Raw genomic sequence first — 115343 nt, 5'->3', positions numbered from 1 at the left:
GAGCAGGTTACCAAGATCAAGCGGTTCGATCCCAGGGTTTTCCAGGATGGAATCTACATTGTTGATAAGGCCTGAAGGTGGTTATGATGGCAGAAGAAATCAAAGAAAATGAAGTTACTCCAGTTTCCACCCTGGATATGGACCCTGAATCCAAGCGTTTATTCAATGTTAGGAAGGTCCAGAAAGGGAAGAAACCCCAGTTTAAGAGGACCTGCAGCCACAAGTTCAAGAGGCTTGACTCTAACTGGAGGCGCCCTAGAGGTCTTCAGGGCAAGCAGCGCAGAAAATACCTCGGAAAAGGTGCCGTTGCCCAGGTAGGGTTCGGAAGCCCGACCGCTGTAAAGGGCCTGCACCCTTCCGGGTATGCGGATGTACTGGTTGTTACCGTAGCAGATCTCGAGCTTGTTGATCCCTCTTACGAGGCCATCAGAATTGCAAGTAAGGTCGGCTCGAAAAAGAAAGCCATGATTCTGGCAAAGGCCGAAGAACTCAGTATCAAGGTGCTGAACCCTGGCAGAGGTGAGTGAAGATGTCAAACCTTTCCAACCAGAGAAAACTTGCTTCCAAGGTTCTTGGCTGTGGGCTTGACAGGGTCTGGTTTGATCCTGAAGCTTCCGAAGAGATCGCCTCTGCAATCACAAGGGAAGACCTCCGCGGGCTCATCGAGAAAGGCACGATTAAAGCAAAGCCTATCAGAGGAGTCAGCCGTGGAAGAGCCAGAGTCGTTGATGAAAAGCGCAAATACGGGCACCGCAAAGGGCACGGTTCGCGCAAGGGTAAGAAAGGGGCTCGCAACTCGAGAAAAGAGCAGTGGGTCAAAAAGATTCGGGCTCTTCGGAGAAGACTTAAGGAACTGCGTGATGACGAGTCTCTCGACAAGTCTGTGTATTGCAGGCTCTACAGGAAGGCAAAAGGCGGCGAATACAGGAGTGTTGCCCACCTTGAGTCCCACCTTGAGGCCGAAAAATTGATAATTAAAGAAAATTAAGAAGTCGGAGGGGCTTATAATGGCTACAGGACCAAGATATAAGGTTCCTTTTAGAAGAAGAAGGGAAGGTCGCACCAATTACCACCTGCGTCTCAAACTCCTGCTCTCCGAGCAGGACCGTGTGGTCGTCAGGAAGAGTGCGAGAAACATGCAAATCCAGTTGATAGCTCCAACCCTCGAAGGGGACATGACCCATTCCACAGCTGTTTCAAGTGAACTTGCAAAGTATGGCTATACAGGGCCTACAGGGAACACAACGGCTGCATACCTTACAGGGCTTTTATTCGGGCTTAAGAGCCTGCAGAATGGTTATGAAGGAGGCGTGCTCGACATCGGGCTCCAGGCTTCCTCTGCAGGTTCCAGGGTCTATGCTGCTCTTAAGGGTGTTGTGGATGCCGGGTTCGAAGTCCCCTGCAACTCTGACATTTTCCCGTCCGAGGAAAGGATCCGGGGAGAGCATGTTGCAGCGTACAGGGAAGAGAGCTCAGACCTGCCAGAGCAGTTTGAAGCAACCAAAGAGAAAATCTTTGCTGAGTTTAGTTAAGGTGATTAGATGGCATACGAGGACGAATGGGTTCCTAAAACCAGACTTGGAAAATTAGTTGTCGAAGGACAGGTTGCTTCTATGGAAGAGGCAATCAGGTCCGGACTTCCGATCAGGGAACCCCAGATTATTGATATGCTGCTTCCGAACCTGGAAGACGAGGTGCTCGACATCAACATGGTCCAGAGGATGACTGACTCCGGACGTCGTGTTAAGTTCAGGGCAACCGTCATTGTCGGGAACGGAGACGGATATGTAGGGCTCGGGCAGGCAAAGGATGTGCAGGTAGGACCTGCCATCCGCAAGGCAATAGACGCTGCAAAGCTCAACATTACCTATATCCGCAGAGGTTGCGGGTCCTGGGAATGTGCCTGCGGGCTGCCACACACTGTGCCTTACGAGGTCAGCGGGAAAGCCGGCAGTGTGACCGTTACCCTGATCCCGGCCCCGAGAGGGCTCGGCATCGCTGCAGGGAACACGGCCACCAAGGTGCTGGAAAAGGCCGGAATCAAGGACGTCTGGACCAAGACCTTCGGAACAACCCGGACGACCCTTAACTTCGCAAAGGCTACTTTTGACGCTCTGGCCCAGGTCAACGTTATGAGGCTGCCTGCAAACTACGGTAAGGAGGAAGCCTGAAATGTATGCAATTGTGAGGTTGAGAGGCCCGGTTAATGTCCGTTATACAATCGAGGACACCCTGAAGATGCTTCGTCTTCATAGGGTCAACCACTGTGTGATCGTGCCCGATAACCCTCATTACAAGGGTATGATCCAGAAGGTCAAGGACTACGTTGCATACGGGAAGATCGATGCAGAGATGCTTGCTGGAATCCTTGAGAACCGCGGAAGACTCGAGGGCGGAGCCCGCCTGACCGAGGAATACGTGAAGGAAAACACCGAGTATGATTCCATTGAAGCCTTTGCCGGAGCAGTAATCGAAGGAAAGGCCAGCCTTAATGATATCCCCAATTTGAAGCCTGTTTTCAGGCTGCACCCGCCCAGAAAAGGGCACATGGGTATCAAAAGGTCTGTGCAGCAGGGTGGCGCTCTCGGAAATCACGGGGAAGATATCACCGTGCTCCTGCACAAGATGAGATAAGGTGGTTGGAATGAACACAAAGAAGTTTAGAGGATCCCGGACCTGCGGAGGCGGCACCACAAAGAACAGACGTGGAGCCGGAAACCGCGGAGGCCGTGGGAAAGCCGGTGGATGTAAACACCATTTCGTAAGGGCTCTCCAGCGGGGGTACAGCTACGGTAAGCATGGCTTCAAACGCCCTGCTGAAGTGCTCAGGGATGTTTCCATTGTGAATGTGGGCGAACTTGACGAACTTGCTTCCTATCTTGTTGAAGAAGGACTTGCAGAAATCAAGGACGGAACATACCACATCAACCTTGAAACTCTCGGAATTGAGAAGGTACTTGGGAGCGGACATGTCACCAGGAGCCTGGCGGTTACTTCCGATGAATTCTCAGCGACTGCTCGCGAAAAGATAGAAAACGCAGGCGGTAGCTGTATTGATGCCGAATAAGTAATGTCGTATTGACATTACTTATCCATTCTTTTTAACAGTTACTTTTTCATATAAGATATGTTATGTAGCAAGTGTTTTATGCTAAGTTATGTAACAGGTGTTTTATACAAAGTTATATAGCAAGTGTTTTATACGAAGTTATATAGCAGTGTTTTATACGAAAATCCAACAAATGTCAAGTCAGAAGCATCCAACTGTTAAAATAATTGTACTTTCTGAAATGGTGTAATCGATGACTCTCAGGGAAACGTTAGAGCCGCTTTTTAACAAGTTACCTGCAGTTGCAAGTCCTGAAAAACATGTTCATTTTAAGGATAAGCTGTGGTGGACCCTTGGGATACTGATGCTGTACTTTGCCTTAGCAAATGTGCCGCTTTTCGGAATGTCCCAGGACTCGATCGACCTTTTTGAATCATACCGTGCTTTCTTTGCCGGGGCCTCAGGGTCACTGATCCTCCTCGGTATCGGTCCGATCGTCACGGCTTCCATTGTCCTGCAGCTCCTTGTCGGGGCGGACATTATCAATCTTAATCTCTCGGACCCGAAAGATCAGGCATTCTTCCAGGGAGCTCAGAAGTTCCTTGTCTTTGTCATGATCCTTCTGGAAGCTCTGCCGCAGCTTCTTGGTGGGTATATCCAGCCGGACCCGGGGCTTGCTGCTGCACTTGGTGTAGGCCTGGGAGTAATCACCTTACTGCTCCTCATACAAATCTTCATGGGAGGCGTCCTGATCCTTTTCATGGACGAAGTCGTCTCCAAGTGGGGTATCGGTTCCGGTGTCGGGCTTTTCATCGTCGCGGGAATCTCTCAGCAGATTGTTACAGGGATCTTTAACTGGCAGCTTGATTCTTCCGGACTTCCGGTAGGCCTGATCCCCAAGTGGATCTACATCGCCCAGAATGTTGGGGCAGATTACCTTTTCTCCGGCGAGGGCCTGATGTTCCTGCTTGTCAGGGGAGGTATTCTTGCACTCATGAGTACGGTTATCATCTTCCTGCTCGTGGTCTTTGTGGAGAGTACAAGAATCGAGATCCCTCTTGCCCACAGCGCGGTGAGGGGTGCCAGGGGCCGCTTCCCTGTTAAGCTCATATACGCATCCGTTCTGCCCATGATCCTTGTCAGAGCCCTTCAGGCTAACGTTCAGATGATCGGGATCATCCTCTACGGCAGAGGGATAACGCTCTTTGGAGAATTCAGTGGTTCGAAGCCGCTTAACGGGATTATGTACTACCTGGCTCCCATCCACAGCCCATATGACTGGATCCCGTCCCTTGTACGGGAATCTTTCGCAGGGTATGGAGCTCCCGCTCCGGCTATCTGGCAGATCGGGCTCCACGTCTTTGCCGACGCCGTGATGCTGATCGGAGGCGGGATTATCTTTGCCCTCTTCTGGATCGAGACCACGGGCATGGGTGCCAAGCCAACAGCCCAGAAGATCTTCAATTCAGGAATGCAGATCCCCGGGTTCAGGAGGAATATCGGGAGCATTGAAAAGGTCATGCAGCGCTACATCCCCAAGGTAACCGTTATCGGTGGGGCTTTCATTGGGCTTTTGACCCTGGTTGCAAGTCTGCTCGGTACGCTTGGAAGTGCCGGGGGTACGGGCCTGCTACTGACTGTGAGTATCGTCTACCGCCTGTACGAGGATATCGCCTCGGAGCAGATGATGGAGATGCACCCGCTGATGAGGTCTTTCTTCGGAGAACAGTAAGGGTTGATAACTTAAAACCTGCAGCAAGGAACCGAGCAATAAACTAAAAGCATAATCAGGAAAATAATAAATATAATTGCAAAAAATGGGGATCTTCGGATGAATATTATACTCTTTGGGCCCCCGGGTGCCGGGAAAGGCACCCAGGCCAAAAAACTGGTTGATTTCTACAAGATCCCGCAGATCGCCACAGGCGACATTCTGCGGGCAAACGTCAGGGAAGGAACCGAACTGGGCCTCGCCGCAAAGTCATACATGGACAAGGGCGAGCTGGTTCCCGACGAGGTACTGATCGGAATTATCAAGAACCGCCTGACGGAAGCTGACTGTGAAAACGGCTTCATTCTGGATGGCTACCCCAGAACTATCCCCCAGGCTGACGCCCTTGGCGAAATCCTGGTAGAAATTGAAAAGCCCATCGACGTTGTCCTCAACTTCGAAGTCCCGGACGAGGACCTGGTCGAAAGGATCAGTGGCCGCCTCATGTGCAAGTGCGGAGCCAGCTACCACAAGACCTTCAACCCGCCGGAAAAAGACGGGATCTGCGATGCCTGCGGCGCTGAAATCTACCAGCGCGCCGATGACACTGCAGATGCTGTCCAGAACCGCCTTGATGTCTATAAGAAGCAGACCCAGCCCCTCATCGAATACTATGATGAAACGGGCATCTTAAGGACTCTCGACGGCACCACAGACATCAACGTGGTCTTTGAAGAAATCAAGGCAATTCTTTCCGAATTTGCCTGATTTTTTCTTTTTTCATTTTTCTTTTTCTTGCTGACTTTTTTCCTCACCGATTTTTTTGCTGGTTTTTTATTGATTTTCGTTGACTGCTTTTATTGATTTTTCTTTACTGGTTTTTTATTGATTTTTTTTGTTGATTGTTCCCATCTACTTTTTTCCATTCTTATCCTTTTCAGGCTAACTGCTGCTTTGGAGTGCCTGCCTGGCTGCTATCCCGTTTCAATTCTCCCTGAGTTCCCGGAATTCGGGGTGATTAAATTTTAAATACCATGCGGCTGCTTATGTTCACTAGAAAAAGTGTGATGAAAAATATGAATGAAGACTCTCTCGATGAGCTTCTTAGGTGGGTCGTCAGCGTTGACCGACGGCTGATACTTATGGGTTCCATGAAAAAGCATAATATAGTGAAAGCTTCCGATATTGCCCACGAGACTCAAAGGTCTACCCAGAATATCAGTCGAGCCCTGAAAGAGTTTGAAAATAAGGGGTTAATTGAATGTTTAACTCCTGAAAAAACCACGTGGAAAAAGTACATCCTTACCAATACGGGTAAACAAGTTCTAAAGAAGCTGGAGGGGAATTTTCTCTAGTTCCGGGGAGCAGGATCTTTTCTTTCTTCTTCCTTTTTTTGTTTTCTTCTTCCTTTTTTTGTTTTCTCTTTCCTTTTTTTGTTTTCTCTTTCCTTTTTTTGTTTTCTTCTTCCTTTTTTTTGTTTTCTTCTTCCTTTTTTTTGTTTTCTTCTTCCTTTTTCGCTTGCTTATTTGCTTTCTTCTTTCACAGGATCTTCAGTTTTTGTTTGAATAAACTTCCCAAATCACTCTTTCCCTTCTTCCTCTTCCTCAGCAAGTTTTTTGTAGCCTTCAAGAAGATCAATATTGGCTTCAACGACTGATTTTTTAAATTCTGCCAGCTCTCCGGTGAGCTCTTCAAGGCCACTGACCCCTGCCTGGGCGGTGACGGTCATCCCGTCAGGCACCACTTTGCAGGAAGGGACCTCTACCCCGCGGACGGTCGTGTTGTGGAGAATTACCGTATCTTTTCCGATGCTGCAGTCAAACACCACAGCTCCGAACCCGACAAAGCAGCCTTCCCCTATCCTGCAGGGACCGTGTACGATACAGCTGTGGGCAAGGGAGCTGCTGCCGCCTATTATCACTTCCGAATCTGAGAGCCCGTGAACTACCACATTATCCTGCACATTGCAGCGGTTTTCGATGACAATAGAAGAACCCGGTTCATCTGCCCTTATGACAGCGTTTGGCCCTACGAAAACATCATCCTTTATGGTTACGTTTCCGACTATTACTGCGGTTTCGGCTATCCATGCGGTTTTGCTTATTTTCGGGTACTGTTTTTGGGGGTTTTGAATCTGCATTCCAGGCATCTCCTTTTCGTGCTGCAGGTTTTTCCGCTAATATCCTGTTTTTTGCACTGTTTGATAATCGTGTTTTTAAACCCTGAACTGTTTCAGGCAAGCTTTGAAACGTTTTTATGATAAATTATGAGAACTTATTTAAACTTATTTGCTGTCCCCGCACTAATCTCAGCAATAATTATGAATTGCTGCTTTTCAAAAAAAACGCCGCTTTGAAACGAAGTACCGTTTTGAACTTTCCCTTGCAGTTCTCTCTTGCAGTTTTCCCGGGCTAAGGCCGCATGAGCGTGCGTAATATGGGCGTGAACTCTCTAAATTTCAAAATAATTTAAATATTAGTGCCGGCTTATGCCCTAAAAAAATTGTGATGATCTGATATGCTTGAGAACACGTTTGATGAACTGTTAAAATGGGTTGTGAGTTCTGACCGTCGCCAGATACTCATGGAGTCCATGAGAGGGCGCGATATTGTTAAAGCCGCGGATGTGGCTCATGAGACCTGGAGGTCGACGCAGAATATCAGCCGTGCCATGAAAGAGCTTGAAGGCAGAGGTTTAATGGAATGCCTGACCCCTGAGAAAAGCACATGGAAGAAGTACATCCTTACTGATGTCGGGGAAAGAGTTCTGGCGAAAATGGAGGAAATGAATTTCTAGTTTCGCAAATCTCCGTTTTCGAATATCTGTGCTATTTTTACTTATTCAGGGGCTGTTTTTGGAGGGCGTGAAAAATCAACCGACTCATCTCCCTTCCATGTGAAGGTTTTGTGGCAATTTCAGTGTTATTTACTTCGGTTTTCAGGTTCCAAATATCTCTAAATCTTTTTATGTCAAATTATGAGAAATTGTTTGAACTTATTTTCCTATCTGTCTTATATTTCTCATCCTGATCTGCGAAAAACTTATTGATTTATTCGATCCTGTGAGGCAGGTTCGGGTTTTGAAATTCGGTCAGGATTTTGAGATCCGGGGAGGGTTAGTAGTTGGGGAAAGGGCAGTGAACTTCACGAAGGAATAGGGCCAAAATTTTTCTTTTCGCCTCAAATCACTATCTTTATCTGTATATAAGGGAACTTATATTTAAAAAAATTTATAGGTAACAGCCACGGTCGAAAAAGGACATGCTGCCTGACTCCGGTCTTTGAATCTGGAGGGGAGTTAAGGGAGAGGATGGGATGAAGGTACATTCAATAAATTGATGGGGTTGGAACCATTAACGAAGAGAGGGACAGGAAGGAAGACTCCGGAACCGGATATACAGAACTCCAGGACAGGGATGAAGGCTTGGATGAAGCTGAAAAGCTCCTGCTGGAAGAAAAAGAACGCCTCCGTATGCTGAGAACGCGCAGGGAAGAAAGGTTAAGGGAAGAAACTCAGGAACTTGAACCGGGGGCTGAAGAGGAAAATAATTTCGATAGATCTCGGGGTATGCAGGAAAACATTGAAGCCCTGAAGACAGTTCCGGTAGTTGAAGTTGCTGAAAAGGTTAAAAAGGCTAAAAAGGCTGAAAAGGCTGAAAAGGCTGAAAAGGCTGAAAAGGCTGAAAAGGCTGAAAAGGCTGAAAAGGCTGAAAAGGCTGAAAAGGCTGAAAAGGCTGAAAAGGCTGAAAAGGCTGAAAATGAAGAAATAGAACCCTCAGGTCGACCCGTGCTTTCTCCTTCGGAACATCCTAAAAAAGCTTCAAAAAGCAAGCCTTCCGGGTCACATTTCATGAAAATTCTGGTTTTTGGGGCTGTTTTCTGCCTCCTGTTATTCGGCAGTTGGACGTTGATTGGAGGGACTGAAGAGGGTGTGGGAGTTGCCGGAGATGCCGGGGATGCCGGGGATGCCGGAGAAACAAGTCCAGATTACGAAGCTCTCCCGGATGCTTCGCTGGAACCTTCTCCGATTTCTTCAGACAGCTCTCCCGAAAAGGCTCAAAATTCCCTGGATTCTCCGCTGAATCCTCCGGAAAGTTTCACAAACTCCCTCGGCATGGAGTTCGTATTGGTCCCTGCCGGAGAGTTTCTCATGGGTTCACCCGAAACCGAGGCAGGCCGGCAGGCCGATGAAAACCCCCTCCATACCGTGAGGCTGAATAAACCTTTCTATCTGGGTAAATACGAGGTCACCCGGGCACAATGGTATGAAGTCATGGGATCTGCAGGGGAAGTGGAAGATCCTCTCCCCGGAGACTCCGAACTGCCGGTTGCAGAGGTATCCTGGGGTGATGTGCAGGAGTTTGTGAAAAATCTCAATGAAATGGAAGGTACGGACAAATACCGCCTCCCTTCGGAAGCCGAATGGGAATACGCCTGCAGGGCGGGCAGCAGTACAAAGTACTATTTCGGAGATGCCGAACGGGAAATGGTCAAATATGCCTGGTTTGGAAAATCCCAGGGTTCAGCTCCGCACCCGGTCGGACAGAAAGCCCCTAACGCCTGGGACCTCTACGATATGCACGGCAACGTCTGGGAATGGGTCCAGGATTCCTGGCACAATGATTACAACGCGGCTCCCTCTGACGGCAAAGCCTGGGAAAGCGGTGACCTTTCCCACAGGGTCGCCCGGGGCGGCAGCGTGACCGGTTCTGCCGAAAGCTGCAGGGCTGCAAACCGTGCCTGGTTCGGTTCCGATGTCCGAAATGCTGATATGGGCTTCCGCCTGCTGATGGAGGCGTGAAGCCTTTCTCTTTCTTACTTTTTCATCTAGTGCCCGGGATGTGCTTTAAGCTGTCTGTTTTTCAAAAAAACCCATTTCCTTTTAAGCAAAAAGCTGGTTTGTACTTGAACGGGCAGTATCCTCAGGTTTTTTTCTTTTCCTCATTAGTCCGCTTGAGGGAGCAAAGCGAGCGAAACGGACCGCGCACTGCCGAGCCGCAACTCGGCTGGCGAAGCCCGGCCTGAGCAAGTGTAAATTGAAGAGAGAAAAGAAAGAAATTAAAGTAGCCTGTGTGAATCCAATGCGAAAATCAGAAATTGTTTACCTTAAGCATGTGGCTTGTTCTGGATGTAGGCTCTGAATATTTTTTTCCTGTTAATCCCCTCTTTCTCCATGCACAAGACTTGCAAAATAAGCTTCCTCAATGAAATTGCACAATTCCAGCACCCGTGTTTGGTGCGTCTCCTCAAGTTTGCGAAACGGGTTATCGTAGAGGGCATCCATCATTTTGCCAACACTCTCAAGATACCCAAGGGACTTTTCATCCTTCACCTTTTTCTTCAGGACTTCCACGGTCACCTTGACGGCAAAAGCTTCATCATTTACACACTGGTCCCGGAGTTCGTTCAGGGTCCGTGCAATGTCAAGAGCGGCGAGTTCTCCTTCTCTTCTTTCCCCGGTCTTCTCAGCTTCCATTTTCATTATTTCGATTTTCGCCCCGGCTATTTTTGCTTCGTTTTCGATCTGCTGGTAGCCGGCAGCGTCTTCCCTTTTGATTGATTTGAGCTGGCGGAGGAGTTCGAGACCTTCACGGGCTTCTTCCATGTCGGATTGGAGTTCGGAGGCGTCTTCGGTTTCTGCGGTTTCGGGGGTTTTGCCGCCTATTATGATGGAATCTTTTATTGTGATTGATTTCCGGGATTTCATGTCTCAGATTTAGTTCTATCACTATTTAACTTATTTCAAGAGTCATCTACAAATTAAAACAAAAATTTCTATATAGTATCAGCCTGAAATAACTTTGACCCGTATCTTTAAACTGAATCAGGGCTCGAAATCGAGAGGTAAAAAAGGTTGGACTCTCAAATTGAGATTAAGCGTGAAACCGAATTCTACCAGGGTTTTATACGCTTAAAGATGTCTGTTTCGAACAAAGCTCCTTCTGTAATAACAGATGTCACTCTCGACTTTCTTTTTGAAGATGACCTCTTAAGGATAGACCGTTATGAGCCTCCCTACGAAGTCAGGAACGGGAAAATCCTGCTGGGCAACATAAGCGGAGGCACGTCTAAGTCCATTGCCGTTTATTTTGACCCCCTTATGTGCACAAGGGGCGCTGAAATCAACTGCCAGGTAACTTCCAGGGACGCCCAGGGCAAGCTCAGTTCTGTTTTTATGGAGCCCAAACTTATCAGCGTGGTCTGTCCGATCATTAAAACCGAGCTTGACATCAACGTGGGGAGGCTCAAGGAGTTCATAGAAAAGCTCCCGAGCAAGGACAGCAAGGCCTATGAAATCCATCACGGTTTCGACGTAAGCAAGCTCTCCTCAATCGCCCGCGAAGTCGTGGAAAAGCACGACGTGCGCCACGTCCGCACCCTGAAAACAAAAGACGGCAGGGATTGGGAGATCTGGTACTACGGGAAAACCAAGGTCACAAAAGCCGACATCGTTATCAAGGTCTCAATTTCCTTTGAAAAGCAGCTCCTTGAACTCTTTGCAGCGACGGAAAGCGCTGAAGCCCTTACCGGGCTCCTTGCAGAAGTCGGGCGCGACCTTAAGCACGGCATAGAATTCCGGGCGAGCGGCAAGGGCAATGTCATCAATGTAACAATTAAAGATTCTGTGATCCAGAGGAGCAACCTCCTCGACCTCTGCAGTATGGACGGGACCTGCCCCGTTAACATCCTTGTGGAAGACAGCTTAATCCAGCACTCCACCCTCATCTCCGAAAAGGACGAAGCCAGAGAGGAAAATGAGCGCCTGAGGAAAGAAAGGGAAGAACAGGAGAAGCTGCGCAGACAGCGGGAAGAAGAAACCCGCTTAAAGAAAGCTGAAGAGGAAAGGCTGCGCAGGGAAAAGGAAATCGAGGAACAGGAAAAGCTCAGAAGACAGCGGGAAGAAGCTGCAAGGGACGTAGAAGAAATCAAAAGAAAGGCTCAGGAAGAAGCTGATAAGAGGAAAAAAGAGCAGGAAAGAAAGCAGCAGGAAGAACTCCGCAGGAAGAGAGAAGAAGCTGAAAGGGAGAAAAAAGAGAAAGAAGCTCTGGAAAGAAGACAGCGGGAAGCTCAGGTGAGAAAACGCAGAGCAGAAGAGGAAAAAGCCAGAAGGGAAAGGGAAGAGCAGGAAAAGCTCAGAAAGCAAAGGGAAGAAGAAATTAAGAGAAGAGAAGAAGATCGGAAGAGAAGAAAATTTGAGGAACAGGAAAGCTGGCGTCAGGCAGATGAAAGGAGAGAAGGGGAAGAACTTGAAAGAAAGAAGCGTGAGGAAGTCGCAAAAGTTCCAGCTACAAAACCAATAACTAAACCTCCTGCTCAACAGAAAGTTCCTCCAAAAAAGCCGGGAAGTTCTTCCGGAAAAGGAATCCTTGTTTTCAGCCTCATTTTCGGCGTCCTTCTTATAGGTTCTGCAGTCGCGTTCTTTGGTTTGAATGGCGACTCTGGCGACAGCACTCCGGAAATCCAGCCAGCTCCTGTAACTACTTCTTCTGAAAACACCGACGAAGATGCCCCTGCAGCAACGGTCAATTCTGCTCAAACATCTTCCTCACAAAACCCTGATACCTATACAAACTCTGTAGGCATGGAATTCGTGCTCATTCCTGAGGGAGAATTCAGGATGGGTTCTCCTTCAGACGAAGAAGGCAGATATAATGGCGAAGATCCTGTCCATAAAGTCACAATAGAAGAGTCTTATTACCTGGGTAAATACGAAGTAACTCAGGAACAGTGGGGTGAAGTGATGGGCAGCAATCCTTCTTATTTCGAAGGCGATGATCTTCCCGTTGAACAAGTATCCTGGAATGATGTTCAGGAGTTTATCGAAAAACTCAATGAAAAGGAAGGCACAAACAAATATCGTCTGCCATCTGAAGCGGAATGGGAATATGCATGTCGTGCCGGGACAACAACAAGGTATTACTTTGGTGATGGAGATTCAAAACTTGGGGATTATGCATGGTATACTGAAAACTCGGGGAGCAAGACTCATTCAGTTGGCCAGAAGAAGCCCAATCCCTGGGGTCTTTATGATATGCATGGCAATGTCTGGGAGTGGTGCCAGGACACTTATTGTTCAGATTATAGTGTGGCTCTGTCTGATGGAAGTGCCTGTGAATCTAGAAATCCCTTTGCCCGGATCCGTCGGGGCGGTAGCGGGGCCAACTGCGCCAGGAACTGTCGGTCAGCTACCCGTAGCTATAACGGCGCTGGCTCCCGTAGCAGCTTCCTCGGTTTCCGTGTTCTGAGGGCCGTGTAACCACTCACCACTTTATATTTAAAGTAGGGGGTGATCACGGCAAAACCCGAAGGTCCGACGCATGCGTCAGCCGTCGGGCCTGAGGTGCTGAGCCACGCCAGAATCTTCCAAAAATTAATAATATTGAAGTTGGAGAAAAATGTTGAAAATATTCACCATCGAGTACTCGGAAAATAGTGAAAATTGAAGTCGAGAGGTAAAAAGGGTTGGACTCTCAAATTGAGATTAAGCGTGAAACCGAATTCTACCAGGGGTTTATACGCTTAAAGATGTCTGTTTCGAACAAATCTCCTTCTGTAATAACAGACGTTACTCTCGACTTTCTTTTTGAAGACGACCTCCTCCGGATAGACCGTTACGAACCTCATTACGAAAAAAGGAACGGCAAAATCCTGCTGGGCAACATAAACGGGGGTACGTCCAAGTCCATAGCTGTTTATTTTGATCCCTTGATGTGCTCAAGGGGCGCTGAGATCAATTGCCAGCTAACTTCCAGGGACGCCCGGGGCAAGCTCAGTTCTGTTTTTATGGAGCCCAAACTTATCAGCGTGGTCTGCCCGATCATCAAGACCGACCTTGACATCAACGTGGGGAGGCTCAAGGAGTTCATCGAAAAGCTCCCGAGCAAGGACAGCAAGGTCTATGAAATCCAGCACGGTTTTGACATAGAAAAACTCGCCTCCATCGCCCAGGAAGTTGTGGAAAAGCACGACGTGCGCCACGTCCGCACCCTGAAGACAAAAGACGGCAGGGGCTGGGAGATCTGGTATTACGGGAAAACCAAGGTCACGAAAGCCGACATCGTCATTAAGGTCTATATTTCTTCTGAAAAGCAGCTCCTCGAACTCTTCGCAGCCACGGAAACCGCCGAAGCCCTGACTGGCCTTCTTGCGGAAGTCGGGCGCAGCCTGAAGCACAGCATCGAATTCAAAGCGAGTGGTAAGGGCAATGTCATCAATGTAACAATTAACAATTCTGTTATTCAGAGGAGCAATCTACTCGACCTTTGCAGCATGGACGGGACTTGCCCCGTTAACATTCTGGTGGAAGACAGCGTAATCCAGCATTCTACTCTCATCTCCGAAAAGGAGGAAGCTGGAGAGGAAGAGAAATCCAGAAGGGAAAGAGAAGAACAGGAGAGTTTGCTCAGACAGCAGGAAGAAGCCCACTTAAAGAAAGCTGAAGATGAAAAGTGTAGGCAAAGAGAGGAAGTGGAGAGAAAAGATAAGCAGGAAGTTGAATTAAAAAAACAAGATGAAACCGAGAGAAAGAAGCTTGAGGAAGCCACAAAAACTCAGGCTTCAAAACATATAACAAAATCTTCTGCTCAACAGAAAGTTCCTCCAAAAAAGCCGTCTTCTTCGTCCTCCTCAACAAAACCGAAGAGCTCTTCCGGAAAAGGAATACTTGTCTTCAGTCTCATTTTCGGTGTCCTTCTTATAGGCATCGTGGCTATGTTTCTTGGTTCGAACACCGACTCTGAAACAGCGTCCTCACAAAATTCGGATACTTATACGAACACCATAGACATGGAGTTCGTTAAGATCCCTGCGGGGGAATTTATGATGGGATCTCCTTTAGGTGAAGAGCCTAGAGGTGGTAATGAAGGTCCGGTTCATAAAGTCACTATTGAAGATTCATACTACCTTGGCAAATTTGAAGTTACTCAGGAACAATGGCGTGAAGTTATGGGCAACAACCCTTCATACAATGTGGGAGATGATCTACCCGTTGAACAGGTTTCTTGGGAGGATGCTCAGGAGTTTCTCGAAAAACTCAATGGAATAGAGGGAAAAAACAAATATCGTCTTCCATCCGAAGCTGAATGGGAATATGCATGTCGTGCCGGGACAACAACAAGGTATTACTTTGGTGATGGTGAGTCGAAGCTTGGGGATTACGCATGGTATTATGGCAACTCCGGTATTAAAACTCATCCTGTTGGTCAGAAAAAGCCCAATCTCTGGGGCCTTTATGGTATGCATGGTAATGTTTGGGAATGGTGCCAGGACAGATATCATTCAAATTATAATGGTGCACCATCTGATGGAAGTGCCTGGGAAAGTGGAAGTAGCTCTATCCGGGTCCAGCGGGGTGGCTGCTTGAGCAGTTTCGCCAGGGACTGCCGGTCAGCGAATCGCTCCGACCAAGAACCCGGCTCCCCCAACGCCAACCTAGGTTTTCGCGTCCTAAGGGAAATTTAATTATCACGTTTTCAACAATTCGTTACTTTAATCCGTAAGTTGGAATAGACTCCGTTGGAGGTTTCCAATACTTTATTTCTATTGAAGCTGGATAAGAAATGCTGAAAATATTTACTGTAAGATATTCGGAAAAAACTGAAAATTTTCCTGACCAGCAGATGTCGGATTTTCTGGCTGATAAGGAAGTGCGCTGGCGTTTACCGGATGAAGATGAATTATCCCGCTGCCTCTGGTAGGGCTAAATGTTAAGTTTCGAAGGCGGTAGCGGTTTTTACATAGCTTTTATCTGGTTTTTGTTTAGTGTTTTCCTTACGCTTCGTATTTGTATTCTGGATTGCGGAAAAGGCCATTTGCTTCGCAAATGGGACAAGACAGGTTTGGTAAGGGATTACAGTTGCCCTGTTTTTCTCTGAACTCTCGTCCAAACCTGTCTTTTTGTCCTCTTGAGCGAACGAAGTGAGCGAAAAGGACGCGTGCTCCCGAAGCGCAATTCGGGAAGTGCAACTCGGGAAGTGCAACTCGGGAAGTGCAACTTGGGAGGGACAGGAAATCTATAAATCATTATACTTGTAATACTTAGGATTATGAGTCTATTTATTAACCGCACTGAAGAACTTGAGTTCCTTGAGGCTGAATATGCCAGGGATTCTTCTTCACTTGTTGTCATCTATGGGAGAAGGAGGGTTGGCAAAACCGAGCTTTCCCTGAAATTTGCGGCTGGAAAACCGGTTGTATATTATCTGTCTCAGAAACTGGACCTTGAACGGCAGGTAGAGGACTTTCTGGAAAAAGCGTCCGAACAGCTTGGAACATACCAGCCGAAGATACCAAAATGGGATGCAGCCCTCAAGTTCGTTGCAGAGCAGGCAGAAGGTAAGTCTCTGATCATAATCGACGAGGTCCCATACTTAATAGAAGGCAGCAGTGCGGTGATGTCGGCTTTCCAGGCAGCATGGGACCTGTATCTTAAGGATGCCAATGTCATGCTGGTCCTGCTTGGTTCAAGTGTAGGCATGATGGAAAATGAAGTGCTTGGCTACAAATCTCCCCTGTATGGCCGGAGGAGCGGGCAGATTAAGGTTGAGCCTCTGAAGTTCAGGCACATCAGACATTTCTTTCCTCAAAAGGATGCAGAGGAAATAGTAAGGATATACGGTTGCCTGGGCGGTGTGCCTGCCTACCTTAATAAATTTGACCAGACTCTCCCGTTCATCGATAACGTCAATATGAATATATTGAACAGGGCCACCTTTCTTTACGATGAGGCTATCTTCCTGCTAAAGGAAGAGTTAAGGGAGCCAACAAACTACGAACTGATCCTTGAGGCGATATCCAGGGGAAAGAGCCGGGTCTCTGAGATTGCGGACGAAACCGGCATACCTGTTCACAATATCCCGAAATATCTGCGTGTTCTCATCGGGCTTGGTTTCCTCTCACGGGAATGGCCTGTGACCCTCAAAAAGACTCGGGACATAAAAACCGGCTCAGTCTATGCTCTTTCAGACAATTTCATGAGATTCTGGTACACCTATGTATTTCCGACGAGGTCCATACTGGAGATAAACAGGGATGCCATTGTATCAAAGATCGCTAACTCATATGATCATTACCTCGGCCATGTTTTTGAAGAGATAGTCAAACAATACTTCATAGACCTGAATGCCGCCGGCAAATTGCCTTTTGTTTTCGAGAAAATTGGTAGGCAATGGGGTAAGGTCCGGGGAAAACCAAAAAATGCAAATGCATACGAGATCGATCTTGTTGCACTGAATGAGGATTCGAAAGAGATCCTCTTCGTTGAGTGCAAATGGCAGACCCTAACAGGTAAGAGTGCAAGAAAAATCTTACATGATCTGAAGGATAAGTCCGGGGCTGTGCAATGGCACAACGAAGAGAGGAAAGAGTATTTTGCCATTGCTGCAAAGAAGATCGAGAATAAGGCAGAGTTAAAGGGGAACGGGGTCATGGTCTTTGACCTAGAAGACATTTTTGCCGGTGTGGAATGAATGTATTGTTGTCTTTTGCCGAAGCGAAATTCGGCTGTCAGAACCTGCAGTGTTTATGGGCGCTGTACCCCTGCGTAGATGGTGACCAGACCGCAAGCCCTGCGCCGGCGTTTACCGGATGAAGATGAATCGTCCCGCTGCCTCCGGTAGGGCTAAATGTTAAGTTTCGAAGGCGGTAGCGGAATTACTTTCGATTGCTTCGGATTTGGGAAGTCAGCTTTTGGGTTTTGAGGTTTTTCTTCTTCGGGTGCTTCGGGTTCGTTTGTTTTTCCATTTGTTTGTACATCGGTTGCTGGGGGAAAGCATCGGGCGAAAAATAAAAAATAAGTTATAATAATGCTTTTACTCATTGATTTAGGCGGGTTGATTTGAGGCAATCATTTAATCTGCTTGTTCTCCAACTTCAATTTTCAGGGCATGCCGCTCTTCGAGCGTACAAGCTCGACAGGAATGCGATATTTACGTTATCTCGGCTCTGAGTGGCAAGTTCTTCAACAAAGTTTGCTTTGAAAGAACCACTCTCAAATTTTGAATAAATAGTATAACTTATATATACATCGAAACTTATTATCCAGAAAAACCCTGTGTAAACGTTTTAAATACGGCTCTTTTTGCCTGAGCTGATTTTCCACTTTACACTTATCAATTTCAATTCACATCAATTCTTTCAAGGAATTACCCTTCAAGGATTCGTCCCGGGGATTTATCCTTTATCTGAATAATTCAAAATAATCATTTATCAAAACCTAAATGGTGAATACAACTTGGTTTCAGAGGCACTTAAACAGCAAATCGACCGCTTCCTGCTTGCTTTAGGGATTTCCCTGATGCTCGGGATCATGGTTCTGGGGCAGGACTTCAGGCAGAGTGTGGGGGAAGCCGTCGGGATTTTGATGGACCCCGTGATCACTCTCGTCGGAGCGGAGAACTTCCATCTGGTCCTGTTTGTGATGGCAGGGATCACTGCCGCCTATGCGTCCCTTATCCAGAAGTACAGCATCGACTGGGACCTTATGAGGAACACCCAGGAGCGCATGAAGTCTTTCCAGAAAGAGTTCCGTGAGGCACAGCTTTCCCAGAACACCTACATGCTCAAAAAGCTTGAAGACCAGCGCAAAGAGATGATGGACGACCAGATGAAGATGACCAAACAGCAGTTCAAGCCCATGGCCTACATCAGTATCCTTTCCCTGCCCCTTTTCATGTGGGCTTACTACTTCATCAGCGGGCATGAGTTTGCAACGATGAACTTTCCCTTCTGGGGTGAGCAGTTGCTGACGGACAAGGCGTTTGGTCCCTTCCAGTACTGGATCTTCTGGTATTTCATCTCCTCTCTCGGGGTCAGCCAGCTTATCAGGAAAGCGCTGAACATCGGTGGAGCCTGATGCTTCTAACGGTAAGCGGGCTTCCTGGGTCAGGAACGACCACGATTTCAAAACTCCTGGCCGAATACTACGAGCTTGAGCTGATTTCTTCGGGCGAGATCTTCCGAAGGCTTGCAAAACAGCGGAGGATGAGCCTCTCCGAATTCGGAGCCATGGCTGAAAAAGACGCATCCATAGACCTGGAAATCGACAGGAACCAGAAAGCTATTGCCCACAGCCAGGACAATATTGTCCTCGAAAGCCGGCTGGCCGGGTATATGGCGGAAGGGGTTCCTAATGTCCTTAAAATCTGGATCAAAGCTCCTAAACTGCTCAGGGTGCAGCGCATCCAGAAAAGGGAAAAAACCCTCACCTTTGATGAAGAGCTTGAAAAAACGATGGAAAGGGAAAAATCCGAGACTCTCAGGTACAAAAAATACTACGGGCTCGATATCGAAGACCTGTCAATTTATGACATTGTCATCGATTCCTCTAAATGGAACCAGTACCAGACCCTGGAGATCCTCACAGTTGCGATCGATTCCCTGGGCGGTTTTTTTTGATTCTTTTCTCCCCTTCTTATGTTTCTTACTTATTTCGTTTTCTCTCTGTCTGCCAGCTCGGTGGTCACCGGGCGGCGCAGCTTTTAAGTCTGAGTAATGCTTCATGGAGCTTTTGAGTATCATGTCTTCGACTTCCGGTAAACTGCCTGCTGAAAAAGAAAGGGAACTTATCAGGAAAGCTAGGGCTTACACCAATCCCGCTTATGGCTGCCCTCCCGAAAAGCGCCCTATCCGCGAGTACATCGAGAAAGGTGTCGTAAACATCGACAAACCTAAAGGACCAACCAGCCACGAGGTTGCTGCCTGGGTCAAAGAAATCCTGGAGGTGAATCGGGCCGGGCATTCAGGTTCTCTTGACCCGAAGGTATCGGGGCTTCTTCCAACACTCCTCGGGAAAGCCACGAAAGGGGTTCCGGCACTGCGCCTTTCGGGTAAGGAATACGTCTGCCTCTTGAGGCTGCACAGGCCCGTGCCGGCAAAGGAAATCAGGCGGGTCTGTAAGGAGTTTTCCGGTCCCATCTATCAGATGCCTCCCATCAAGTCTGCAGTGAAAAGGGCTCTCAGGGTACGCACGATCTATTATATCGAATTGCTTGAAATCGAAGGGATGTATGTGCTCTTTCGTGTGGGCTGCGAGGCCGGGACTTATATTCGGAAACTCTGTCACGACATAGGGATGGCCCTTGGTTGCGGCGGACATATGCAGGAACTCCGGAGAACAAAAGCCGGCCCGTTTACGGAAGAGACCCTTGTGACCCTCCAGGACGTGAAAGACGCCTATGTTTTCTGGAAGGAATTCGGGGACGAGTCCGAACTCCGGCGGGTGGTCAGGCCCATGGAAAGCGCATTGTCTCACCTCCCAAAAATTATCCTGCGGGATGGCGCTGTAGATGCCGTTTGTTCCGGGGCTTCCCTTGCGGTGCCCGGGATTGTTAGCCTTGACTCCGACCTCAAGAAAGGGGAACTCACAGGTTTATTTACCCTGAAAGGGGAAATTGTTGCCCTTGCAAAAGCTGATATGAGCACCGAAGAGATTATGGGCGCCTCTACAGGAATTGCAGCCATCCCCATTCGCGTGATGCTGGATATCGGGACCTACCCGAAGGGCTGGATAAGTAAAGAAGAGGGGAAGGTAGCGGCAGATCAGGAAATGGAAGCTGACCCGGGAATGGATACAGAAGGATAATTCGGGACAAAGCCGGGTAAAGCAGGATAAAAAAGGATAAAAAGGATCTATGGATTAAAAGTGGGCAGTATAAAGGATTAAAATGTGGGTCATTCCAGATAAAAATATAAAAAATGAAGGGGAAGTTTTATCTAATCCTTAAAAAATCCTTTATCCTGTACCGTTTCTAGAATAAGGTTTATATATCACTATTCCGTTATAGCATAAGTCGTGCCATGAGGCATGTGCCGAGGTAGTCTAGTGGTAGGGCGCAAGCCTGGAAAGCTTGTGGGGCTTAGCCCCTCGGGAGTTCAAATCTCCCCCTCGGCGCTTACATTTTTTTATGTTTTTCAGGATGGTTTGAAAGTCCGATATTCCTGGTAAATTTTATCAATTTCTTTGTAATTTTTTTGTCAATTCCCTGCTTTTTTCAATTCATTTTCAATTCATTTTTAATTTTTATTCATTGTTTCTTCTCTATCTTTGTTTTCAGGTTTGTACCTGTCTGGAAAGCGCTTGCAGATAACCTTATATACTGGAGTGGCATGTAAAGGAACTCATCAGTATGTACTGTAAAGAAGCTCCTTTTGAGAGCTGCTCCTGAGTTTTCGCATATTCATTTATGGGTATTCGACCGGGGGCTACAGGATGCTGTTTACATCTTGGAGGATGTATATGGTAGAAGAACATAACGAAGAACTAAGGCATCTTGTTCGTATCATGAATACCGACTTGCAGGGGTCGCGACCCGTGCAGTATGCTTTGACTGGTCTTCCCGGAATTGGGAGGCGTACTGCAAAGCTCATTGCGAAGGGAGCAGAGGTTGACCCCGATGCTGTACTTGGATACCTGCCCGACGAAGACGTGGAAAAACTCGACTCTGCAATCGGGAATTTCGAGACAAATGTCCCGGCCTGGATGCTGAACAGGAGAAATGATCCCACTAGCGGAGAAGACAAGCACCTGCTCGGAACGGACATCGTCATGACCTTCAGAGAGGATATTAACAACCTGAAGAAGGTTCGTGCCTACAGAGGTCTCAGGCACGAGAGAGGTCTGAAAGTCAGGGGACAGAGGACAAAATCCACCGGCCGCCGCGGTTCAACCGTTGGGGTTAGCAGGAAAAAGTGATTTCCTTAGTCGAGGTGACATAAATGGCATATCCAGGTAAAAAGAAGAAGAGCTACGAGACTCCCAGACACCCATGGCAGGAAGCCAGGATGGCTGCAGAGGTCGAATTGATCAAGGCATATGGCCTCAGGAACAAAAGGGAAGTCTGGAAAGCGGCCAGTATGCTCAGGATGTACCGGTCCGAAGCCAGGAACCTGCTCGCAAAGGTTGCGGAAAGCAAGGAAGATGGACTGGAAGGGCACCTGAAGACCCAGTCTGAAGAGATCCTCGCAAAGCTCATCCGTTATGGTATTATCAAACAGGACTCTGGAATTGACGATATCCTTTCTTTGAAGACCGAGAATATCCTTGAAAGGAGACTCCAGACTCAGGTCCTCCGCATGGGGCTTGCAAGGACTGTTGTCCAGGCCCGCCAGTTCATTACCCACGGACACATTTCTGTTAACGGCAGGAAAGCCACCGTACCGGGAATGCTGGTCACAAGGGAAGACGAAATGAACATTGGCTACTACGGTTCTTCTCCCCTTATTAGCGAATCTCATCCCGAAAGGCCTGTTCAGATTGCAGCCTACCTTGCAGACCGTGAAACTACTCTCAAGACTGTTGCTGCGGAAAAGAAGGCAAAGGAAACAGAGAGAGGCGGCAGAGGCGGCAGAGGCGGCAGAGGCGGTAAGAGGAGAGGGAGGAGATAAACATGGCAGACATGAAATGGGCTGTGGCCCACATCAAGTCCTCATTTAACAACACGCACATCACGGTAACGGACATTACCGGGGCTGAAACCATTGCAAAGTCCTCTGGTGGAATGGTCGTAAAGGCCGCAAGGGACGAAAGTTCTCCCTATACTGCTATGCAGATGGCAGGCCAGCTTGCAGACCAGCTTAGGGACAAGGGCATCAATGGTATCCACATCCGGGTAAGAGCTCCCGGTGGGAACAAGCAGAGGAGCCCGGGTCCTGGTGCACAGGCTGCAATCAGGGCTTTTGCAAGGGCGGGGATTCGTATCGGCAGGATCGAAGACGTGACCCCTGTCCCGCATGACGGTACCCGCCCTAAGGGCGGAAGGCGTGTATAAGCGAAAAGCAAAACCTTCAAATTTTTTATTTTTTTGAAGGTCTAAATAAGGAAAATAAGGGAAATTAAGGGAAATTAAGGTATATGACGATGGAAGTAGACATTCTGGAGTTATCGGACAGATCTGCAAAGTTTGTGCTTTCAAAGGTCGGCATGGCTTTTGCTAACGGCATCCGGCGCGCTATGATCGCCGATGTCCCTACCCTTGCGATCGAGTACGTAAATCTCTACGACAACACCTCCGTACTCTATGACGAGCAGCTGGCTCTCCGTCTGTCCTTAATCCCGCTTGTAACAGACATTGAGACGTATGTGCCTCAAGCCGAGTGCATGGTTTGTGGAGGCGAAGGCTGCCCTGCCTGTGAGGTCTCCCTTACCCTGAGTTCCGAAGGTCCGGCGATTGTTCATTCCGGAGACCTTATCTCTTCCGACCCTCTGGTGCAGGCCGCAGATGCTAACATCTCGATCGTCGAGCTGAAGAAGGGACAGAAACTCGTGCTCGAGGCCATAGCTCATATGGGCTACGGCAGGGATAGCGTGAAGTGGCAGGCGGGCATTGCATGCGGCTATAAAAACATGCCGATTATAAGCGTTGAGAACTGCGACGCTTGCGGACATTGTGCGGCGGAATGCCCCAAGAGCATCATCCGGATCGAAGAATCCGGGGCAATGGTCCCCGAAGAGGATCTTCTCAAGTGTTCTCTTTGCAGACTCTGTGAAAAGGCATGTGACATCAACGCCATCAAGGTCAACTACGATGAAAACGCTTTTGTCTTTACCATGGAATCCGATGGTTCCTATACCGCCAGAGACCTTATATTGCACGCCTCTGATGTGGTTAAAGGCAAAGCCGAAGGACTCATCAGTATCCTGGATCAGCTCTGAGCCCGTGCTTTAAGAGCCGGTTCATACCCTTCTCCCGGGTCGGTAGAGTATATGCTATCTGTTTACTCTCCGGCCCCGGAAATTCTGATGTTTTCGGGGGTTTTCAGAAACTATTAGAGGCCCTTAGGGGCCCTGAACACCTTCGGAATTATTCAGTTCCATGCGGAGTCTTCCGCCAATTATTATTACCGTTCCTCACGGCTCGAAATCTTTATATATAATCGTTGATATTGTGAGGGAGTGCAAGGTGCGTGCTGCGCCAGAAATCGAAGAGCGAGGGTTGCCCAGCCAGGTCAAAGGCGCTAGGTTGAGGGCCTAGTCTTGTAGGAGTTCGTGGGTTCGAATCCCATCCCTCGCACCAAACTTTCTTTGAAGTGTTATTCTTTCTCAAAATACGTTTTTCCTAAAAGCCTTGTTTCAATTCATTCACAGTTCAGTGTGTCGTCTTCATTAAGGCGCAAAATCGAAGAGCGAGGGTTGCCCAGCCAGGTCAAAGGCGCTAGGTTGAGGGCCTAGTCTTGTAGGAGTTCGTGGGTTCGAATCCCATCCCTCGCACCAAACTTTCTTTGAAGTGTTATTCTCTTAAAATGCATTTTTTCTAAAAATTTTATCCCATCTATTTAGAGTCTGTGTGTCGTCTTCATTAAGGTGCATGTTGTGCCAAAAATAGAATTGCAATGGTTGCCCAGCCAGGTCAAAGGCGCCAGGTTGAGGGCCTGGTCTCGTAGGAGCTCGTGGGTTCGAATCCCATCCCTCACACTAAATTTTTGGGATATAGGTATCTCTAAAAGACGCCGCTCTTTAAAATTATACTTAGGTTAATTTTCTAATTTTTTAATATTTCAATTCATTTAATACATTTTTTACAAAAGTGGCCGATAAAGGTATAACCCTTCCAAGAGAGTTGGAAAACTAAGGAAACTAACTATTACAACATCTACTATATTAGAGGATAAACTTGGATAACTTGTGCCCTTACCATTATAAATTACTAAACATGAAGATTATATTAATAGGCAGCAATAAGCCTGTATATCATAAAATTGTAATTTGTGTTTATATTATTCCTCCCTAAAACCGTTTTGTTTTACTATTTATGGAGGTGAATTATAATGGATATAAAAAACGATCCAAATTCCAAACATAGCCAGTTGACGAAAGTTGCAGTTACAACATCAAGAAAAGCGGAACAACATCTTATAGACAAAGCCTTAAAAATATCCAACGAACTGGATGCTGTATATATCCAAAGGGGGGATTATACAGTCAGTCAAATGATAAAAAAACATAATTTTGAGCGCTTTTTAATTGTTGGGAGGGATAGACTTACTTTAAAGGGGGCTGACAGTGTACTCTTCTGGCATCCGAACATGGCTGAGTTTAAGCTGAGAGCAATTAGCCAGGGGTTTGAAAATCCTATGCTGAAAGCCATGAAACTACAACCCGGATTTAGTGTACTGGACTGTACATTAGGTCTTGCTTCAGATGCTATTGTATCATCTTGTGCTGTCGGAGAAAAGGGAACGGTTGTAGGAATTGAAGTAAGCAAGTACATTGCCTATTTAACTAAAAATGGTTTAGACACCTATGAAAATGTGAATGTTCAAACTAAAATTTTAATGAATAGAATAGAAGTATTAAATGCATCTTATGAAGAGTACCTTTTAAATCAAGTGGATAATACTTTTGATGTGGTATATTTTGACCCTATGTTTCGCACCCCAAATCAAAAGTCAGCTTCAATAAATTCTTTACGACCTTTTGCAGAACACCGACCTTTAACAAAGGAAATCGTCTTGAACGCATTACGTGTTTGTAAAAAAAGAGTTGTTATCAAAGAGAGAATTGGTAGTGGCGAATTTGAAAGATTGAGAATTAAAAATTACTATGGTAATAATAGCCCTGGCTCAATAGCCTATGGATTTATTGAAAAATAAAGCAATTACTATGAAGGAAATATTATGAATTTTACACCTATTCTCCTTCTCTCTTCTTCTCTCTTTTTCTTCTCACTTCATCTTTTTTCTTCTCTCTTCATCTTTCCTCTTCATCTTTCCTCTTCTCTCTCTTCTTCTCTCTTCATCTTTTTTCTTCTCTCTTCATCTTTCTTCTTCTCTCTCTTCTTCTCTTTTTTCTTCTCTCTTCATCTTTCTTCTTCTCTCTCTTCTTCTCTTTTTTCTTCTCTCTTCATCTTTCTTCTTCTCTTTTATTATTTTTTATTCTGTAAAAGCCAGCCGCCTTCGGCGCCAGGAGACAAGAATGACGTGAGATTACTAATTCCGGTTGTATGGGGCATAATTAAGGGTTCAGAGCAAGCTATACTCTTTTTTGCTTAAAAATATCAAATGAAGGATGCAGGACAACCATTTTCTTCCTCATATATTTTTTCATGTGGCGCTCCTTTTTTGCATCAAAAGCAGGAACATCAATAATACGGTCCCGACAATCATGGCTCCCTTCAGGACCGGTAAAACAGGGTAGCCCAGCACCAGATAGCGGGCAAATACGAAAACCGAGGTTATTGCGTAGAAAGTTCCCCATTTAAGTAGGTCGGCATGGTCTTTTTTCCCTCCTGAAAAAACAACTTCTGAAAGGGAAGCTCCGAAAAAGACAAGCACCAGTGGCCAGATGATCTGGTCCAGCCCGTACTTTACGGACGCATCAAGATAAACAATGTATGCGAAGATTGCAACAGCCAGAATGATCCGGGACTTTTGCCCCGAGGCTGAACACCTGGTTTTTCCTTTCTCAAGTGACCCTGATTGAAAAATGTAGCCAATTATTGAGAAGATCGAAGAGTCGATCAGGCCCTCTTTTTTTCTGTACCTGACCATGAGTGAGAAGTGGACTGCTGTTATAAGAAAGGCCAGAAGAATAGTTTCAATCCCCCCAATTGAGATATATCCTTTCAAATTCAGGGCCCCAATGGTTAAAAGGGAAAAAAAGTATACTGCAACCGAACGCCATAATTCTTCTTGCACAATCGGGTCTGTTTTCATATTTTTGCTTCCATACACTTCTTCATCAGGTTTTTACTTTTTTCCTTAGATTGGGTGCTTTACTATTTGATCTTTATTATACTGTACTGAGGTTTTAGCTTACATCCTGTCGAAGTGTTTCACTCAATAGGTGGCCCAACGGTGAAGAATATGAAATGCCAGGGGTGCATTTTCCTCACGCTTCATGCAAAACACGAAAATGATTAATTTTTATATTAACCAGTATATAAATAATCAGCATTTATAGCAGACAAATAAGTTCGAAAAGAGGGCGCTGAATTATTGGGGGGTTTATAAGTGTCATTCAATGAAAGGATGTCTACCCGTTTGGAAAGGTGGGAGAGTGGTAAGGCGCTGCGCAGGGAGGCTCCCCGCAGCAGTCACGGGATCTGGGGGCCCGCCCCTGACCGTCCCGATCCGGTCAGCCTGCTTCAGGAGCAGGATAAAGGTCGTCTGGAGCATTTGTTGCCCATTAAATATGGGCGGATGCTGGAATCGCCTTTTACCTTCCTGCGAGGCTCGGCGGCTGTGATGGCGGCAGACCTTGCTTCAACGCCGGTGACTGGGCTGCAGGTGGAGCTCTGCGGCGATGCCCACCTCTTAAACTTCGGCGTCTTTGCAACGCCTGAGAGGAATCTGGTTTTCGACGTCAATGATTTTGACGAGGCTTATCCGGGTCCCTGGGAGTGGGACCTCAAGCGCCTGGCAGCAAGCGCAGTGGTTGCCGGACGGAATAATGGGTTTAGCGACAAGGTGAACCGGAAACTGGCAGAGACAGTCACCGCTGCCTATCAGGATGCCATGCTGCGCCTCGCCCGGGCATCGGCCCTGGACGTGTGGTATTTCCACGTGGAGGTGGACAGGGTCCTCGAAGCCTTTCAGCGCTCCTCCGGAAAAGCGGGAAAGAGCGCTCGGAAGATGGTCAAGAAGGCTCGTGAGCATACGCACGAGCAGACCCTGGAAAAGCTCACCGAGGTAGTTGATGGGCGGCGGCGGATCCTCAATGACCCTCCGCTCCTGGTGCGGCTGAGCGAGCTGCTTACCGAGGAACAGAAAGCCCAGATAACCGAGAAAGATGTCGAAAAGATGTGGAAGGACTACCTGAGCAGCCTGTCGGAAGAGCGGCGTCTGCTCCTCTCACGCTTCCAGATCTCGGGCGTGGCCTTGCGGGTGGGCGGCGTTGGCAGTGTCGGTACGCGCTGTTTTATCGTCCTGCTGGAAGGGGGTGCTGAAGGTGATGCGCTGATCTTGCAGCTGAAAGAGGCAGGGCCGTCGGTCCTGGAGCCTTACCTCCCAAAGAGGGACTATGGCAGCTATGCGGAACGTGTGGTGGTTGGACAGCGCCTGATGCAGGCTGCAAGTGACATCTTCCTGGGATGGCACGAGAGTCCGTTGACAGGTGTCCAGTATTACTGGCGCCAGTTGAAAGACATGAAAGGTTCGATGGACGTAGCTGACCTGGACGAAGAAGGCCTGGAGACCTACCTGAAGGTGTGCAGTGTCTGCCTTGCCCGAGCCCATGCCAGGACCGGAGATGCGTCTGCCATCTCGGGATACATCGGCAAAGGTAAGACACTTCCCAGGGCTATCGCTGACTTTGCCGTGGCTTACGCTGACCAGAACGAACGTGATTATAAGATGCTGGTGGAGGCTGTGGAGTCCGGTAAAATTACAGTCGAGAAAGGTATATGAGTGTACCCGGGCGTGCCTGTGTGTGCCTGGGCGTGCCTGTGTGTGCCTTAATTGATGAGTTTGCCTGACTGTTAGGACATGAATGGCGGGTTTGCCGACCCTTGATTACGACCGGCTCCCCGTGCTAAAGGAATGAATTGTTTTCGGCTTTTATTCGAAGGATATTGTCATCAGATCTCCTTCAATTGAGTGTTCGTATATCCTCAAAGGCTCTTCCGTAAACCCTTCTCCCGGAGATCCGTCCAGGTTGAATTCCGAATGCCCCAGGGATGAACATCTGAAGACCTTTTCGTCGTGCTCGTAGGAGAGGGCCATGCCCCTGTGGGTACACTCGCTGGAGGCAACCACGTAGCTGTCTTCTCCGGTCCTGGCTATTACCATGTATGTGGGCAGCCCTTCATCAACTATGGTGACTGCATTGCCTACTTCTGCCAGTTCAGGGACCTGGTCTAAGGAAAGCTCAACCGTGTTCCCTGAGATCGAATATACTTCTTCCGTTATTTCGGGTTCCTGGCTTACATATTGCAGAGTTGCGCAACCGCTTATTGTAAGGCTTAACATAAGCAGCATCGTTACAAGTATCGGTACTTTGAGTAGATTTCTATTCCCCATTGTATCACTTTCTAATTTTGTAAGTAGTAGTTAACGTCACTCCCAATTTTAAATTTAAGGGTTATTAAAGAAACCTTCGGTTATCTAGCAAACACCCTGTCAACTTTTAAAAAAAATTAGTGGTCTATCCGCTAATTTTCCGGGCTACTCCCTGGCCTTTTTTTCATCACTTACCGCTTGCTTCCCTGTACTCTTTTGCCAGTTCAACATATTCCGCTGCATTTTCTCTTATTCCCTCAATCTCTGCTTCGTTAGTTTCCCTTTTTGCCTTCGCCGGGACCCCGATAATAAGGCTGCTTTCAGGGTATTTCTTCCCCTGGGACACGAGGGCATTCGCTCCGACTATGGAATTTTTCCCGATTTCAGCCCCATTCAAAACGGTTGCATTCATTCCTATCAGCACGTTATCTTCTATTTTGCATCCGTGAATTACCGCTCCGTGCCCGACTGTCACGTTGTCCCCTATCTCAATCCCGTCATGGGTGTCTACATGAATAACCGCGTTATCCTGGATGCTGGTCCTGTTTCCGATCTTTATCCGGTTTTCATCCCCGCGGATCACCGCATTAAACCAGATGCTTGATAAATCCCCGATCTCCACGTTTCCTATTATATCCGCAGAATCCGCAACAAAAGCTGTTCCGGAGATTTTTGGGATTTTGTCTTTAAATTCCATTATAACCATTGTCTCTCCTCCTGTCAAGTTTCTCCATGCATGCTTTTCATTAATTATTGGTTCTTCGGGTGTCTGCCGGGGCATAAACACCCCTGGACACATTACCGTTGCAGTTATGTGGATAATTATACGCAGGACAATTAGATACCTGTTACATATTTTATATTTTAATTTTGTTTTTGACTTTTCTTTGCGGTCCTTGCAGTTTCCAACAGCTACACATTACAAATATTTATAACATGAAAAGAAATATTTTTATTTTTCAAAATACTTTATAAAGAATATGGCTGTAAAAAATACTGGTGCGAGTAACATAGACTTTGATGCTTTGAGCAATGTGCTGCTTGAACTTAACTCTCCTATTTCCGAGGTTTTAACATCTCTTAATTTCAACCGGGAAATAAGCAGAGAGGCATGTTTTGATATACACAGCAGGGCACTTTTTCTTTTATTGAAAGGTTGCGACTACCTCAAATCGGAAGATCCCGAAAATTTTGAAAAACTAAGGGACAATTTACTGGATTTTGAACTGGATGAGGATCTCAGTCCGAGCCTTGTTAAAGACCTCGTTTTATACACTATTTACCTGAGAGATGTCCTTTACAGGGGATGCCGCCTTCACAGGGATGTATAATAAGAATGAAAAATAAAAATGAGAAAACTTACAAATATATTTTTTAAATCTGGGTGAATATTATCGGGGAAATCGCCTGAGGTGTCTTCGGGAAGATCCTCGGGAAGAATCTCCCCGGCATCTCGGGAAATTTCCGCCGGAACATCGGCCACTTATAATATCTTCAATATTTTCAATTTTAGCACACGCGCGGAATGGGGTCTCCTGCAGGCACATCAACGTAGCGCATGCCGCCGAAGCGGTTCCTGAGGACCACTTCTCCTTTGTTTTCGGAGGTCACTTCCCCTATGACCGCAGCATCTTTTCCGTAGGGGTGTTTTTTCAGGATTTCCAGCACTTTTTCTTCGAAGCCGGCTTTTACCCCTATTACGGCTTTTCCTTCGTTTGCGACTTCCAGGGGGTCGAGGCCCAGCATCTCGCAGGCTGCGGAGACTGCGGGCTTGAAGGGGATGTCTTCTTCTTCCAGGAGGATTCCGGCTTCGCTCTTTTCCGCCATCTCGTTGAGGGCGTTTGCAAGCCCCCCGCGGGTCGGGTCTTTCATGGCGGTTATGACTGCTGCCCCTTCGGGGGTTTTGAGCTCAAGGAGGGGTTCTATAAGCTTCCAGAGGGGTGCGGAATCCGAGACCAGGTCGGTATCGAAGTCAAAGCCTTCCCTGTGAGCCATAAGGGAGATCCCGTGGTCACCTATGGTGCCCGTGACCAGGACTTTGTCTCCCGGGGAAAGTCCTGAGTCCCTTACGGGTATTTCTGCTGCGGTTATCCCGAGCCCCGCGGTGTTCAGGATGATCGAATCAAGAGCGTCCTTTTCCACGGTCTTGGTATCTCCCGTGATGATCGGGACTTCAGCTTCGGCTGCCGTGACGGCCATGGTTTTGATGATTGCTTCAAAGTCGTCCATGGGAAAACCTTCCGGTACAATGACCGCACAGGTCAGGGCAAGGGGTTTTGCCCCCATCATCGTCAGGTCGTTGATTGTGCCTGCAACGGCCAACCTGCCTATGTTCGTTTCCGGGAAAAAAGCAGGTATGATCACATGGCTGTCCGTGGTCAGGACCAGTTCGGAATTCGAATCAAAATTTTCAAGTTTGACCGTGGAGCCGTCGTCCAGGCTCTCGAGCCCCACCGAGCCTGCGCTCTTGCTATTGAAGTTTTTCAGGATGATTTCGCCTATCAGAGCCTGCATCACTTCTCCGCCTGCCCCGTGTTCCAGAGTAATTGTAGTGGACTTCATACTGACCTCTTTTTCAATTTTTTTCCGCTTTATCTCTTCCTGCTTTCTCCAGGCTCTTTCCCGTCCCATCTGCTTACTTTTTCCTTATCTGCTTTCGAGCCCTGCTTCAATTGCACCTACCCACAGGTCAAGGCTTTCCCTGGAATGTTTTGAGGTCAGAAGAATGGGGACTTCGGGGTTCAGGGCCTGGATATCGGCGACCATCTTTTCCGGGTCAACATCAACAGCCGCCGCAAGGTCTATTTTGTTTATCACTGCAAGTTCGGCGGTCTTGAAGATCATGGGGTGTTTCAGGATGATATCGTCTCCTTCGGTCACACTGACGGCGACTATCCTCAGGTGTTCCCCGAGCTTGAAGTCCACGGGGCAGATCAGGTTGCCCACGTTTTCGATTATAAGGAGATCGGTGTTTTTGAGGTCGATTTCTTTCAGGGCTTTCTCGACAAGTTTAGCGTCCAGGTGGCATTCCTTTCCCGTGTTTGCAGGGACGGTCGGCACATCGAGTTTCCGGAAACGGGAGGCGTCCATCTCTGCGATAACGTCCCCTGCGATCACTGCTATCCTGTATTTGTCCTTGAGGGCTTTGATGGCTTCCTCGATCAGGGTGGTCTTTCCGGAGCCTATAGCTCCCATGATGTTCACCGCAAGGACCCCGTGCTTGTCAAGGCTCTTCCGGTTTTTTTCGGCAAGCTTGTCGTTTGCCTTAAAGACGTCGTGTCCCACATTGATTACGTGCATTAACATGAAAAATCACTTCTGAAAATTATTTGTAAATATTGTTTTTAAAAATCGTTTGTGGATGAAATTAACTTTGAAATTATCATGATCAAGGGTTTTTCAAGCCCGGTTTCCTTGTTCAGTTTCAGCTTTAGTTTCAACTTCAGTTTCAGCTTCAGGCTCAGCTTCGGGTTCGGTCTCTATATCTATCGTCTTAATGATGAGTTCCTGTCCTCCTGTAATTCGGGCAGCTCTCCCACAGGCTGGACAGTTAAGGGCTGCAACGTATTCCAGCAGTTCGCTCTGTTGAAGTCCGGTTTCGTTTTCAGCGTCGGCTTTGTTTTCGTCTCCATTTTCGCTTCCGCTTTTGCCCCCTCCTTCGCTTCTGTCCTCTTCAGACTTGCCAGCTGGCTTTCCGGGGGTATCGACAGTACCCATGTATCCGCACTCGCATTCTACGGTTGGGGGGATCATCTCCACCAAAAATTCCGCCCTTTTGGCAATGCTGTCTTCTGCAAGGACATCGAAACAGAACTTTAGCTGTTCCGGGTTCGTGTGGGTCAGCCTTCCCATCTGAAGGGTCACGGCCTTGACTTCGGATGCCCCGTGGGCTCTGGCGGTAGCGATCACCTGTTCGAAGATTTCGCAGGCAATAGAGTACTCATGCACGCCCGCTGCCTCCTGTCCTGGCATACTTGAACCAGTTGTAGCACATGCCCTCCTGGCTGACCATGCACGGACCTGCAGGGGTTTTTGGGGTACAGTCCTTTCCAAAGTTCGGGCACTGGGGGGGTTTTGCCTTTCCGGTAAGGATAGCAGCGCAGATGCAGCGCTTTTTATCTCTGCCTTCGGCTTTTTTCCCGATTTCTCCGAGGGCGGCTGCATAGAAATCCTCATGCCTCTTTGCTGCGTCCTGCTCTTCGAACTCCTTTTTCAGGACAAGCCCGGAACTATCTATATTCCCGATGCCTCTCCATTCGGAATCCGCGGTCTTGAAAACCTCTTCCATCATTTTCAGGGCAATCAGGTTCCCTTCGGGCTTAACGACCCTCGGATACCCGTTATCAACCCTTGCTTCACCTTTTTCAATTTGGGCCAGGAGGAGGGAAATCCCAAGGAGGACATCGTACGCTTCAAACCCGCTCACGACTGTGGGGAAACCCTGCTCTGCAAGGGGCTCGAAAGGTTTTGTCCCGATGATGGTTGCCACATGTCCCGGGGCAATAAAGGCGTCCACTTCGGTGTCCCTGGCAAGCAGTCCTATTGCCGGAGGTGTCCGCTTCTGGGAAACAAGGAGGCTGAAGTTTTCAGGCACGCCCCGAAGGAGGGTTGCCGCATTGGCAGGGACCGTGGTCTCGAAGCCTATCCCTAAGAAGACCACTTCCTGCCCGGGCTTTTTTTCCGCGAGGGTTACGGCATCGTCTATGCTGTAGACCATCCTCACGTCCGCACCTTCGGCTTTTGCGTCCAGCAGGCTGCCCGCGGAGCCCGGGACCCGCATCATATCCCCAAAGGTTACCACGCTTGCCCCGCTCTTTGCCAGGGCGATTGCAATGTCAATATCTGCTTCGGGGGTGACGCATACAGGGCAGCCCGGGCCGCTGATTACTTCGATTTCTTCCGGGAGCACGCTCCGAAGCCCGTATTTCGCTATTGTCCGCTCATGGGTCCCGCAGACGTGCATTATGCGAAGCGGCCGGGCCGAGGCTTCGATTCTCTCCAGGAGCTTCTTTTCGATTTCGGGAATCCCCTGTTTCGGTTGGGGGTTTTCGGAAGCCATTTCAATCAGTTTCCCTGTTTTCCGGTAAGGTCTCCTCAAAACCGAGCTCTCCGTCATCCAGCCCTGCCATCAGTTTCAGGAGGCGCATGGTTTCTTCTCCTTCTTCTTCGGAGATTTCCGATATGGCATAGCCCACATGAACCAGCACGTATTTCCCGAGCAGGGCTTCGCTTGCCCCTCCCAGCAGGTCCATGTTCACGTCTCTGCGGACTCCACCCATATCGACGGTGGCGGTGTTTTCATTGATGATCGCCTTAACTTTTCCAGGAATAGCTATACACATGTTACCTCTGCTGTTTTTTCTTTTAAAATCCGTAAGTGTATGAGAACCATATTTCAGGTGAGAAATATTTATGCATGAAAACAATCTGTGTGGCCCTTTCCCGGGCTTTGGGGTTTGCCGGATTTTTTTATTTTTGGATTTTTTTGTGAGTACCGGGCTCTTTTCAGAAATTCCCGGTTCCGTTTCAGGTAAGTCCCGGTAACTTTTCCGGTAAGTTCCTGCACCTATCTCCAGATTGTAATTTTCCCTGTTCTCCCTATATTATGTATTCTCTGCACTTTATAACCGTTTATGTCTCAAGGTTTAGCGGTTTCCCTGCAGTTTACCATTTGCATGAGGCCTACATGGCATGCCGCAAAGCCTTCTTCAAACCTTTCACACTGTTTTTTTAAAACAAATATATACCCAAAATTATTTCCTGCATTTTTATAGTTCTCTTTTATAACCTTTTTGTTTTCTCTTTTTGGACTATAAATTTTACATAGTATTATCATGCTCCGTTGCATTTCAAAAGAATTCTGTATTTTTTATGTATATCGTGCTTTGATCGGAACAAAGATTAACGCTGTGGAAAACTCTCTCGGCATCGATTACTCCAACCCGGTCAATATCCTCCATGTTGGAAGGTCATACGGCCCCTGTATTGCATGCGCTGTCCATATCCTCGACCTAACAGGGAAGAGCGCTCCGGGCATTTTAAGAATAATATGAAGCTGAATTGGAAGTGTACGTCAGAGGAACTGGAAAGGCATTTAAGCTGAATTGAAAAGGTATGTAAGCTGAATTAAGAGGACGGTATGTAACATGTATTGAAAGGTGTATATGAGGTATAAATGAAAATTTCCCTCATTTGCTCGAAAATTTATTCCTCTTTATTGCCTTATCTTTACCTTAATTTTTCCGGGGTTTTTCCCCTATATTTTTCTCGAAATCAGAATTGAATCCATTTAAATGTTAAAATATGTGTTTTATTTTTGGTGTTATTTTTCAATAATTATTTCTGATTTTTTAGTACTTTCTATATAATTATAGATCTTTTAATAATCATTTTTTCTATATTTTTGTTATTTGCATCAGTGTGAATCTATCATTATTATTTCAAAAGTTTAGATTTTCCTCGTCTGGTTATTTCTGGTTCTCTATGTATATTCATGTCCTTTGATGGTCATTATTAAATTAAACATAATCATATATTTTCAAAAGAATACTTATAACTTTCATTTCATAGAAAAATATATTTATTTTCTCATGTAAAAAAACTTAAATACTATTTACTCATTCCAAATATTATCTGCATATTTATATAACGATTTATATAATTTCAACGAATATTTAAGAACCATTTTCCTTTCGGACATATAGTTTGGGTATATAAAAAACAAGATGTGGTAGAATATGGTCATTGGAAAAAAAAATTTGGTTCATACACTGGAGAGTATGGACTTTTTAAATATGGATAGGCGTACCTTTCTAAAAGCCGTGGGCGCAGTCGGTGCAACGGCATTTCTCGGTACGTACAAAACGGAGATTGTAAGTGCTCTTGAATTTGCAGAGACAAAGCTTGTCTGGTTGCATGGGGCGGAATGCACAGGTTGTTCCGAATCCATCTTAAACGGTGGCAACCCGGACATTGTCCAGGCGATTACCAAGCTTAACGTTAATCTCGCTTACCACGAGACCCTCCTTGCTCAGCAGGGACTTTTCGTGGATGGGAAGCCTGCAAACAGCTCAGAGCTGAACTCCGAAATCCTCGTTGATGAACTGATCGAAGAAGGCAACTACATCCTGATCGTTGAAGGCGCAATCGCAAACGGACCACATGGTTCCGGCCGCTACTGCGTGATTGGGAACAGGCCCTTCAAGGAACTCTTTTCCAAAGCGGCAAAGAACGCTAACGCTATTCTTGCAGTGGGCACCTGTGCAGCATACGGAGGAATAAACTCCGCAGACAGTGCCGTTTCCGAGCTTACCGATTACAGGGGAGTGCAGTTCACAAAAGAAGACGGCTCCAAAGGCATGCTCCAGGAACTTGGCATCCGCAAGCCTGTGATCAATATCCCTGGCTGTCCTGCGCACCCTGACTGGATCCTCCTGACCCTTGGGGCGGTAATCCTTGGAAAGCTCAGGATTCCCGACGACCTCAATTCCGCTCTGGACAGGTTTGGAAGACCCAAAGTATTCTTCCCCCCCGGGCACACGGTGCATGAAAACTGTCCCCGGCGCGGCTACTACGACCGCGGGGAATTCGATACGGAAATCGGAGGGGAAAAGTGCCTCTGGAAGTTAGGCTGCAAAGCTCCTTACACCCACTCGGACTGTGCCCTGCGCCGCTGGAACGGTTCCGTAAGCATGTGCACCCAGGCAGGTTCCCCCTGCATTGCCTGTGTGGAGCCCGGGTTCCCGGATTCTGCAAGACCCCTGTATGTTGAAGCTGAGGACAAGGGCGTGTTCCTCGGGGCAAATATCGATACCGTCTCTAAAGCCGCAGTCGGTGCATCCGTGCTTGCCGCAGGTGTACATGCAGTGCGCAGAATGAAAGGAGATGATTAAAAATGGTAAACGTAACAGTCGATCCCCTTACCAGGATTGAAGGCCACCTCCGCCTGTCCACCGAGGTTAATGCAGAAGGTGTAATCACCGATGCTCAGAGTTCCTGCCTGATGTTCAGGGGCTTTGAACGCATGCTTCAGAACCAGGATCCCAGAGACGCTGCTCTCCTTACCCAGAGGATCTGCGGGGTCTGTCCTACTTCTCACTCTCTAGCAGCAGCAAATGCTCTTGACCAGCTCTTCGGGGTTGCTGACAGTGTGCCCAAGGATGCTCTTGTGGCAAGGAACATCAACCAGGCGTTAAACACCCTTGCAAGCCACGCAACCCATGTCTATGTGCTCTGGGGCCCTGACCTTGCAAACCCCTCTTACCGCAATGTCCTTACCCCTCTTGGAGAAACCGGAAGTGCTGTCTGGAAGGAACTTGTGGGCAGGTTTGCCCCTATCAGCTACAGGATTGATGGGAATGCCATTCCGCCAGGCAGCTCCTACCTTGCAGCAATCCCTGAAAAGAAACGCCTTCAGGAAGCCATCGCAGTCATCGGTGGAAAGATGCCTCACCAGGTCACTTCCTACCCGGGTGGGTACACCTACAAGCCAAACATCGCAGACATCGGCAAACTTTCCTCTTATTACCTTCAGGTGATGGACTTTGTTTCCAGCTACACCTTAAGAGTTCCCTTCGAGACCTGGATTGAAAATACCTATAAGGCAAGCTCTCCCCAGAAGGCCGTGAACTTCGTGCTCGAGCACCTCCAGGGGCTCGTGGACAGCACCGTCACTTCCAACAACTTCAGCAGGGAAGCCGGCTGGGGTGACACGGAATTCTACGCCGCATTCGGTTCCGAACTTGTGGGCGAAACCCTCCTCGGGCTTCCGGCCAGCCTGAAACACGACCGTACCGGCGGATATAGCGATCCCTCAAAGATCAACTTCCTGGCTTTCGGCGCTTTCTACAAGACTGAAAACGGGGACGGGTACGATCCGAACAGCCCGGCAGGCGACCGTTTCCAGACCTCGGGTATCGTGACCGGAAACCTCGAATACAAAAACTTCGATGCCAGCAAGATCACCGAAGGCGTTTCACACGCTTTCTATGAAGATACCGGGGAACTTCACCCCTCGAAGGGTGAGACAAACCCAATAGGCGATCCTGCAGAAATCCGCTATGACCGCGGCTCCGAGAGTAGGTATACCTGGGGCAAGGCCCCGAGATATGAAGGCATACCCTGTGAAGTCGGTCCCCTTTCCCGCCTGCTCGCTATGAAAGAGCCCCTGGTGACCGGACTGGCCCAGGCCTTCAAGGATAACGGATACTCTCCGGCAAACACCTACACCAGGATGGTGGCCCGCATCCAGGAGATTGCCATTATCGCAAATGAGCTCCTTAAGTGGGTAACTGTTGACTATGACCCGAACGGCAAGATTTCCGTGCACACTGACCTTTCCATGGCGAAGGACTCCGAAGGCATGGGACTCTGGGAAGCTCCCCGCGGAGCTCTCGGGCACTGGGTCTCCACAGACAGCAACTCAAAGGTTGTCCGCTATCAGCCCGTGGTTCCGAGTACCTGGAACATGTCCCCGAGGGACGGTGCAGGTGTCCCGGGTCCGCTTGAGCAGGCCCTGATCGGGTCAAAGATCAATGCGGCGGAAAACGCACTCGGTATCGATTATTCTAACCCTGTTAACATCCTGCATATCGGCAGGTCCTATGACCCGTGCGTTGCCTGTGCGGTTCACACCATTGACCTTACCGGGAAAAACGCTCCTAAAACCTTAAGACTCGTATAAGGAGATGATCTTTCATGAGAGGCAAAAACAACCCTATGGTTGTTGAGCGCTACACGGTACTCGACAGGGTGGCTCACACCACCCATGCTTTTGCAATGGTAGTGCTTATCCTGACAGGGTTAAAAATCTATATGGGCTGGGACTTCATGAGCTTCCACAACGCCAGAGCTCTTCATATGATCATGGTTCCGGTTCTCCTTGCGGTGAACTGGATTCTGATCCCTTACAACATCTTCTCTGCAAGTGAGGGCGGAGTTCAGGCAAAAATGGAACATTTCATGGACACGTATATCTTCAGCCTTGAAGATGCAATGCGCCTGAAAGCAATAATGTTAAATTTCTTCGGGAAGGGTGACTACCCGGCATTTACCATCTATGATGAGGTCGAGGGGCACTACAAGACAAAGCTTCACCCCTTGATGAAGATCCTTATCGTGCTGGAAGGTACTGCTATCCTGGTCATTGCAGTTTCGGGAATTGTCCTGTACAAGCTTGACTGGGTTCTTTTCGGGCTTCCCGTGGGCTCCTGGATCCTTTCGGCAGGGGACCTGATGGCACCTTTCTTAGGTATGTCTTCCCTGCAGTTAATGAGGGCGATTCACCTGCTCATGACCTACTGGTTCGTCTTTGAACTGGTGGTGCACATCGGGATCCTGGAATTCGACCCCCATGTCTGGAAGTACTACAGGGCAATTTTCTGGTCAGGAAAGGAAAACCTTGCAGATAGGCACTTCGTTGATATCGTGGGCCATGAACCGAGGAACAACGTGCCTGACAGAGAGCTTGTCTGGCACGATTCATCCGAAAAAGTCCTGGATGCCGCAAAAGAGTAGATTCAAGAGTGAGGTTTATAGCCGTATCCCGCTAATATAGGCATATCCCTCTCGAAAAAATAAAACGTCCTGAATTGACCTGTGTTGACCAGAATACCTATGTTGACGTGAGAATATGTCTATATTAAATGCTCCGGTCCGAATCCTGGGCTGCGGAAGCCCTTTCATGGGAGATGACGCCGTCGGCCTGAAGGTTGTTGAAGCCCTTAAAAAAACGGAACTTGAAGGGCTTGACGGCCTTGAAGTAGAAGACGCTGGCGTTTGCGGCCTGGACCTTTTAAGCCTGCTGGATGGCGCCCGGAAAGTCATAATTGTTGACGCGATCCTGACCGGCGCCCGGGCAGGTACCATTCACCGGCTTTCCGGCTTGGACCTGATAGCAGGCACTGCACCCCACGACATCATTTCGGTACACGACATGACCATATCCGATGTCCTGAAGATAGGGGAACAGGTGCAGGAACTTCCGGAAATCGTGGTCTTCGGCATAGAAATAGGAAAACAGGCTACGGAAATTACAATGGAAATGAGCCCTGATGTGCTTGAAGCCGTAAACGAGGCAGTCCGGTTGATCAGGGAAGAAGTTTCTGATCAGTTTTGATCCTGATCAGTTTTGATCCGGAACTGCTTTTTTCCTTCTTTTTCTTTTTTCCAGAATTAATCTTTTCTTTTCCTTGACGTGAGAGCGGCCTTCCGCATGTAAGGGTAATAGCATTTTGGCATCCACTTGCAAATAATGGCTTTCTGGAAAGGTCTGGCATGGTGCTGTTTTTTGAATAGATCAGCTCCTTATGGAGGGGAAAACCCCTGCTAAAGATAGGTGACATTTTCTTCTTTTGCTCGAACGATATTCTTTTTTTAGGTAAGCTATTTATCGATTGGTTTATGATATTAATTATATTCAGGACTTTCTTATGTAATAATATTCTACTCTGGTGGAGGTGTTGTATGGGTAGAGGAATCTCTCCTGACCGATTCAAGAATCTTGATTTTATGAAGATGGGGCGACGAACGTTCCTGAAAGCCTTAGGGGCTCTGGGAGCGTCTCTGTTTTTGCAAACTTATCGAAGCGATATTGTTAAAGCCCTGGAATTCGCGGAAACCAGGATTGTCTGGATCCACGGTGGGGAGTGTACGGGTTGTTCCGAGTCCCTGTTAAATGGAGGTGAGCCTGATGTTTTGCAGGCTTTTGACCGCCTGAACATCCGACTTGAATATCACGAGCTCCTGCTCGGGCAGCAGGGGATTTACGTGGACGGGGAGATGGCAAATACTTCCGAACTTAATTCTGAAATTCTTTTTGAAGAAGTTATTGAAGAGGAAGGTTATATCCTGGTTGTGGAAGGGGCTATTGCCAATGGCCCGAAAGGCACGGGCAAGTACATGATTCTGGGGGGCAAGACCTATAAGGATATTTTCCGGGAGGCTGCTGAAAATGCTTCTTTAATCGTGGCAGTAGGGCAGTGTGCAACGAACGGGGGGGTTAACTCGGCGGACAGTGAGATCAAGGACCTTATGGACTTCCGCGGGGTTGCTTTTACCATGGAAGACGGGGAGAAAGGAATGCTGCAGGAACTGGGAATCGAAAAGCCCGTTATTAATATCAACGGTTGTCCTCCTCACCCGGACTGGATGCTCCTGACCCTGGGAGCGGTGGTGCTGGGGAAGATCAAAGTTCCCGACGACCTCCCTGAGGTTCTGGATGAATGGCTGCGTCCGAAAGTCTTTTTCCCTCCTGATTATGTCATCCACGATAACTGCCCTAGAAGGGGGTTCTACGACAAAGGAGAGTTTGATACCGTCGTAGGCGGGGAGAAATGTCTCTGGAAACTCGGGTGCAAGGCTCCATATACCCATGCGGACTGTGCCATACGCCGCTGGAATGGCTACCACAGCCTCTGCCCTCAGTCAGGGTCCCCGTGTATCTCCTGTGTATCTCCGGGTTTCCCTGATAGTTCACGCCCCTTTTTCCAGGAAATTGAGGACGTGGGGATTGCAGGCACAAATATTGATACCGTTGCGAAAGTGGCTATCGGGGCTTCCATGCTTGCGGTAGGAGCCCATGCTATCCGGAGAGTCGCCGTGACTGAAGGAAAAGAGACCGAGGAAGCTCCAGGTAAAGAGCCGGAGCAAGCGCCGGGCAAAGAACCGGAGGAAGTTCCAGGTAGAAAAGCGGGCAAAGATGAAGGAGAGGATCAGTAAATGGTCAAAGTTACGGTTGATCAGCTTACCCGGATTGAAGGGCATTACAGGATCGACACCCAGGTCAACGAGGAAGGGGTGATTACGGAAGCCCAGAGCATGGGGCTTATGCTCAGGGGGTTTGAACGTTTCCTCCAGCACCAGGACCCCCGGGATGCTGCCCTTCTTACCCAGAGGATCTGCGGGGTCTGCCCGACTTCCCACTCCCTTGCAGCGACAAATGCCCTTGACCAGCTCTTCGGAGTGGAGGACGCCGTTCCCAAGGATGCCCTTGTGGTACGCAATATCCACCAGGGCTTGAACACGATTGCCAGCAACACGACTCACATCTACGTGCTCTGGGGAACAGACCTTGCAAATCCGGCCTACAGGGATTTGTTTGGAAACTTTGGGGATACGGGTAAAGCCGTCTGGGACGAGCTGCTTCGGAGGTTTGCCCCGATTAGCTACAGGCTAAATGGCGTTGATATCCCTGTCGGGGTCAGTTATGCGGCTGCTATCCGGGAAAAGCGGCGGCTGCACGAAGCTATCTCTCTTCTCGGGGCAAAGATGCCCCATTCTGTCCTGGCGCATGTGGGGGGAGTGACCTACGGGCCCACCCTTGCGGACATCGGACAGCTTGCCTCTTACTACTGGCAGGTAATGGATTTTGTTGAGAATTTTGCCCTGGGCGTTTCCCCCGAGACCTGGATCGAAAACACCAGGTTTGCGAGTTCCCCCCAAAAAGCCGTAAACTTTGTGGTTGAGCGCCTGCAAGAACTTACTGCCGCCTCCCTGGTCTCGAAAGACTTTTCCCATGCCGCAGGCTGGGGGGACGTGCCTCTTCTTGCTGCTTTCGGCTCCGAACTGATAGGGGAGGAAGTTCTGGGGCTACCCGCAAGCATGAAACTTGACCGGACAGGGGGCTACAGCAACCCTGATACGATTGGCTATCTCTCCTACGGGGTTTTCTTCAAGCCCGAGGACGGGGACGGCTATGACCCTACCAGCCCTCCGGGTTCCAGGGTCATTTCTTCAGGTTACATGGACGGGAACCTCAAGCTGCATAAGTTCGACCACAGGAAAATTTCCGAAAGCATAGCCCATTCCTTTTATGTTGACTCCGAAGCCGACAGGTTCCCCTGGGAAGGAGTCACCGAACCTGAGCCCGAACCTGATGAAATTGATTACTCCAGGGGTACGGAAAGTCGCTATTCCTGGATAAAAGCACCTAATTACGATGGGATGCCCTGTGAACTCGGGCCCCTTTCCCGCATGCTCATCATGGAAGACCCGCTCATCATCGGACTTGCGCAGCTGTTCAGGGAAAACGGCTACCCTGCTATCAACACCTATATCCGTATGCTTGCCCGGGCACAGGAGCTCCTGGTTGTTGCATCCGAACTCCTTAAATGGGTGACCGTAGACCTTGACCCCGGCGGTAAGTTTGCCGTGCCCACCGACCTGTCTATGGCAAAGGACTCCGAAGGCATGGGGCTCTGGGAAGCGCCCAGGGGTGCCCTGGGCCACTGGGTTGCAACCGGCCCGGACTCCAGGGTAACGCTCTACCAGGCTGTGGTTCCGAGTACCTGGAACCTGGCCCCGCGCAACACTGCAGGCGTCCCCGGTCCCGTGGAACAGGCCCTCCTGGGGAACAGGATTTCGGCCGCCGAAAACGCCCTGGGTGTGGATTATACCAACCCTGTCGGCATTTTCCATACGGCTCGTTCCTTTGATCCCTGCCTCGCCTGTGCCATCCATACCATTGACCTTACCGGAAAGGAGAAAGAGAGGGTCAGGGTGATCTGACCGGGGAGGTCGAAATATGGTGGGGAGAAATATGGACGAAAAATCCGTTAGTGCTGGAAATTCCGGTAGTTCCGGAAATCCCGATCCCGGAAGTCCCGGGGAAAGCCTGGTTGTAGAACGTTATACGCGGATGGAACGGGTCACACACCTGATTCACCTGCTTTCCATGCTGGTCCTCGTTGTTACCGGGCTTAAGATTTATCTAGGCTGGGACTTCATGGATTTCGATAAAGCCCGCGGGCTGCATATGATTGCAGTTCCTTTCTTCCTGGCAGCGAACTGGATCCTTGTTCCTTACAATGTTTTTTCGTGCAGGGGAGAGGTCTGCGCCCTGAACGACAGGTTGAGCCATTTTATCGAAAGTTACATCTTCGGGCCCGAGGATGCCGAACGCCTGAAAGGCATCATACTCAATTTTTTCGGCAAAGGGGAGTATCCGGCATTTACGGTTTATGATGCTCAGGAGGAACATTACGTTACGAAACTTCACCCGCTGCTCAAGCTCCTGATCCTCTTCGAAAGCTCTGCAATTCTTCTAATCGCCGCCACGGGAATCGTTCTCTACAACCTTAACTGGTCCCTCCTCGGGCTTCCTATAGCTCAGTGGATCATCTCGATTGCCGGGATCTTTGCCCCTTACCTGGACGTTTCGGCTCTGGGCCTGATCCGTATCGGGCACCTGGTCGCAACCTACTGGTTCCTGTTTGAATTCGTGATCCATGTGGGAATCCTTGAACTCGATCCCAAAGTCTGGAAGTACTATAAGTCAATCTTCTGGTCAGGGAAAGAGGACCTTTCGGACAGGAATTTTGTTGAAGTGATCAATAAGAAGTGAGAGTTCAACGAGAAATAAGAGCTCAACGAGAAATAAGAACTCAACGAGAAATAAGAACTCAACGAGAAATAAAGGGCTCAACGATAAATCAGAGTTCAACGATAAATCAGAGTTCAACGAGAAATAAGGATGAATTAATTACTGCATGATACTCAGATGTTGCATATAATTTGTTATAAGTTGTATGTCGGGAGCTGGCAAAGAGCCTATCCGGATTAAGCCCGGCAGTCTCCTGCTAATTCTCTTTTTGCTTTCCCTGTTCCATAAAAATGTTCGAAAATTAACTAAATTTATTGCATTTTTAATATTTTTTCCCATAGAATTAATTGGAAATGTATGAAAATTTCCAAACGGTTATATACTTCTCACCACGTAATTATATATGGGTATATAGATGTATGAACTGGCAGGGTTTCGTACCAAAATCGGCCAGATCATCCTCAACCTGTTGATTCTTCTTTTGCTGGTGGCACTCGGTCTGAAAGTGGTTGAGGTTGCTCTCAAATGTTTAGTGTTTCATCACCCTTTCTAAAAAACGAGGGTGTTCTTTTTTATCCTGAGTATTTCCCTACCGAAATCCTTATTGTAAGCCCGGGCTATTGGCAGAAGTATGGAAATGCAAAAGGAAATCCAGGTCATCTGCGGGACAGTGCAGATCCCTTCCCTTCGGGAATTCCTGAAAACAATGAACACCGTCTCCTCTGCCCATGGGGTTATCATCCAGGGCCTGAATGCGGAATTGCTTGCAGGGGAGAGGCATCTTCATTTTGCGGTCGGAAAGGCTCTTCGGGCAGTGGCTGCGGGAACTAATGTGGCAAAGGACCCGGGAGTCGAGATCATGCGTTATGCAGCCGGGGAAAGGCAGATCGAAAAGAGTTTTGCAATTGGGCTGCATGAAGGAAAAAACAGAGCTGCATTCGTGCTGCTCGGGAAAAGGGAAAACTTGCTTTTGGCTTTTTCTGAAATTCAGAAGATAATCGATGAAAAGCCGTGTTCCGAAATGCTCGCCTACTCCGATGCCAAAAGGGAAGGGGTCCTTGCCCTGTTCGGGATTACGGACGCGGAAATCGAAGCCGCCGGGGAAGATAAAATCCCTGAGCTTGTGCTTGAAAGGGTGGCCCTGGCAGACCTGTTGAAATGAATTCTTAAGCGGATTTTTTCCCTTGCTTATTTTTCCCTTTCTATTTTACCCGGTTTTATTCTGTGAGGGCTTTTATTCCCGGGGTTTTCCCGGCGTTGGATTTTACACTCTTTTTCTCGAACCAGTCCATCACTGCAAAAGCCAGGGCCCTGGAGCCTTCAAGGAATTCCTCCTGTCCGAGCATCTCCTCTTCAGTCCGGATGTATTTTCCTTCCACGATCTCGTGTCCTGAATCTTCGATCAGGTTTTTTATCCACTGCTCGTCAGCTTCCGGATGGAACTGCAGGCCAAGCACATTCCCACTGTAGATGAAGCCCTGGTTCGGGCAGGCCTCGCTTTCGAAGAGCCTGGCTGCTCCTGCCGGGATTTCAAAAGTATCTCCATGCCACATGAAGGCGGTAAATTTCGGGGGCATGTCTGCAGGAAGCTCTGAAATAGGAGGGCAGTCTTCAGTAAAATGTTCATTTCCTTTTTCGTTCACAGTGGATCTGACCCTGTGCCAGCCGATTTCCTTGAACCGGTTTCTACTGACTTTCCCGCCCAGGACTTCCGCAAGCATCTGAGCGCCGAAACAGCTCCCCAGTATGGGTTTGCCTGCTTCGATTGTTTTCCTGACAAAATCCTTTTCTGGCCTTAACCAGGGATGTTCTTCTTCCTGGTAAACACTCATGGTGCCGCCCATTATCAGAAGCAGGTCGATATCTCCGGGGTCCGGGAATGTGTGCCCTTCTTCGTAAAGCAGGGTTTTAGTGAGCTCATGGTTTTTTTCTTCTATCCAGGTTGTAATGTTTCCAAGTGTCTCGGTTTCAATGTGCTGGAGGCAGTGAATTTTCATCGTTTTTCCACCTTGGGGATGAATTGAGTGGGAATGAATTGTATGAGAATGAATTGTATGAGAATGAATTGTATGGGAATGAATTGTATGGGAATGAATTGTATGGGAATGAATTGGTGGGTGGGTTGTTTCCCAAAGATTAATTAATATATTTATAAATTTTTCTTTGCTGTTTCAGTTTGTTCTATGTTTTCTTTCCGGGCAACAGATTCATTAATATACTATCGTGTCAACAGATCACATAAAAAGGCAAAGAACATCCGTATAAAAAGAGTTTTTGATCACCAAAAATTAATTCTACTTTAGAATACGAATTTATTAGCAGGAAGCAGGAAAATAGAGACGATTATCATGCCTCATCCGAAAACTGTAGAAGAAATGATTGAGTGTGCTGGCCCTATTGAGTGTGAGTTACTGCCGAGGCTCGTCCAGGTGACGGAAGCCGCTGCCATTGCCGCAGCCTACCAGATGGGGCGCGGAGACAAGCATTTTGCCGACCAGGTGGCGGTCGCATCCATGCGGAGGATGCTGAACAAGCTTGACATGAAGGGCATGATCAAGATAGGGGAAGGAGAAAGGGACGAAGCCCCCATGCTCTACATAGGGGAAGAATTGGGGACAGGCAAGGGAAATCTCGAAGTGGACATTGCCGTCGACCCCCTGGAAGGGACTAACCTTACTGCGGACGGGGCTCCGGGTTCCGTTGCTGTCATGGCAATGGCAGAAAGGGGCGGGATTTTCCATGGCCCGGATATCTACATAGACAAAATCGTTGTAGGGCCTGATGTGGTAAATTATGAAAAAGAGCATCCCGGTGAAAATATCGATCTGGACGCCCCTGTCAGCCACAACCTTGAGATCGTTGCAAAAGCTCTCGGGAGGAGCATCGACGAGCTCGTGGTCGTAATCCTTGACCGTCCCCGGCACGCCCAGAAGATCACGGAGCTCCGGGAAGCCGGAGCCAGGGTGAAGCTTGTTTCGGACGGAGACCTGATGCCCGGGGTTGCAACCGCAGTCCGCGGCTCGGGTATCCACGTTGTCATGGGCGCAGGCGGCTCGGGTGAAGCCGTGCTCACGGCAGCCGCAATCAAGGTCCTGGGCGGAAAGATCCTTGGAAGGCTTGTCCTGCCCACGGTTGCAAACGGCAAAGCCAAAGAAAAGATCGATGAGGAAATTGAAGAAAAGCTCCCAAGGCTTGAGAAGATGGGCATAACCCTCGAAAGCCTTAACGAAATCCTGGACACGGATAAGCTGGTCCCTGGCAAAGACGTTATCTTTTCCGCAACAGCCGTCACTCCCGGCCACTTCCTGCGTGAAGTCAACCTCTTCGGCGGCGGGGATGCCAGGGTGCACACGATTTCCATGGGCGCTTCCGGAGTTGTCAAGTTCACCGACAGTATCTACATAAAGGACAAGCAGGAGACTCCGCTCTACCTGTAATTCCTTTTTTTTCATTTTTCCTATTTTCAATTTTCCGATCTTGTTTTTACTTGTTATTCAAAGGAATTCATCTGCGTTTTCCCATTTTTTTCCCGTTTTTTCTCAATTTTCGCTCCACTTTTACTTTGCTTTCAATTCTTGGATTTTCTAAAGAATCCGAAAAAAGGTTAATAATCTGGCAAAAGGTTAATAACCAGAAAAACGAAGGCAGAACAAAAAATTCCGAGTTAAAATATGAAGGTATTTCTTGAAAGTTTTGGCTGTTCTGCAAGCCTGGCTTCGGCCGAGATCATGAAGGCAACTGTGGAGAGGCTTGGGCATGAGCTGCTGGAGTCAGGGTCGGCTGATGAGGCAGAGGTCTATATCTGCAATTCCTGTACGGTCAAGTACACCACCGAGCAGAAGATCCTCTATAAAATCAGGACCATGGGCGAGCAGGGCATGGAAGTCATCGTTTCCGGCTGCATGCCCGAGGTCCAGTTAGAAGACATTCTGCACGTCAACCCCGAGGCCCACATCCTGGGGATAAACGCGGTTTCCCGCCTTGGCGACCTGCTCTCTACCCTTGAATCAAGGAAAAAGACAGGAATCCCGGCAGAGAGGCTTGAAATCAGGACCCCCGATCCTGTCGGCTTTTTGAGCGTTCCCCACAAACGTTCCAACCCGAACATACACATCTGCCAGATCTCCCAGGGCTGTAATTTTGCCTGTTCTTACTGCATAGTCCGGCATGCCCGGGGAAAGCTCCGGTCCTTCCCGCCGGAAGCCATAGTCGAAGATATCCGCGCAGCCGTTGCCGAAGGCTGCCGGGAAGTCTGGCTCACCTCCCAGGACGACAGCCAGTACGGCATGGACACCGGGTTCAAGCTTCCCGAACTCCTCCGGTTGATCTCGGAAATCCCCGGCGACTTCAAGGTCAGGGTAGGCATGATGAACCCTTTTTCCGTCCTCCCGATCCTCGACGACCTGGTGGACGCCTTTGATTCCGACAAAATCTTCAAACTTCTCCACATCCCAATTCAGTCCGCTTCTCACTCCGTGCTCAAGCGCATGAACCGCCTGCACAGGATGGAAAACGTGGACATCATCATCACGAAATTCCGGGACCGTTTCGAAGACCTTTCCCTTTTCACCGACATCATCGTTGGTTTCTGTGACGAAAGTGACGAGGACTTCAAGGAAACCGTAACCTGGGTGGAAAAATACTGCCCCGAAAAAGTCAATATTTCCCGTTATTCCCCCCGCCCCCACACGAAAGCTTTCTCTTTCCGGAACCTTGATTCCAGGATTTCCGTGCAGCGTTCCCATACCCTTCACAAAGTCTGCGAGCAGATCAAGCTCGAGTCCAAAAAGGAAATGCTTGGCTGGAAAGGCAGGGTTTTTGTCTCGAAATACACGAGTATCGGGGACGTTCTCGCCCGCACGGACTCGTACAGGCCCGTGGTTATCAGCGGCTCGGACCTTAAACCCGGACAGTACGCTGAGGTGGAGATCACGGACGCGACCCCGGGGTATTTCCTGGGGAAACTGATCAGGTGAAGGTGCAAGCAGTCATTTTATTTCTTTTCACCTGTACCTTTTATCACCTGTACCTTTTGTTATCTGGCATTCTAAATTATTGAATTTCTTTTTTTCATGGGCTATACATTTATATGATACAATTTATATATTATTTGATAAATAATGCCATGTTACCTTTTTTGATAAATGGGTTTTTGTGCCCGTTCTTCCTTTGACTGAAAAATGACTCACTGTATGAGGCGGAAGACTTACGGCATGAGATCACTGAAAAAAGGATGAGGCAAAACTCGTGACATAAGGTAAATTGCTCACAGCATGGGGGGGTTTTTAGTGCTGGAAAATATTGGTATCAGTATCGGGCAATGTATACACATGTTGACACGGATAGCAGACAAAGCTCTCAATAAGTTCTGGAGGGATGCTTCTGCAAGAAAGCATCCGATAATCGACCTTCAGGGTAATTTGAGTTATTCGCTTTCGAACGAGGACGGCCTGTTGTACGTAAGAAACGATTTTACAGCTTCTCCTTACGATGAGTTTGAGTTCGTTTTCGGGAGCCTTTTCCTGCCTGACCCGGTCCAGGAACTCCTTTCCGAAGATAGCAGTAATGATAAAGTGCTGCTTTTGATGGTGTACGGAGAAAGCACCCAGAACCTTTTACTCTCCGAGCTTGATATGAGCACTGATTACATGCTCGATCTTCCCCATGGAGAGTATTCCTTTTTCGGACTCATTCTGGATGCAGGCACCGAAGACCTTCTGGATTCCACAATCTACGCTATAGGCCTCCCCTGCGAAGACGACCTGAATAACCCTGATCTAGAGAGTTCTTATATCGAAAACCCTGGCGACATCCTTGAATTCGTCGATCCAACCCCTATAGAAATTACAGGTGGGGGGCCTTACTACCTTAATTTGCTTATGCTGGACGCCGAGCAGATCCCGGACTGCCCCCTGCTACTCTCAGATTTTTTGCAGGAGGATTTCTTGCAGTCCCCTCTTTGACCCTCTCTTTTTCTCCTTTTTTTCCCTTTTCTTTTCCCCTTTTCCCTCTCTTTGAAAAGGAAAATAGCTATATAGTTACCAATTTTCAGTAATTCCGAATGCCGCTAAAAACCGAATACGAAAAAGTCGAAGCCTACACCACGAAAGACAACTCAATCATCCGCGAACTCATGCACCCTGCTGTCCACGGCAACTCAAAACAGAGTATCGCCGAAGCCACGGTGCCTGTCGGAGGGGAAACCCTGCTTCACAAACATACGGTGGCTGAAGAAATCTATCATATCACCGAAGGCAGCGGGATAATAACCCTCGGTTCGGAAGAATTCGAAGTCGAGGTAGGGGGCACAATCTGCATCCCGCTAGGGACCCCACACAGGATCAGGAATACATGTGAAAAGGAGCTGAAGATTCTCTGCTGCTGTGCGCCGGCTTATTCGCATGAGGATACGGAACTGCTGGGATCGTAATTTGTAAAGAATCCTTATTATATGGACTCACGTTGTGATTTCTGCATATGTTTTTCCAGAATTGCGTTTTTCGGCTGATTTCAATTGACATAATTACTTTTGTTTCTGATTGCTTTCAGGTACCAGCGTTCTCACCGGTCAGCTTGCTGACCGGCTTTTCCCGAATTTTAAATAGAAATAAAAGACGTTGACTTCATATAAACGCCATTTTCTAGTAATTTGAGCAAAATGCAGAACCTGGACATTTCGATGCTGTCAAAGTGTTTTATCCTATTTTGGAATGCCACTGATGATGTTTTTTCTTACTTCTTTTGTCTTTGCCTTTTTTATGGGAAATGCCGCTCGCAAGCGAGCGTGAAATAACGACGGGATAAGGCATTCCGGTTACCCTGTTTATTTATTAGAGGCATGAAGTGCATCTGGTTGCCATTTTTCTTGGTGTGCTTTTGCTGGCTGAATCCTGTTTTTTTCCATCAACAGCCTCGATGCCTCAGGCGGAACGAACATCGGCGCCAGCATGAGTACCGCAAACAGCCACCTGATCAATTCCGGGGATTCCGAAAGCGTCTGGATGATAATCCTGCTTACCGACGGCCAGGGTTCCTACAGCGATTACTATACCCAGCAGGCAATCGCCAACAACATCACCGTCTACACCATCGGCCTCGGCAGCGATGTGGCACCTCTCTGCTCACCACCATAGCCGAATCCACAGGCGGCCAGTATTTCCACAACTAGATCAGGAATTCCGGTGAAAAGGAGCTGAAAATTCTTTGCTGCTGTGCGCTGGCATATTCGCATGAGGATACGGAACTTCTGAGATGAGCCTGGGGATCTGTTCTCAAAAGGGAATGAAATGAACCCGGAAGCTCCTTTCTCGACAGCATTTGGCTGGCAGGGAGGAGTAGTTCGCGCATCTATCGGTTTGTAGGTAAAGTTTGTATTTGCAACTTTTCAATTATTTGGGAAGCTTGCCCGGTTTACTGGTCCAAACATTAGCTTATTTTTGTAACTTTATCAAACGAACGGTCATTAATATTGGCATTTCCGCATCATCATCTGCAACTTCAAAAAATTTATCAAGCACAAAACCCCTGTTAAATGCAAGGTTTAAGATCTTTTGCAATGACCTGTGGTAATAATTCTGTAAAAGCGGTTGTCCTCTTAAAGCTTCGCCCTTATGTAAGCACGGAGTAAGATATTTTCCTTCTGGATGCGTAAAACACGGGTGATGAGTAGAGAACACGAAAATGCCGTCATCGGATAACATATCATATACGGCTTTGAACAATGGCTCGATATCTGAAATGTCCATGATTGCCATATTGGATACCGCTTTGTTAAACGGCGTTTTTCTTTTCAACTTAAGAAGCTGGTTATAATCGGTAGCATCGCAAACACAAAACTCCACCTTATCCAAAACATCTGATCTGCGCTTTTTTGCGTGTTCAATCAATTTGGTGCTGTAATCAAACGCAACAACTATAGCTCCGTTTTTGGCAAGTCTTTGCGAAAAGTTGCCGTTTCCACAGGCAATATCTAAAACAAAATCTCCGTATTTAATATCCAGCAATTTTTCGGTATTTGGACGCACAAGATGACAATGAAAATAGTTGGAGTTATCGCCCATTTTGCTGTCCCAATAGTCAGCGTTTGCTTCCCATGCCTGTAAGCTTTCTTCGTTTGTGTTTTTCATTTGGCACCTCGAAAAAAATATAATTTCATGGGAGCTTAAATGACCGGCGTAAACTTCAAATATTCGCCTTATACGAATCTGATTCAGCTCTTCCTGATTAACCTCCTTACTGAAACCATCTAAGTTAATTCTTTCTATCTTTTGCGGGAAATGCCGCTCGCCAGCAAGGGGACAAAACGACGGGAGGCGGCTAGTAAGGTTGCCCTGTTTATTGCTGTGCTTTTGATGGCTGAACCCTGTTTTTTCCATTCACTTTTTGAACTTCGAAGGTGGCGCTTTTACTCGTGTATATGCGTCTTTGCCTTTTTTATGGGAAAGGCCGCTCGCAAGCGAGCGTGAAATAACGACTGGATAAGGCATTACGGTTGCCCTGTTCATCAGACCGATGGAATACAGAAGTTTTTCGGGCTTCCGGCTTCCACCTTTTTCTTTCACTCCTTCTCTTCATACCACTCGTCCCTTGCTTCTACAATCGCCCGCATATTCGCAAGTGGGGTCATAGGGGCTATTCCGCATCCAGGGGCGAGGATGTCCACGCCGTCCGAGAGGCACTGTTTTGCTTCCGCTTTCACATCGTCGGGGGTCCCGAAGAGGAGGGTGCTGGAGGGGGCGATGTTTCCGATTAACCTTGCCCGGTCTTCTATTGCGGCTTTTGCGGCTTTTATGCTGACTTTTTCTTCGATGCTGATGGCGTCGAAGCCGCATTCTGAGAGGGAATGGAGGGACCTTTCAACGTCTCCGCAGATGTGGAGGATTACAGGCCCCCGGGTTTCTTCGCAAAGGCGCGTGAAGCTGGGTTTCAAAAGGTCCAGGGACTTCGGTGGCATCAGGTCCGTGGCCACAAGCCCCCCGTCGGGTACGCAAAGTACGTCCGCCCCCTGCTCAAAAAGGGCATTTGCATACTCGATACAGATATCCGTGCAGACCTCCATGAACCGGGCAACGTAATCGGGTTTTTTCATGAACCATACAAGGTAATCGTTTATTCCCGCAATATGGGAAAACACGGTTGAAGGGCCTTCCATGCCTGCTATCAGGGGAACCTCTTCTTTTCCTGCTTCTCCTCCGGTCCGGGCTCTCAGAATTTCGGTTGCCTCCAGAAGGGCAGGGATTCTTCCCCTTTCGAGCAGGTCTTCGGGGACTTCAAGGCCTTCCGGGCTTTTCGAGAAGGGGTGGGAAAGGACTGAGGGCTGGATGCCTTTTGTGCCCATACGGATTTCGCAGCCCATGGCTTCGGCAAGCACGGTCAGGCAGTAGGGGTAGCGTACGGCTTCGAGCCCTGCGATCTCGTGGCCTGCAAGGGCAAGTGCTGCCATCTTTTCCGGGTCTGAATGGGCTTCAGGCCAGGAGGCTCCGGTCAGGTCCATCAGTTCGACGGTTCCGGTCTGGGTGACTGAGAGGGCGGGTACCCTGTCGACAGTTTTTCCCTGAAGGGCGTTGAGAAAGTTTTTCCTGAGATTCGTTTCCATTTTTCTGGCTCCTTTTTTTCAACTTTTTTTCAACTTTTTTTCAACTTCTTTTCAATGAATTTCCAATGTTTATTCACTCATTTGCTGGAACAATCTGGCTTTTGTTTTTTCCCTTGTTTCAATTCCTTCCAGGATCTCAAAAGCAAGGTTTGCCGTAAATTTGTCTTCCGATACAAGTAAATCTTTCAACAGGGCTTCATCGTCCTTCGTGCAGATCTCGCTGAGGGCGCTGGCAGCTTCTGCTTTTACAAAGCGGTTCCAGTCATAAAGCACGTCAAGGAGGGGTTCAATTGCTTTTTTCGGTTTCATTCTTCCAAGGGCTCTTGCAGCCGCCAGCCTTGTAAAATCATCATAATCATAAAGGGCATTGATGAGAGAATCGATTGCATTTTCTGCCTTCAACCTTCCGAGGGCTTCGGCGGCTCCCCAGCGGCCCCCGTTATTTTCATCCGTGAGTGCGGTAATGAGGGGTTTGATGGCCTTTTCTGACTTTATTTTTCCAAGGGCTCTTGCAGCTTCTCCCCGTACAAAATCGACGTTGTCGCCAAGGGTGAGTTCTATCAGGGGCTGGAGGGCTTTTTCGGACTTTATTCGGCCAAGAGCCTCGGCTGCAAGCCTTCGGACCATTCCGTCTTCGGACTGAAGGGCATCTATCAGGGGGTAAAGAGCTTTTTCGGAGTCCAGGTTGCCCAGGGTTTCGGATGCAAGCCTCCGGACCTCTTCATCTTCGTCTTTAAGGGCATTAATAAGAGGCTGAAGGAATTTTTCAGCTTCGGTTTCGTATTCGGTTTCGTATTCGTTTTCGGCTTTGGTTTCGGAGACATTTTCAGATTCGTATTCAGATATATTCCCGAGGGCTTTTGCTGCCTCCCTGCGCACAAATTCATCCTCGTCTTTAAGGGCATTAATCAGAGTATCCAGGATCCGGTGCGATATCTCCTTCGATATGTGATTCCCATTCTGTGTCCTCTTTTCTTCTGTTTTCTCTTCTGTCCTTTTTTCTTCTGATCTCTCTTCAAACATTACTTCTGATGTCCCATCCGTTATCCCGGCTAATTCTATCCGGGCCAGGATTTTTACTACTTCCCGCTTCACAAAATTGTCCCCGGATTCAAAGGTGCAAATCAGGGGTTCGATGGTTTTTTCGAATTCCAGCTTCCCGAGGGACTTTGCGGCTCCCTTCCGGACGAAACGGCTTTCATCTCCCAGGGCGAGAAGAAGCGGGTCAACGGCTTTTCCGCATTCTATCATTCCAAGAGCCCTTGCGGCTTCCATTCGGACTGACTGGTCCTCATCCGAGAGTAAGCTTATCAGGGGTTCAACAGCTTTTTCGGCTCCTATCTGTCCCAGGGCTTCAGAGGCTTCCTTCCTTACGGACTCAGCTTCATCGGTGAGCGCCGAGATAAGGGAATCAAGGGCTTTTTCGGATTCCGGGCTTATCATCCCGAGTGCTTTTGCCGCTTCTCTCCGGACGCAGTGATTTTCATCCACGAGGGCTCCTATCAGGAGCTCGTGAGTTCCTTCGGATTCTATTTCCCCCAGGGCTTTTGCCGCGATCCACCGCACTAACTTGTCTTCGTCTTTCAGGGCTTCTATGAGGATTTCGATAGCTTTTTCGGATTTCATCCGGCCCAGGGCCTCGGCAGCTCCAAGCCGCACAAAATTGTCCCCTTCTTGAAATGCCTTTATAAGGGAGTCTGCGGCTTTTCCGGCTTTTGCCCGCCCAAGGGCTCCCACAGCCCCCAGCCGAACGAAATCATCGTCCGACGTAAGTGCGCTGACAAGGATTTCGAAGGCTCTTTCGGATTCGACCTGCGCCAGGGCTTCAGTAGCTGCCAGGCGGACAGCCCGGTTTTCATCCTCAAATGCGTTCCTGAGCAGTTCGACAGCTCTCTCGGACCCTATTATTCCCAGAGCCCTTACTGCTTCCCGTCGAACCGAATAGTCCTCGTCTCCAAGGGCACCCGTGAGCGGGGGAAGGGCTGCTTCTGATTTTGTCTCCCCCAGTACCCTCACCGCTTCCCTTCGCACAAGGGTCTCTTCATCATGAAGTGCCCCGGCAGCCGCGTCAATCCCGCAGCTTCCAAGGTTTTCAAGGCTCTGGATGACCTTTATTTTTTCCACTGTAAATGGGCTGTCAAGTTTCCCGGCAAGCAATGAGCATACCTTTTCCTTTGTTTCGGGTCCGGCTTTCCCGGCGCATTTTGAGGCAAGCCATAAATCCCCGCTTAAAATTATGGAATCTACCAGTTCATCGGCAGATTCAAGCATTTCTGAAGCTAATACGACAACGTTTTCCCATCCCGGGTGCCTGAATGCTTCCGAGATGTCCTTTCCGTTTCCAAAATACGTTTTCAGCTTTAAAGCTGCAAAATATTCCTGAAAAGCCCGGTTAATTCCGATTTTTATCCCGGAATTTTTTCTGGAAAGGAGCCCCATCTCAGTACAGGCCTGAATCAGCTCTCTGGCCCCAGCCCTGCCGGAGACCCCGGCTTTTGCATATTTCTCCGCTACATCAAGGGCATAAAGGTGGTCGCATGAAACTTTATTCTCACACTGGAGCTTGAAAGCCAGGTCCGTAAGAACATTTTCAATTTCTGTCCTTTCAAATTCTATACTTTCAGATCCTGTCCTTTCAAATTCTATACTTTCAGATCCTGTCCTTTCAAATTCTATACTTTCAGGTTCGGCTTTTTCAAATTCCGTCCTTTCATTACTTTTTCTTCCGGGGCATATGCCGGAGTGCATATTTCCAGAGTTCAGAGAATTTTCTCTTTTTTTCCAATCTCCGAAGAGTTCTGAAATGAAAATCCGGTAAATTTCAGCCCGGCTGGAAGGGACTCCTTTCTGAACCGTCCCTTTCTTAGCTGTTGCAATTTTAAGCCAGAGGTAAAGCATCAGGGGATTTCGGATAAATGGCTTTGATCGGGCTTCTTTCAGGGTCCTGGTTGCCAGGGTTTTTGCCTGTTCCTTGTCCTCTATGTGTTTTTCTATGAATTCCTGGATATTTTCATCTGTCAGCTTTTCAAGTTTGAAAGCCCCAAACGTAGTTTTTATGCTGGCAAAATCTCCGGGCCTTGAAGCAATTACGTATTTGCAGTCTTCGTACTCGGAGATGAAATCGGAAATTTCCTCAAACGGATCAAAATTCTCGGAAGGTGTAAGCAGGTCAAGCCCGTCGAAAAGCAGCAGGGCTTTTCCTTCAAGCAGTTTCTTAAAACAGGGTTCTGATATTCCTTTTTGTTTTGCTGTCGTCCTTACGTAATCGTAAAAAGAGCTTTTTATATAGGAATCAAGGGCTACGTAAATAGGGACGAATCTTTCCCTTTTCTCAAGGCAGCTCCTGGCATAGGAGGTCCCCAGCCATTTAAGGGTTATCGTCTTTCCCGAACCTGCTTCTCCATAAATGATCAGGTTTTTTTCTTTTTCTATGATTTGAGGGATATTGAATTCATGGGTCAGGCATACGTTTTCTTCAAAAAGACGGCGGTGGATTGGAAATATTTCCCTGACCGAATGTGACGTATAATACTTCCCCGTTTCATTCGTACCGTCATCTAAGATTAAGCCCTTCAGGTACTTCTCCAGCTCTCCACCCGGAACATTCTCTTTTAGAGACATAAGGCACCCACTATTTTACAAAGAGTCGCCACAACTCGCCCTTTGCATTAACCTCTTTTTATCCGGATACCTTTTTTAGTTTACCGCTTTTGGCCTATATTCCGGACCTTTCATACCCTGACTTTGTGGTACTGCTTTTCTTTCGCGTCCCGGACCTTTGAGTTTTACTGCCTTTCGTTCGTGTCCCGGACCTTTTCGACGACTTTCTTGTTGTAGGAATTTACTACGTCGCTGCGGGTGATGAGGCCAATGAGTTTGCTTTTGTCTTCGCGGTCAACAACGGGAAGCCTGCCTATTTCCCGGACTGCCAGGCGTTTGAGGACGACGTCAAGGGTTTCGTCGGGGTAGGCAACTTCCACTTCCCGGCTGGAGATATCCCCTATCTTCTTTTCGAGTTCCCCGTACTCAACCTTGCTGCGGAGGTCCGAGAGGGTCACGATCCCGGCGAGTTTGCCTCTGGAATCCAGGACTGGGAAACCTGCGTGGCGGCTGGCCTGCATGAGGGCGATCAGGGTACCCACGTTCTTGTCTTCGGAAACAGTCTGGACGTGCTTGACCATCGCATCCTTCACCAGCATGGAGACCATGATGTCGATTTCCCTGCCTTTGCGGATCTTGAAGCCTTTTTTGCGGAGTTCTTCCGTGAAGATGGACTCGGGGTGCAGCGCATTGGACATCACGTTGCTGAGTACGCAGGCAAACATAAGCGGGAGGATCATGTTGTAGTCCCGGGTGATTTCGAAAAGGATCAGGATGGCGGTAAGGGGAGCCCTCGCCGTTCCGGCAAAGACTGCGGCCATGCCTACAAGGGCATAGGCTCCCGGTTCGGCTGGGATTCCGGGGAAGAGCATGTTTGCAGCAGTCCCGAAAGCGCCTCCGAGCATTGCCCCGCTGAACAGGGACGGGACGATGGAACCTCCCGACCCGCCGGAGCCCATTGTCAGGGAAAATGCAAGGATTTTCAGGACCAGCAGAATGAGAAGGAGGTCCAGGGTAAACTGGTTTTCAAGGGCTGCGGTGATAACCGAATAACCAAGCCCGAAAACCTCCGGGTAAAAAAAGCCTATGATGCCCACGCCAAGCCCCCCAAAGGCGGGTTTGAAAGCGGGGTGAAGGGGCATTTTCCCAAATATCTCCTTCGTAAAATAGAGAGTCCGGATCAGGACGGTAGCGACAATTCCCGCAAGCAGGCCGAGCACCAGGTATAAAATAAGTTCCTGGTAGGGGTTCACAAGCTCATAGTGGGAGATCTGGATCGGTTTTATCCCGAAAACGGTGCTGGAGATCAGGGTAGCGAAGACTGAGGAAATCACGATAGGAATGAAGGTTTTTGTTTCAAGTTCCCCGTAAATTACTTCTACAACGAAGACAACGCCTGCAAGGGGGGCATTGAATGCAGCTGCAATCCCTCCGGAAGCCCCGCAGCCAAGCAGGATCCGAAGCTGCCTTTCCGAACTTTTTGCCAGCCTTCCTACCAGTGCCCCGATCCCTGAGCCTGCCAGTATACCCGGGGCCTCCTTTCCGAGGGACCCCCCGGAACCGATTGTGATTATAGAGGTGAATACTTCCAGAAAGGCGTATAGGGGCTTGATCTTGGCTCCCCGGAGGGTAACGGTCTCGATCAGGCCTTCTACGCCATAATGTTGTTTGATCATGAAATGAGATATCAGCCCTACGATCAGGCCTCCTACCGCAGGCACCAGGATAATCCCGTAATTTGTGTAGTCATGAGTCGGGAGGTCTTCCGAAATCCCAAAAAAGATACTGCTGTATCGGAGAGCGCGGTCGTACAGTCCGATTACAAGCCCTGTCAGGATGCCGATCACGATGGCAAAAGAATTTACCCTGGTGGATTCCGTGTCGAAGCGCTGGGCTATGTGCTCTGTTAGTTTATGGTATTCCGATACATTATGGAACCTGAACTTGGACTCCGGACCGTCTTCCAAATACGTGCGCCTCTTTAGGACTTTTATGCTTCGCTCTTTTCTCGGTAAGCTCGTTTTTCAGGAAAAATAATATCAGGGTTTCCAGGGCTTAATTCTGCCTTAAATACCTTCTTAAGATGAAAGGATTTTCCCTATTTATTTAAACCTATCCTTTTTTAATTTAATTTGATGTTTTGTTTCAACATCTCTATCTTCTTGATGCTATCCCCCTCTCTTCTTTTATATTTATTCCTTTTGTATTTTTATTTTCCGCGGACTTTTATCTCTTTGACATCATCATCATCATTATTACTATTATTATTATTATTATTATTATTATTATTATTATTATTATTATTATTATTATTACTGTTAGTATTGATTGTCATTAGATTCATTTCTTCTCTATAATTTCAAGGACATCGCAGAGCTTTGCTGCGGTATTCCGGACCGTCTGCATTCCCACTGTGTCTTCTTCGACGGGGTTCCAGGCAATGCCTCCGAAGTGGGCGTCGTCTCCTACAATGATCATCCCGTGGATATGCATCCAGTCATGGATGGACTGTATTGTTTTTTCCTGTCCGCCGTTTCTTGACCCTCCTACGGAAAGGGCAGCCCCTACTTTGTTTTTGAGGGCAAAGTTTTTGCGCCGGAGAAGTACGCTGCGGTCAAAAAGGGCTTTGAGTTGGGCAGGGTAATTTCCCATATACACGGGAGCGGCAACGATTATGCCGTCAGCTTCTCTCATTTTTTCATAAACATTTTCCATATCATCTTCGATCACGCAGCAGTCTTTTTCCCGGCAGGCCCCGCAAGCCGTGCAGGGGGCAATCTTTGAGCTAGAGAGAAAAACGCTATCGGTTTCAAAGCCCCTTTCTTCTGCAAGCTTTAGGACGGTTCCAATCATTTTTTCACAGTTCTGTCCCTTTCGAGGACTTCCTGAAATGCCTAAAATTTTCATCGATATCATTTCGGAATTCTTTTATATTAATTTATCATATATTTTCAGTAATAATCTTTTTAAACTCCCGTGTCTTTTCAGTAAAAGTAACTGTAAATCTTCATGTATTTTAAGGAAAAACGCCTGGTAGTGGTATATATACCCCCATGTCGCCATCCAGAAATATATATTTATTATTTTTATATATCTCTCTATGCATTTTACGTAATTTTATATACCAAAACTCAGGTAATTTAAATTACTCTAAATATATAGGAGGTTGGTTGATTGGCTAAATTCTTAGACAAAATCAGCGAAAGAGCAAAAATACTTAACAAGACAATCGTTCTCCCCGAATCTGAAGATATCAGAACAATCCAGGCTGCCGTAAAGGCAACTGAGCGTGGTGTTGCCAAGATCATTCTTATAGGCAAGGAAGCCGCCATAAAGGAACTGGCAGGTGACCTGGACCTTTCAGGAATTACAATCATAGACCCCGAAACATACGAGAACAAAGACAAGTACATTAATGCCTTCTACGAGCTGCGCAAGCACAAGGGAATCTCAATGGAAAACGCAGCAGAAGTCATGAAGGACTACATGTACTTCGGCGTTATGATGGTCAAGCTGGATGAAGCAAACGGTATGGTAGCCGGTGCGTCCCACTCCTCTTCTGACACCCTCAGGCCTGCCCTCCAGATCGTGAAGACCGCCCCCGATGCTGCCCTCGCATCTGCTTTCTTCATCATCTCAGTGCCTGACTGCGAATACGGGTCCGAAGGAACCTTCCTCTTTGCCGACTCCGGCATGGTCGAAATGCCCAGTGTGGAAGACGTTGCAAACATTGCAATCATCTCTGCCAAGACATTCGAACTGCTGGTTCAGGACGAGCCCAAAGTCGCAATGCTTTCCTATTCCACCTACGGAAGCGCCAAGAGCCCCCTGACCGAAAAGACGATTGCTTCAACAAAGCTTGCAAAAGAAATGGCACCCGATCTCCTGATCGACGGGGAACTCCAGGTGGATGCGGCAGTCGTTCCAGCCGTTGGAGCCAAGAAGTGCCCGGGCAGCCCTGTTGCCGGTCAGGCTAACGTCTTCATTTTCCCTGACCTGAACTGCGGAAACATCGCATACAAGATCGCCCAGAGACTTGCCAAGGCTGAAGCCTACGGTCCTATCACCCAGGGACTGGCCAAGCCTATCAATGACCTTTCAAGAGGCTGCAGTGACGAGGATATAGTAGGGGCCGTTGCCATCACATGTGTCCAGTCAGCTGCACAGGATAAATAATCGCAATTGTTTTATCAAAAACCATACATAGTATAATCTACCCGGAAACTGAAGATGTGACCGGAGCCCAGTTGATTAAACTGGAAACAAATGGATTGAACTTGGGGTTTTAAGATGAAAATACTGGTAATAAACGCAGGGAGTTCATCCCTAAAATATCAGTTAATTGATATGACGGATGAATCCGCTCTTGCAGTTGGTCTCTGCGAGAGGATCGGCATCGACAACTCGTTCCTGACCCAGAAGAGGTCTGATGGGAAGAAATACGAGGTGCAGACTGACCTTCCTGACCACAAGGTCGCCCTTGAGGAAGTTATCAAGGCCCTCACCGACGCTGAATTAGGTGTCATCTCCAGCATGTCCGAAATCAGTGCCGTAGGGCACAGGGTCGTGCACGGCGGCGAGAACTTCACCTCCTCGGCTGTGATCAATGAGGATGTCAAGCAGGCTATAAAGGACTGTTTCGAACTGGCACCTCTCCACAACCCACCAAACATGATGGGAATCACAGCCTGTGAAGATATCATGCCCGGTACCCCCATGGTTGCTGTCTTCGACACCGCATTCCACCAGACAATGCCTGCCTATGCTTACATGTATGCCCTGCCCTACGAATTCTATGAGAATTATGCGGTCAGGAAGTACGGTTTCCACGGCACGTCTCACAAGTACGTGGCCATGAGAGCCGCTGCCATGCTTGGCAAACCCGAGTCTGAAGTAAAGATCATTACCTGCCATCTCGGAAACGGTTCAAGCATCACCGCAGTAAACGGCGGCGTGTCTGTTGAGACCAGCATGGGCTTCACTCCTCTCGAAGGCCTGGCAATGGGTACAAGGTGCGGTTCCATCGACCCGGCAGTCGTTCCCTTCCTCATGGAAAAGGAAGGCATGACTACCAGGGAAATCGACACCATGATGAACAAGAAATCGGGTGTCCTTGGTGTTTCCGGCCTGAGCAACGACTTCAGGGACCTGGATGAAGCTGCTTCCAAAGGAAACAAGAGAGCCGAACTCTCCCTGGAAATCTTTGCCTACAAGGTCAAGAAGTTCATCGGAGAGTACTCAGCCGTACTTAACGGTGCTGATGCAGTGGTCTTCACCGCAGGTATCGGAGAAAACAGCGCAAGCATCAGGAAGAGAATCCTCTCCGATCTTGAAGGTCTTGGAATCAGCATCGATGATGAGAAGAACAAGATCAGAGGCGAAGAAATCGACATCAGCACACCTGAAGCCTCCGTAAGGGTCCTTGTCATCCCGACCAACGAAGAACTTGCTATCGCAAGGGAAACCAAAGAACTGGTCGCCATCGATGAAAAATTAGGCGCTTCAATATCTGTCTGAATTGTAAACTTGGAATGGTAAAGGAGTTTTCTCCTTTGCCTTTTTCCTATCTTTTTTCCAGGTTTCAGCGGAGTGTTTTCTGTTCTGTTTTCTATTCTGTTTTCTATTCTGTTTTCTATTCTGTTTTCTATTCTGTTTTCTATTCTGTTCTCTGTTCTGTTTTCTGTTCTGTTTTCTGTTCTATTTTCTGTTCTATTTTCTGTTCTATTTTCTGTTCTATTTTCTGTTCTATTTTCTGTTCTATTTTCTGTTCTATTTTCTGTTCTATTTTCTGTTCTATTTTCTGTTCTATTTTCTGTTCTATTTTCTGTTCTCTGTTTCCGAAGCCTGTGTTCCGGACCCGTAATGGTCTGTTTCTGAATTTCGTTTCGATCCTTCCTCCGTTCTTTCACACCATTTAACTTGACAACTCTTTAAACCAGGATCAAAACCGAGCTATTTATATTGATCAAAGACAACCCTTTATCAAAAAAACGCTATCTCAGGAAAACACTATCTCACGATTAGACATGATCATGGAGCAAAATTCCCCCTTTCCCGAATTAGATGTTGACAGGGAAACCGTTGCAGGTATCCTCGAAGCCGCCAGGGTGAAGGGACAGTATATTCTGGGCCTCGAGTCCCTGGAGATCCTGAAAGCCTATGGTGTCCCGACAATTGGCAGCGCATTCACGGAGACCCTGGAAGATACAATTCGGGAAGCTGAAAATATCGGCTATCCTCTTGTTATGAAAATCGTGTCTCCCCAGATCTCCCACAAGTCCGACGTCGGAGGGATCAGGCTCTCCCTGGAAAACGCCGGGGAAGTGAAAGCCGCCTATGAGGACATGATGGAAAAAATCCCGAAAGAAAAGCCCTATGCCGTCCTCGAAGGAGTCCAGCTCCAGCAGATGCTCTCAGAGGGCAGGGAAGTGATCATCGGCATGGTCCGCGACCCGACCTTCGGGCCCATGCTCATGTTCGGGCTCGGCGGGATTTACGTTGAGATCCTGAAAGACGTCAGGTTTGCCATTGCCCCCCTTTCCGAGCCCGAAGCCCGGGACCTGATAACCGGCATCAAGACCTATCCGCTGCTTGCAGGAGTCCGCGGGGCGAAACCCAGCGATATCGATGCCCTGGTAGATTCCATCCTCAGAATTTCCCGGCTGGTCTGCGACTTCCCGGAGATCGAGGAGTTCGAAATCAACCCTATGATAGTTTTAGATAAAGGAAAGGGCGCTCTGGCTGTGGACATGCGGCTTGTTCTGAAAACGGACTGATTTCAGTCTAAACGATGTTGGAATACTTTCACCAGCCTGCCCGAGAATGCTTTCATTTAACCCCACAAACCGTTTTTCATTCCGGGCGATACAGGAGTTTTCCGCCAGCCTGCTTGAGAAGCACTTCCGTTGACCCCTCAAACCGTTTTTCAGTTTTGATAATATAGAAGTTGCCCGCCAGCCTGCTTGAGAAGCACTTCCATTGATCCTGTAAACCGTTTTTATGCCCTGGATATGTAGGAATTCCCGCCAGCTTGCCTGGCGGCGCCTCCCCAAAAAGAAATAAAAAAGAGATATGAAGAATTGAGCAATTTTCAAACTGTATTTCTTCCTGTTTTATTTACACCCTACCGTTTTTAAGTTATTCAATTATATTTTTCAGTCATCTGTATGTACTTTTCAGTCATCTGTATGCACTTTTCAGTCATCTTGATGTACTTTTCAGTCATCTGGATACACTTTTTTGGTTATTCCAATATACTTTGTGGAAAAGGCCGGTCAGCAAGCTGACCGGTGAGAGCGCCGCTACCTTGAAAGCAAATTGAAAAATGTGTCTCTTTTCTCTTTTTTCTTTTCTCAAAAGCATCGATGACGGAACGTAGGGCGACCGATTCACTGTTTCCGGAATATTTTCCATTCGTCTCCTTCAGATACTCCAATTTTCAAATATGATGGTCCGGGGAAGTTTTCGTCATCATTTGCCGGTGGTCTCGGAATTCTGAGACGTTTTAGCCTCTGGTCACAGTAAAATTATAACAATTGTTTCGTACATACAGAGGGTAGAAAATGAGGTGATTGTACGACCCAGGAAAGGAAAAGATTCGTGCTGGCTGTGGGTATCCTTCTTCTTTCGAGCACTGTTGCCGTCAATCTTCTGCTTGAAGATTCTCCGGTGGTGATCCAGCTTGAAGGAGACACATTCAAGGTTGTGGATATCCCGTATGTGTATACCGTAAAAGAAGCGTATATTCTCCTTTTTTCCGGGTTTTTAGGGGGTCTGGCTCTGGCTCAGGTTCTGCATTATCTGGGTCTTTCCGGGTCTGTTTCTCTTTTGCCGGAGCCTGCGGGGCAGGGAACGGCAGTCAATCTTGCAGCAGAGGCAGTTCCAATGGGGAATTTTGAAGTTTCCCCTGATAATTCTCCTGAAAATTCCCCTGAGGAACTCCGGCCTGCTTTGGATAAAGTTGACCCTACAGACGTTCTTTTACGGGCCCTTGAAGGAGACGAAAGGAAAGCCGTTGAACTTATTGTGCAAAGAGGGGGAAGGATTCTCCAGAACGAACTGGTCAATTCCCTTGATTTTTCCAAGGCCAAGGTTTCCCGCGTGCTCATGAACCTGGAACGGAGGGGCATAATAGACAAGAAAAAATATGGGCTTACCAACTGCATTTCGCTAGCTGATGAACTTAAGGCCGGTGCAGGGACGAAGGGGGAGCTGAAATGAAGAAAAATGTTATAGTTACGCTTCTATTTGCCATCCTTATACTGGCACTGGGGCTCTTCTGGTATTACGGAACAGGGGCTGATGTGCATATCGTGGATATGAATGCTCCTCCTGTTGGAGTCGGAAGCCGGGGACAGCTGGACATTGTGCTTCTGAACAACGGCTCAGAACCCGTGGACGTATGGCTCGAGGTAGAAAATGCTTTTGTGGATGAGAACGGGGAAAGCTATTCGACCTCAAGGCTGATCATTTCCAATGAATCGGAGTCTCTGTGGAGTGCCGAGCTTGTCTCGCTTCAGAAGCCCGTTAAACTTCTCCCCGGAAATAATACGGTCAGTGTAATGCTTGGCTATAAGCTTCCGGGAGAATATGAAGTCGAGGTTAAGGTTTCTGAGGATTCCAGGCTGCTCGATAAGGCCTCGCTGGTTGTGGAGGTCCCTCCCCCTGAGCTCCTTCTGGAACTGGAGTATGAAAAGGAGCGTATGGGAAGCTCTGATGTTTACGGGATATACGGCTACCTTATCAACCACGGGCTAAGCTCCGCGCGGGATGTGTCCACAAACCTGACCGTGATAAACGAACTTACCGGGAAGACGGTCTTTACATCTTCAAGGACCTACGATGTGAGAGGAAATGATAAGAGTGCTCTGTGGACCTGGCCGGACTATCCCTATGCAATTGTGGAAATCGCCCATGGAAAACCCTTCGGAGAATCATATATGCCTGTCCAGAATGTTGTAATCGGAGGAAGTGAGGACCGCTTCAGGATTAATGTAACTTCCACGTGGCAGGACCAGGTAGTTTCTGCCGAATTGCTGCTCCCTCCGGGAGAGGAGGCAGGTGATGCGTATGATTAAGCGATGTGAACTTCTCAGTTGTGGGCATGCAAAACTTTTGCTTCTCTTGATTTTGCTTGCAGGGACCTGTGCCGGTTGCCTTGGCCAGGACCCTCTTGAGGCCAGGGTGGAGAAACTGGTCCGGGGGCTTGGGGATGAGGACCCGAGTATCAGTTATGCCTCAGTTGACGGACTTGTCGATATCGGGGAACCCGCAGTGGATTCACTAATTAAAGCATTAAAAGACGATGATCCCCAGGTGCGAAGCCTTGCTGCTCATGCTCTCGGGGAAATAAGGGCTCAAAAAGCTGCGCCCCCTCTTCTGGAGATTCTCGACGATCCTTCTCCGGAGGTCCGTAAGAATGCATCTTATTCGCTTGGTTTGATTGGAGACACAAAAGCCGTTGAGCCTCTAATCGGGCTCCTGGAGGATGAAGACGAAAAGGTGGTTCTCTATACTGTGGTTGCGCTTGGGCGACTGGGTGATCCCAGGGCTGTCGAACCTCTTGCCGAAATTCTGGATAGTGATAATGACGATGTACGCCGTGAAGCTATGCATTCCCTTGAAGGAATCGGAGATCCGAGGACTATTGATCCTTTTCTTGACCTGTTAGCTGATGAAAAGCTCGGAACTTCGGCAGCCTACACCCTTAGCCGCTTTGAAAGTGAACAGGTTTTTGGAAAGCTCACTGCGCTGCTGGACAGCAGGAACCCCACAACCCGAACCAACGCCATAATAGCACTTGGGAATCTCCGGGACCCTGCTGCTCTTCCCTTCCTGCTTGAAATGCTGGATGACAGGACTCCCGAGGTAAGAAGGGAAGCCGCTTTTTACCTGGGCCTTCTTGAGCCTGAAGAAGCCGCCCCGGCAGAACAGCCCCTGATCAATGCCCTTGAGGACAGTGAAACCGAAGTACAGGAAGCTGCTGCTCGCTCTCTTGGAGGGATCGGAAGCAAGGAAGCAGTACCTCCCCTTGAAGAACTCCTTCAGGATAAGAATCAGAACCTCAAGGTTGCTGCCGTTAGAGCTCTGGGTGAAATTGGAGGTCCCGAGGCTTTTGACTCCCTTATTCCCCTTCTTGAAGACGAGGACTGGTTTGTAAGAGAGAAAGTTGTGGGTTCCCTTGTAGAAATCGGAGACCTCAGGGCGATTGATCCTCTGATTTCTCTGCTTGGGGATGAAAGCTACAGGGTCAGGCGAAGTGCTGCTGTGGGCCTTGGAAAACTTGGGGACGAAAGAGCTGTTAGTCCCCTTCTCATGGCGCTCGAAACCGAAAGGGAAAGGGATGTCCGGGTGGCGGAGGTCCGGGCTCTCGGGGAGCTTGGAGGGCCCGAAGCTGTCGAAGGCCTGCGCCGGATCAGCACGGACATGGATGAATATCGGAACGTCAGGACTGCCGCGGAAGAAGCACTTGGAAAATTCGAGGACGATGGGGAGGTGAATGTCTCTTCTTCTTCCTCTTTTTCCTCTTCTCCCTCTTCTCCCTCTTTTTAATCAGGGGGTTTAGTTTGTGATAAAATGGATTGAATGAAACAAGTTTCGAAGCGAGATCATTTCAAGATTTTATTAGTCTGGCAATAATTGCAAACATCCGGAACCCTGGCGAGGTACTTTGTATCATTTTCTAGGTTTTTTATCGATACTGGTCAAATATTAGCGGAGGCTATGCCAGATTTTGAATATCACTCTAAACTTTCATGAAAATTTGTAAAATTAAAAACTTTGAAAAATTAAAGTGCCCCGGACTGATTAATCCGGAGGCTATGTTCAACATCCTGCTATTTGCAGGAATAAGGAGGAAACAAGAATATGAAGAAATATACAGTCGTTTCACTGGCTGCTCTTACTTTTTTAATTGCAATTGCAACAGGCACTGTAAGTGCGGCAGACACCGTGATTGCAGCAGACACTGTAAATGCGGTAGATACTGTAAGTTCAGAAGATACTGTTAGCAGTAGAACCCTCATTTGTAATGTTGTGGGCACCAATTATGAATGCGGGAGCTGGTCCAATGAACAATATCCAGTAATCGATTTATTTGGCGAGAAGTATGTTCCGTTGTTCGCCAACAACGATGATATCTGGAACGCACGCGTTGACAAGCTTGCCGAATTGGTTCTTGACAGTAACGAAACGTACACCCTTGAAAAAGGTGAAAAACTTGATCTTGGTCGTGGCTACGCTCTCGAAGCCAGGCAGATTACTGATAATATTGATAGTGGGAAGGTCTGGCTCGAATTCACCAGGGACGGACAACATGTTGCCGACCAGAATATCTCAGTTGATTACCAGAATATCTCAGTTGATTCCGAGAACAATAAGACATGGACTGTTTCCCTTGACAATGTTCAGGGAGAAAACGATATCGTTGTCATGAAAGTCCATGTCAGGCAGGCATTCGTGGGTACGGAAAAAAGAATCGTTTGGATCAACGGCATCTGGCTTATTGACTATGCAAATGCCAGAACTCTCAATATCGGGGACAAATTTGGAGAGCTTACACTTGAGGAAATCATCTGCGGAGTAGATGAATCTGACCCGGGAAGTCTTGTTTTCGAAAATGTTTCCGTTTCTGATTTTTCTTCATCTGTCGCTCCCGGAAAGGAACCGGATAAGTCCACTGACAAAAGTACAGGATCGTTCACTTCATGGTGTCGGGACTTGTGGACCTGTATCACAATGAAAAGCAAATTAACGTTTTAAATTGAGATACAATGAAAATTGAGATACAATGAAAAAATTGTAATTTTTTTGGGTTTTTTGCTTCCGGAAACTGGAAAGGAGGTTGAAAGATTTGGAAATAACTGAAGATTTGATACCAGTGCAGGTATTATCACTGCCTGAGGATGTTCCACTGCTTGCAAGGGCTCTTTCAAGGCCCCTTTCAATGCAGATCCTCAAACATCTCCGGGAAAAACAGATGTCTGCAAGCGAGCTTGCAGCAGAACTCGATCTTCGCCTGAACACCCTTAAATACAACCTTGACGCGCTGGAAGAAGCTGGCCTGATAACGGTCCGGAAGGTAAAATGGAGCTGTAAAGGCCGTAAAATTAAGGTCTACGCTTTTTCGGAGCAGCCAATTTTACTGCTTCCCCGGGCAAAAACAAATGAATATTCTTCAACCTTTCACTCTCTTGAGGAAATTAGGGGTGAACTTTGCCAGAGGTGAACTTCGTCAGCCAGGAATGGTTTGGAATTAAGCCTTATCAGAATTAAGCCTTATATTGGCTCAGGTAAGTCTTTAATCGGCTCAGGTAAAAATCAGGACAAAGTAGCCCCCCACAAAAAGGACGAGTATCAGAAAGCTTTCCCAGCCTATCCCTCCTATGCCGTGTCTTTCCCTGTCCAGGAGCCCCATGACCAGGATCGCACTCAAGATCAGGGTCAGGGTGATTATGAAAGTCTGGCTTCCGGTAAAGACGTGGTATACGGAGCCTTCCGAGTAGGCAAAGTCCACGAGAGCCACGGTGAGCACGTCAAAGGTATTTCCTCCAACGATGTTGCTTACGGCAAGGGTCAGGGCTCCTTCCCGAACTGCCGAAAAGGTGACTATAAGTTCCGGAAGCGAGGTGGATACTGCCGTAAAAAGCCCCCCTACGATGGTTTCCGAAAGCCTGGTTTCCTCGGCAATGACGATACCCGTTTGTGCAACCATGTAACCTGCTACAGCTACGGCAGCTGCGAGTATCAGGAACTTTGCCGAAACGCTCTTTTTGCTCAGGGTCTCGCTTTCGAAGTAGCGGACCCTGTCTTCAACGGTAAAGGCCGTATGTTTCGGAGCCCACATCTTCCTCGCCTTCGCTTTCCAGATAAGCCGGATCCCGGCAACATATGCGAGTATCACAAGGACCGAGGCCGGATGGATGCCTATAACCGAAACTTCAGGAGAAAAGGCTAAGAGAAGGATGAAGGAGAGCAGGATTATCAGGAGCATTCCCTGCATCAGGCTGGTGTAGGACGCTGCTGCATGTTCCAGGTTTGCTTTCCTGTAGCTGATGTCGGCAAGGGCAAGAAAGGTTGTCTGGGCAAGGATTCCCCCGATGGCATTGCTGACCGCAAGTTCCGGGTGGTTCTGGGCAGCGGCAGTAATTGAGGTTATAATTCCTGAAAGGGAGGTAATCGCCCCGAGGAGTATTCCTCCTACCATTGCTTCTCCCAGGCCCGTAAGGTCTGCAAGCTGGTCAGCGGTCCTGCCCAGCCGGGTCCCCGCTACCCCTATAACAGCAGTAGAGATTATAAAGAGTGTCAGTGCAGCAGGCAGGTCCATTGCTTTCCCACTTCCCCCATTTTCCCCTTTTCTTACGGCTTTCTTGCAGCTTCCTTCCTACTTCTTTCGGACTTTCTTCCAGTTTACTTCCATCTTACTTTCAAATCACTCTGTTTACTCCCATCTCACTTTCAGATCACTCTGTTTCTATCTTATTTTCAGATCACTCTGTTTCTATCTTATTTTCAGATCACTCTGTTTCTATCTTATTTTCAGATCACTCTGTTTAAAAAACGTCCGGTGAAAACAAGTCCGGAAAATATAGCGGGAATAAAAATAATAAAAACAGAACTAAATGGGAAAAATAGGGCACCTTCGCGCCCGTTTCAATCCACCAGTTCAATGGCATCTGTCGGGCAGACGTCTATGCACTGCTCACATTCGGTACAGTCGTCGGGCCGGGCTACTACTGCCCTCTTCCCATCTTCCGTTTCTTTCACATCATATACGTCTGTTGGACAGACGTCGTAGCACTCAAGTGACCCCACACATTTGTCGTAATCGATTTTCGGATACATTTCTTACCCCCAATTTTTATTTACTTTCTCGATATTTGTTAAGAGCTTCAATGGATTTCCAATAGGTTTCCAATAGGTTTCCAATAGGTTTCCAATAGGTTTCCAATAGGTTTCCAATAGGTTTCCAATAGATTTTCAATAGATTTTTTCCCGTAATTTCAGTCTTCAACAAGTTCAATGGCGTCTTCCGGACAGGCATCCACGCACTGTTCACATTCGATGCAGTCGTCGGGACGGGTCACTATTGCTCTCTTCACTTCCTCTTTCTCTCTCGCATCAAAAACGTCAGCTGGGCAGACCTCGTAGCAGGCGAGGGCTCCGGTGCATTTTTTATAATCAATTACAGGATACATTCCTTTCCCCCATTTTCAGATTATTCTCACTCTTTTAATCCCATTCTTTTAATCCCGCTCTTTTAGTCCCACTCCTTTTAGTCTCAATCAATCTTAATGTCCACGGTATCCGGGGCTTCCCTGTACGGAGCTGTCACTATGAGTTTTCCGTTTGAGTATTTTGCCACAGCTTTTTCCGGGATAACCGGGCAGCAGAAAGCGTAGGTTCCTACGTATTCAACCCCGGTTTCTTCCCTTTTTGCCCTGATAAAGAACCCGTCTTCGACCATCTTGAACTCGATGCTTTCTTTCTCGACTCCCGGTAGGTCGATTTCGATATCCATGTTTCCCTGATCGTCCGAACATGAAAACACGTCAGGAGACATTTTTACCATTGCCATTCTTCATCCCCCCTCCAAAGGAATTCCAGAATAAATTCCAAATAATAATAGCTGGATCGCTTTATTTATAATTTGTGAACAATAAATCCCGGACAAATAATGCCGGAACAAATGCCTGTTTCCGAAACCCCGTCCTTCGAGTATAGTCCCGAACTTAAATATTTACACTTGCTTTATAACCACGGAAGACACGGAAAGCACGGAAGGATTGTGCCCCTATTTCCTTTATTCCGTGTTTTCCGGGCTTTCTGTGGTTAAACTTTAAATTGAGATTGGTGAAATAATTAGGGTACTTGACTATAGTCGCTCCCTTCACTTCTGTTATCCTGTTTCTTCTGTTGTCCTGTTTCTTCTGTTATCCTGTTTCTTCTGTTATCCTGTCACTTGTCACTCCCAGAGCCCTCTGTTTTTGTCTATAAGGGCGTGCTGGGTTTCTATCCTTGAGCGGGTGTAAATGAGGGCTGCTGGGTGGTAGATTTTCAGTACCTTCCTTCCGTCAATTTTTTCGGGGACCCCCCATTCCATTTTTTTCCCGGGGCAGTAGGCTTTTTCGGCGGTGTTTCCCAGGAGGATTACGACTTTTGGGTCGAGAAGGGTAATCTGAGCGGCCAGGAAGGGTTTGCAGGCTTCAAGCTCGCTTTTTTTCGGGTTCCTGTTTTCCGGGGGGCGGCATTTGAGGGTGTTGATCACGGCCCAGTCTTCCTCCGAAAGCTTCATATATTCCAGCATTTTGTCAAGCTCTTTTCCGGCTCTTCCGCAGAAAGGGATTCCTTTTTCGTCCTCGTTTTTTCCGGGAGCTTCCCCTATGAAGAGCACTTTAGGGGTTCGAGAGCCTTTCCCTATTACCTTGTTGGTTGCGGTTTCATGGAGGGGGCAGTTTTTACAGGCAAGAATGGCTTCTTCGACGCCCGAATATCCGGTCTCCACAAGTTCCCGAACCTCTTTTTCAAACCCAGCTTTTTTTTCGAAACCGGCTCCTTTTCCAAAACCAGCTTTTTCTTCAGAATCTTCATTGTTTTTTTCCACGGCTGCCATGGCTTTCCACCTGCTTTAGCATTTTTCCTGATGATATATAAGCAGCTCCCGTAAGCTTCTTTCCCGGACATTCCTCTATTTTTTTATTTTTTCTAAAGGTCTTGTATAAAATCGATCTCCCTCTCGTGAGCTTTAAATTAGAACAAACTTATTTATGGAAAAAATCCTTAGACAAAGGTAAACAGTGCTGAGCAAACAAAAAACGTAGATAAATATCTTGACTTTTATTAATTATTCACAAAGGCGTGCTGAGGGTACATGACTTCCAGAGACTTTCTTACAATCGATGACTTTGACATAGACGGAAAGACAATTCTTGTAAGGGTTGACCTGAACTCTCCCATGGATCCGGATGGGAACATCCTGGACGATATGCGGATAAGGAGCCATATTGCCACCCTGAAGGATCTTGAAACTGCGAAAGTCGTCCTGCTCGCGCACCAGAGCAGGCCGGGGAAACAGGACTTCACCGTCATGAAGCCCCATGCCCACCTGATGAGCAAGCACCTGGGCAGGGAGGTCCGATATGTGGACGATATCTTCGGGACCTTTGCAAAGACCCATATCGCTTCCATGGAAGACGGGGATGTCCTCATGCTCGAGAATGTCAGGTTCTATTCCGAAGAGACCCTTTCCAGGTCTGCGGCCGAACATGCGGAGACATACCTGGTAAAGAAACTGGCACCTTTTGTGGATATTTTCCTGAACGATGCTTTTGCGGTAGCCCACAGGTCTCACCTCTCCGTGGTAGGCTTTACCGAAGTCCTTCCGACAGGTGCGGGCAGGGTAATGGAAAAGGAGATAACTTCCCTGGACAGGGGGATAAAAGGCGGGGAGAGGCCCTGCATCTTCGTGCTGGGAGGGGCAAAGGTGGACGATTCCCTCAAAGTGGCTAAAAACGTGCTTTCCAGCGGCGGGGCGGACAGGGTTCTTTTCACCGGCGTGGTTGCAAACGTGGCCCTTGAGGCTTCCGGGGTGAACATAGGGAAAATCAACCTGGAGTTTATAAGGTCCCAGGGCTACGAACCCCAGATAGATCTGGCAAGGGAATTACTTGCAAAATTCGAGGACCGGATCGGGCTTCCAAAGGATGTGGCCCTTAATGACGGAAAGAAAAGGGTTGAGGTGCAGGTCTCAGAACTTGGCCCCGACTCCCTCCCGATCAACGATCTTGGGCTGGAAACCATTGTGGAATTTTCCAATGAAATCGAAAATGCAAAAACCGTTGTCCTGAACGGGCCTGCGGGGGTCTCGGAAATCGAGAATTTTGCCCTTGGGACCCATGAGATCATCAAGGCTGCGGTGAAGTCCGATTTTTCCATCATAGGAGGCGGGCACATTTCCGCAGAAGTCACTCACCTGGGCCTGGGGGACCGTTTCTCCCACATCAGCACGGGTGGAGGGGCCTGTATCGATTACCTTGCAGGCGAAAACCTGCCCGGGGTCGAAGCCCTGAAAGCCGCTGCCCTGAAATACCAGGAAGCCAAAGAACTATGACGATTTTGTGAATATTTTTTCCGTAATTTTTACTTACTTTTTACTTACTTACTTATTTATTTATTTATTTATTTATTTATTGATGTTGTTGGTGTTATTGATGTTTTGATGTTATTGACGTTTTGATGTTTTGATGTTATGATGTTTTGATGTTTTGATGTTTTGATGTTATTGATTTTCAAACAAGGGGTGTTGGTTCATACATGCTTACGGAAACAGAAGGAAAGACTGCAGTTAAACTTGCAAGGGCAACCATCGAATCGTACTTTGAAGGAACAGGAAAAGAAGACTTTGAACCTCCGCTGGGGGACTTTGACCTCTCGCCCGTCTTCGAAGAACAGAGGGGAGTATTCGTCACGCTTACCGAACACGGGCTGCTAAGGGGCTGTATAGGACACCCGTACCCGGATTCCCCGCTTAAAGAGGCAATTGTCGATTCCGCAATATCGGCAGCAACCCGGGACCCCAGGTTCCCTCCAGTCGGAAAAGCCGAGATGAAGGAAATTGTCGTAGAGGTAACTGTCCTGACGCCCCCGGAAAAAATAGATGCCATCCCCGAGGAGCTTCCCGAACTGATCGAGATCGGAAGGCATGGGCTTATCGTCAAGCAGGGCTTTTATCAGGGCCTTTTGCTACCCCAGGTCGCCCCGGAAAACAACTTCGATGCCCTCGATTTCCTGAGCCATACCTGCATGAAAGCCGGCCTGTCCCCCGACGCCTGGCTTACTGGAGCCGAAGTCTACTGGTTTGAAGGGCAGATCTTCAAGGAAAAGGAATCCGGGGGAGAAGTGTTCGAGGAGAAGTTCTGAATTTTCGGCTGCGTCAGCTTCTGGATTTTTTTCCATGCCGCGCAGGAGAAAGCATATCTGGAATATTTCCTTTAGCTCGGAGTCCGTTTTTCAATTAGATGTTAACGGGTGCCTCCGCCAGCTTGCCTGGCGGCCCTCAGCAAAAAGAAATGAAAAAGATTTCTGAAAATGAATATTTTTCCGGTTGTATTTGGTTCGGTTTTGTTTGCACCCTCGCAGGTTTTGGGTTTTATGTAGGTAATTAGGCTCAATATCCCTTATTCTGATTGGAAACAGTTGGGGTTTTCTAAGAGTGTATCTTATACTGAGTGGAAGAAAATGGGGTTCTCAAAAGGTACACTCCATTACATGAAGAAGAATGCTGAAGCGGATAAACCGTTTAGCTTGAATGCTCATTTAAGGGAAAGGCTAGAAGGATGGGGAATATAGAACTCAGCACAGGTCAGAACTCCTTATGCAGTGGTGAATATTACAACTACAGATACATCATCAATTGTGGATTAATTTCATACGAACAAATTAGGGAAAGCTAAATATGCCAACTCATACAAAATATTATTGGTGATTTAAAATGAGAAAAATTGCAATTTTAATGGGATTACTAATCTTAATTGGATTAAGTTGCAATGCTATGGCAGCAGCACCAAACTCAGGAGATGGAATGCCAGACGGTTCAGGAATGGATAATCCAATCCATAATGGAGATCCAAATCCAGTAATAGACTTTAAAGGTCCAGCACCAAACTCAGGAGATGGAATACCAGACGGTTCAGGATTTTAATATATTTTATTATTTTAAGTCTCAACCCTGCATAAGGAATCTAGCTGAAGATTCCGATTTTTTTCATTTTTTTTGGAATATTTTTTAGTGTGTTTATTTATTTCAGTCGAATACCCCGTTGCTTGCAGCGGGGTGCTCCAGCGCAACTTTTATTATGAAACACAAATCTAAATGCATTTTTATTATGAAGTGCATAATTTGACTCTGTTCCAAAATCTAGTGATTTTTGCATTTCTTGATTGAAATTCTGAATTCGCAAGAAGAATCAAGTCTTTAATCAAAATCAATATTCGAAATCAAAAGACCTTGATCCATAAGTCTTATCACAAGAATTGTAACCAATTAGAAAATCCAATGATTTTTAATTTTACATTTATCGCTGGATTTTGGTACTGAGTCCATAATTTGATAGATAAGTACAATTATAGCTATTAAAACTAAAAGCACATTTGGTCTAAGTGTGTCTCAAATAGATGTTTCAGATGGAGATCTTATTGTTTTTATTTGGTATCATTGTAGGAATTAGTTTAGGTCTTTTAACAAATTCACAAGTAAAGGAAATCAAGGCATAGCTCAGTGGTACTTTAGTGATAAATTATGAAAGACAGGAGTGAGTAAAATGGGTGAATACGAATTAACGGACATTGAAAAAAAAGCCATGGATAATTGGATAATGTTAAATATACTCCCACAAAAAACACCAAATAAAAATTACACAAGTTATGCACTTAAAATTCTTTTTGAACAAGCACCAGATGGTTTCTTTATCACAAATAAGCAGTTTAAAGAAGCGATGGTCAGATGTAATTTCTTACCTGTAAATAAAAATAAATTAAATTGGGAATTCCGAATTTCCCTAAAATCTCAGGGTTGAAATAATCTAAATGAGGTTGTGAACCTAACATATATTGAAAAAGCTTATCCAATTTTCCCAGGTAAAGGAAATGTTGATGGTCCATTTGTATTCGGTTGATATTATATTAAGTAATAAGAATAGGGCCTTAAGCTCCTTCTTTCCGTGCCGCGCAGGAGAAAACATATCTGGATTATTTCCTTTAGCCCGGAAACCGTTTTTCAATTAGATGTTAATGGATGCCTCCGCCAGCTTGCCTGGCGGCCCTCAGCAAAATAAAAAGAGATCTGAAAAAGACTATTTTTTCCGGTTGTATTTGATTCGGTTTTGTTCGCTCCCTTGCGGTTTTTTTGGAAAGTTTCGCAACCTTCTGCTTGGCTTGCTTGCTTACATCGTAAGAAGTGGTTTGTCCTATCCACTCTCGGGGAATAATGCACCAAATTATTCATTAAGCCAAAGCGCTTCTTCAAGTAGGCCAAAAAGCCCAAAAACTTTCTCTATTTAATACCTACCGTAGTAGAAACCTTCAGGGTTTGGACTTAAAAAAACGATATTATCACTACTAAACTTTTTATTAATTGGACACATAATGTTATAAAAATGCAATATGTTGTGTTTATATGACTTTTGAAGCAGATTTACCTTTTGAATGGGAACCTGATAATGCATCTTTTGATATCAATGCACATAAAAAATTATCAATTCTTAGATATGAAACTAAGTACTCATTTGATTCAGATAAAATGAGTCAACACTTCAAAAAAAACTTACTGAAAAGTGGACGTGAATTTGGATGTATTGACGTCAAAAAAAATCAAAAAAGTATTCATCTGTTATTTGCTAAAATGGGCGATCGACGTCATTCAAGTGCTGCATTTGACCCTCAAACAAAAGAATATTTATCAAGGAATTCCTTCAAAATAAAAAATTTAATCGTATCTACTCTACATGTAGATAATTTTCCAGACGAAAATAACTATCTTAATTTACTTGTCTTCAATGGGGGAAGTATTAAAAATGAGCGTCTTTTTTCACAATATAAATATTTTTTAACAAGCTCTCAACCAAAACAATTGGGATTTAATGAATGGGAATTAAGAAAATTATGTTTTGATAAATTTGAAAATAATTTATTTGAGATAAGTTTTAATCCTGTAAAAGAACTGGGTTTTGGAACAACTCAACAAGCAGACTATAAATCTGAAACTCATAATATATTGGATCCCAATGCTGTAAGAATAAAAGAGCTTAAGGAAACTAATAATATAATTATAACAGGTTTCAAATCAAGTATAGTCTCTGGGCATGATGATTTAGGAAAAGAATATGAAATAAAATTTGAAATTAATGGCAAAGGTAAGATTGAATTAGAATTTCCTAAACTTTCATGGATTGACTTAGATTCAGATGATGAAATTGAGATTAAGTTCTATGAATATGCAAGAAAGATATATGATGAGATTGTTAGTAAGGAGCTTTACTGCTTGCCTACAAAGCATAAAATTGCTCACAATCAAACATCGTTAGATATTTTATCTGGTGTCCCCATTGACTGAAATTGATGAAATCTCATGTATTTTTCAAAGAATGCTTGAAGATCGATACAAGGGGCTTGCTTTAGATGATTTAGCTCTAGAATTAGATGAAATCGTTTCTAATAACATTTCAAACTCTGATTATAGGAGCTTAATTATTGAAAAAATGTCAAATGTAGCAAATAAAGATATCGATTTTTATGTTCGGTTAATGAACTGGACTATCGAGAATTCAACAATATGCCTATCATATTTATTCATGAAAACTACAATGAAATTGATTGTAAAAAATTATGCTGGAAGAGTGGATGAATTAAATAGCGTTTGGATGCGATTATTTTACAATTGTGTGTGGATAATTGTCAATAATAGATTAATTGAAGAGGTTGACTTATCTACTCCAACTGGAAATATTGTTGTTGGAAAAGATTTGAAGTCGATTGTTTCCATAACATTTATAGAAAATTATGATGTTGATATTTTAGATTTATTGGAGGAAAAGTATACAAAACTTTTAATTGAGTCTGAATATGAGCCTGATGATATTGGTTCAATTATATCAAAATTGAATCGTGTGTATCAACATTATACAGATTTTAAAATTAAAGATGTTGTACAAATGGTTTATTCCAATGATAATGTGGAACGATATTTACCATACAAAACTAATTTAAAACCGAATAATTATGATGAGCTTCTTTTTGAGAAATATGGCTATTTGTTTTTTCCATTAATAACAGATGTGACAATAAAAGATGGAAAAATATCTTTTGTTAATGATGGTTATGGTTCATTATCTAACTGTAATTTATTTATAAACTATAATGATAAATGTTTATTCAATAAAGAAGTAGAAATTGAAAATTACAAAACGTACCATATTTACATTGAAGATGATCTTGAGAAGGAAATCCAAAATATTAGCTCTAATGATAAAATTGATTTTTATTTCATATTTAAGAAATTTGGGGGGACATACAAATTTATTGTTAGCAAAGATATATGGATTCTCAAGGAAGGCCTATCAAAAAAAGAGGATATTAATGTGACATACATAGGAAATAATTATGGTCATGTGGGAAATAATTATGGGAACAATTCATTTGTATCAAATTCAACAGGGACTACTATACAGTTAAATAGTGAACATAAAAATGAACTTATTATTACTCTGAGCAAGGTAATTGAAAATGTAGATGACTTAGATGTTGAAACAAGTGAAAAAGTAAAAATCAAAAATACAATTAAGAGAGCATTAGATGAACTTGAAAAAGTTAACTCTGATATATCATTAGTAAAAAATTTTATCCAAGAGAGTGGCATACTATTGCAGAATGTTAGCAAGATACCTATGTTATTTGGAGCAGTTAATTATATAAAAACACAACTAGGATTATAATTTTGCATTTCATAGTTAACAAATAACCAAGCCTTATATTCACTGGAACTTGTTTCCATTACAGTTTCTTCTAAAATTAAGACTTTAACACTCACCCCTCCCACAGAGCCTCTGGGACGGCATGAAATGGGATTCTGGAGTATTTGGAAAGGGGGGTCTAGCCAGGATCCGAGCAGAATATCGAAAAAAGATCATGCAATTTCTCCACAGCTTAATCATGATAGTACATATTTGCTATTTCTTTCCCAAGAATTACTTACTTTTTTATACATGAAAACTTGAGTGCCCGTGTCGTGACTGTTAAGAGTTTTTCCATTCATTATTTTAGTCCAACCACAAGTTACAGTTATGGTGAAGTTATCAATGTTTTCTGCATTTTCATTCAATTTCAAGTCAAAATTAAACCGTGCGTTTTGTTTTCTTTCTACGAAGTAGATTTTTTCACTAGTTGTTTCAAAGTTCTCTCTATTATCAGTTCTTGAGAGTATTTCATCAGATCTTATTTTCACATAGATATTCCCATCATCGTCTCCAGTATTTCTGAGCATTAATGAAAATCCATCTGAAACTTCCCCGTTGGTATTAAATGTGATAGTTTCTGGTACAATATTACCATAGTTATCTTCTACTGGAATAATTTGGGGTGCATTAATTAGTTCAACAACTAAACTCGCCGCAACTATGACAACAACACCTACTAAAATTTGAGTGCCAATATTTCTGGACCCCTCTGTCATGATTTCTATATGGTGTTTTACTAAATAAAAAAATTTCCGATTTTGGGATGGTCCTGATAGATTATCTCCTGCACCCAAAAAGAATTTGTGCACATAAGGTTAACGCCCACTTTACCATTTTTCAATTTTTTATTATCATCAACGTAATTAGAACAAAATCGATGACTATTAAACTAGCTTCAAAATATAATCTTTTATACCCCATGATATAACAGTTAAATCTTACAGACTTTATAAATAAACCCGAGAATAAGAATGAAAACCTGTTTCCCGCAGCGAAAAATCTACCGGAATTCTTTTGAAGACATAAGTCCGGAACTCTACGTCCTGTCCCTTTCCAGGTTCTGCGAGGACCTGGGTTCGGGAATGCTGGTTGCCCTTATCCCCCTGTATATAGCTGACCTTGGGTCATCGTTTTTTACCGGGCTTCCCCTGGTCGCAAAAGCCGGGCTTGTGACTGCGGTTTTCGGGCTTTTCAGTGCGATTACCCAGCCCCTGATTGGGCGTTTTTCTGATAAAATTGACCGCCGGAGGCCTTTTATTCTCTTCGGGCTGGTCGGGTATACGTTTTTTTCTTTTCTCTATTCCCATGTGACCGGCTATGAGCAGTTGCTCTTCATCCGCCTGCTCCAGGGCATAACCGTAGGGGCAACCATTCCCGCAGTCATTGCAATGGTCACTCACATATCTTCTCCCGAGAACCGGGGAAGAGCTGTCGGGATCTATACCACTATCCGGGGAGTCGGGTTCGGACTCGGGCCAATCGTAGGGGGGGCAATTGCCAGTTATTACGGTTTTGAAGCGGGTTTTCATTTCTGCGCTTTCCTGGGCATTGTGAGCTTAGTGCTGGTAAATCTTTTTGTGAAAGAGACCCGGGGACCCGGGGAGCCGGTTCTCGAAGAAAGCAGCGGAAACGGGCTTGTTTCCATCTATTCCCTTGCAGGGGCCATGCTTATGATGATGGTGGGGATCATGATGATAGTCGCTCTTCTCCCCGAATACGAGGTCCGGCTGGAAGCTTCCGAGCTTTCCCTTGGGGTTGCCGTTTCAGCCTACATCTTTGCAAGGCTCCTTTTCCAGACCCCGCTCGGGAGTCTCTCTGACAGGATCGGGAGGAAGAAACTGATCGTAAGCGGGCTTTTCCTGAGCATTCCCCTGGTCGTGGTCATGGGTTATGTCACGAGCGTAAACCAGCTCATTTTCGCCCGGGCTCTCCAGGGCGTCCTCGTAGCTTCCATCGACACCCCTGCTATGGCTCTTGCAGCCGACCTTTCCAACGGTTCCTTCACCAGTTCGAAACTCAGCATCATCACCACAGCCCAGGCCGCGGGGATGGCCATCGGCCCCATATTCGGGGGTTTCCTTGCCGGGTACATGACCTTCGTCACCCCATTTTACGCCTGTGCCCTTCTCATGCTCCTGGCAGGTTTCGTGGTGATGAAAAAGGTCGAAGAGCCCGAAAGAAGCTAAAATCCTCCTCCTTTTACTGGATTTTTTGAATAAAAAATACGGCTGGATCTGAATCCTTGATTGTTGTCAGGACAACCGGAATTAGCCATCTCATGTCGTTCTTGTCTCCAGATGCCGAAGGCGGCCGGCTTTTACAGAATAAAGAGTAGACAGAATAAAAAATGAGAAAATAGGCAAAAAGGTATTCGGAAGAAATGTATAAAAGAAGTTGGAAAAAGAGGGCAAAATATAGAAGCAGCGCGAAAAACAGGTAAGAGTGCATAAAAGGAAGTAAATGTGGTCTATAGATATTGTTTTTTCATATCTCTTTTTTGTTTTTTTGGTGAGGGCCTCCAGGCAAGCTGGCGGAAGCATTCCTATGGCATTTAATTGAAAAACGGTTTTCTGGCATGTGAGTGATTTTTCTGAACAGACGAGCATTCCTCTAATTTATAAGAAGCAAGGGATATGCAATATTTTGAGGTTCCGGAAAATATCAACCGATTAATGGATGAGCACCAAAAATGTTTAAATTTTCATATCTACATGCCAAATATGGGAAAAAAGAGAAGAAGTCACTCTTATTATCTATCATACATACAAATAATTGCTTGATTTTCTCTATTAACCTTAGTAAATATTACAAGTCCTTCATTTCTTCCTTTTCCACGAATTTTTCTATGGATATTATGCAAATCAACCTTCACTCCTCTTGCTTTAAAATCTAGTCTTCCAATATTTAGTTCAGACAAACTACTATTGATTTTTTCGAACGCTGGATTTAACACTCTTTTGACCGAATAGCGATTAAGAAGAGGAGTTTCTATTTTTTCATTTCCTGTTAAATACGCGATCTTAGTATCTATAAGGTTTAACCCGAATTCTTTAGCCAAATCATCAATTAGATGTGCTTTAATAAATGCAGGGTCGGGTTCATATAAATATTTTTTAGGTTCGGATTGAAGGACGTTAAGTTTACTTTTGTCTTTTATCAGTGTAATTTTTTCGGGCAATTTGCTTGCTAAGATTTGATTGCTTTCAGGTTTTTCTTTAAAATTTCCAAACCACAACATTACTTCTTTAACTTCCCCTTTGTAAGACACGACTTCGATATCACAATCGTATTTGATTCTATACAGGTCTGTCCCGGGAGATATCTTTACACAAATATTTGGTGAAATTGCCTGAAGTTTCTCAACAAAAGATAACGGGGGTGCATATTCTTCAACTTTTACAGTCCGCCCTTCTTTAGCCCTTCTAGCAGGATCAAAAAAGATACAATTTACATTCCTTACTTTGTCAAGGAAATTCCTATCTTCAATTAACTTATTAATATCTCCCTGAACAAAATCAATGTTTTTTTCTAAGTTATATACTCTCATATTGTGTTTTGCCATATCAATTGTATCTTTATCCTTTTCAACTGCAACAACTTTCCATCTGGTCGCCATTGCAATTGAATCCCCTCCAATACCGCAACAAACGTCTAAACAATTCGGAACTTCATCCAGTTTATTTCTTATTTTCCAGGTTCTGTATTCAGCCAAATACTTAGAAGAAGCCTGAGCAAGCCCTTCCCTGCTAAATTTCATTAAATTTGCTCGAGGGAATTTTAGCTTGCCTTTAATTTGTAAATGAACTAGGTTCAATATTTCTTCAATTTCATCTTTATCTATTCCTTCCTTCTCTAATATTGAACGCCTTTTGCAAACATCTCTTGTCTTCAAAAGTTTTTTAATTAATTCATCCATGTAGAAAAATAGAACGATTAGGATAATATATATTTTTGCTATTGGCACTCTTAATTTCCAGAATAAGAAGAGACTTCATCCTGAATACGAAAATACCTGAAAGGGTGGTAGAATACATATAAATTACAGTTTAAACCTGGTCAACATCCATCTCACATTTCCAACCTTTTCCTGAATTCAGCATGCGGAAAAATTCATTCGCTGTCCTCCTTGCTCGGCAGGCTTAAAATCCACATATCTGTAAAACAGCATCTTGGAGAAGGATCTGATAGTTCAGTTTTTGAAACCATTGAGTATTATATTGAAAATACAGTAAACTATAGTCCTGAACGTAAATATTTACACTTACATTATAACACGGAAGACACCGAAAGCACGGAAGGATTGTGCTTCTATTTTCTTTATTCCGTGTTTTCCGTGCTTTCTGTGGTTAAACTTTCACTTGTGATTGGTGAAAGAAATTTGGGGTCTTAACTATATTGAGGAAGCACCAAAAAAGTGGATACACAAAAAAAATAAAAAATAGAGAAAAAAGGTAGGAGGAAATGGTAGGAGGAAAATCCGTTTTTTAGCACAGGAGTTTTTCGATGGCTTTATCTTTTCTTGACGATTTGAGGTTTGAGTTGCTTTTTGTAGTGGATTGAATTCAGTGGTGGATTGCTTTTAGTGGTGAATTGCTTTTAGTGGTGGATTGCTTTTAGTGGTGGATTGCTTTTAGTGGTGGATTGAATTCAGTGGGTCTGACACGTTTTTGATCGTTTTTAGTGGTGTGCCGTTTTTGTAGTGGATTGAATTCAGTGGATCGAAATCGAAGTTAGTGCCGGATTTGAGTATGAAGGGTTAATCGTCGGGAAGGTTGGCCCGCAGGTTTGATAACCTGCAAGTCCTTTCGGCAGATGTGGTTTTAGTGGTTTTGGTGGTTTTATCGGTACTGTTTTACCTGGCCTTATCGGATCTATCGTTTTCATCGTGTTGTGGTTTTTGAGGCAGCAATTTTCTTAGCAGTACCTCTGGTTATAGCAGTCGCTTCTCACTCGATCCGGATCTTCTTTCCGGCTTCTTTTTTCAGTTTCGGGAGAGTGACTGTTAAGACCCCGTTGTGAAGTTTGGCGCTTGCCCCTTCTTCGCTTACGCCTTCCGGAAGGAGGATTTCCCGGTGGTAGCGGGTGTAGGTGCGCTCTTTTCGGATGTAGCCTTCCTTTTCGCTATCCTCTTCTTTTCCGTGGCCTGCACTGATTACCAGGGCATTGTCTTTCAGGCTCAGTTCGATGCCTTCTTTCTCAATACCTGGCATGTCAGTCGTGACGACCACTCTGTCATCCTCCTCCATCACATCTGTGAGGGGGGATAAGACATCTCCGCCTACCCTGTTTTCAAGAGCCGGGAAAGTCCTGAACATCTGGTCCATATATTCCTGCATTTTTCTGATCTCATCAAACGGGTCCCAGGTGTATACGTCACGTGGTGTTCTTTTGATTGGCAGTTTCATTTACGATGTCCTCTGTGTTTGATTTCTGGATGATTTGATTTCTGGATGATTTGATTTCTGGATTTTCTTTTAATCGCAGTTTTTCGTTGAATTTGGGTGAATGTAAGGTTATTTTTGATGCCGTTTTTTTCCTTGCCACAGGAGGCTGCCTGTGAAAACGGAGAGCTTCAGCCGAGGGATGGAGATTCGTTACTGAAATTAATGTCATTTTTCCGTTTTCGCAGGCACGATGGCATGGGAGTTTGGAACTTTTTATCCGCGTCCTTGCGGAAGCGGACTTTTTTTGAAGACGGTAATCCCGCCTTCGATCTGTATCTTGTAGGTCGCTTTTATGAGTTAACTGGTGGATACTACCATACAGTTACTGCTGGGGGTTACTATATGGTGGTTATGCCATTCAGTTACTATCCTATAGTTAGTATTCTTACTATTTAAACTTTTCGGTGAAAACTGTTTAATTATTGAGGCTCAGTTTTTGAAATAGCCGCAGGACCGGGTTTTTTGGTAATCAGGTGCAAGGTTTCTTTTTTCCCTGCTGAAAATTCGATCAGACCCTGTTCAGTTCGGGCCACTGTAAGGGGCAAAAAATCGGGTCAAAAACCCGTAAGTTCTTCGGTTCTGGAAAGGAGTTGTGGCTCCCCTGGCTGCCTCTTCTCTTCCAGTTTCATCAAAAGCTGTTTGAACCCGGTGTATTCGTCCGTTTCTTCGGAAACGGGCACAAAACCGCATTTTTCGTAAAAATGAAGGGCATTTCCGTTTTCCAGGTATACTTTAAGAGAAAGGTTTCCTTTCAGGGTTTTAGCATGTTTGATAAGTGCTGTTCCTATCCCTTTCCCCTGCATTCCGGGTTTGACAAAGAGGGCGCATATTCTTCCGTTGATCAGGGAAATGAAACCCTGAACTTCCTCATCTTCCTCAAAAACCCAGTTTTCTACAGCAGGCAGATAGGTATCTTTCATTGCACCCCTCTGTTCCGCCCAGAACTCCGCGGGCATAAAGGCATGCGAAAGTACGGATGCTTCATACCATATCCTTACAAGGTCTTCAAGTTCGCTCTCTCTGCAAGTTCTGATCAATCCTACTCGTCCCCGATTTTTATTTACTATTTTTTTATTATTCTAAAATTAAAATTACACTCAGATATATTTATGGATTGGGGAAGCAGATGAACTGAAGGCATATTGGCTATTTATAAAAGGGAAAGTTCGGTCCCGGCTTGTTAAAAAATAGACAAATTCACCAGGATATACAAATTCAACATGATTCGACTGGATAATTCAAACCTTCGGTTAAATCACTAAATCATCTAAAAACTCAAAAACACCTGGGCTTTCAAAAAAGGAGTTAATGGTAAGAAATCCGAAACAAAAAGAAAAGTCGGATAACTTTTTTATCTTTTTTTATGTTCCCTTTAATTTTTACTTATATATTATGTTGACTCGATTTTGTGAATCAAGTCGTTGGCATAGTTCCTTGCCAGCCTCATACAATTCTTGGTTGATTCCCCTCGGGAATCGCAGGGTACAACTCTCACCAGTTCACCGAACTGGGACACGTGCACTTCAGTTCCCTGAGAAGTTTCCACTTTCATGAAAGAGTATCCTTTCGGAAAGGTCATTTTCTTAACCTCCAATAGTTAATATGTCACACATTCCATATAAGCATTTTTTAAATTAAAAATCATTATAGATTATGGCTTCGCAATTTGAAATTATATCTATAATTATGGACTCTTCGAGTCATCCTAATTTTGGGAAATGAAATGATTTTATGGGAAATTCAAAATAGAAAGTCATTTATATGACTGTTATCGGCGTTAATTCTCTCTTCTCTTTTTAATACCTTTCTTGATCTAATAATGGAAAGGGCGCCGATACTAACGGATATCTGCTAATATAAATGAACAAAATGAAAAGAGATAAAGGGTAAAACGAATCAAAGGTCAAAAATTAAGCAAATGAGAAGTTTCCGGTGTCCGGATTTGTAAACGGTCCGTTTAATGAAGGTAAGTTTACAGGAATTTTTCGACCGTTTCCAGCAGTTCTTCCTCATTCCTGGCCAGGGTGTCTGCAGATACTTCAATCATCAGGTTTACTATACCGTTAGAAAGTTCTCTGAAATCGGTCCGGAGCCCAATTATTGCTTTGCCTTTTGCGTAAGCGTAGCCGATTTCCCAGGCCGTGCCCGAGTCCACATCCACACCGTCAAGGACTGCGACCACGAAGTCCGAATCGTCCACTCCTTCCACACAGCGCTGGAAAATATATTTCTGGTTCTGGCGTTCATGCTCTTTTTTTGCGTCTTCGGCATCTTCCTGGGGCAAAAAGACTGCAAAGCCTTTCTTAAGGAGCATATCCCTTAATTTCCGGTTGAATTCAAGTTCCGCCTGGGTGAAAAGGGGGCCTGCAAGGTAAATTGTTTTTTTTTCGTTCAAGTTTTTTTCCTCCGCCACTTTTTAAGGTATTTTTTTCACGGGATTTCCTGAAAAGGAAAGGGGATGGTTCGTGAAATAGTTTGCTGATTTTTATAACATTCAAATATTAAATATGTTTAAATGTTATATCTTTCTCCCCACGCACAAAAAATTTTAAATGTGTTGCCTGAATATATTAACACTTATTCAGAAATGGTGGTGTTGTGTGTTTTTTATAGAAAAGCTATTTAAGAATTCCAGAGCTTGGGGCCAGGTCTTTGGATCTTTTATATCTATGATAATTATTTTAATCCTGGCTGCTCTTTTCACTGCAGTAGTTTTCCCGGGATTTAATGGATACTTCGGGGAACCCTGTCCGACAGTAAATCTTGACATTTTCTTTGTTAATGAAAGTACGATGGAGTTCAGGCATATGGGCGGGGACTGCCTGGAATTCGACAGCAGGTCTCTGGGAGTTTTCCTGTATGTTAACGGGAAAAGTTATTTGCTTGATGCTTCTTCACTTGGAGACCTTGAGGTGGGAGATTCAAAACTCCTTAACCTGAATGAAGTGGGGCTCCCACCCATAGAATTCGGGTCAAGGGACGAAGTCATCATAGAAGTTGTTGACTGCAATTTTGGAACACTTGTAAGCTATCAGGACCTCTATGTGCCTGTTCATGTCACGATTTCGCCTTAATAAGATTGTATTTTTTATTTTTTTATTTTTTTAATGTTTTCAATTTTTAGTTGATAATTATTTTTTCAAGTTCCGCGGTTAATTTATTTCGAAAGCAATCTGTTCAAATTAGTTTCAACTCTCTGAACCGTTTATTGTCCCAAAGGGGCTTTTGGTCCTCTCTCAGCTGTCTTTTCCAATAACAAGTTTAATCATATGGTTCACACATTACACAGGTGAGTGAAGACCATGATCAAGGCAGGAATTATAGGAGCTTCCGGATATACGGGAGGAGAACTCTTACGCTTACTGGTTAATCACCCTGACGTTAAACCGGAGCTTGCCACTTCCCGGAGTCTTGCAGGAAAACCCGTAGCAAGTACCCACAGGCACCTTGAAGGCTTTCTGGATCTCAGGTATGAAAACCCGGACCCTGAAGAGATAAGGGCACGCTGTGATGTTGTGTTTGTGGCGGTGCCCCACGGGACTGCGATGAACTACGTCCCCGAACTGCTCGATGACAATACGAAAGTAATAGACCTGAGCGCTGATTACAGGCTTGAGACTTCGGTATTCGAAAAAGTTTACGACCTTACTCATGCCGACCCGAGAACTGCTGTCTACGGACTTGTGGAACTTCACCCTGAGGCTGCAAAAGAAGACCTGGTTGCAAACCCGGGTTGTTTTCCTACGGGTGCGATCCTCTCGGCAGCCCCCCTTGCGGCAGCAGGGCTTATAGACATGGCAATTTTCGACTCCAAAACCGGAGTTTCAGGAGCGGGCATAAGCCCTTCGGGAACTTCCCACTATCCCAACATTGCGGAAAATATAATCCCTTACAAGCTCACCGCACACAGGCACAGGGTAGAAATTGTCCAGGAACTGAACCGGCTCGACGGAAAGCTCAGGAACATCAGTTTCACTCCTCATGTGATCCCCACTATCAGGGGCATCCTCACAACCGCCCATATCTTTACTAAAGAGCCCCTTTCAACAGGGGATGTACAGGCGCTTTATGAGGAGTTTTACAGGGACAAACCCTTTGTGCGGCTCCCGGGAGTCCCGTCCCTCACTGCAGTTCGGGGTTCGAACTTCTGTGACATTGGCTTTGAGGCGGATGCGGAAAACAACCGTGTGGTAGTGCTCTCGGCAATTGACAATCTGGTAAAAGGGGCATCAGGACAGGCAATCCAGAATATGAATCTGATGTTCGGGCTTGAAGAGACCCGCGGGCTCTGGATACCTGCAACTGCACCGTAAATTAAACACGGTGTTGTCCAGGCAGCTTCCTGTCTGTGCTAATGTTATTGTATTGAATGTCTGAACTGACAGTTATGTACTGTGCTGACAGTTATTGTACTGTGCTGAAACATCTGAATTGAGAGGTCTGCAGACCGCAGGGCAGGCGAGAACATATAACTGGTGACGTATAAAAATAAAGAATGGAATCCATTTCAGGGGTAGTTAGATGAAGGTAAAAGATGTCATGAATCCGGATGTGGTCTTCTGTAAGCCTGAAGACAGTGTCCGCGACACCGCAAAAATCTTGAAAGAACACGATATTAGCGGGGCTCCGGTCATTGAGAACGAAAAGCTTGTGGGAATCGTGAGTGAAGCCGATCTGCTCAAACTCCTGGTTCTCCCCGAACACGGAGGGCTCTGGCTCCCGAGTCCCTTTGAGGTGATCGAGGTCCCGATCAGGGAACTCCTTAGCTGGGAGGAGACCAAGAAAATGCTCTCGGACATTGGCACAAGGCAGGTCGGGGAGATTATGAAGAAGGACGTTTACACTATCTCTTCCGAAGCGTCCGTGGAGGAAGCTTCCGAGCTTATGATCCGGCACAGGATCAACAGGCTTCCTGTTGTTGAAGAAGAACGCGTTGTTGGCATTGTCACCCGCGGGGATATAATCCAGGGAATTTCAAAAATCTGAGTGCCATAGACTAATATGCTAGTGAATCTGATTTGTGAATGGATCTGATTTGTGAATGGATCTGATTTGTGAATGGATCTGATTTGTGAATGGATCTGATTTGTGAATGGATCTGATTTGTGAATGGATCTGATTTGTGAATGGATCTGATTTGTGAATGGATCTGATGTGCTAATGGATCTGATGTCCAAATTGAATTATAATATGATAATTATTGAACTGAAGGGAGATTGGACAGGGGGTTTTCCATGAAGAAAATAGATGGTGGTATCTGTGCGGTCCAGGGCGTGTCCGCAAACGGGATCAAGGAAGGAAAGACGGGGCTTGTAGCCATTCTTGCGGAAGGGCCGGTTGCGGGTGTCTTTACCAGGAACAGGGTCGTTGCGGCTCCGGTGCTTTTGACAAGGCAACGAACCGAAACCAAAAAGCGTCTCTCTGCCGTGATCGTGAACAGCGGGAATGCAAATGCTTTTACCGGGGACGATGGCTACCTTGACGCAATGGAAATGGCTTCGATGCTTGCCGGAAAACTTGACCTTGACCCCGAACTGGTTGCCGTTGCGTCCACAGGGGTAATCGGAAAGAGGCTTGACCTGGGGCTGATCGAAAAGCAGCTTCCTGCAGTGCTTGGGGCTATGGGAAGTTCCCCCGGCTGCAGCCAGGCGGCTGCAAAGGCAATCATGACCACGGATAAGGTTCCAAAGGAAGCTGCCGTAGAACTTGACTGCGGGATCAGGATAGGGGCGATTGCAAAAGGTTCCGGGATGATCGAGCCCAACATGGGGACAATGCTTTGCTTTGCCTACACTGATGCTAACGTGCCTGCCGACGTACTGGAAGCGGCGCTCCACAAGGCCGTGGAAAAAAGTTTCAATATGGTCGTTGTGGACGGGGACACCAGTACGAATGACATGGTGCTATTTACCTCCACTTGCATGTCTCGAGTTAAGCCCTGTCTGGAATGCCTGGACGAGTTTGAGGAGGGGCTCCTTTACGTGCTCACCGAGCTTGCAAAAAAGATGGCAAAAGACGGGGAAGGTGCTACAAAACTGGTCGAAGCCAGGGTAACGGGTGCGAAAGAGTATGAAGACGCCAGGCTGGCTGCAAAAGCCATAGTCCGGTCTCCCCTTGTGAAGACTGCGATTTTCGGAAAAGACCCTAACTGGGGCAGGGTCGTGGCTGCTGCCGGGTACTCGGGAGCCGAACTTGAGCAGGACAAACTTTCCCTTTCCTTCATAGGCGGGGGAGAGGAAGTCGAGCTTGTGAAAGCGGGTGATATCTCCGGCTTTGCAGACCTCGGGCTCCTGAAAAAGATCATGGCAGCTGAGGAAATCGTCATAACCCTTGACCTGGGAATGGGGGAGGAATCGGCAACCGCCTGGGGCTGTGACCTCACGTACGACTATGTCCGGATCAATGCCGAATATACCACCTGATGGCCTTAATGGGCCGCAGAAATGAGTCGGCTCCCCGGGTTCGGGCAATGTTATATAAAATGAAAATAGATTAACCTGAAAGAAAAATAAACTTAATGAAGGGACTAATAGATTAAAGAGCCCTTTTTATTGCCTTTGCTGCGTGAAAAGGCTCTTTAGTCTTTCTATTGTTTCATTTAATTCTCCAGGGGGTTTTTGCTAAGTGGACCTAGCAGAATGGGATCAGCGCCACAGGGATGCATTTTACAGCGTAAAGGAAGCTCTTCCTTATCTGGATGGGATCTTTGTTGCCTACAACAGCAATATTGATGCTATCAAACATTTGAAAGAAGAAGACCTTGCAAAGCTGCTCGAGCTTTTCGAAGATGCCGAAATCCAGGAGAAGATTTCCGCATACCCGAGGGAGATCAAAGAACCTCTCGATTTCCTCGCTCGCCTGATGATTTCAATGCGGGACGGGAAAGCCGCCGAGGTCCCGACATATACTGCGGAAACCCATGAATGGTTAAAGGGACACCTGGGCTTTGACTATGCCCGCATGGGGGGGCAGGCCGGGATTATTGCAAACCTTCTGGTTCACCTGGGCCTGAAAAAGGTTGTCGCTTACGTGCCCTGGCTCTCGGAAGAACAGGCAGGCTACTTTGCCCCCTCGGAAAGTCTCCTCCATCCGAAGGTAGAGGGAGGGAAAGTCTTCCTGAAACACCCTCTTGAGGCTTATAAACCGGAAATAGACTCCAAAGTCAACTGGATTCTCGAGTATTCTAAAGACCTGGGCGTGAGCTGCGGAGGAAACACTTTCAAGGTCCCCAGGGATAACCGCCTGATAATCTCTTCGCGCCCGAAATGGCTTCGTCTGGACATGGATAAGGAGATTTACGAACAGCTTGACTCCCTTGGCCCTGTTGACGGGGCGATGCTCTCGGGCTACCAGATGATCAAGGAGGAATACGAGGACGGGACCACGTATAAGGACTACGTGGCAAAATCCGTCAGGGCAATTGAGAAACTGAAGTCCCTTAACCCCGAACTGCGCATTCATGTCGAGCTTACGTCCATCCAGAACAGGGTAATAAGGAAAGCCATCCTGGAAGATATCGTTGCCGGGCACGTCCATTCCCTGGGCCTGGACACCGTGGAGGTGGCAAACGCCCTGAACGTGCTCGGGCACGAAGAGCTCTCTTATGCAGTGATCCGGAAAGGGGAAAATGGGATCATGGCGCTTTACCAGGGAGCTGTCCGGCTGCTCGAAGACCTCGCCCTTGAGCGCGTCCATGTGCACTGCCTTGGCTTTTACATATGTGCTCTTGCAAAAGGCCATCCTCTTACTCTGAAAGAGCACAGGGACTCCCTGCTCTTTGCCTCCTCCCTTGCAGCAACTCAGGCCCTCGAGGGAAAAATAGAGACACTGGATGAAGCCGAAGCCGGGCTGGAAGTCCCTGTTTCGGAAAAAGGGCTCGAAGACCTGGAAAATTTCAAGCTTTACTGCGTTGGCAGGAAACTCTGCTCCCCGGATGAATTCGAGTACGGCTACATCTACGGCGTGAAACACGACGCTGTCATTGTCCCTTCAAAAGTGGTCAGTAAGCCCAGGGCCACCGTGGGAATCGGAGATGCGATTTCCGCAGGAGCCTTTGTGGCCATGCTCGCTAAGATGAAGCAAAAATGGGCCGGAAAGTAAATTCCCTTAACTATAGTCAAGGGCCCAAATTCCTCCACAATTCCTTCACAATTCCTTCACAATTCCTTCACAATTCTTTCACAATTCTTTCACAATTCTTTCACAATTCCTTCACCAATCTCAAGTTAAAGTTTAACCACAGAAAGCACAGAAAACACGGAATAAAGGAAATTGGGGCACAATCCTTCCGTGCTTTCCGTGTCTTCCGTGGTTATAATGTAAGTGTAAATATTTGCTTTCGGGACTATAAATGAAAATTCCCTTAGCTGAAAGAAAATTCCCTTACCTGAAAAACCGATTAATGAGGGTTTGTTTAGATGAAAATACTCTGCGGCTACAACGTTAACATCGATTCGGTGTACAGGATGGGAGGGGCCGAGCTTTCCGAACTGCTGGAGTTCTTCGAAAGCTCCGAGATCCTGGAAAAAATAGATTCGCCACCCGGCAGGATTGATTCGAAATCCGATTTTGCGGCAGGGCTTGCCTATTGCATGAAAAACGGGTTTGGGGCAGAATGGCTGGTTTTCAATCCTTCGGTATTCGAGTTCCTGAAAGGCCTCTATTTCGAAAAGTCCCTGGTGAGGATGGGGGGTAATGCCGGGATCATGGCCAACACCATCTCCGAACTCGGGGCTTCGCTGGTTGTCCCGAATGTTGCCGTCCCTTCAAAGACCCAGCTCTCTTTGTTTTCCAGGAAAAGTGTGTATTTCCCCGGTATATCTTCTTTGGAGGGTCCTGGGGAGGCTGAAGTCAAGAGTCAAGTTGACGAGATTAAAGTTGATGCCTCTGCCCCCGAGCAGGACCCTATCCACTTCGTCTTTGATTTTTCGGAAGGTGAGAGCTTTTCCATTTACGGGAAGCAGTTCACAGTCCCCAGGGAAAACCGTTTCATAGCGACCTGTGACCAGCTTAACTTCAGGCTTTTCATCAATCCTGACTTTGATGCCTACGCCCTGCAGCATGCCGGGGAGATGGACGGCGCTTTGATTTCTGGTTTCCATCTCCTGCTCGAGGAGTATCCTGACGGGGGCAGCTACCTGGAAATTGTTGAACAGGTCCTTTCTCGTGTCCTGGCCTGGAAAGCCGGGAACGAAAGGCTCAGGGTCCACCTGGAGTTCGGGCATTTTGGAAATCGGAAACTTGCCTGCACTGTCTTTTCGAAGTTTGCCGGGATAGTTGACAGCCTGGGAATGAACGAGGATGAACTTGCAAGCTTCCACGAAATGCACGGAATACCGGTTGAAGGGCTCCTCCGGATGAATGCGGAAGCTGTGGGAAAAGCCGCTTCCTGCCTGGCTTCTCTTCACAGGCTGCAAAAACTTGTTGTCCATACGAGGGAGTTCGTACTGGCTGCGGTCAGGTGGGACGATACCGGGTCTTCTGCCTGCGGCTGCCCGGAAAGGCCTGAACTTATCAGAAGGCCTTTTTATTCCCGGGAGGTTGAAAACGAAATCGAGGCCCTGGAGTTCGGGGTCAAATGTGCAGGCACATATGCAGCTACGGGCAGGCTGGACGGACGGGACTTTGTGGAAACAGGAGTTTCGAAACTTCAGGAAAGCGAACTGGGAAGGGGGGAGTTGAGCCGCTTCCTTGAAGCCTTCGGAGGGGAAGCTGCCGGAAACGGGGCTTTTGCTTTTCGGGGGGTATATATGCTGTGCATGCTTCCTACACTGCTTTCGAAATCCCCCGTGACCACCGTGGGCCTGGGCGATACGCTTACGGCAGGGGTTTTTTTAAGGAGGCTCGAACTGGATGTACAGGCTTAAGCCCGAGCTGTTCGACCTGAACTATACCCTGGACTGCGGGCAGGTCTTCCGCTGGAACCGGGAAGGGGACTGGTGGACGGGTGTTGTGGGAGGACAGGTTATCCGCCTCTCCCAGGAAGAAGCCTGCGGGGAAATTCTCATAGACTCGAAGTTTTCACCTGAGTTTTTTGTGAATTATTTTCGTCTGGATGACGACCTACATTCGATCTACAGAAGCGTTAACAAAGACCTGCTCATCGACAGGGCGATCAAAAGGTACTGCGGACTTCGCCTGATCAGGCAGGACCCCTGGGAATGCCTGATTTCCTACATGCTTGCCACGGCGTCGAGTATCCCCACGATCCAGAAAAGGATCTACCTCCTGAGCAGGTTTTTCGGGGAAGAACTTGAAGACGGGTATTACAGTTTCCCTGACCCGGCAGCTCTTGCAAATGCCGACCTCTCCCTGCTTGATAAATGCAAACTGGGGTTCAGGACCGAGAGGATAAAAGCCGCTGCCGAGGAGGTGCTTTCCGGGGAACTGGACTTTGACATCCTTTACAGGCTTGAATACAAATATGCCCGGGAGCGGTTGATGAGGCTCCGGGGCATCGGGGAAAAGGTTTCGGATTGTATCCTGCTTTTTGCCTTTGAAAAAATGGAAGCTTTCCCCGTGGATACCCACATCCGGCAGATCATCCAGCACTACCACATTGATGACGAGTACTTTGAAAACTGTAAGAATCTGAGCCGGATGGGGGACTGGGGCAGGGAATATTTCGGGCCTTATTGCGGTTACGCCCAGCAGTACCTTTTCTACCAGAAGAGGGTCGAGGGTTTTGTTCCCCTTTTTTGAGGGTTAGATTCCCCCTTTTTTGAGGGTTAGATTCCCCCTTTTTTGAGGGTTAAATTCCCCTTTTTTGGGGTTAGATTCCCCTTTTTTGAGGGTTAGATTCCCCCTTTTTTGAGGGTTAGATTCCCCCTTTTTTGAGGGTTAGATTCCCCCTTTTTTGAGGGTTAAATTCCCCTTTTTTGGGGTTAGATTCCCCTTTTTTTGAGGGTTAAATTCCCCTTTTTTGGGGTTAGATTCCCCTTTTTTGAAACACTCTGTTGAGTATGATTTCTTTCTGGAATTATTTTTTGGGAGATGGCTTTTCAAAGCCAGTTCCTTAAAAACACCCTGAAACCCGGGTCTTTTAAGCTCCGGACCTCTGCGTTTTCCAGGACTTCAATTCCCCTATTTATGCTTTTCTGGATGTGTTTTCCAAGGGAGTGGGAACTGAGCTGTTCTTTGAGGAGTTCGGCTGCCAGGGGGTACTTGCGGCGGATTTCAAAGACGTACTTCCCGTCTTCAATATAGCCCGCAAAGACATCTTCTGCGTTTTCATACTTTGCTTTGAACTGCTCGGCATGTCCCGGGACCCAGACCGGGGGTCCGATGTGTTTTTTGACGTTGGGAAGAGTGTTTGAGATAAGTTCGAGCATGATGACGGTTTCCTGTCTTCCGGCCCAGACCCCGGTCTTGATGACGGAAAACCCGTGCCCTTCCAGAAGGGATGAAGCGGCCTGTTCTGTCTTGTAGAGTTGCGGGTAGAGCACGTCTTCCACGACGTCCGGGGTTTTGAAGACAACGGCAAGCTGGCCGCTCCCCCGCATTTCCATTTTTTCAAGGATTTCTGCGTCTCCGACCGGAGAGGGGGGTTCGGGGAAAAAGAAGTTCAGGGCCGGGTTTTTGAGAAACTCTCTGCAATGGTCGATGAACATACAGAATTTGTCAAGGGAGAGCGCCGCAGCCACGTTTCGCTTGGGGTCCGTCGGGTCGACCATTACCAGGGGCTCTTCGTGCTCGATTTCGGCATGCTTCATGAGATCTATCTTTTTTCCCGGTTTCCAGGACCCGGCTGCCTGGACAGCACTTTCAAAGGAGCCGTAGTGGATGACCAGGAGTTCGGTCAGGTAGCCTGAAAAGCCCTGGGTCCTCAGTTCCGAGCCGTAGACCCCGGCTCCGCGCATGAACTGTTTCATGAGGAGCACATCGTCTTCCAGCCCTCCTATACGGACCTTGACAAACTCGTTGTGAAAAGGCGTCCTGTCCACTGCTGATTTGATCCGGCATGCCGAAGCGACTCTGAAACAGGGGACCAGGTCGATATCAAAGCCTTTGAACCTGATGTTCAGGTAGGGATGTTCGGCATGGCGGTCTTCGGCGTGTTCCGCACCTTTTGCAATATCCCTTGCTATTGCCATGCCCTGGGTTTCAAGGTCTTCCCTGGCAGTCTCCTCCGGGAAGCTGATGAAGACATCGATGTCATGTGTCCCCGAAATCCAGGTCCCCCGGGCGGCTGATCCCACAATTTTTGCAAAAACGTCAGGTGCACCAAGCTGCTCCGCAGCCTTATTTACTTTTACGACCAGTTCTTTCTGGACAGCCAGGAGCCTTTCTCTTTCAGCCTGCGAAGGCTTTATTCTGTCAAGAACTGCAAGTTTCAAATTTTCAGGGATGATGTTTTGTGTTTCCATACCAGGGTTGGCTCCATATTTTTTTCCATTTGTTTTTTCCATTTGCTTTTCCATTTTGTATAGTTCAAAGTTGTGTTTTTGAACTTATAATTTGTGGGCTTCCCGGCAAGAGTTTTCGGAGAAGGGATGTTTTTTTGTATTTCCGGGTATCTCCAGGTATCTGGATACTTTGAGTTATTTTCGGGCATTTCCGGATACGTTGGGTTATTTTCGGGCACTCCCTTGCTTCCGAAATTCATGCTCTCTCAAGATTCTTTCTGGCATACTGGGATGGGGTCTGAAGATTCCTGCACAATTTAAATAAAATGAATGACATTTACAGCACCTTAATCCGGAAATTTCTTAATTATTTCAACTCGTTTGTCTTTCATCCCCCATACTTACTCCAGCCCACATGTTCCTCTGCTTTCAAAAACATGGTTGTGATCGAAAAATGCTTGTCTGGTTATACTGGGTCGTCAGCTTAACAATTGCCACCTTTGCATCGGTTTACATTATCAAAAAACTTCCTGAGAATGGCTTTACCGTGCTCACCGCTTTTTATGTGGTCTACCTCCTGGCATCCCAGGTGATGGCTACGCGAATAATAGTCTTCGACCTTGGGTTTTATTCTTTCTTCGCCCCCGCGGCAGTCTTCATCTATCCTTTCATTGCCCAGGTGGTGGACATGATCAACGAAGTTTACGGGGAGCGCAGGACGCACCTTTCCATTCTAATAGCCTTTGCGACCCAGGTGCTTTTCGTGCTCTTCATAGGCATGGCAACAACCCTCAGCCCTGCTCCGTTTTTCGAGCTTGAGGATGCCTGGATGAGTCTCTTCGGGTTGAGTGTCAGGATTACCATTGCAAGCTGGCTTTCCTTCCTGGTCTGCTCGAACCTTGACGCCTGGGTCTTTGCAAGCCTCAAAAAGCGCTTTGCCAAAAGGGAAAATAATTTCAAGCACGACACCATGCTCAACCCCTACATCTGGCTCCGCTCAGGGGCAAGCGACATCATTAACCTGACTCTGGACTCCCTCATCTTTGTCTTTGTAGCTTTCTACGGGGTGATGCCCGTAATCCCGCTACTCATAGGGCAGTTGATAAGCAAGAACATCATCGGTTTCCTGGACAACCCCTGGTTTGTCCTGTATAAGCGGCTTTTAAAAGATTGAGCGGAAAAAGGTCATTTTCTCTTTTTTCCGTTTTTTCTTCTTTCCTTTCTTCTTCTCCTTCTCTTTCTTCTTCTCTTTCTTCTTCTCTTTCTTCCTCTCTTTCTTCTTCTCTTTCTTCTTCTCTTTCTTCTTCTCTTTCTTCCTCTCTTTCTTCCTCTCTTTCTTCTTCTCCTTCTCCTCCTTTCCTTTTTTAATTCATTTTCATTTTTTTCTTTTCTCCTCGTTTACTTTTTTAAGTCGCTTTTCTTTTTTTCTTTTCTCCTTCTTTCTTTTTTAACTCGTCTTGTATCCCTTCCCTATTTTTTCCTCAGGAGTTTTCTTCATGATTCTGTTTTTTCAAGAATGGGTTTTCAGGCAAATGTGGCCTGTAAATTACTCTGATTTTTGGAGGTGCAGAAAATGCATATACTGGAAAAAACAATTGTAATATATTTACATGCTAGCGGAAGTAATTTTTATTTTGGGAAATTCTTCCGCAATTTCGACGTTAAAAACATAAAGGAGGCTTAAATTGGGGCTAAAAAATTATTTTAAAATTTTATGCGTATTTTTAACGATAGGGCTGCTTCTCGGAACTGCAGCCGCAGCTTCAGATTCTGGAGACCGCGTGTGGGACGAAAATGCAAACCAGAGCCTTAAATATACCTGGACACCGCAGACATATTCGGGTTTCTATTATGACCTGGATACCGGGGAAGGCTCGGAAAACCTGACCGTTCAGCTTGAGGAAGGCAGCAGGGTCATTGAGGATGGAAATCTGCAGTATTTCACAAAGCCCATAGAAACGGAATTCGAATATGGGGGCTGGGGTTCGTACCAGGTCATAGGGTTCATGGCAGAGCGCTACTTTGCAGGATATACTGAAAATACCGACTTTGTAAACGATGACATCAGCGTTATTTCGGACGGACAGCTTTCGAAGGTCCTGCTTGATGACGATGAGAAACGTTCCCTTTATGCAGGGTCTTCTCTTTTGCTTTCCGAAGGCTATTCCCTGAACATTGTTGAAGTCGACATCAGCGGGGACAAGGTCTGGGTCCAGCTTGAAAAGGATGGGGACGTTATCGAAGACTCCTTCCTTTCTTCTAATGATGACTATGTTTATGAAACCGACCTCGGGGACACGGAAGACGTCCCACTTATTGCTGTTCACTTCTCCGAGATTTTTACCGGAAGGGAGACCACTGCAGTATTTGTCGAGGGAATATTCCAGGTATCGGACGAATACGTTAAAATCGAGGGAGGAGATGAGTTCGGGGAACTCGAAGTAGGTTCTATTTCAAGCTCGGGAATCAGGATGGAAAATGAAGATTCCATTTCCCTTAGCAAGGGGGATACTGTCGAGCTTATGGGCAGGCTTGGTTTTGTGGTGGCTGATGCCGATGAACTCCGTTTTGCCCTTGAGGTAGAGGCCTCCGAGCCCGGGGTTTACGAGTTGAGGGGTACGGTCTATGATGAAATTTTCAATACGACGGTCTGGACGCCTTTCAACTTTGAAGGTTTCTACTATAATATTGACGAAGACGTCTCAACCGAAAGACTTGTCATCAAAGAACTTGACGGGCGGTCGATTGATGACGAGATGCTTGTCTACTCCACAAAACCGGAACTCGTGGAGTTTGAGCGGGAAGACTGGGGAGGCTATGAAGTCATCGGTTTCCTTGCCGAAAAGTACTTTGCCGGGTACCCTGAAGACGCCTTCGGGGATTCGGACCGCGTGAGTGTGCTTTCGGACAGCATCCTTTCAAAGGTCCTGATTGACGAGGACGATAAAAAGTCGCTTTTCACCGGTTCCTCCCTGATCCTCGAAAATGGCTATTCCCTCAAGGCAGCGGAAATCGATGTCAACGGGAACAGCGTGCTTTTTGAACTTTACAAAGACGGGGACCTGGTGGATACGGGCATTGTAAGTTCCAACGGGGACTATGTTTACGAAGCCGACATAGGGGGTGCCGATGATGTCCCGATGATTGCGGTCCATGTAAGTACCGTGTTCAGGGGGACGGAAGTTGATGCCATATTCGTGGAAGGAATTTTCCAGATCTCGGACGATTACCTTGAGCTTGAGGAAGGGGATTCCTTCGGAGAGATGGAATTAAGCTCTGTTTCTTCTTCCGGGATCACAATGGAAAACGAGGACTCAATCTCGCTTTCAAGGGACGACACCATTGACCTTATGGAAAATGTCAAATTCAGGGTTGCCGATTCGTCAGAGCTTCGCTTCTATCCCTTTGTTGAGGTTGTTAAAGGCGATGGGGGACAGCTGGATATTGACATGCCCGATACCCTGGTGGTCGGAGAAGAGGTTGAAATTCTGGTTACCGCAAGAGGTGTTGCAGTCGGGGATGTCGAGCTGTTCTTTGAGGGTGAGAGTATAGGGCGCACCGGAGATGAAGGAAGCCTCGGGTATACGCCTGACACCGAAGGCAGCTTCACGGTTTCTGCGGAAAAGGGCGGATATGTCTCCGGAAGCAAAGAGGTGGATGTCCTGGCAGAAGGTTCCAGGAAACTGGAAATCGAAGTCTCTCCAGACCCCATCCGGGAAGGGGATACCATAAGCATAAAGGTTACGGATTCCATTGGCGACAAACCGGTGTCCGGGGCTGATGTCTTCCTTGGAGGAGAGAATGTCGGGGAACAGACGAATGAAGCAGGTATTGTTTCCTACTGGGTGACCACTCCGGGAACTTACAAAATTAACGCTTCTAAAGCCGGATATGAAGACGGGGAAGCGGTCATAGAGGTGCTGGAGCACAGAGCCGAATTCGTGTTCACAAACCTTACTATCGAGCCTGCTTCCGTTGAAGCCGGGGCGTCTGTTATGGTTACAGTGCAGGTTGAAAACACCGGAAACGCCAAAGACGAAAGTACCGTGGAATTGCTTGTCAACGGCGAAGCCGTGGATTCCGAAACAGTAAGCCTGGATGCCGGGGAAAGCACGACTCTCGAATTCTCCCACATGGAAGAAGAGCCCGGAACGTATATGGTTGAAATCGGGGACCTTGGCGGAAGTTACGATGTCACGGAAAAGACTCCCTTCCTAGGCGTTGCGCTGACTCTGGGAATACTGCTTACGGTGTTCGTGGTGCTTCGGAGACGAAAAGGAAATGACTGATGGATCAGAACGAAATGATTGATTCGGAATGAACTGATGGATTCGGAAAGAACTGATGGATTCAGAAAGTGATGAGTTAGAAGGATTTGTAATTTTTTTCTTCCTTCTTCCTTTTTTCCTTATTTTGGTTTTTTTCAGTTAATTTGCTTCTTTTCCGCGCTTTTTTATCGTTTTTTGACTACGTTGCAAAATTACAGCTATGAATGAATAATGAGCCTGATAAAAAGAATAAGTAATCAGCTACAAACGAATATAAATAGGATATGAGGTAGAATGTAAGAACCTGAAAAATGCAAGAGTCGCAAATCCCTGATATTGGCCGATACCATGCTTGAGTTTTTGTACGATTTAATCGCCGAATACGCTTACATAAATCTTTTTGTCCTGAGCTTCCTGGCTTCTACGATTCTTCCTTTCGGGGCAGAAGCATTTTTAGTTGCGCTTGTCTACCAGGGTTTCAATCCTTTTTTTGTCGTTATGGTGGCGACAATAGGGAATTTTCTCGGGGCTTGCACTACATATTACATCGGGCTGAAAGGCCGTGGTGCTCTCGATAAGTACTTTTCTCCTTCGGAAGAGAAACTTGCTAAGAGTGAACGCCTCTTTAAGAAATACGGGGTATACACCCTCCTCTTAACCTGGGTGCCGGGGATAGGGGACGTTATCACCATGGCTGCGGGGCTGATGAACCTTCCCTTTTTGTTATTTTCTGTCCTGGTATTTGCAGGAAAGTTAGGGCGCTACGCTGCCCTTGCTTATTTTACCGTTTTCCTTAACCCCAGCCTCTCGTTATTATCGGCTTACTTTCCCGGCTGACTTTTCGGTTGGTAAATTTTCAAAGACTCTTTTCTTCTCTTTTCCCTTTTCCTTTCTTTTTTAATTTTTTCCTTTTCGTTTCCTAAATCAAGTGAAGTTTATTTCGAATTCATTACTTTTTCCCTGTGACTTTAGGTTCTTGCAAAGAATACTCAGTCTACGATATCAATAGAAATCTTTATGTATCATGATGTTCAATGTTTAATTGTAAAAACAAGTTAAATTGATTTGCTTTGCTTTTAAAACGCTCTGCCATCCTGAACCTTTCTTCCGGGTTCAAAAACGATCTCAATCTGCGGATATAACCTCCATTTTTTTCTTTTTTATTTTTCTCCTCACTGTTGTTTTTTTCAATTCTTTAGTCAGCCTTCCTTTCTCTTTTGGGGATCCAAGCTGTTTCTATATTTTTTTATTGTTTATGCATAATTTGCATAATATTCTTTGCTTTTATTCATTTTCGAATCAAATTTACTTGCTTTCCTTATTGACTTCTATTTTATTTTGTCTATATATATTCCAAACTATTCTCTTATTGGCTCTTATGGCATTGTTTTTGCTTCGGGTTGTTAACGGCGTAACCTATTTATATATTATTCGCGCTACTTTACTTGTCTTATTGTCAATAATATTTACTTGATTTACTTGCAATTGTTCGATCATATACTTTTATCAAAATGGTGATTTAATGCACGTGATGGAAGGTTTTTTACCTACGCCCTGGTGGCAGATCTGGTTTGCGATCTCAATTCCGGTGATCGCATTCGGGATCTATAAAATGAACAAACTGGTAAACGAAAAACGCGAGATATTGCCTCTTCTGGCTGTTGCGGGTGCATTTATCTTTGTGCTCTCTTCCCTGAAACTGCCTTCGGTTACGGGAAGCTGTTCTCACCCGACGGGGACGGGACTCGCAGCAATCATCTTCGGGCCTGCAATTTCTGCAGTTCTCGGGACAATCGTGCTCCTCTATCAGGCCCTCTTCCTTGCCCACGGCGGGCTGACTACCCTGGGGGCTAATGTCTTTTCCATGGGTATTGTGGGTCCTGTGGTGGCATACCTGGTCTATAAGGCAGGGATGAAAGCCAAGCTGAACTTCTTCCTTGTAGTCTTCCTGGCTGCCACGCTTGGGGACTGGGCAACTTATGTGGTCACTTCCGTGGAACTTGCCCTGGCTTTCCCTGACCCGACAGGTGGTTTTGTCGCTTCTTTCGGAAGGTTTGCTACTGTCTTTGCAGTAACGCAGGTCCCTCTGGCAATAATGGAAGGAGCGGTTACGGCGCTGCTTTTCAAATATGTGATTAACGTTAAGAGCGACGTCCTCGTGGAGCTTAAAGTAGTCGAAGAATCGATTGTCTGCAAACTCAGGGGGCTTAGTTCATGAGCCGGAAACTCGAACTTATAGTACTTGCCATTGTCCTGGTCTTTACAGTCCAGTTCGTTTACATGTCCTCAACGACAGATGCCGAATACGGTGGAGCTGACGGAGAAGCTGAGGGTGTTATTGAGGAAATCACAGGCGGAACCTATGTGCCTATCGCAGAACCCATCTGGGAGCCTCCAAGCGGTGAGATCGAAAGCCTTCTCTTCGGGCTTCAGGCAGCCATCGGGGCAGGGATCATCGGTTACTTCCTTGGGTATTACAGGGCAAAAAACCTTTATGAAGGTGAAGTCACTTACAAAGGCAAAAACCGGGATCGTGAAACTCGTTCATAATGTTGGCAACTGAGCTTTCCTTTTCATTCGTAAAAGGAAAGTTTTTATCTTTTGCCTTTTATTTTTACTTCTTAGTCCTAATTCATCAGTAACGGGTTACCTAATGACAAACATACTTGATGACTATGCTCTTATGAGCCCTCTAAGGTACCGGAATAACTATCTTAAACTGACAATCGTAGCTTTCGGTCTGCTTGCGGGAGTCTCGGCCTATTCTCCAGTCCCGCCTTTTTTCATAGCGCTTTGCATGAGTTTTGCAACGGTTTTTCTCGGGAAAACCCCGCTCCGTTTCTATCTCAAACTCCTTCTGGCTCCAATGGGCTTTGCAGTGGTGGGGGTTTTGATCATCGCTTTTTTCTCAGGCATGGGGGCTGAACTCTATTCTTTCAGGCTTGCGGGCTATCCCCTGGCTGTCCGGACAGATGGTCTGGAACTTGCGATGCTGGTGCTTTCAAGGTCTGTTAGCGGGATGTGCTGCCTTTACTTCCTGGCTCTGACCACCCCAATGATCGAGCTGTTCTCGGTCCTTAAAAAATCCCGCTTGCCCGAGTCCGTGGTCGAACTTTCCATGCTGATTTATCGTTATATCTTTGTTTTCCTGGACATGGCAGTCCAAATAAAGTTTGCACAGACTGTCAGGCTCGGCTACGGGGATTTCAAAAAGTCCTTCCGCTCTTTCGGGATGCTTGGAAGCACGCTTTTCATCCGGTCCTGGGACCAGGGTGAAAAACTCTTCGTATCCATGAACTCAAGATGTTATGACGGAAAAATGACAATGTTTGAAACCAGAAGGCCTGTCAAACCGCCTGAACTGCTGCTAACGTCCGCATATTTCTTATCCACCCTCACATTGTTCTATCTTACAAGAGGGGGGTCCATCATTTGAGAGGCGAAAAACATGACTATTCTTGAAACAAGAGGGCTTACGTACTCCTACCCAGACGGAAACGTGGCACTCAGGGACATTAATATCAAGATTGATAAAGGGAAAAAGATTGCATTTGTCGGGCAGAACGGGTCCGGGAAATCAACTCTTTTCATGCTCCTTAACGGGACCATGAAGCCCGGGAAAGGCGAAGTCCTTTTCCATGACGTACCTTTCAAATACAACTCGAAATCTTTGAGGGAAATAAGGAAATCCGTGGGAATCGTGTTCCAGAACTCCGATGACCAGCTCTTTGCTCCTACCGTTTATCAGGACGTGGCTTTCGGCCCTGCAAACCTTGATTACCCGAAAGAAAAGCTAGAGACCTGTGTGAACAGGGCGCTGGAACAGGTAGGGCTTACCAATTTCAAGGACAGGCCACCCCACCACCTGAGCGGAGGACAGAAGAAGCGGGTTGCAATCGCAGGAGTGATGGCAATGGAGCCTGAAGTGATCATCCTTGACGAGCCTCTTTCCAACCTGGACCCCGTGGGGGCGGACGAGATTATGGATCTCCTCAACGAGTTTAACCATTACGGGAGCACGATCATCATCTCGACTCACGATGTCGACCTTGCATACCGCTGGTCGGATTATGTTTACCTCATGTCGGACAGCGAGCTTATCGGAGAAGGAGCACCCGAGGTACTTTTCAGGCAAACGGAACTCCTGAAACTTGCCGGTTTGCGTCCCCCTTCTTCCCTTGAAGTTTACCATGAACTCGAGAGGAGAGGTCTTGCAAAAGGCTACCTGTCCCCAAAGACCCTGCCTGAACTCGTAAATGCGCTGCGTCCTCCCGAGTTGATGTGGGTGGACGCGCCTCACGGGATCAAAGAGGGTGATACCCTTAACCTGGGAATCCTTTACGGGGAATATTCTCCTAACTCTCCCTACGAAGCTATTAACGCAAGAGTCCTGCACATCCATCCGGGTGGCAAAGCCATCGTTGAGCTGAAACGCCGCAGCATCAAGGCAGGAGGCATCCTGCTCTATGATACGGATAGTTATTCTTACCCTGAGATCCTGAACATTATAGAGGAAGGGGACGTCACCTTTGTCGGGGCCATGGGCAAAAAGAGTAAAATCCTGGCCGAAGAGGACGGTATCTTCCTGGACGTTACCTCGGGCGTCATTGACAGGTCTATCCTCACCGCCCTCTGTGGAAAACGCTGCCTCATCCTGACTGGCGGAGGCATGGTGGAACACGCATTCAAACGGATCCGCGAGTACGTGGAATTAAGTGGAATCGAGTTGAACGTCGGCACATTCAATACGGGAGAAGAACTTCCCTGGCTGGAAGTGTTAGAGGAATCTGCCGAAGAGTTCAGGGTTTAAGCCCTAGAACCTCTCTTCTATTTTTCACTTTTTACTTAACTTTTTATTTCGCAGGACCTTTTCCGTCATTCACTTTTTATTTCGCAGATCGGTTTTTTTTCTTTATTTTCCTGTTTTGCAGCCGGATCGTTTAGATTAACTCGTAGCTCTTCTTAAGGAGAAGTGCATCTTCTTCAAGGTTCGGGCTTTCGCAGATTAGCAGCCCTTTAACTTTGAATTCTTTCAGGGCTTTCAGGAGCTCCGTGAAGTTGAAATCGGATTCTTTCAGGACAAGGTGTTTCTTTTCCCCGTTTTTGCCGTATTCGATCCCTGAGACGTGCATGTGCATGTTTGAGAGCCCTTCTTTTCCAAGCTCTTCTTCGACCCTGTCAAGAATAGCCTTAAATTCGGGGTAGGAATTTTCCTTTCCTTCTCTTGCATGAAGGTGGGAAAAGTCCAGGCAGGGCATGACTCCTTCGATTTCCGCGCTCAGGGTGAGCACTTCTTCGAGGGTCCCGAACTGGCTGCGTTTGCCCATGGTCTCGGGGCGGAGGACTGCCGGAATCTTTTCGTCTCTGAGCTTTCCGGTAAGTTCCCCGAGCGCTTTCGCCACTTTTGCATAGACGCTTTCTTTGCTGCTTTTCTGGTAGAAAGCTGCATGTAAAACCACAGACCTTGCCCCGCAAAGGCTGCCTATCCGGGCGGACTGGTAGATCCTTTCCATGCTTGCCTTCAATTTCTCTTCTTCCTGGGAGTTGAGGTTGATGTAGTAAGGGGCATGGACGCTAAGAGCTATACCTTCTTTTTTTGAGGCTTCAAAGACATTTTTTGCCCCTTTCTCCCGCATGCGTACTCCCTGCACAAACTCAAGTTCCATGCAGTCCAGGCCCAGTTCCCGGACTCGCTCTATTCCTGCGGCGCTGTTTCTCCCAGTTGAGCTTCTGGGGATCCCCGCAGTCCCGAAAAGCAGTTTTTCAGGCGGCATGTTTTTCAAAAGAGTTTTCGCTTTTTTTGCTAGTTTTCTTCTTTCTTCTTTAGCTTTTTCTTCCCGCTTTGAAGGGCTCCGGAAGCTCAGACAAGCCCCAGGAAATCCTTTAATTCCTTTGCCCTTTCAGGGGACACCTTTTCGCTAACAACTTCCAGAAGCTCGTCCAGGTCTTCGTCCAGGGACCTGACGTCTTCCTTGTTTTCCAGGGCCAGCCCTACCAGGTAGTCCAGCTCTTCAGGGTCCAGTCTTTCCAGCCGTTCTCTGAAATCTTCTGCAGACTCGGCAAACTTGTGCGAGATAGGGCGAAGGATGTAGGGAAAATGGTGTCCTGCTTCCCTGGATATAGTTTCTCCCCTGGCTTCCGGGGCCAGTTTGTTGAAAATTTCGATGTCTTTTTTGCTGAATTCTCTTGGCATGTTATCTCTTTATAATCCTGTCCTGATTTATATTTATTGAAAACACAAACTGTTTAAAAAAATAAATTTGTCGGAATATATTGAAGGTATGCCGGAAAATCCTGTCGGAAAAATCTGTCCTTCCGAGGAATTCTGCGGGAAACGCAATAATCCGTGAAAAATAATTCTTGAAATCTCAGGATTTTTTCTTCAACCTGCCGTGTCTGTCTATCTCTCCTTTTGCTATTCTTGTGGTAGAGATCGGGGTCCTATCTTCTGCCATTACGTATTCTACATATTCTATTTTCAGGGGCTTCAGGCCCCTCTCCACACGCAGGCGGTTGATCTCAATGGCCACAGGATAGGTTTCCGGGGAGACGATGATAAAGTCAAAGTCTTCTTTGATGGTGGGGCCGTAGGGGTCGTTCAGTTTCTGGATTTCGTATTTTTCTTTGGGAATCTGAAGGTTTTCGATGTACTCCTGCAACAGGGACTTCCTGCTTTCATATTTTTCTATACTGTGGTTTTTGCTTAGCATCTCGTCCGAGGTGAGCCCTATGTATACCTTTCCATCCCCGGCTACCTCAAAAGCCTTTTTTATAAGTTTGGTATGTCCATCGTGTATGTATTGAAACGTACCACCTACGACGACTTTTGGCATAATGGGTGATATTATATCAAATAAAAAGAAGTTTTTGGTTTTTTTTGCAGTTTTTAGATGTGTTTTCTATTTTTTCTTCCGGTTATCTCTTTTTTATGGCTGCTTCGGGAATGATTACTTACTTCTTTTTCCATTTTCTTTATCTTTTTGTTTTCTCGTTCTTCACTTTCCTGTTCTTCACTTTCCTGTTCTTCACTTTCCTGTTCTTCACTTTCCTGTTCTTCACTTTCCTGTTCTTTATTTTTTTACCTGATTCTGGGTTTTTCAGTGTCAGAAGACCCTGAATACTCCGGCACTTAATACTTTCACCCCGCCCCCTCCAGCTTTATATACTTGCAAAACAATAAGGAATCAACCATTATGCACCTTACACAAACATGTGCATTGTAAAGGAGTTCTTCATAAATGAGCGAAATTTTACTGGAAGAGTTGCCCGGAGTTGGCCCTGCAACTGCAGAAAAACTCAAGGAAGCCGGATTTAACACTATCGAGGCAGTGGCAGTAGCCTCTCCTTCCGAACTTGCCAATACAGCCGAAATCGGGGAATCAACGGCCGCAAAGATCATCAATGCCGCAAGGCAGGCTGCAGATATCGGAGGTTTCGAGACCGGGGACACTGTCCTTGAGCGGCGGAAACTGGTGGGAAAGCTTTCTACCGGCTGTACGGAATTTAATGAAATGATGGGTGGGGGCGTCGAGACCCAGTCCATTACCGAACTGTACGGGGAGTTCGGTTCAGGGAAGACCCAGGTGGCCCACCAGCTTGCAGTAAACGTCCAGATGTCAAGGGAATACGGAGGACTGGACGGTTCGGTCATTATCATCGATACTGAAAACACCTTCCGGCCTGAGAGGATTGCCCAGATGGTACAGGGGCTTTCCGATAAACACGGCCTGGAACTGAACCCTGAAGAATTCTTGCAGAACATTCACGTTGCCAGGGCATACAATTCCAATCACCAGATGCTGCTTGTGGATTCCGCAACCGACCTTGCAAACGAGCTCAAGGACTCTGATAAACCAGTACGCCTGCTTATTGTTGACTCTCTTATGGCTCACTTCAGGGCCGAGTACGTAGGACGGGGCACCCTTGCGGACAGGCAGCAGAAGCTCAACAAGCACATGCACGGCCTGCTCCGTTTCGGAGACCTGTTCAATGCCTGTGTTGTCGTAACCAACCAGGTCATGTCAAAACCCGACGCCTTTTTCGGGGATCCCACCAGGCCGGTTGGAGGACACATCGTGGGGCACACGGCTACTTTCAGGCTCTATCTCAGGAAGTCCAAAGGCGAAAAGAGGATCATTCGGCTTGTGGACTCTCCGAACCTGCCTGAAGGGGAAGCCGTGGTTGGGGTCACGACCACAGGGCTGGTTGACCAGTGATGAAGGGTCCGGCAGGGTGAAGTTTGATATATGAAGCTTGAGATATGACGCACAAACTTCGTTAAGGAAGTCACGACCTGAAAAATTTCAGGCGGGGAAACGTTTTAGTATCCCCTGCCAATCTCTTTTCAATGAAATTCAAAGCTATCGTTGTTGATATCGATGGGACGATCACCTGTGAGAAAAGGGAACTCCACCTGAAGGCTGTGGAGAAGATACGTTCCCTAAACGTTCCCGTGGTCCTTGCCACCGGCAACATCCTCTGTTACGCCAGGACAGCTTCGAAGCTAATCGGCCTTAGTGGGGCAGTGGTCGCTGAAAATGGGGGTGCTGTTACTGTTCGTTATGATGTGAACGGCACCTTTGAGGAAACTATTGAAGAGTGTGAAAAGGCTTTTGATTTTCTTTCCGAACACTTTGAACTTACAAAACTGGATCCTTTCTACCGGAAAACCGAAATTGCCCTTCGCCGGAATTTTGACCTGGAGAGGGCCAGAGTGCTCCTCAAGGAACAGCCCTTTGATGTGGAGCTTATAGACACCAAATACGCAGTCCACATCAAGAGCAGGAAAATCAATAAGGGCACAGGGCTCATTAAACTTGCAGGGCTGATGGGCTTTAAACCTGAAGAATTTGTTGCAGTCGGGGATTCAGCAAACGATGTTGAAATGCTTGAAGCCGCAGGTTTCGGGATCGCCGTTGCAAACGGGGATGAGGAGATTAAAACGGTTGCCGATTACGTAACTGAAGCCACATTCGGGGCCGGGGCGGTGGAAGCCTTCGAATTCCTCGAATCCAGGGGCTGGATATAAGCGATCATAAGTCTCAGGAAATCCTTAGTTCTCCAAAAAACTGCAATTAAAACCTACAGTAAACAAATTAAAGTCAAGTAAACAAATTCAAGCTGAGAAAAAAATTCGAAATAAAAAGGTGTTACCCCTCCTCCGGCCTGCCGGGGAACGGGTAGCGGCGAAGTAAACTGAATCGGATCTCGAGCCTGCCGTAGCAGGCAAGTGCAGTCCTTGCAGCCTCTGCATATATTAAAAATATGAGTTCCCGCCTGCTCTTTACTTTCCGGCATACAGGATACTATTCAGCCTGCGGGATGCTTTTCGGTTCTGATTTTTCGTTTTTGCTTTTCAGTTTCCTGCCCTGGCTCTCATCTTGTCAATGATGATGTAGTCTTTTATGGCACTCACGGAATCGAAGGGCAGGAGGATGTAGTTGCCCTCTTTTTTGTATTTGGTAGTATCAAGGTTGATATTCGGTTCGACCATCAGGTCGATGAGGTGTCCGGCTTTGATCTCCAATACTATGTTGGTCAGCGTACCGATCTCTGTTCCGTCCGTTGCCATCACCTGGGTGTTGGAGATAAGGTTCCTTGCAAATACTTTAGACATTTTTATCGTGTCTCCGTCCTCAATGTAATGTGGGATATAGGTTAGGGGTAATTCTGGATTCGAACTCATGAAATTTTATTTTATCTATGCCTATATTTTTTAAGAACTTCTTCCTCTTTAGTGTTTACTCCTTTAAATTCTTACCTATATCCTATATAAGCACTTGGTTCGGCAGGTTTCGTACCGCCCTTAAACTGTTCTTCAATCTTCTCATAATACTGGGCGATGTTCTCCGTGATCGTGGGCTTTACCTTCTTAAGACCTTCCCTGAAGTGTCTCATCTCGATTTCTTCAATATCGAAATTCTCGCGAAGCGCCCGCATTACCGCTTCTCTACACACCGCTTCTATGTCAGCACCCACATACCCTTCGGTTTCGTCAGCAAGGGTATCAAGGTTTACGTCTGATGCAAGGGGTATCCCTCTGGTATGAATCCCGAAGATCTTGAGCCTGCCTTTCCGGTTGGGTGAACCCATATAGACCAGCCTATCAAAGCGCCCCGGCCTCAGGATTGCCGGATCCAACAGGTTTGGGCGGTTGGTTGCGGCGATTACAACCACGTCTTTCAAGGCTTCGAGCCCGTCCATCTCGGTGAGGATCTGGTTAAGGACTCTTTCTGAAGTCTTGCTGTCCGTGGATTCCATCCCTGGCATGGAAGCGATGGAGTCGATTTCATCAAAGAAGATCACGCAGGGGGCAACCTGCCTGGCTTTCTTGAAAGTCTCCCTTATCGCTTTTTCCGATTCTCCGAGCCACTTTGAGAACATTTCCGGGCCTTTGACGCTGATGAAGTTGGCGTTACATTCCCTGGAAACGGCCTGGGCGATCAGGGTCTTTCCGGTTCCCGGGGGCCCGTAGAGCAGGATTCCCTTGGGGGCTTTTATGCCCATTTTAAGGAATTTTTGCGGGTGTTTAATAGGCCATTCCACGGATTCAATGATTGCCTGTTTGGCTTCGTCGAGCCCTCCCACATTGTCCCAGGTTACGGTTGGTATCTCCACAAAGATTTCCCTCAGGGCCGAAGGCTCGGTTTCCATCAGGGCCTCTTCGAAGTTATTCTTGGTTACCACTATTTTTTCCAGTCTCTCGGGAGGTATGGCTTCTTTTTCCAGATCCAGGTCCGGAAGGTTTTCCCTGAGGCAGCGCATGGCAGCTTCCTGGACAAGGGCTAGCAGGTCCGCGCCCACAAAACCCTGGGTCCGCTCTGCAAGATACGTCAGGTATTTGTTTACCTGTTTTTCTTTCCTGAGGACTTCTGCGGAAACCTCTTCAACCCCTGCCTCTGTTTCGGGTTTTCCAGCTACTTCGGCTACTTCGGCTACTTCGGCTTCGGTTTCAATTCCTGTTTCCACGGGATCCTCGTCACTTTCAATAGGCATTCCCCTGGTGTGAATCTGCAGGATCTCGTACCTGTCGTTGGTGTCCGGGACCCCGATATGGATTTCCCTGTCAAAGCGCCCGGGCCTGCGGAGTGCCGGGTCAATGGCATCTACACGGTTCGTAGCCCCGATCACGACAACCTGTCCCCGCTCTTCCATCCCGTCCATGAGGGTCAGAAGCTGGGCGACGACTCTTCTTTCCACTTCCCCTGTTACGTTTTCCCTTTTCGGGGCAATGGAATCGATTTCATCGATGAATATGACTGACGGGGCTTCCTGGGTTGCCTCCTCAAAGATCTTCCGGAGCCTCTCCTCGCTTTCCCCGTAGAACTTCCCGACAATTTCCGGGCCTGCGATGTAGTGGAAGCTGGCACCCGATTCGTTTGCCACGGCTTTTGCGATCAGGGTCTTTCCGGTCCCTGGGGGACCGTAAAGGATGACCCCTTTTGGAGGCTCGATGTTCAGGTGGTGGAAGAGTTCCGGGTGTTTCATGGGAAGCTCGATCATTTCCCTGACGCGCATTATCTCTTGCCCGAGCCCTCCGATATCTTCATAGGTGACTCCCCTGGCAACCGTTTCGTAGCCCTGCACGGGTTTTTTCCTGAGTTCGATCCTGGTGGACTCGGTGATCAGGACGATTGCGTTTGCAGGATCCGTTTCAACCGCTACGAGCGGGATTACCTGGCTTGTGGTCAGGGACTCGGTCATAGGATGGGTCATCGAGTTGATGATAGGAATGATGTCGCCCTTGAAAACCGGTCTTTTCAGGATATGCCGCTTTATGATCTCGTTTGCGTGCTCCCCGAACTGCAGTTCAGGTCCCCCTGCCTGGGTCATGCTTTCCGGAAGCGCCAGGATAACCTTTTTTGCTTCCGGGGCTTCTACCTTTTTGATGCTGACCCTTTCCCCGATTCCGACTCCCGCGTTTTGCCGTATAAAATTGTCAATGCGGACGATTCCCTGCTCCCAGTCCTGGCGGTCCGCTCTCCAGACTTTCGCGGTGGTCATTTTCTTCCCCCTGATTTCAACAATGTCACCGGGAGAGAGCTGAAGCTTCAAAAGTGCTGTTGGGTCAAGCCGGATTATTCCCCTTCCGAGATCGATAGGATATGCCTTTTCAACCTTTAACTGTATTTCTTCCATGGATCATCCCAAAAATAGTTATCTTTTGATTGTAATTTTTTTCAACAGTGTGATGTGAATAAGAACCGGATTTTTCCCCGATTTTTCCGGATTGAGCGGTTCTGGTTTTGTTTGCTCCCTATATTAGATTCTCCTTTTATTTCAAGGATGCCCGTCATCATAAGATACCGCCTCAGAAACCTGATCTTTTTCAGATGTAGCTCCGGTTATACCTCAATCCGAATAGTCAATTATGCCTTATTTTCCCGGGCGTTGCCTGTCAACATAAGGTTACCTGCAGATGCAGTTTCGTGCCAATATAAGGTTGCCTGACGATCTTAATTTAGTTTCTTTTTCTCCTGACCTTTTCTCCACCCGTTTTATAATGTATAGGTTATATTTCTCCTATGCCCTCTATTTATTAAATAAGTTTACCCTCTCTTCCGTCTTCTCCGTCAGGATTAATATACTTACAGGTTTCGCAGTATGGAATTTACCGGAATCATAATTTAGAATCACCGGAATAAGGATCATAATTGCCGGAATAAAGATTCGGAATTATGGAATAAGAATCAGAAATTCATTTTATAATCCTCCTATAATTCACCATATATGCAAATCCAGGAAATCGAGAGTATGGACCTTGAAAAAGCGCAGAATATTATTGTTGATTTTATCCGGGAAAAAGTAGACAAAGCCGGAGTTTCCGGGGCAGTTGTAGGTATCAGCGGGGGCATAGACTCTGCCCTTACCGCAACCCTTACGGTAAAGGCCCTCGGGGCGGATAAGGTGCTGGGAATCCACATGCCAGAAGCCGGGCTGACCCCCGAATCGGACCGCGAGGATGCAAAAGCCCTTGCGGAATGGCTCGGGATCGAGTACAGGACAATTGACATATCGAGCATTGTCTCGGCTTTTATGGCTGCTGTCCCTGAAAGTGAATCTGCAGACCGGCTTTCCAGGGGCAACCTGAAGGCAAGGGTCCGGATGTCCCTGCTCTATTTCCATGCAAACCGCCTGAACCTCATGGTCATGGGGACCGGGAATAAAACCGAGATTCTCCTTGGCTACTACACGAAGTACGGGGACGGAGGCGTTGATATCGAGCCCATAGGGTTCCTGTACAAAACCGAAGTCTGGGAACTTGCCCGCAAGCTCGGGGTCCCCGAGTCCATTATAAGCAAAAAGCCCTCTGCCGGACTCTGGGCAGGACAGACCGACGAAGCCGAACTCGGGATGTCCTACGGGACAGTAGATAAAGTCCTCACGATGCTGAACGAAAAACAGAGTCCGAAAAATATTGAAGAGGTGCTTTCCATTTCGGAGGAGCAGTTGGAGTCAGTCCTCAGGCGTATGCAGAGCAATGAACATAAGAGGAATGTCCCTCCTATCCCGGAACTTTCCTGAAGATTTCTTTGGATATTTCTTTGGACATTTCCCTTAACTACCATGGGTCGCCAG

At 46.8% G+C, this 115343-nt stretch carries 108 protein-coding genes and 3 tRNA genes (1 of these 111 running past the window's edge); 74 read left to right on the top strand and 37 right to left on the bottom strand.

Annotated features, from left to right (window positions below; all coding sequences use genetic code 11):
- From MSMTP_RS13460 to MSMTP_RS13415, 10 genes are all read left to right on the top strand, one after another.
- Positions 1–75 carry the 3' portion of a 50S ribosomal protein L6 gene (locus MSMTP_RS13460; RefSeq protein ID WP_048180379.1) on the top strand. 456 nt of this gene lie to the left of the window's left edge, so only the last 75 of its 531 coding nucleotides appear in the window; the start codon falls outside the window, past its left edge; it ends in the stop codon at positions 73–75.
- Between the two features lie 11 nt (positions 76–86).
- On the top strand, positions 87–527 hold the full coding sequence (locus MSMTP_RS13455; RefSeq protein ID WP_048180376.1) for a 50S ribosomal protein L32e: 441 nt from the start codon (positions 87–89) through the stop codon (positions 525–527).
- 2 nt (positions 528–529) lie between these two features.
- Positions 530–988 carry a 50S ribosomal protein L19e gene (locus MSMTP_RS13450; RefSeq protein WP_048180374.1) on the top strand — a complete coding sequence of 153 codons (459 nt, stop codon included), beginning with the start codon at positions 530–532 and terminating at the stop codon, positions 986–988.
- Between the two features lie 19 nt (positions 989–1007).
- On the top strand, positions 1008–1532 hold the full coding sequence (locus MSMTP_RS13445) for a 50S ribosomal protein L18 (RefSeq protein ID WP_048180371.1): 525 nt from the start codon (positions 1008–1010) through the stop codon (positions 1530–1532).
- A gap of 9 nt (positions 1533–1541) precedes the next feature.
- Positions 1542–2171: a 30S ribosomal protein S5 gene (locus MSMTP_RS13440; RefSeq protein ID WP_048180368.1), complete on the top strand. Its 630-nt coding sequence runs from the start codon at positions 1542–1544 to the stop codon at positions 2169–2171.
- A 1-nt stretch (position 2172) separates the two neighbouring features.
- The gene (locus tag MSMTP_RS13435; RefSeq protein ID WP_048180365.1) at positions 2173–2634 is read left to right on the top strand and encodes a 50S ribosomal protein L30; all 462 of its coding nucleotides are present in this window, start codon (positions 2173–2175) and stop codon (positions 2632–2634) included.
- Between the two features lie 10 nt (positions 2635–2644).
- Positions 2645–3067: an uL15m family ribosomal protein gene (locus MSMTP_RS13430; protein WP_048180363.1), complete on the top strand. Its 423-nt coding sequence runs from the start codon at positions 2645–2647 to the stop codon at positions 3065–3067.
- A gap of 235 nt (positions 3068–3302) precedes the next feature.
- Entirely contained in the window at positions 3303–4781 is a 1479-nt protein-coding gene (gene secY, locus MSMTP_RS13425) for a preprotein translocase subunit SecY (protein WP_048180360.1), read from the top strand.
- A 99-nt stretch (positions 4782–4880) separates the two neighbouring features.
- On the top strand, positions 4881–5528 hold the full coding sequence (locus tag MSMTP_RS13420) for an adenylate kinase (RefSeq protein ID WP_048180357.1): 648 nt from the start codon (positions 4881–4883) through the stop codon (positions 5526–5528).
- A 308-nt stretch (positions 5529–5836) separates the two neighbouring features.
- Positions 5837–6115, top strand: coding sequence for a sugar-specific transcriptional regulator TrmB (locus MSMTP_RS13415; RefSeq protein ID WP_048183610.1), 279 nt, complete (start codon positions 5837–5839; stop codon positions 6113–6115).
- Between the two features lie 224 nt (positions 6116–6339).
- Here the strand turns inward: MSMTP_RS13415 and MSMTP_RS13410 are convergent, their stop codons facing one another.
- The gene (locus tag MSMTP_RS13410) at positions 6340–6900 is read right to left on the bottom strand and encodes a carbonate dehydratase (protein ID WP_048180356.1); all 561 of its coding nucleotides are present in this window, start codon (positions 6898–6900) and stop codon (positions 6340–6342) included.
- Positions 6901–7277: 377 nt separating this feature from the next.
- Here MSMTP_RS13410 and MSMTP_RS13405 point away from each other — a divergent pair, with 377 nt between their 5' ends.
- The gene (locus MSMTP_RS13405) at positions 7278–7556 is read left to right on the top strand and encodes a hypothetical protein (protein ID WP_048180355.1); all 279 of its coding nucleotides are present in this window, start codon (positions 7278–7280) and stop codon (positions 7554–7556) included.
- A 627-nt stretch (positions 7557–8183) separates the two neighbouring features.
- Positions 8184–9560, top strand: a complete 1377-nt coding sequence (locus MSMTP_RS13400) for a formylglycine-generating enzyme family protein (RefSeq protein WP_231582789.1) — start codon at positions 8184–8186, stop codon at positions 9558–9560.
- Between the two features lie 354 nt (positions 9561–9914).
- Here MSMTP_RS13400 and MSMTP_RS13395 read toward each other — a convergent pair whose 3' ends face one another.
- Positions 9915–10466, bottom strand: coding sequence for a hypothetical protein (locus MSMTP_RS13395; RefSeq protein WP_048180354.1), 552 nt, complete (start codon positions 10464–10466; stop codon positions 9915–9917).
- Between the two features lie 147 nt (positions 10467–10613).
- Between MSMTP_RS13395 and MSMTP_RS20040 the strand changes: the two genes are divergently transcribed.
- From MSMTP_RS20040 to MSMTP_RS13315, 15 genes are all read left to right on the top strand, one after another.
- Positions 10614–13016 carry an SUMF1/EgtB/PvdO family nonheme iron enzyme gene (locus tag MSMTP_RS20040; protein ID WP_231582788.1) on the top strand — a complete coding sequence of 801 codons (2403 nt, stop codon included), beginning with the start codon at positions 10614–10616 and terminating at the stop codon, positions 13014–13016.
- 206 nt (positions 13017–13222) lie between these two features.
- Positions 13223–15220: an SUMF1/EgtB/PvdO family nonheme iron enzyme gene (locus tag MSMTP_RS20035; RefSeq protein ID WP_231582787.1), complete on the top strand. Its 1998-nt coding sequence runs from the start codon at positions 13223–13225 to the stop codon at positions 15218–15220.
- A 584-nt stretch (positions 15221–15804) separates the two neighbouring features.
- Positions 15805–17226, top strand: coding sequence for an ATP-binding protein (locus MSMTP_RS13375; protein ID WP_048180352.1), 1422 nt, complete (start codon positions 15805–15807; stop codon positions 17224–17226).
- Entirely contained in the window at positions 17223–17348 is a 126-nt protein-coding gene (locus MSMTP_RS20230) for a hypothetical protein (protein WP_255350977.1), read from the top strand. The genes MSMTP_RS13375 and MSMTP_RS20230 overlap by 4 nt, the downstream gene beginning before the upstream one ends.
- A gap of 642 nt (positions 17349–17990) precedes the next feature.
- Complete coding sequence (locus MSMTP_RS13370; protein WP_048180349.1) at positions 17991–18611, top strand: DUF106 domain-containing protein; 621 nt, start codon at positions 17991–17993, stop codon at positions 18609–18611.
- Positions 18611–19153: a (d)CMP kinase gene (gene cmk, locus MSMTP_RS13365; protein ID WP_048180347.1), complete on the top strand. Its 543-nt coding sequence runs from the start codon at positions 18611–18613 to the stop codon at positions 19151–19153. The genes MSMTP_RS13370 and cmk overlap by 1 nt, the downstream gene beginning before the upstream one ends.
- A gap of 103 nt (positions 19154–19256) precedes the next feature.
- Entirely contained in the window at positions 19257–20339 is a 1083-nt protein-coding gene (locus tag MSMTP_RS13360) for an RNA-guided pseudouridylation complex pseudouridine synthase subunit Cbf5 (RefSeq protein ID WP_231582786.1), read from the top strand.
- Between the two features lie 226 nt (positions 20340–20565).
- Positions 20566–20648 (top strand) — tRNA-Ser (locus MSMTP_RS13355).
- A 318-nt stretch (positions 20649–20966) separates the two neighbouring features.
- Complete coding sequence (locus MSMTP_RS13350) at positions 20967–21449, top strand: 30S ribosomal protein S13 (RefSeq protein ID WP_082090623.1); 483 nt, start codon at positions 20967–20969, stop codon at positions 21447–21449.
- Between the two features lie 23 nt (positions 21450–21472).
- Positions 21473–22141, top strand: coding sequence for a 30S ribosomal protein S4 (locus tag MSMTP_RS13345; RefSeq protein WP_048180342.1), 669 nt, complete (start codon positions 21473–21475; stop codon positions 22139–22141).
- 2 nt (positions 22142–22143) lie between these two features.
- Positions 22144–22524 (top strand): 30S ribosomal protein S11, encoded by a 381-nt coding sequence (locus MSMTP_RS13340; RefSeq protein WP_048180339.1) that lies wholly within the window; start codon positions 22144–22146, stop codon positions 22522–22524.
- An 83-nt stretch (positions 22525–22607) separates the two neighbouring features.
- Positions 22608–23408, top strand: a complete 801-nt coding sequence (locus MSMTP_RS13335) for a DNA-directed RNA polymerase subunit D (protein ID WP_048180333.1) — start codon at positions 22608–22610, stop codon at positions 23406–23408.
- 273 nt (positions 23409–23681) lie between these two features.
- Positions 23682–23769: transfer RNA gene (locus MSMTP_RS13330), tRNA-Leu, on the top strand.
- Positions 23770–23878: 109 nt separating this feature from the next.
- Positions 23879–23966, top strand: a tRNA-Leu gene (locus tag MSMTP_RS13325).
- A 554-nt stretch (positions 23967–24520) separates the two neighbouring features.
- Complete coding sequence (locus tag MSMTP_RS13315) at positions 24521–25345, top strand: class I SAM-dependent methyltransferase (RefSeq protein WP_048180332.1); 825 nt, start codon at positions 24521–24523, stop codon at positions 25343–25345.
- A 450-nt stretch (positions 25346–25795) separates the two neighbouring features.
- Here the strand turns inward: MSMTP_RS13315 and MSMTP_RS19415 are convergent, their stop codons facing one another.
- Positions 25796–26320, bottom strand: a complete 525-nt coding sequence (locus tag MSMTP_RS19415; protein ID WP_156153840.1) for a hypothetical protein — start codon at positions 26318–26320, stop codon at positions 25796–25798.
- A 387-nt stretch (positions 26321–26707) separates the two neighbouring features.
- Entirely contained in the window at positions 26708–26869 is a 162-nt protein-coding gene (locus tag MSMTP_RS20030; protein ID WP_231582785.1) for a hypothetical protein, read from the bottom strand.
- Between the two features lie 3 nt (positions 26870–26872).
- Here MSMTP_RS20030 and MSMTP_RS13305 point away from each other — a divergent pair, with 3 nt between their 5' ends.
- A complete protein-coding gene (locus MSMTP_RS13305; RefSeq protein WP_231582784.1) occupies positions 26873–28099 on the top strand; it encodes a DUF2252 domain-containing protein in 1227 nt (408 codons plus the stop codon).
- 150 nt (positions 28100–28249) lie between these two features.
- Here the strand turns inward: MSMTP_RS13305 and MSMTP_RS13300 are convergent, their stop codons facing one another.
- Positions 28250–28711, bottom strand: coding sequence for a ubiquinol-cytochrome c reductase iron-sulfur subunit (locus MSMTP_RS13300; protein ID WP_156153839.1), 462 nt, complete (start codon positions 28709–28711; stop codon positions 28250–28252).
- Positions 28712–28877: 166 nt separating this feature from the next.
- Complete coding sequence (locus MSMTP_RS13295) at positions 28878–29396, bottom strand: gamma carbonic anhydrase family protein (protein ID WP_048183597.1); 519 nt, start codon at positions 29394–29396, stop codon at positions 28878–28880.
- 274 nt (positions 29397–29670) lie between these two features.
- Here MSMTP_RS13295 and MSMTP_RS13290 point away from each other — a divergent pair, with 274 nt between their 5' ends.
- The gene (locus MSMTP_RS13290) at positions 29671–30021 is read left to right on the top strand and encodes a hypothetical protein (RefSeq protein WP_048180323.1); all 351 of its coding nucleotides are present in this window, start codon (positions 29671–29673) and stop codon (positions 30019–30021) included.
- A gap of 178 nt (positions 30022–30199) precedes the next feature.
- Here MSMTP_RS13290 and hypE read toward each other — a convergent pair whose 3' ends face one another.
- The 6 genes from hypE to MSMTP_RS13260 form a co-directional block, all read right to left on the bottom strand.
- Entirely contained in the window at positions 30200–31321 is a 1122-nt protein-coding gene (hypE, locus tag MSMTP_RS13285; RefSeq protein WP_231582783.1) for a hydrogenase expression/formation protein HypE, read from the bottom strand.
- 15 nt (positions 31322–31336) lie between these two features.
- Positions 31337–31990 (bottom strand): hydrogenase nickel incorporation protein HypB, encoded by a 654-nt coding sequence (gene hypB / locus MSMTP_RS13280; protein WP_048183591.1) that lies wholly within the window; start codon positions 31988–31990, stop codon positions 31337–31339.
- Between the two features lie 99 nt (positions 31991–32089).
- Positions 32090–32638, bottom strand: coding sequence for a hydrogenase maturation nickel metallochaperone HypA (gene hypA, locus MSMTP_RS13275; RefSeq protein ID WP_048180321.1), 549 nt, complete (start codon positions 32636–32638; stop codon positions 32090–32092).
- Positions 32631–33806, bottom strand: coding sequence for a hydrogenase formation protein HypD (gene hypD, locus MSMTP_RS13270; RefSeq protein WP_231582782.1), 1176 nt, complete (start codon positions 33804–33806; stop codon positions 32631–32633). Before hypD ends, hypA begins: the two co-directional genes overlap by 8 nt.
- Positions 33751–34032 (bottom strand): HypC/HybG/HupF family hydrogenase formation chaperone, encoded by a 282-nt coding sequence (locus tag MSMTP_RS13265; RefSeq protein WP_048180311.1) that lies wholly within the window; start codon positions 34030–34032, stop codon positions 33751–33753. Before MSMTP_RS13265 ends, hypD begins: the two co-directional genes overlap by 56 nt.
- Before the next feature lie 296 nt (positions 34033–34328).
- The gene (locus tag MSMTP_RS13260; RefSeq protein WP_156153838.1) at positions 34329–34526 is read right to left on the bottom strand and encodes a hypothetical protein; all 198 of its coding nucleotides are present in this window, start codon (positions 34524–34526) and stop codon (positions 34329–34331) included.
- 901 nt (positions 34527–35427) lie between these two features.
- Here MSMTP_RS13260 and MSMTP_RS13255 point away from each other — a divergent pair.
- The 8 genes from MSMTP_RS13255 (at position 35428) to cgi121 (ending at position 45171) form a co-directional block, all read left to right on the top strand.
- The gene (locus MSMTP_RS13255; RefSeq protein ID WP_048180305.1) at positions 35428–36582 is read left to right on the top strand and encodes a hydrogenase small subunit; all 1155 of its coding nucleotides are present in this window, start codon (positions 35428–35430) and stop codon (positions 36580–36582) included.
- A 2-nt stretch (positions 36583–36584) separates the two neighbouring features.
- On the top strand, positions 36585–38372 hold the full coding sequence (locus tag MSMTP_RS13250; protein ID WP_048180301.1) for a nickel-dependent hydrogenase large subunit: 1788 nt from the start codon (positions 36585–36587) through the stop codon (positions 38370–38372).
- Between the two features lie 14 nt (positions 38373–38386).
- Positions 38387–39205, top strand: a complete 819-nt coding sequence (locus MSMTP_RS13245) for a cytochrome b (protein ID WP_048180298.1) — start codon at positions 38387–38389, stop codon at positions 39203–39205.
- A gap of 115 nt (positions 39206–39320) precedes the next feature.
- On the top strand, positions 39321–39806 hold the full coding sequence (locus tag MSMTP_RS13240; protein WP_048180295.1) for a hydrogenase maturation protease: 486 nt from the start codon (positions 39321–39323) through the stop codon (positions 39804–39806).
- A 347-nt stretch (positions 39807–40153) separates the two neighbouring features.
- Positions 40154–41407, top strand: a complete 1254-nt coding sequence (locus MSMTP_RS13230) for a hydrogenase small subunit (RefSeq protein WP_048180289.1) — start codon at positions 40154–40156, stop codon at positions 41405–41407.
- Positions 41408–43195, top strand: a complete 1788-nt coding sequence (locus MSMTP_RS13225) for a nickel-dependent hydrogenase large subunit (RefSeq protein ID WP_048180286.1) — start codon at positions 41408–41410, stop codon at positions 43193–43195. It abuts the gene before it with no gap.
- A gap of 16 nt (positions 43196–43211) precedes the next feature.
- On the top strand, positions 43212–44030 hold the full coding sequence (locus tag MSMTP_RS13220) for a cytochrome B (protein WP_369799600.1): 819 nt from the start codon (positions 43212–43214) through the stop codon (positions 44028–44030).
- Positions 44031–44646: 616 nt separating this feature from the next.
- Positions 44647–45171 carry a KEOPS complex subunit Cgi121 gene (cgi121, locus tag MSMTP_RS13215; RefSeq protein ID WP_048183585.1) on the top strand — a complete coding sequence of 175 codons (525 nt, stop codon included), beginning with the start codon at positions 44647–44649 and terminating at the stop codon, positions 45169–45171.
- A 55-nt stretch (positions 45172–45226) separates the two neighbouring features.
- Here cgi121 and MSMTP_RS13210 read toward each other — a convergent pair whose 3' ends face one another.
- Positions 45227–46006, bottom strand: a complete 780-nt coding sequence (locus MSMTP_RS13210; protein ID WP_048180283.1) for a type 1 glutamine amidotransferase — start codon at positions 46004–46006, stop codon at positions 45227–45229.
- Positions 46007–46357: 351 nt separating this feature from the next.
- On the opposite strand from MSMTP_RS13210, the gene glpX reads away from it, so the two are divergent.
- The 5 genes from glpX to MSMTP_RS13185 all read left to right on the top strand — a co-directional run bounded on the left by glpX (position 46358) and on the right by MSMTP_RS13185 (position 51142).
- Positions 46358–47446: a class II fructose-bisphosphatase gene (gene glpX / locus MSMTP_RS13205; protein WP_048180281.1), complete on the top strand. Its 1089-nt coding sequence runs from the start codon at positions 46358–46360 to the stop codon at positions 47444–47446.
- Positions 47447–47680: 234 nt separating this feature from the next.
- The gene (locus MSMTP_RS13200; protein WP_048180278.1) at positions 47681–48985 is read left to right on the top strand and encodes a tRNA (N(6)-L-threonylcarbamoyladenosine(37)-C(2))-methylthiotransferase; all 1305 of its coding nucleotides are present in this window, start codon (positions 47681–47683) and stop codon (positions 48983–48985) included.
- A 312-nt stretch (positions 48986–49297) separates the two neighbouring features.
- Positions 49298–49972 carry a hypothetical protein gene (locus MSMTP_RS13195; protein ID WP_231582781.1) on the top strand — a complete coding sequence of 225 codons (675 nt, stop codon included), beginning with the start codon at positions 49298–49300 and terminating at the stop codon, positions 49970–49972.
- A 98-nt stretch (positions 49973–50070) separates the two neighbouring features.
- The gene (locus MSMTP_RS13190; protein WP_048180275.1) at positions 50071–50439 is read left to right on the top strand and encodes a cupin domain-containing protein; all 369 of its coding nucleotides are present in this window, start codon (positions 50071–50073) and stop codon (positions 50437–50439) included.
- 457 nt (positions 50440–50896) lie between these two features.
- Entirely contained in the window at positions 50897–51142 is a 246-nt protein-coding gene (locus MSMTP_RS13185; RefSeq protein ID WP_082090622.1) for a vWA domain-containing protein, read from the top strand.
- A 297-nt stretch (positions 51143–51439) separates the two neighbouring features.
- Here MSMTP_RS13185 and MSMTP_RS13180 read toward each other — a convergent pair whose 3' ends face one another.
- From MSMTP_RS13180 to MSMTP_RS13155, 6 genes are all read right to left on the bottom strand, one after another.
- Positions 51440–52384, bottom strand: coding sequence for a class I SAM-dependent methyltransferase (locus MSMTP_RS13180; protein WP_197076087.1), 945 nt, complete (start codon positions 52382–52384; stop codon positions 51440–51442).
- Entirely contained in the window at positions 52385–52570 is a 186-nt protein-coding gene (locus tag MSMTP_RS13175; protein WP_048180269.1) for a hypothetical protein, read from the bottom strand.
- Positions 52567–53604: a methylcobamide:CoM methyltransferase MtaA gene (mtaA, locus tag MSMTP_RS13170; protein ID WP_048180267.1), complete on the bottom strand. Its 1038-nt coding sequence runs from the start codon at positions 53602–53604 to the stop codon at positions 52567–52569. The genes MSMTP_RS13175 and mtaA overlap by 4 nt, the downstream gene beginning before the upstream one ends.
- Before the next feature lie 69 nt (positions 53605–53673).
- Positions 53674–57225, bottom strand: a complete 3552-nt coding sequence (locus tag MSMTP_RS13165) for a HEAT repeat domain-containing protein (RefSeq protein WP_048180265.1) — start codon at positions 57223–57225, stop codon at positions 53674–53676.
- 164 nt (positions 57226–57389) lie between these two features.
- Entirely contained in the window at positions 57390–59171 is a 1782-nt protein-coding gene (locus tag MSMTP_RS13160; RefSeq protein ID WP_048180262.1) for a chloride channel protein, read from the bottom strand.
- Between the two features lie 373 nt (positions 59172–59544).
- Positions 59545–60111, bottom strand: a complete 567-nt coding sequence (locus MSMTP_RS13155; RefSeq protein ID WP_048180259.1) for a flavodoxin family protein — start codon at positions 60109–60111, stop codon at positions 59545–59547.
- A gap of 267 nt (positions 60112–60378) precedes the next feature.
- Here MSMTP_RS13155 and pta point away from each other — a divergent pair, with 267 nt between their 5' ends.
- The 8 genes from pta (at position 60379) to MSMTP_RS13110 (ending at position 69430) form a co-directional block, all read left to right on the top strand.
- A complete protein-coding gene (pta, locus tag MSMTP_RS13150) occupies positions 60379–61380 on the top strand; it encodes a phosphate acetyltransferase (RefSeq protein WP_048180257.1) in 1002 nt (333 codons plus the stop codon).
- A 114-nt stretch (positions 61381–61494) separates the two neighbouring features.
- Positions 61495–62721 carry an acetate kinase gene (locus MSMTP_RS13145; RefSeq protein WP_048180255.1) on the top strand — a complete coding sequence of 409 codons (1227 nt, stop codon included), beginning with the start codon at positions 61495–61497 and terminating at the stop codon, positions 62719–62721.
- A gap of 515 nt (positions 62722–63236) precedes the next feature.
- A complete protein-coding gene (locus MSMTP_RS13140; RefSeq protein WP_231582780.1) occupies positions 63237–63980 on the top strand; it encodes an acetate--CoA ligase family protein in 744 nt (247 codons plus the stop codon).
- 823 nt (positions 63981–64803) lie between these two features.
- Entirely contained in the window at positions 64804–65424 is a 621-nt protein-coding gene (locus MSMTP_RS13130) for a MarR family transcriptional regulator (RefSeq protein WP_048180248.1), read from the top strand.
- The gene (locus tag MSMTP_RS13125; RefSeq protein ID WP_048180245.1) at positions 65421–66281 is read left to right on the top strand and encodes a hypothetical protein; all 861 of its coding nucleotides are present in this window, start codon (positions 65421–65423) and stop codon (positions 66279–66281) included. The genes MSMTP_RS13130 and MSMTP_RS13125 overlap by 4 nt, the downstream gene beginning before the upstream one ends.
- Complete coding sequence (locus MSMTP_RS13120; protein ID WP_231582779.1) at positions 66268–67755, top strand: HEAT repeat domain-containing protein; 1488 nt, start codon at positions 66268–66270, stop codon at positions 67753–67755. The genes MSMTP_RS13125 and MSMTP_RS13120 overlap by 14 nt, the downstream gene beginning before the upstream one ends.
- A gap of 315 nt (positions 67756–68070) precedes the next feature.
- Positions 68071–68964 (top strand): S-layer protein domain-containing protein, encoded by an 894-nt coding sequence (locus tag MSMTP_RS13115; RefSeq protein WP_052718403.1) that lies wholly within the window; start codon positions 68071–68073, stop codon positions 68962–68964.
- Positions 68965–69082: 118 nt separating this feature from the next.
- Positions 69083–69430 carry a transcriptional regulator gene (locus MSMTP_RS13110; RefSeq protein WP_231582778.1) on the top strand — a complete coding sequence of 116 codons (348 nt, stop codon included), beginning with the start codon at positions 69083–69085 and terminating at the stop codon, positions 69428–69430.
- A gap of 81 nt (positions 69431–69511) precedes the next feature.
- On the opposite strand, the gene MSMTP_RS13105 is transcribed toward MSMTP_RS13110, so the two are convergent.
- The 5 genes from MSMTP_RS13105 to MSMTP_RS13085 form a co-directional block, all read right to left on the bottom strand.
- Positions 69512–70528, bottom strand: a complete 1017-nt coding sequence (locus tag MSMTP_RS13105) for a sodium:calcium antiporter (RefSeq protein ID WP_048180231.1) — start codon at positions 70526–70528, stop codon at positions 69512–69514.
- A 326-nt stretch (positions 70529–70854) separates the two neighbouring features.
- Positions 70855–71046, bottom strand: a complete 192-nt coding sequence (locus MSMTP_RS13100; protein WP_048180228.1) for a ferredoxin family protein — start codon at positions 71044–71046, stop codon at positions 70855–70857.
- A 158-nt stretch (positions 71047–71204) separates the two neighbouring features.
- The gene (locus tag MSMTP_RS13095) at positions 71205–71399 is read right to left on the bottom strand and encodes a ferredoxin family protein (RefSeq protein WP_048180226.1); all 195 of its coding nucleotides are present in this window, start codon (positions 71397–71399) and stop codon (positions 71205–71207) included.
- An 83-nt stretch (positions 71400–71482) separates the two neighbouring features.
- Entirely contained in the window at positions 71483–71779 is a 297-nt protein-coding gene (locus tag MSMTP_RS13090) for an Hsp20/alpha crystallin family protein (RefSeq protein WP_048180223.1), read from the bottom strand.
- 387 nt (positions 71780–72166) lie between these two features.
- Positions 72167–72814 carry a uracil-DNA glycosylase family protein gene (locus MSMTP_RS13085; protein ID WP_082090621.1) on the bottom strand — a complete coding sequence of 216 codons (648 nt, stop codon included), beginning with the start codon at positions 72812–72814 and terminating at the stop codon, positions 72167–72169.
- Between the two features lie 258 nt (positions 72815–73072).
- Between MSMTP_RS13085 and MSMTP_RS13080 the strand changes: the two genes are divergently transcribed.
- From MSMTP_RS13080 to MSMTP_RS13060, 6 genes are all read left to right on the top strand, one after another.
- Positions 73073–74311, top strand: coding sequence for a phosphoglycerate kinase (locus MSMTP_RS13080; RefSeq protein WP_048180212.1), 1239 nt, complete (start codon positions 73073–73075; stop codon positions 74309–74311).
- 203 nt (positions 74312–74514) lie between these two features.
- The gene (locus MSMTP_RS13075) at positions 74515–75120 is read left to right on the top strand and encodes a TIGR00296 family protein (protein WP_048180209.1); all 606 of its coding nucleotides are present in this window, start codon (positions 74515–74517) and stop codon (positions 75118–75120) included.
- A 571-nt stretch (positions 75121–75691) separates the two neighbouring features.
- Positions 75692–75901: a hypothetical protein gene (locus MSMTP_RS19410; RefSeq protein WP_156153836.1), complete on the top strand. Its 210-nt coding sequence runs from the start codon at positions 75692–75694 to the stop codon at positions 75899–75901.
- Positions 75902–76520: 619 nt separating this feature from the next.
- Entirely contained in the window at positions 76521–76775 is a 255-nt protein-coding gene (locus MSMTP_RS13070; protein WP_048180207.1) for a hypothetical protein, read from the top strand.
- A 599-nt stretch (positions 76776–77374) separates the two neighbouring features.
- Complete coding sequence (locus tag MSMTP_RS13065) at positions 77375–78310, top strand: hypothetical protein (protein ID WP_048180204.1); 936 nt, start codon at positions 77375–77377, stop codon at positions 78308–78310.
- Entirely contained in the window at positions 78303–79688 is a 1386-nt protein-coding gene (locus MSMTP_RS13060) for a hypothetical protein (RefSeq protein WP_048180201.1), read from the top strand. The genes MSMTP_RS13065 and MSMTP_RS13060 overlap by 8 nt, the downstream gene beginning before the upstream one ends.
- A gap of 215 nt (positions 79689–79903) precedes the next feature.
- On the opposite strand, the gene MSMTP_RS13055 is transcribed toward MSMTP_RS13060, so the two are convergent.
- On the bottom strand, positions 79904–80503 hold the full coding sequence (locus MSMTP_RS13055) for a hypothetical protein (protein ID WP_197076086.1): 600 nt from the start codon (positions 80501–80503) through the stop codon (positions 79904–79906).
- Positions 80504–80680: 177 nt separating this feature from the next.
- Between MSMTP_RS13055 and MSMTP_RS13050 the strand changes: the two genes are divergently transcribed.
- The gene (locus MSMTP_RS13050) at positions 80681–81895 is read left to right on the top strand and encodes an MFS transporter (RefSeq protein ID WP_048180197.1); all 1215 of its coding nucleotides are present in this window, start codon (positions 80681–80683) and stop codon (positions 81893–81895) included.
- A gap of 563 nt (positions 81896–82458) precedes the next feature.
- Here the strand turns inward: MSMTP_RS13050 and MSMTP_RS13045 are convergent.
- From MSMTP_RS13045 to MSMTP_RS13020, 5 genes are all read right to left on the bottom strand, one after another.
- Complete coding sequence (locus MSMTP_RS13045; RefSeq protein ID WP_048180195.1) at positions 82459–83673, bottom strand: methyltransferase domain-containing protein; 1215 nt, start codon at positions 83671–83673, stop codon at positions 82459–82461.
- A gap of 982 nt (positions 83674–84655) precedes the next feature.
- Positions 84656–85114 carry an Hsp20/alpha crystallin family protein gene (locus MSMTP_RS13040; protein ID WP_048180191.1) on the bottom strand — a complete coding sequence of 153 codons (459 nt, stop codon included), beginning with the start codon at positions 85112–85114 and terminating at the stop codon, positions 84656–84658.
- Between the two features lie 593 nt (positions 85115–85707).
- On the bottom strand, positions 85708–86190 hold the full coding sequence (locus MSMTP_RS13030) for a GNAT family N-acetyltransferase (RefSeq protein WP_048180186.1): 483 nt from the start codon (positions 86188–86190) through the stop codon (positions 85708–85710).
- 353 nt (positions 86191–86543) lie between these two features.
- On the bottom strand, positions 86544–86732 hold the full coding sequence (locus tag MSMTP_RS13025) for a hypothetical protein (protein ID WP_048180184.1): 189 nt from the start codon (positions 86730–86732) through the stop codon (positions 86544–86546).
- Positions 86733–87125: 393 nt separating this feature from the next.
- Positions 87126–87548, bottom strand: a complete 423-nt coding sequence (locus MSMTP_RS13020; RefSeq protein ID WP_048183569.1) for a nucleoside 2-deoxyribosyltransferase — start codon at positions 87546–87548, stop codon at positions 87126–87128.
- A 274-nt stretch (positions 87549–87822) separates the two neighbouring features.
- On the opposite strand from MSMTP_RS13020, the gene MSMTP_RS13015 reads away from it, so the two are divergent.
- The 7 genes from MSMTP_RS13015 to MSMTP_RS12985 all read left to right on the top strand — a co-directional run bounded on the left by MSMTP_RS13015 (position 87823) and on the right by MSMTP_RS12985 (position 95854).
- On the top strand, positions 87823–88227 hold the full coding sequence (locus MSMTP_RS13015) for a hypothetical protein (protein WP_048180182.1): 405 nt from the start codon (positions 87823–87825) through the stop codon (positions 88225–88227).
- Positions 88228–88455: 228 nt separating this feature from the next.
- A complete protein-coding gene (gene argC, locus MSMTP_RS13010; RefSeq protein ID WP_048180180.1) occupies positions 88456–89466 on the top strand; it encodes an N-acetyl-gamma-glutamyl-phosphate reductase in 1011 nt (336 codons plus the stop codon).
- Between the two features lie 208 nt (positions 89467–89674).
- The gene (locus MSMTP_RS13005; protein ID WP_048180178.1) at positions 89675–90139 is read left to right on the top strand and encodes a CBS domain-containing protein; all 465 of its coding nucleotides are present in this window, start codon (positions 89675–89677) and stop codon (positions 90137–90139) included.
- Between the two features lie 248 nt (positions 90140–90387).
- Entirely contained in the window at positions 90388–91575 is a 1188-nt protein-coding gene (gene argJ, locus MSMTP_RS13000; RefSeq protein ID WP_048180176.1) for a bifunctional ornithine acetyltransferase/N-acetylglutamate synthase, read from the top strand.
- A 202-nt stretch (positions 91576–91777) separates the two neighbouring features.
- The gene (gene pfkC, locus MSMTP_RS12995; RefSeq protein ID WP_048180174.1) at positions 91778–93253 is read left to right on the top strand and encodes an ADP-specific phosphofructokinase; all 1476 of its coding nucleotides are present in this window, start codon (positions 91778–91780) and stop codon (positions 93251–93253) included.
- A 317-nt stretch (positions 93254–93570) separates the two neighbouring features.
- Positions 93571–95019 (top strand): ADP-dependent glucokinase/phosphofructokinase, encoded by a 1449-nt coding sequence (locus MSMTP_RS12990; RefSeq protein WP_048180171.1) that lies wholly within the window; start codon positions 93571–93573, stop codon positions 95017–95019.
- Positions 95006–95854, top strand: coding sequence for a DNA-3-methyladenine glycosylase (locus MSMTP_RS12985; RefSeq protein WP_048180170.1), 849 nt, complete (start codon positions 95006–95008; stop codon positions 95852–95854). The genes MSMTP_RS12990 and MSMTP_RS12985 overlap by 14 nt, the downstream gene beginning before the upstream one ends.
- A gap of 299 nt (positions 95855–96153) precedes the next feature.
- On the opposite strand, the gene cca is transcribed toward MSMTP_RS12985, so the two are convergent.
- A complete protein-coding gene (gene cca, locus MSMTP_RS12980) occupies positions 96154–97518 on the bottom strand; it encodes a CCA tRNA nucleotidyltransferase (protein WP_048180167.1) in 1365 nt (454 codons plus the stop codon).
- On the bottom strand, positions 97485–97736 hold the full coding sequence (locus MSMTP_RS12975; RefSeq protein WP_156153834.1) for a hypothetical protein: 252 nt from the start codon (positions 97734–97736) through the stop codon (positions 97485–97487). The genes cca and MSMTP_RS12975 overlap by 34 nt, the downstream gene beginning before the upstream one ends.
- 215 nt (positions 97737–97951) lie before the next feature.
- Between MSMTP_RS12975 and MSMTP_RS12970 the strand changes: the two genes are divergently transcribed.
- From MSMTP_RS12970 to MSMTP_RS12935, 7 genes are all read left to right on the top strand, one after another.
- Positions 97952–98671, top strand: a complete 720-nt coding sequence (locus MSMTP_RS12970) for a queuosine precursor transporter (RefSeq protein WP_048180156.1) — start codon at positions 97952–97954, stop codon at positions 98669–98671.
- A 511-nt stretch (positions 98672–99182) separates the two neighbouring features.
- Positions 99183–101786 carry an S-layer protein domain-containing protein gene (locus MSMTP_RS12960; RefSeq protein WP_048180149.1) on the top strand — a complete coding sequence of 868 codons (2604 nt, stop codon included), beginning with the start codon at positions 99183–99185 and terminating at the stop codon, positions 101784–101786.
- A 327-nt stretch (positions 101787–102113) separates the two neighbouring features.
- On the top strand, positions 102114–102602 hold the full coding sequence (locus MSMTP_RS12955) for a YqaA family protein (protein ID WP_048183567.1): 489 nt from the start codon (positions 102114–102116) through the stop codon (positions 102600–102602).
- A 685-nt stretch (positions 102603–103287) separates the two neighbouring features.
- Positions 103288–103983, top strand: a complete 696-nt coding sequence (locus MSMTP_RS12950) for an energy-coupling factor ABC transporter permease (RefSeq protein ID WP_048180147.1) — start codon at positions 103288–103290, stop codon at positions 103981–103983.
- Positions 103980–104315, top strand: coding sequence for an energy-coupling factor ABC transporter substrate-binding protein (locus MSMTP_RS12945; RefSeq protein ID WP_048180144.1), 336 nt, complete (start codon positions 103980–103982; stop codon positions 104313–104315). The genes MSMTP_RS12950 and MSMTP_RS12945 overlap by 4 nt, the downstream gene beginning before the upstream one ends.
- Before the next feature lie 103 nt (positions 104316–104418).
- Complete coding sequence (gene cbiQ, locus MSMTP_RS12940) at positions 104419–105201, top strand: cobalt ECF transporter T component CbiQ (protein ID WP_048180142.1); 783 nt, start codon at positions 104419–104421, stop codon at positions 105199–105201.
- Positions 105202–105213: 12 nt separating this feature from the next.
- Positions 105214–106575, top strand: coding sequence for an energy-coupling factor ABC transporter ATP-binding protein (locus tag MSMTP_RS12935; protein ID WP_048180140.1), 1362 nt, complete (start codon positions 105214–105216; stop codon positions 106573–106575).
- Positions 106576–106705: 130 nt separating this feature from the next.
- Here MSMTP_RS12935 and MSMTP_RS12930 read toward each other — a convergent pair whose 3' ends face one another.
- The 3 genes from MSMTP_RS12930 to MSMTP_RS12920 form a co-directional block, all read right to left on the bottom strand.
- Entirely contained in the window at positions 106706–107539 is an 834-nt protein-coding gene (locus MSMTP_RS12930) for a TIM barrel protein (protein ID WP_048183564.1), read from the bottom strand.
- Positions 107540–107625: 86 nt separating this feature from the next.
- A complete protein-coding gene (locus MSMTP_RS12925; RefSeq protein ID WP_048180137.1) occupies positions 107626–107958 on the bottom strand; it encodes a hypothetical protein in 333 nt (110 codons plus the stop codon).
- Positions 107959–108133: 175 nt separating this feature from the next.
- Positions 108134–108598: a phosphopantetheine adenylyltransferase gene (locus MSMTP_RS12920; RefSeq protein WP_048180135.1), complete on the bottom strand. Its 465-nt coding sequence runs from the start codon at positions 108596–108598 to the stop codon at positions 108134–108136.
- Positions 108599–109003: 405 nt separating this feature from the next.
- Between MSMTP_RS12920 and radA the strand changes: the two genes are divergently transcribed.
- Together radA and MSMTP_RS12910 are read left to right on the top strand one after the other, a co-directional pair.
- On the top strand, positions 109004–109981 hold the full coding sequence (radA, locus tag MSMTP_RS12915) for a DNA repair and recombination protein RadA (RefSeq protein ID WP_048180133.1): 978 nt from the start codon (positions 109004–109006) through the stop codon (positions 109979–109981).
- A gap of 131 nt (positions 109982–110112) precedes the next feature.
- Positions 110113–110793: a phosphoglycolate phosphatase gene (locus MSMTP_RS12910; protein ID WP_048180132.1), complete on the top strand. Its 681-nt coding sequence runs from the start codon at positions 110113–110115 to the stop codon at positions 110791–110793.
- 327 nt (positions 110794–111120) lie between these two features.
- Here the strand turns inward: MSMTP_RS12910 and MSMTP_RS12905 are convergent, their stop codons facing one another.
- Together MSMTP_RS12905 and MSMTP_RS12900 are read right to left on the bottom strand one after the other, a co-directional pair.
- On the bottom strand, positions 111121–111381 hold the full coding sequence (locus tag MSMTP_RS12905) for a PRC-barrel domain-containing protein (RefSeq protein WP_048180130.1): 261 nt from the start codon (positions 111379–111381) through the stop codon (positions 111121–111123).
- A 140-nt stretch (positions 111382–111521) separates the two neighbouring features.
- Positions 111522–113903 carry a CDC48 family AAA ATPase gene (locus MSMTP_RS12900; RefSeq protein ID WP_048180127.1) on the bottom strand — a complete coding sequence of 794 codons (2382 nt, stop codon included), beginning with the start codon at positions 113901–113903 and terminating at the stop codon, positions 111522–111524.
- A gap of 591 nt (positions 113904–114494) precedes the next feature.
- On the opposite strand from MSMTP_RS12900, the gene MSMTP_RS12895 reads away from it, so the two are divergent.
- Complete coding sequence (locus tag MSMTP_RS12895; protein WP_255350976.1) at positions 114495–115289, top strand: NAD+ synthase; 795 nt, start codon at positions 114495–114497, stop codon at positions 115287–115289.
- The last annotated feature ends 54 nt before the right edge of the window (positions 115290–115343 follow it).

It is taken from the genome of Methanosarcina sp. MTP4 (genome assembly GCF_000970045.1).
Classification (GTDB): Archaea; Halobacteriota; Methanosarcinia; order Methanosarcinales; family Methanosarcinaceae; genus MTP4.
Note: the sequence above shows the minus strand (reverse complement) of the source record. Positions and strands in the feature narration are given on the sequence as shown.

Excerpts from the sequence above, each read along its gene's own strand:
- MSMTP_RS12935 (WP_048180140.1), top strand. The coding sequence starts at position 105,214 with ATGACTATTCTTGAAACAAGAGGGCTTACGTACTCCTACCCAGACGGA.
- MSMTP_RS13225 (WP_048180286.1), top strand. The coding sequence starts at position 41,408 with ATGGTCAAAGTTACGGTTGATCAGCTTACCCGGATTGAAGGGCATTAC.
- MSMTP_RS13200 (WP_048180278.1), top strand. The coding sequence starts at position 47,681 with ATGAAGGTATTTCTTGAAAGTTTTGGCTGTTCTGCAAGCCTGGCTTCG.
- MSMTP_RS12920 (WP_048180135.1), bottom strand. The coding sequence starts at position 108,598 with ATGCCAAAAGTCGTCGTAGGTGGTACGTTTCAATACATACACGATGGA.
- MSMTP_RS13105 (WP_048180231.1), bottom strand. The coding sequence starts at position 70,528 with ATGGACCTGCCTGCTGCACTGACACTCTTTATAATCTCTACTGCTGTT.
- MSMTP_RS13440 (WP_048180368.1), top strand. The coding sequence starts at position 1,542 with ATGGCATACGAGGACGAATGGGTTCCTAAAACCAGACTTGGAAAATTA.
- MSMTP_RS13095 (WP_048180226.1), bottom strand. The coding sequence starts at position 71,399 with ATGTATCCTGTAATTGATTATAAAAAATGCACCGGAGCCCTCGCCTGC.
- MSMTP_RS13220 (WP_369799600.1), top strand. The coding sequence starts at position 43,212 with ATGGTGGGGAGAAATATGGACGAAAAATCCGTTAGTGCTGGAAATTCC.
- MSMTP_RS13145 (WP_048180255.1), top strand. The coding sequence starts at position 61,495 with ATGAAAATACTGGTAATAAACGCAGGGAGTTCATCCCTAAAATATCAG.
- MSMTP_RS13085 (WP_082090621.1), bottom strand. The coding sequence starts at position 72,814 with ATGGCAGCCGTGGAAAAAAACAATGAAGATTCTGAAGAAAAAGCTGGT.
- MSMTP_RS13455 (WP_048180376.1), top strand. The coding sequence starts at position 87 with ATGGCAGAAGAAATCAAAGAAAATGAAGTTACTCCAGTTTCCACCCTG.
- MSMTP_RS13015 (WP_048180182.1), top strand. The coding sequence starts at position 87,823 with ATGATAATTATTTTAATCCTGGCTGCTCTTTTCACTGCAGTAGTTTTC.
- hypE (WP_231582783.1), bottom strand. The coding sequence starts at position 31,321 with ATGGGACGGGAAAGAGCCTGGAGAAAGCAGGAAGAGATAAAGCGGAAA.
- MSMTP_RS12900 (WP_048180127.1), bottom strand. The coding sequence starts at position 113,903 with ATGGAAGAAATACAGTTAAAGGTTGAAAAGGCATATCCTATCGATCTC.
- MSMTP_RS12905 (WP_048180130.1), bottom strand. The coding sequence starts at position 111,381 with ATGTCTAAAGTATTTGCAAGGAACCTTATCTCCAACACCCAGGTGATG.
- MSMTP_RS13245 (WP_048180298.1), top strand. The coding sequence starts at position 38,387 with ATGAGAGGCAAAAACAACCCTATGGTTGTTGAGCGCTACACGGTACTC.
- MSMTP_RS13445 (WP_048180371.1), top strand. The coding sequence starts at position 1,008 with ATGGCTACAGGACCAAGATATAAGGTTCCTTTTAGAAGAAGAAGGGAA.
- MSMTP_RS13265 (WP_048180311.1), bottom strand. The coding sequence starts at position 34,032 with ATGTGTATAGCTATTCCTGGAAAAGTTAAGGCGATCATCAATGAAAAC.
- MSMTP_RS12990 (WP_048180171.1), top strand. The coding sequence starts at position 93,571 with ATGAAAATACTCTGCGGCTACAACGTTAACATCGATTCGGTGTACAGG.
- MSMTP_RS13290 (WP_048180323.1), top strand. The coding sequence starts at position 29,671 with ATGGCTGTAAAAAATACTGGTGCGAGTAACATAGACTTTGATGCTTTG.
- MSMTP_RS13350 (WP_082090623.1), top strand. The coding sequence starts at position 20,967 with ATGCTGTTTACATCTTGGAGGATGTATATGGTAGAAGAACATAACGAA.
- MSMTP_RS20230 (WP_255350977.1), top strand. The coding sequence starts at position 17,223 with ATGAATGTATTGTTGTCTTTTGCCGAAGCGAAATTCGGCTGTCAGAAC.
- glpX (WP_048180281.1), top strand. The coding sequence starts at position 46,358 with ATGCCTCATCCGAAAACTGTAGAAGAAATGATTGAGTGTGCTGGCCCT.
- MSMTP_RS13050 (WP_048180197.1), top strand. The coding sequence starts at position 80,681 with ATGAAAACCTGTTTCCCGCAGCGAAAAATCTACCGGAATTCTTTTGAA.
- MSMTP_RS12955 (WP_048183567.1), top strand. The coding sequence starts at position 102,114 with ATGCTTGAGTTTTTGTACGATTTAATCGCCGAATACGCTTACATAAAT.
- MSMTP_RS20030 (WP_231582785.1), bottom strand. The coding sequence starts at position 26,869 with ATGCTCCAGACGACCTTTATCCTGCTCCTGAAGCAGGCTGACCGGATC.
- MSMTP_RS13180 (WP_197076087.1), bottom strand. The coding sequence starts at position 52,384 with ATGGAAAAAACAGGGTTCAGCCATCAAAAGCACAGCAATAAACAGGGC.
- MSMTP_RS13415 (WP_048183610.1), top strand. The coding sequence starts at position 5,837 with ATGAATGAAGACTCTCTCGATGAGCTTCTTAGGTGGGTCGTCAGCGTT.
- argJ (WP_048180176.1), top strand. The coding sequence starts at position 90,388 with ATGAAGAAAATAGATGGTGGTATCTGTGCGGTCCAGGGCGTGTCCGCA.
- MSMTP_RS13120 (WP_231582779.1), top strand. The coding sequence starts at position 66,268 with ATGCGTATGATTAAGCGATGTGAACTTCTCAGTTGTGGGCATGCAAAA.
- MSMTP_RS13360 (WP_231582786.1), top strand. The coding sequence starts at position 19,257 with ATGGAGCTTTTGAGTATCATGTCTTCGACTTCCGGTAAACTGCCTGCT.
- mtaA (WP_048180267.1), bottom strand. The coding sequence starts at position 53,604 with ATGGAAACGAATCTCAGGAAAAACTTTCTCAACGCCCTTCAGGGAAAA.
- radA (WP_048180133.1), top strand. The coding sequence starts at position 109,004 with ATGAGCGAAATTTTACTGGAAGAGTTGCCCGGAGTTGGCCCTGCAACT.
- MSMTP_RS13080 (WP_048180212.1), top strand. The coding sequence starts at position 73,073 with ATGACTTCCAGAGACTTTCTTACAATCGATGACTTTGACATAGACGGA.
- MSMTP_RS13420 (WP_048180357.1), top strand. The coding sequence starts at position 4,881 with ATGAATATTATACTCTTTGGGCCCCCGGGTGCCGGGAAAGGCACCCAG.
- hypD (WP_231582782.1), bottom strand. The coding sequence starts at position 33,806 with ATGACGGAGAGCTCGGTTTTGAGGAGACCTTACCGGAAAACAGGGAAA.
- MSMTP_RS13070 (WP_048180207.1), top strand. The coding sequence starts at position 76,521 with ATGGGTGAATACGAATTAACGGACATTGAAAAAAAAGCCATGGATAAT.
- MSMTP_RS13395 (WP_048180354.1), bottom strand. The coding sequence starts at position 10,466 with ATGAAATCCCGGAAATCAATCACAATAAAAGATTCCATCATAATAGGC.
- MSMTP_RS19410 (WP_156153836.1), top strand. The coding sequence starts at position 75,692 with ATGAGAAAAATTGCAATTTTAATGGGATTACTAATCTTAATTGGATTA.
- MSMTP_RS13155 (WP_048180259.1), bottom strand. The coding sequence starts at position 60,111 with ATGAAAATTTTAGGCATTTCAGGAAGTCCTCGAAAGGGACAGAACTGT.
- cbiQ (WP_048180142.1), top strand. The coding sequence starts at position 104,419 with ATGACAAACATACTTGATGACTATGCTCTTATGAGCCCTCTAAGGTAC.
- MSMTP_RS13165 (WP_048180265.1), bottom strand. The coding sequence starts at position 57,225 with ATGTCTCTAAAAGAGAATGTTCCGGGTGGAGAGCTGGAGAAGTACCTG.
- MSMTP_RS13210 (WP_048180283.1), bottom strand. The coding sequence starts at position 46,006 with ATGAAAATTCACTGCCTCCAGCACATTGAAACCGAGACACTTGGAAAC.
- MSMTP_RS13340 (WP_048180339.1), top strand. The coding sequence starts at position 22,144 with ATGGCAGACATGAAATGGGCTGTGGCCCACATCAAGTCCTCATTTAAC.
- MSMTP_RS13025 (WP_048180184.1), bottom strand. The coding sequence starts at position 86,732 with ATGACCTTTCCGAAAGGATACTCTTTCATGAAAGTGGAAACTTCTCAG.
- MSMTP_RS12950 (WP_048180147.1), top strand. The coding sequence starts at position 103,288 with ATGCACGTGATGGAAGGTTTTTTACCTACGCCCTGGTGGCAGATCTGG.
- MSMTP_RS13260 (WP_156153838.1), bottom strand. The coding sequence starts at position 34,526 with ATGATAATACTATGTAAAATTTATAGTCCAAAAAGAGAAAACAAAAAG.
- MSMTP_RS13255 (WP_048180305.1), top strand. The coding sequence starts at position 35,428 with ATGGTCATTGGAAAAAAAAATTTGGTTCATACACTGGAGAGTATGGAC.
- MSMTP_RS13435 (WP_048180365.1), top strand. The coding sequence starts at position 2,173 with ATGTATGCAATTGTGAGGTTGAGAGGCCCGGTTAATGTCCGTTATACA.
- MSMTP_RS13090 (WP_048180223.1), bottom strand. The coding sequence starts at position 71,779 with ATGGCAATGGTAAAAATGTCTCCTGACGTGTTTTCATGTTCGGACGAT.
- MSMTP_RS13125 (WP_048180245.1), top strand. The coding sequence starts at position 65,421 with ATGAAGAAAAATGTTATAGTTACGCTTCTATTTGCCATCCTTATACTG.
- MSMTP_RS13240 (WP_048180295.1), top strand. The coding sequence starts at position 39,321 with ATGTCTATATTAAATGCTCCGGTCCGAATCCTGGGCTGCGGAAGCCCT.
- MSMTP_RS13345 (WP_048180342.1), top strand. The coding sequence starts at position 21,473 with ATGGCATATCCAGGTAAAAAGAAGAAGAGCTACGAGACTCCCAGACAC.
- hypB (WP_048183591.1), bottom strand. The coding sequence starts at position 31,990 with ATGCACGTAATCAATGTGGGACACGACGTCTTTAAGGCAAACGACAAG.
- MSMTP_RS13300 (WP_156153839.1), bottom strand. The coding sequence starts at position 28,711 with ATGGGGAATAGAAATCTACTCAAAGTACCGATACTTGTAACGATGCTG.
- MSMTP_RS13430 (WP_048180363.1), top strand. The coding sequence starts at position 2,645 with ATGAACACAAAGAAGTTTAGAGGATCCCGGACCTGCGGAGGCGGCACC.
- cgi121 (WP_048183585.1), top strand. The coding sequence starts at position 44,647 with ATGCAAAAGGAAATCCAGGTCATCTGCGGGACAGTGCAGATCCCTTCC.
- MSMTP_RS13450 (WP_048180374.1), top strand. The coding sequence starts at position 530 with ATGTCAAACCTTTCCAACCAGAGAAAACTTGCTTCCAAGGTTCTTGGC.
- secY (WP_048180360.1), top strand. The coding sequence starts at position 3,303 with ATGACTCTCAGGGAAACGTTAGAGCCGCTTTTTAACAAGTTACCTGCA.
- MSMTP_RS12895 (WP_255350976.1), top strand. The coding sequence starts at position 114,495 with ATGCAAATCCAGGAAATCGAGAGTATGGACCTTGAAAAAGCGCAGAAT.
- MSMTP_RS13005 (WP_048180178.1), top strand. The coding sequence starts at position 89,675 with ATGAAGGTAAAAGATGTCATGAATCCGGATGTGGTCTTCTGTAAGCCT.
- MSMTP_RS12910 (WP_048180132.1), top strand. The coding sequence starts at position 110,113 with ATGAAATTCAAAGCTATCGTTGTTGATATCGATGGGACGATCACCTGT.
- MSMTP_RS12945 (WP_048180144.1), top strand. The coding sequence starts at position 103,980 with ATGAGCCGGAAACTCGAACTTATAGTACTTGCCATTGTCCTGGTCTTT.
- MSMTP_RS13405 (WP_048180355.1), top strand. The coding sequence starts at position 7,278 with ATGCTTGAGAACACGTTTGATGAACTGTTAAAATGGGTTGTGAGTTCT.
- MSMTP_RS13040 (WP_048180191.1), bottom strand. The coding sequence starts at position 85,114 with ATGAAACTGCCAATCAAAAGAACACCACGTGACGTATACACCTGGGAC.
- MSMTP_RS13230 (WP_048180289.1), top strand. The coding sequence starts at position 40,154 with ATGGGTAGAGGAATCTCTCCTGACCGATTCAAGAATCTTGATTTTATG.
- MSMTP_RS13375 (WP_048180352.1), top strand. The coding sequence starts at position 15,805 with ATGAGTCTATTTATTAACCGCACTGAAGAACTTGAGTTCCTTGAGGCT.
- MSMTP_RS13295 (WP_048183597.1), bottom strand. The coding sequence starts at position 29,396 with ATGGTTATAATGGAATTTAAAGACAAAATCCCAAAAATCTCCGGAACA.
- cca (WP_048180167.1), bottom strand. The coding sequence starts at position 97,518 with ATGGAAACACAAAACATCATCCCTGAAAATTTGAAACTTGCAGTTCTT.
- MSMTP_RS13100 (WP_048180228.1), bottom strand. The coding sequence starts at position 71,046 with ATGTATCCGAAAATCGATTACGACAAATGTGTGGGGTCACTTGAGTGC.
- MSMTP_RS12930 (WP_048183564.1), bottom strand. The coding sequence starts at position 107,539 with ATGCCGCCTGAAAAACTGCTTTTCGGGACTGCGGGGATCCCCAGAAGC.
- MSMTP_RS13250 (WP_048180301.1), top strand. The coding sequence starts at position 36,585 with ATGGTAAACGTAACAGTCGATCCCCTTACCAGGATTGAAGGCCACCTC.
- MSMTP_RS12985 (WP_048180170.1), top strand. The coding sequence starts at position 95,006 with ATGTACAGGCTTAAGCCCGAGCTGTTCGACCTGAACTATACCCTGGAC.
- argC (WP_048180180.1), top strand. The coding sequence starts at position 88,456 with ATGATCAAGGCAGGAATTATAGGAGCTTCCGGATATACGGGAGGAGAA.
- cmk (WP_048180347.1), top strand. The coding sequence starts at position 18,611 with ATGCTTCTAACGGTAAGCGGGCTTCCTGGGTCAGGAACGACCACGATT.
- MSMTP_RS13410 (WP_048180356.1), bottom strand. The coding sequence starts at position 6,900 with ATGCAGATTCAAAACCCCCAAAAACAGTACCCGAAAATAAGCAAAACC.
- MSMTP_RS12970 (WP_048180156.1), top strand. The coding sequence starts at position 97,952 with ATGCTTGTCTGGTTATACTGGGTCGTCAGCTTAACAATTGCCACCTTT.
- MSMTP_RS13115 (WP_052718403.1), top strand. The coding sequence starts at position 68,071 with ATGAAGAAATATACAGTCGTTTCACTGGCTGCTCTTACTTTTTTAATT.
- MSMTP_RS13140 (WP_231582780.1), top strand. The coding sequence starts at position 63,237 with ATGGAGCAAAATTCCCCCTTTCCCGAATTAGATGTTGACAGGGAAACC.
- MSMTP_RS13190 (WP_048180275.1), top strand. The coding sequence starts at position 50,071 with ATGCCGCTAAAAACCGAATACGAAAAAGTCGAAGCCTACACCACGAAA.
- MSMTP_RS13335 (WP_048180333.1), top strand. The coding sequence starts at position 22,608 with ATGACGATGGAAGTAGACATTCTGGAGTTATCGGACAGATCTGCAAAG.
- MSMTP_RS13315 (WP_048180332.1), top strand. The coding sequence starts at position 24,521 with ATGGATATAAAAAACGATCCAAATTCCAAACATAGCCAGTTGACGAAA.
- MSMTP_RS12925 (WP_048180137.1), bottom strand. The coding sequence starts at position 107,958 with ATGCCAAGAGAATTCAGCAAAAAAGACATCGAAATTTTCAACAAACTG.
- MSMTP_RS13065 (WP_048180204.1), top strand. The coding sequence starts at position 77,375 with ATGACTTTTGAAGCAGATTTACCTTTTGAATGGGAACCTGATAATGCA.
- MSMTP_RS13075 (WP_048180209.1), top strand. The coding sequence starts at position 74,515 with ATGCTTACGGAAACAGAAGGAAAGACTGCAGTTAAACTTGCAAGGGCA.